This window comes from Hydrogenophaga sp. L310, assembly GCF_055703065.1.
In genome coordinates this window covers 1-108904 of sequence record NZ_JBVPZA010000007.1, presented here as the reverse complement: position 1 = coordinate 108904, position 108904 = coordinate 1, and the positions used below count along the sequence as shown (strand labels likewise).

115 protein-coding genes and 4 pseudogenes (1 of these 119 cut by a window edge) are annotated in these 108904 nt (G+C 64.0%); 56 read left to right on the top strand and 63 right to left on the bottom strand.

The window, feature by feature from the left end; all coding sequences use genetic code 11:
• Nucleotides 1-169, top strand: partial view of a DsrE family protein gene (locus AC0GNO_RS13500; RefSeq protein WP_472889885.1) — the 3' portion only. 245 nt of this gene lie to the left of the window's left edge; 169 of the gene's 414 nt are visible here — the last part of the coding sequence; its start codon lies beyond the left edge, outside the window; it ends in the stop codon at nucleotides 167-169.
• Nucleotides 170-326: 157 nt separating this feature from the next.
• On the opposite strand, the gene AC0GNO_RS13495 is transcribed toward AC0GNO_RS13500, so the two are convergent.
• The 14 genes and pseudogenes from AC0GNO_RS13495 to cydP form a co-directional block, all read right to left on the bottom strand.
• Complete coding sequence (locus AC0GNO_RS13495; RefSeq protein ID WP_472904303.1) at nucleotides 327-794, bottom strand: PaaI family thioesterase; 468 nt, start codon at nucleotides 792-794, stop codon at nucleotides 327-329.
• 38 nt (nucleotides 795-832) lie between these two features.
• Nucleotides 833-1321 carry a hypothetical protein gene (locus AC0GNO_RS13490; protein WP_472904302.1) on the bottom strand — a complete coding sequence of 163 codons (489 nt, stop codon included), beginning with the start codon at nucleotides 1319-1321 and terminating at the stop codon, nucleotides 833-835.
• Nucleotides 1318-1767 (bottom strand): group II truncated hemoglobin, encoded by a 450-nt coding sequence (locus AC0GNO_RS13485; protein ID WP_472904301.1) that lies wholly within the window; start codon nucleotides 1765-1767, stop codon nucleotides 1318-1320. Before AC0GNO_RS13485 ends, AC0GNO_RS13490 begins: the two co-directional genes overlap by 4 nt.
• Before the next feature lie 11 nt (nucleotides 1768-1778).
• Nucleotides 1779-2777, bottom strand: a complete 999-nt coding sequence (locus AC0GNO_RS13480) for an arsenic resistance protein (protein ID WP_472904300.1) — start codon at nucleotides 2775-2777, stop codon at nucleotides 1779-1781.
• A 21-nt stretch (nucleotides 2778-2798) separates the two neighbouring features.
• On the bottom strand, nucleotides 2799-3188 hold the full coding sequence (locus AC0GNO_RS13475) for a DUF6858 family protein (protein ID WP_472904299.1): 390 nt from the start codon (nucleotides 3186-3188) through the stop codon (nucleotides 2799-2801).
• A gap of 41 nt (nucleotides 3189-3229) precedes the next feature.
• Nucleotides 3230-3895 carry an MBL fold metallo-hydrolase gene (locus AC0GNO_RS13470; protein WP_472904298.1) on the bottom strand — a complete coding sequence of 222 codons (666 nt, stop codon included), beginning with the start codon at nucleotides 3893-3895 and terminating at the stop codon, nucleotides 3230-3232.
• 1 nt (nucleotide 3896) lies between these two features.
• Nucleotides 3897-4211, bottom strand: a complete 315-nt coding sequence (locus tag AC0GNO_RS13465; protein WP_472904297.1) for a cyd operon YbgE family protein — start codon at nucleotides 4209-4211, stop codon at nucleotides 3897-3899.
• Nucleotides 4208-4324 (bottom strand): cytochrome bd-I oxidase subunit CydX, encoded by a 117-nt coding sequence (gene cydX, locus AC0GNO_RS13460; RefSeq protein WP_305716800.1) that lies wholly within the window; start codon nucleotides 4322-4324, stop codon nucleotides 4208-4210. The genes AC0GNO_RS13465 and cydX overlap by 4 nt, the downstream gene beginning before the upstream one ends.
• 26 nt (nucleotides 4325-4350) lie before the next feature.
• Nucleotides 4351-4970 (bottom strand): annotated as a pseudogene (gene petA, locus AC0GNO_RS13455) (ubiquinol-cytochrome c reductase iron-sulfur subunit).
• 167 nt (nucleotides 4971-5137) lie between these two features.
• A pseudogene (locus tag AC0GNO_RS13450) lies at nucleotides 5138-5551 on the bottom strand (cytochrome b/b6 domain-containing protein); the annotation flags it as partial.
• 118 nt (nucleotides 5552-5669) lie between these two features.
• Complete coding sequence (locus AC0GNO_RS13445; RefSeq protein WP_472904296.1) at nucleotides 5670-7391, bottom strand: tetrathionate reductase family octaheme c-type cytochrome; 1722 nt, start codon at nucleotides 7389-7391, stop codon at nucleotides 5670-5672.
• Nucleotides 7392-7523: 132 nt separating this feature from the next.
• Nucleotides 7524-8660, bottom strand: coding sequence for a cytochrome d ubiquinol oxidase subunit II (gene cydB / locus AC0GNO_RS13440; protein ID WP_472904295.1), 1137 nt, complete (start codon nucleotides 8658-8660; stop codon nucleotides 7524-7526).
• Nucleotides 8661-8671: 11 nt separating this feature from the next.
• Nucleotides 8672-10243, bottom strand: coding sequence for a cytochrome ubiquinol oxidase subunit I (locus AC0GNO_RS13435; RefSeq protein WP_472904294.1), 1572 nt, complete (start codon nucleotides 10241-10243; stop codon nucleotides 8672-8674).
• 4 nt (nucleotides 10244-10247) lie between these two features.
• Nucleotides 10248-10430: a cytochrome oxidase putative small subunit CydP gene (cydP, locus tag AC0GNO_RS13430; protein WP_472904293.1), complete on the bottom strand. Its 183-nt coding sequence runs from the start codon at nucleotides 10428-10430 to the stop codon at nucleotides 10248-10250.
• Nucleotides 10431-10608: 178 nt separating this feature from the next.
• Here cydP and AC0GNO_RS13425 point away from each other — a divergent pair, with 178 nt between their 5' ends.
• Nucleotides 10609-11952 (top strand): sigma-54 interaction domain-containing protein, encoded by a 1344-nt coding sequence (locus AC0GNO_RS13425; RefSeq protein WP_472904292.1) that lies wholly within the window; start codon nucleotides 10609-10611, stop codon nucleotides 11950-11952.
• Nucleotides 11953-12087: 135 nt separating this feature from the next.
• Nucleotides 12088-12855 carry a DUF4395 domain-containing protein gene (locus AC0GNO_RS13420; protein ID WP_472904291.1) on the top strand — a complete coding sequence of 256 codons (768 nt, stop codon included), beginning with the start codon at nucleotides 12088-12090 and terminating at the stop codon, nucleotides 12853-12855.
• A 25-nt stretch (nucleotides 12856-12880) separates the two neighbouring features.
• Here the strand turns inward: AC0GNO_RS13420 and AC0GNO_RS13415 are convergent, their stop codons facing one another.
• The 3 genes from AC0GNO_RS13415 to ssb all read right to left on the bottom strand — a co-directional run bounded on the left by AC0GNO_RS13415 (nucleotide 12881) and on the right by ssb (nucleotide 15468).
• On the bottom strand, nucleotides 12881-14200 hold the full coding sequence (locus tag AC0GNO_RS13415; RefSeq protein WP_472904290.1) for a DUF3422 family protein: 1320 nt from the start codon (nucleotides 14198-14200) through the stop codon (nucleotides 12881-12883).
• 52 nt (nucleotides 14201-14252) lie between these two features.
• Complete coding sequence (locus AC0GNO_RS13410) at nucleotides 14253-14855, bottom strand: SAM-dependent methyltransferase (RefSeq protein WP_472904289.1); 603 nt, start codon at nucleotides 14853-14855, stop codon at nucleotides 14253-14255.
• 109 nt (nucleotides 14856-14964) lie between these two features.
• Nucleotides 14965-15468, bottom strand: a complete 504-nt coding sequence (ssb, locus tag AC0GNO_RS13405; protein ID WP_472904288.1) for a single-stranded DNA-binding protein — start codon at nucleotides 15466-15468, stop codon at nucleotides 14965-14967.
• 132 nt (nucleotides 15469-15600) lie between these two features.
• Here ssb and AC0GNO_RS13400 point away from each other — a divergent pair, with 132 nt between their 5' ends.
• Nucleotides 15601-17112: a chloride channel protein gene (locus AC0GNO_RS13400; protein WP_472904287.1), complete on the top strand. Its 1512-nt coding sequence runs from the start codon at nucleotides 15601-15603 to the stop codon at nucleotides 17110-17112.
• A 40-nt stretch (nucleotides 17113-17152) separates the two neighbouring features.
• Here the strand turns inward: AC0GNO_RS13400 and AC0GNO_RS13395 are convergent, their stop codons facing one another.
• The 3 genes from AC0GNO_RS13395 to AC0GNO_RS13385 all read right to left on the bottom strand — a co-directional run bounded on the left by AC0GNO_RS13395 (nucleotide 17153) and on the right by AC0GNO_RS13385 (nucleotide 20565).
• Nucleotides 17153-18343, bottom strand: coding sequence for an MFS transporter (locus AC0GNO_RS13395; protein ID WP_472904383.1), 1191 nt, complete (start codon nucleotides 18341-18343; stop codon nucleotides 17153-17155).
• A 210-nt stretch (nucleotides 18344-18553) separates the two neighbouring features.
• Nucleotides 18554-19888: a (Fe-S)-binding protein gene (locus AC0GNO_RS13390; protein WP_472904286.1), complete on the bottom strand. Its 1335-nt coding sequence runs from the start codon at nucleotides 19886-19888 to the stop codon at nucleotides 18554-18556.
• Nucleotides 19885-20565 (bottom strand): hypothetical protein, encoded by a 681-nt coding sequence (locus AC0GNO_RS13385; protein WP_472904285.1) that lies wholly within the window; start codon nucleotides 20563-20565, stop codon nucleotides 19885-19887. The genes AC0GNO_RS13390 and AC0GNO_RS13385 overlap by 4 nt, the downstream gene beginning before the upstream one ends.
• A 278-nt stretch (nucleotides 20566-20843) precedes the next feature.
• Between AC0GNO_RS13385 and uvrA the strand changes: the two genes are divergently transcribed.
• Nucleotides 20844-23834, top strand: coding sequence for an excinuclease ABC subunit UvrA (uvrA, locus tag AC0GNO_RS13380; protein WP_472904382.1), 2991 nt, complete (start codon nucleotides 20844-20846; stop codon nucleotides 23832-23834).
• A gap of 241 nt (nucleotides 23835-24075) precedes the next feature.
• On the opposite strand, the gene AC0GNO_RS13375 is transcribed toward uvrA, so the two are convergent.
• Complete coding sequence (locus AC0GNO_RS13375; protein ID WP_472890227.1) at nucleotides 24076-24897, bottom strand: MipA/OmpV family protein; 822 nt, start codon at nucleotides 24895-24897, stop codon at nucleotides 24076-24078.
• A 90-nt stretch (nucleotides 24898-24987) separates the two neighbouring features.
• On the opposite strand from AC0GNO_RS13375, the gene AC0GNO_RS13370 reads away from it, so the two are divergent.
• Nucleotides 24988-26514 carry a CYTH and CHAD domain-containing protein gene (locus AC0GNO_RS13370; protein WP_472904284.1) on the top strand — a complete coding sequence of 509 codons (1527 nt, stop codon included), beginning with the start codon at nucleotides 24988-24990 and terminating at the stop codon, nucleotides 26512-26514.
• 46 nt (nucleotides 26515-26560) lie between these two features.
• Here the strand turns inward: AC0GNO_RS13370 and AC0GNO_RS13365 are convergent, their stop codons facing one another.
• From AC0GNO_RS13365 to pyrF, 3 genes are all read right to left on the bottom strand, one after another.
• On the bottom strand, nucleotides 26561-27178 hold the full coding sequence (locus AC0GNO_RS13365; RefSeq protein WP_472904283.1) for a glutathione S-transferase family protein: 618 nt from the start codon (nucleotides 27176-27178) through the stop codon (nucleotides 26561-26563).
• Nucleotides 27175-27903 carry a glutathione S-transferase family protein gene (locus tag AC0GNO_RS13360; protein ID WP_472904282.1) on the bottom strand — a complete coding sequence of 243 codons (729 nt, stop codon included), beginning with the start codon at nucleotides 27901-27903 and terminating at the stop codon, nucleotides 27175-27177. The genes AC0GNO_RS13365 and AC0GNO_RS13360 overlap by 4 nt, the downstream gene beginning before the upstream one ends.
• A gap of 100 nt (nucleotides 27904-28003) precedes the next feature.
• Nucleotides 28004-28843: an orotidine-5'-phosphate decarboxylase gene (pyrF, locus tag AC0GNO_RS13355; RefSeq protein ID WP_472904281.1), complete on the bottom strand. Its 840-nt coding sequence runs from the start codon at nucleotides 28841-28843 to the stop codon at nucleotides 28004-28006.
• A 62-nt stretch (nucleotides 28844-28905) separates the two neighbouring features.
• On the opposite strand from pyrF, the gene AC0GNO_RS13350 reads away from it, so the two are divergent.
• Nucleotides 28906-29802 carry a DMT family transporter gene (locus AC0GNO_RS13350; protein WP_472904280.1) on the top strand — a complete coding sequence of 299 codons (897 nt, stop codon included), beginning with the start codon at nucleotides 28906-28908 and terminating at the stop codon, nucleotides 29800-29802.
• Between the two features lie 89 nt (nucleotides 29803-29891).
• On the opposite strand, the gene AC0GNO_RS13345 is transcribed toward AC0GNO_RS13350, so the two are convergent.
• Genes AC0GNO_RS13345 through tsaB form a run of 3 tightly spaced genes read right to left on the bottom strand, consistent with a single transcriptional unit; the run spans nucleotide 29892 to nucleotide 32262 of the window.
• Nucleotides 29892-30806, bottom strand: a complete 915-nt coding sequence (locus tag AC0GNO_RS13345; protein WP_472904279.1) for a uracil-DNA glycosylase — start codon at nucleotides 30804-30806, stop codon at nucleotides 29892-29894.
• Nucleotides 30803-31432: a ribosomal protein S18-alanine N-acetyltransferase gene (gene rimI / locus AC0GNO_RS13340; RefSeq protein WP_472904278.1), complete on the bottom strand. Its 630-nt coding sequence runs from the start codon at nucleotides 31430-31432 to the stop codon at nucleotides 30803-30805. The genes AC0GNO_RS13345 and rimI overlap by 4 nt, the downstream gene beginning before the upstream one ends.
• 11 nt (nucleotides 31433-31443) lie before the next feature.
• Nucleotides 31444-32262, bottom strand: coding sequence for a tRNA (adenosine(37)-N6)-threonylcarbamoyltransferase complex dimerization subunit type 1 TsaB (gene tsaB / locus AC0GNO_RS13335; protein WP_472890260.1), 819 nt, complete (start codon nucleotides 32260-32262; stop codon nucleotides 31444-31446).
• Nucleotides 32263-32421: 159 nt separating this feature from the next.
• On the opposite strand from tsaB, the gene dacB reads away from it, so the two are divergent.
• Nucleotides 32422-33954: a D-alanyl-D-alanine carboxypeptidase/D-alanyl-D-alanine endopeptidase gene (gene dacB, locus AC0GNO_RS13330; protein ID WP_472904277.1), complete on the top strand. Its 1533-nt coding sequence runs from the start codon at nucleotides 32422-32424 to the stop codon at nucleotides 33952-33954.
• A 211-nt stretch (nucleotides 33955-34165) separates the two neighbouring features.
• On the top strand, nucleotides 34166-34426 hold the full coding sequence (locus AC0GNO_RS13325; RefSeq protein ID WP_472904276.1) for a SemiSWEET transporter: 261 nt from the start codon (nucleotides 34166-34168) through the stop codon (nucleotides 34424-34426).
• Between the two features lie 204 nt (nucleotides 34427-34630).
• Here AC0GNO_RS13325 and AC0GNO_RS13320 read toward each other — a convergent pair whose 3' ends face one another.
• The 3 genes from AC0GNO_RS13320 to purE form a co-directional block, all read right to left on the bottom strand.
• On the bottom strand, nucleotides 34631-35641 hold the full coding sequence (locus tag AC0GNO_RS13320) for an L-threonylcarbamoyladenylate synthase (protein ID WP_472904275.1): 1011 nt from the start codon (nucleotides 35639-35641) through the stop codon (nucleotides 34631-34633).
• Between the two features lie 7 nt (nucleotides 35642-35648).
• Entirely contained in the window at nucleotides 35649-36884 is a 1236-nt protein-coding gene (locus AC0GNO_RS13315) for a 5-(carboxyamino)imidazole ribonucleotide synthase (RefSeq protein ID WP_472904274.1), read from the bottom strand.
• Between the two features lie 130 nt (nucleotides 36885-37014).
• Nucleotides 37015-37506 carry a 5-(carboxyamino)imidazole ribonucleotide mutase gene (gene purE / locus AC0GNO_RS13310; protein WP_472904273.1) on the bottom strand — a complete coding sequence of 164 codons (492 nt, stop codon included), beginning with the start codon at nucleotides 37504-37506 and terminating at the stop codon, nucleotides 37015-37017.
• Nucleotides 37507-37643: 137 nt separating this feature from the next.
• Between purE and trxA the strand changes: the two genes are divergently transcribed.
• Entirely contained in the window at nucleotides 37644-38552 is a 909-nt protein-coding gene (gene trxA, locus AC0GNO_RS13305) for a thioredoxin (protein ID WP_472904272.1), read from the top strand.
• A 1-nt stretch (nucleotide 38553) separates the two neighbouring features.
• Here the strand turns inward: trxA and mgrA are convergent, their stop codons facing one another.
• A complete protein-coding gene (mgrA, locus tag AC0GNO_RS13300; RefSeq protein WP_472904271.1) occupies nucleotides 38554-39594 on the bottom strand; it encodes an L-glyceraldehyde 3-phosphate reductase in 1041 nt (346 codons plus the stop codon).
• Nucleotides 39595-40106: 512 nt separating this feature from the next.
• A complete protein-coding gene (locus AC0GNO_RS13295) occupies nucleotides 40107-41615 on the bottom strand; it encodes a CoA-acylating methylmalonate-semialdehyde dehydrogenase (protein ID WP_472904270.1) in 1509 nt (502 codons plus the stop codon).
• Nucleotides 41616-41723: 108 nt separating this feature from the next.
• On the opposite strand from AC0GNO_RS13295, the gene AC0GNO_RS13290 reads away from it, so the two are divergent.
• The gene (locus tag AC0GNO_RS13290) at nucleotides 41724-42674 is read left to right on the top strand and encodes a LysR family transcriptional regulator (protein ID WP_472904269.1); all 951 of its coding nucleotides are present in this window, start codon (nucleotides 41724-41726) and stop codon (nucleotides 42672-42674) included.
• 10 nt (nucleotides 42675-42684) lie between these two features.
• Here the strand turns inward: AC0GNO_RS13290 and AC0GNO_RS13285 are convergent, their stop codons facing one another.
• The 5 genes from AC0GNO_RS13285 to AC0GNO_RS13265 all read right to left on the bottom strand — a co-directional run bounded on the left by AC0GNO_RS13285 (nucleotide 42685) and on the right by AC0GNO_RS13265 (nucleotide 47547).
• Nucleotides 42685-43593 (bottom strand): phosphoribosylaminoimidazolesuccinocarboxamide synthase, encoded by a 909-nt coding sequence (locus AC0GNO_RS13285; RefSeq protein ID WP_472890243.1) that lies wholly within the window; start codon nucleotides 43591-43593, stop codon nucleotides 42685-42687.
• A 185-nt stretch (nucleotides 43594-43778) separates the two neighbouring features.
• A complete protein-coding gene (gene fba / locus AC0GNO_RS13280) occupies nucleotides 43779-44843 on the bottom strand; it encodes a class II fructose-bisphosphate aldolase (RefSeq protein WP_472904268.1) in 1065 nt (354 codons plus the stop codon).
• Between the two features lie 244 nt (nucleotides 44844-45087).
• The gene (pyk, locus tag AC0GNO_RS13275; RefSeq protein WP_472890245.1) at nucleotides 45088-46521 is read right to left on the bottom strand and encodes a pyruvate kinase; all 1434 of its coding nucleotides are present in this window, start codon (nucleotides 46519-46521) and stop codon (nucleotides 45088-45090) included.
• Nucleotides 46522-46748: 227 nt separating this feature from the next.
• Nucleotides 46749-46889: a DUF3096 domain-containing protein gene (locus AC0GNO_RS13270; RefSeq protein WP_472890246.1), complete on the bottom strand. Its 141-nt coding sequence runs from the start codon at nucleotides 46887-46889 to the stop codon at nucleotides 46749-46751.
• 181 nt (nucleotides 46890-47070) lie between these two features.
• The gene (locus AC0GNO_RS13265) at nucleotides 47071-47547 is read right to left on the bottom strand and encodes a MarR family winged helix-turn-helix transcriptional regulator (RefSeq protein ID WP_472904267.1); all 477 of its coding nucleotides are present in this window, start codon (nucleotides 47545-47547) and stop codon (nucleotides 47071-47073) included.
• 152 nt (nucleotides 47548-47699) lie between these two features.
• On the opposite strand from AC0GNO_RS13265, the gene AC0GNO_RS13260 reads away from it, so the two are divergent.
• The 3 genes from AC0GNO_RS13260 to maiA are packed head-to-tail and all read left to right on the top strand — an operon-like array spanning nucleotide 47700 to nucleotide 50090.
• Nucleotides 47700-48734, top strand: a complete 1035-nt coding sequence (locus AC0GNO_RS13260; protein WP_472904266.1) for a cupin domain-containing protein — start codon at nucleotides 47700-47702, stop codon at nucleotides 48732-48734.
• A gap of 16 nt (nucleotides 48735-48750) precedes the next feature.
• Nucleotides 48751-49452, top strand: a complete 702-nt coding sequence (locus tag AC0GNO_RS13255) for a fumarylacetoacetate hydrolase family protein (RefSeq protein WP_472904265.1) — start codon at nucleotides 48751-48753, stop codon at nucleotides 49450-49452.
• Nucleotides 49449-50090 (top strand): maleylacetoacetate isomerase, encoded by a 642-nt coding sequence (gene maiA, locus AC0GNO_RS13250; RefSeq protein ID WP_472890250.1) that lies wholly within the window; start codon nucleotides 49449-49451, stop codon nucleotides 50088-50090. The genes AC0GNO_RS13255 and maiA overlap by 4 nt, the downstream gene beginning before the upstream one ends.
• Nucleotides 50091-50163: 73 nt before the next feature.
• On the opposite strand, the gene AC0GNO_RS13245 is transcribed toward maiA, so the two are convergent.
• The 5 genes from AC0GNO_RS13245 to AC0GNO_RS13225 are packed head-to-tail and all read right to left on the bottom strand — an operon-like array spanning nucleotide 50164 to nucleotide 53591.
• Nucleotides 50164-50592: a bacteriohemerythrin gene (locus AC0GNO_RS13245; RefSeq protein ID WP_472904264.1), complete on the bottom strand. Its 429-nt coding sequence runs from the start codon at nucleotides 50590-50592 to the stop codon at nucleotides 50164-50166.
• A gap of 17 nt (nucleotides 50593-50609) precedes the next feature.
• Nucleotides 50610-51179, bottom strand: coding sequence for a hemerythrin domain-containing protein (locus tag AC0GNO_RS13240; RefSeq protein WP_472904263.1), 570 nt, complete (start codon nucleotides 51177-51179; stop codon nucleotides 50610-50612).
• Between the two features lie 5 nt (nucleotides 51180-51184).
• A complete protein-coding gene (locus AC0GNO_RS13235; RefSeq protein ID WP_472890253.1) occupies nucleotides 51185-51589 on the bottom strand; it encodes a ribonucleotide reductase subunit alpha in 405 nt (134 codons plus the stop codon).
• A gap of 26 nt (nucleotides 51590-51615) precedes the next feature.
• Nucleotides 51616-52233 carry a nitroreductase family protein gene (locus AC0GNO_RS13230; protein WP_472904262.1) on the bottom strand — a complete coding sequence of 206 codons (618 nt, stop codon included), beginning with the start codon at nucleotides 52231-52233 and terminating at the stop codon, nucleotides 51616-51618.
• A gap of 41 nt (nucleotides 52234-52274) precedes the next feature.
• Nucleotides 52275-53591, bottom strand: coding sequence for an NnrS family protein (locus AC0GNO_RS13225; RefSeq protein ID WP_472904261.1), 1317 nt, complete (start codon nucleotides 53589-53591; stop codon nucleotides 52275-52277).
• 773 nt (nucleotides 53592-54364) lie between these two features.
• Here AC0GNO_RS13225 and AC0GNO_RS13220 point away from each other — a divergent pair.
• The 12 genes from AC0GNO_RS13220 (at nucleotide 54365) to AC0GNO_RS13165 (ending at nucleotide 62342) form a co-directional block, all read left to right on the top strand.
• Nucleotides 54365-54778 (top strand): hypothetical protein, encoded by a 414-nt coding sequence (locus AC0GNO_RS13220; protein ID WP_472904260.1) that lies wholly within the window; start codon nucleotides 54365-54367, stop codon nucleotides 54776-54778.
• Nucleotides 54779-54910: 132 nt separating this feature from the next.
• Entirely contained in the window at nucleotides 54911-55396 is a 486-nt protein-coding gene (locus tag AC0GNO_RS13215) for a hypothetical protein (protein ID WP_472904259.1), read from the top strand.
• 101 nt (nucleotides 55397-55497) lie between these two features.
• Nucleotides 55498-55746 (top strand): DUF2933 domain-containing protein, encoded by a 249-nt coding sequence (locus AC0GNO_RS13210; protein WP_472904258.1) that lies wholly within the window; start codon nucleotides 55498-55500, stop codon nucleotides 55744-55746.
• A 10-nt stretch (nucleotides 55747-55756) separates the two neighbouring features.
• Nucleotides 55757-58087 carry a heavy metal translocating P-type ATPase gene (locus AC0GNO_RS13205; RefSeq protein WP_472904381.1) on the top strand — a complete coding sequence of 777 codons (2331 nt, stop codon included), beginning with the start codon at nucleotides 55757-55759 and terminating at the stop codon, nucleotides 58085-58087.
• A gap of 192 nt (nucleotides 58088-58279) precedes the next feature.
• On the top strand, nucleotides 58280-58933 hold the full coding sequence (locus AC0GNO_RS13200) for a cation efflux transmembrane domain-containing protein (protein ID WP_472904257.1): 654 nt from the start codon (nucleotides 58280-58282) through the stop codon (nucleotides 58931-58933).
• On the top strand, nucleotides 58917-59303 hold the full coding sequence (locus AC0GNO_RS13195) for a DUF3703 domain-containing protein (protein WP_472904256.1): 387 nt from the start codon (nucleotides 58917-58919) through the stop codon (nucleotides 59301-59303). Before AC0GNO_RS13200 ends, AC0GNO_RS13195 begins: the two co-directional genes overlap by 17 nt.
• A 9-nt stretch (nucleotides 59304-59312) precedes the next feature.
• Entirely contained in the window at nucleotides 59313-59687 is a 375-nt protein-coding gene (locus tag AC0GNO_RS13190; RefSeq protein WP_472904255.1) for a hypothetical protein, read from the top strand.
• 95 nt (nucleotides 59688-59782) lie between these two features.
• Entirely contained in the window at nucleotides 59783-60307 is a 525-nt protein-coding gene (lspA, locus tag AC0GNO_RS13185; RefSeq protein WP_305683951.1) for a signal peptidase II, read from the top strand.
• A gap of 20 nt (nucleotides 60308-60327) precedes the next feature.
• Nucleotides 60328-60720 (top strand): disulfide bond formation protein B, encoded by a 393-nt coding sequence (locus AC0GNO_RS13180; protein WP_472904254.1) that lies wholly within the window; start codon nucleotides 60328-60330, stop codon nucleotides 60718-60720.
• Complete coding sequence (locus AC0GNO_RS13175; RefSeq protein WP_472904253.1) at nucleotides 60717-61373, top strand: DsbA family protein; 657 nt, start codon at nucleotides 60717-60719, stop codon at nucleotides 61371-61373. The genes AC0GNO_RS13180 and AC0GNO_RS13175 overlap by 4 nt, the downstream gene beginning before the upstream one ends.
• Nucleotides 61370-62002, top strand: coding sequence for an SCO family protein (locus AC0GNO_RS13170; RefSeq protein ID WP_472904252.1), 633 nt, complete (start codon nucleotides 61370-61372; stop codon nucleotides 62000-62002). The genes AC0GNO_RS13175 and AC0GNO_RS13170 overlap by 4 nt, the downstream gene beginning before the upstream one ends.
• A gap of 16 nt (nucleotides 62003-62018) precedes the next feature.
• Entirely contained in the window at nucleotides 62019-62342 is a 324-nt protein-coding gene (locus AC0GNO_RS13165) for a YnfA family protein (RefSeq protein ID WP_472904251.1), read from the top strand.
• Here the strand turns inward: AC0GNO_RS13165 and AC0GNO_RS13160 are convergent.
• Complete coding sequence (locus AC0GNO_RS13160; protein WP_472904385.1) at nucleotides 62317-62610, bottom strand: hypothetical protein; 294 nt, start codon at nucleotides 62608-62610, stop codon at nucleotides 62317-62319. The genes AC0GNO_RS13165 and AC0GNO_RS13160 overlap by 26 nt on opposite strands.
• Between AC0GNO_RS13160 and AC0GNO_RS13155 the strand changes: the two are divergent.
• Together AC0GNO_RS13155 and AC0GNO_RS13150 are read left to right on the top strand one after the other, a co-directional pair.
• Nucleotides 62596-62667 (top strand): annotated as a pseudogene (locus AC0GNO_RS13155) (DsbA family protein); the annotation flags it as partial. The gene AC0GNO_RS13160 and the pseudogene AC0GNO_RS13155 sit on opposite strands and share 15 nt — an antisense overlap.
• A gap of 77 nt (nucleotides 62668-62744) precedes the next feature.
• The gene (locus tag AC0GNO_RS13150; protein ID WP_472904250.1) at nucleotides 62745-63035 is read left to right on the top strand and encodes a DsbA family protein; all 291 of its coding nucleotides are present in this window, start codon (nucleotides 62745-62747) and stop codon (nucleotides 63033-63035) included.
• Nucleotides 63036-63123: 88 nt separating this feature from the next.
• On the opposite strand, the gene AC0GNO_RS13145 is transcribed toward AC0GNO_RS13150, so the two are convergent.
• From AC0GNO_RS13145 to merT, 4 genes are all read right to left on the bottom strand, one after another.
• Nucleotides 63124-63408 carry a CopK family periplasmic copper-binding protein gene (locus AC0GNO_RS13145; RefSeq protein ID WP_472904249.1) on the bottom strand — a complete coding sequence of 95 codons (285 nt, stop codon included), beginning with the start codon at nucleotides 63406-63408 and terminating at the stop codon, nucleotides 63124-63126.
• A gap of 128 nt (nucleotides 63409-63536) precedes the next feature.
• Entirely contained in the window at nucleotides 63537-63761 is a 225-nt protein-coding gene (locus AC0GNO_RS13140; RefSeq protein ID WP_472904248.1) for a GDCCVxC domain-containing (seleno)protein, read from the bottom strand.
• Entirely contained in the window at nucleotides 63758-64054 is a 297-nt protein-coding gene (gene merP, locus AC0GNO_RS13135; RefSeq protein WP_472904247.1) for a mercury resistance system periplasmic binding protein MerP, read from the bottom strand. Before merP ends, AC0GNO_RS13140 begins: the two co-directional genes overlap by 4 nt.
• Nucleotides 64054-64443 (bottom strand): mercuric ion transporter MerT, encoded by a 390-nt coding sequence (gene merT, locus AC0GNO_RS13130; protein WP_472904246.1) that lies wholly within the window; start codon nucleotides 64441-64443, stop codon nucleotides 64054-64056. The genes merP and merT overlap by 1 nt, the downstream gene beginning before the upstream one ends.
• Before the next feature lie 42 nt (nucleotides 64444-64485).
• On the opposite strand from merT, the gene merR reads away from it, so the two are divergent.
• The gene (gene merR / locus AC0GNO_RS13125) at nucleotides 64486-64920 is read left to right on the top strand and encodes an Hg(II)-responsive transcriptional regulator (RefSeq protein ID WP_472904245.1); all 435 of its coding nucleotides are present in this window, start codon (nucleotides 64486-64488) and stop codon (nucleotides 64918-64920) included.
• Between the two features lie 54 nt (nucleotides 64921-64974).
• Here merR and AC0GNO_RS13120 read toward each other — a convergent pair whose 3' ends face one another.
• The 5 genes from AC0GNO_RS13120 to AC0GNO_RS13100 form a co-directional block, all read right to left on the bottom strand.
• A complete protein-coding gene (locus tag AC0GNO_RS13120; protein ID WP_472904244.1) occupies nucleotides 64975-65385 on the bottom strand; it encodes a DUF305 domain-containing protein in 411 nt (136 codons plus the stop codon).
• A 212-nt stretch (nucleotides 65386-65597) separates the two neighbouring features.
• On the bottom strand, nucleotides 65598-65960 hold the full coding sequence (locus tag AC0GNO_RS13115; protein ID WP_472904243.1) for a copper-binding protein: 363 nt from the start codon (nucleotides 65958-65960) through the stop codon (nucleotides 65598-65600).
• A gap of 56 nt (nucleotides 65961-66016) precedes the next feature.
• Nucleotides 66017-66508: a cupredoxin domain-containing protein gene (locus AC0GNO_RS13110; RefSeq protein ID WP_472904242.1), complete on the bottom strand. Its 492-nt coding sequence runs from the start codon at nucleotides 66506-66508 to the stop codon at nucleotides 66017-66019.
• A 63-nt stretch (nucleotides 66509-66571) separates the two neighbouring features.
• A complete protein-coding gene (locus tag AC0GNO_RS13105; RefSeq protein ID WP_472904241.1) occupies nucleotides 66572-67960 on the bottom strand; it encodes a multicopper oxidase family protein in 1389 nt (462 codons plus the stop codon).
• 30 nt (nucleotides 67961-67990) lie between these two features.
• Nucleotides 67991-69028: a TolC family protein gene (locus AC0GNO_RS13100; protein ID WP_472904240.1), complete on the bottom strand. Its 1038-nt coding sequence runs from the start codon at nucleotides 69026-69028 to the stop codon at nucleotides 67991-67993.
• Between the two features lie 212 nt (nucleotides 69029-69240).
• On the opposite strand from AC0GNO_RS13100, the gene AC0GNO_RS13095 reads away from it, so the two are divergent.
• Together AC0GNO_RS13095 and AC0GNO_RS13090 are read left to right on the top strand one after the other, a co-directional pair.
• On the top strand, nucleotides 69241-69924 hold the full coding sequence (locus AC0GNO_RS13095) for a heavy metal response regulator transcription factor (protein ID WP_472890573.1): 684 nt from the start codon (nucleotides 69241-69243) through the stop codon (nucleotides 69922-69924).
• Nucleotides 69925-69935: 11 nt separating this feature from the next.
• On the top strand, nucleotides 69936-71312 hold the full coding sequence (locus AC0GNO_RS13090; protein WP_472904239.1) for a heavy metal sensor histidine kinase: 1377 nt from the start codon (nucleotides 69936-69938) through the stop codon (nucleotides 71310-71312).
• Between the two features lie 60 nt (nucleotides 71313-71372).
• Here the strand turns inward: AC0GNO_RS13090 and AC0GNO_RS13085 are convergent, their stop codons facing one another.
• From AC0GNO_RS13085 to AC0GNO_RS13075, 3 genes are all read right to left on the bottom strand, one after another.
• On the bottom strand, nucleotides 71373-71948 hold the full coding sequence (locus tag AC0GNO_RS13085) for a class I SAM-dependent methyltransferase (protein ID WP_472904238.1): 576 nt from the start codon (nucleotides 71946-71948) through the stop codon (nucleotides 71373-71375).
• Between the two features lie 196 nt (nucleotides 71949-72144).
• Nucleotides 72145-72810: a transmembrane anchor protein gene (locus AC0GNO_RS13080; RefSeq protein ID WP_332748678.1), complete on the bottom strand. Its 666-nt coding sequence runs from the start codon at nucleotides 72808-72810 to the stop codon at nucleotides 72145-72147.
• 20 nt (nucleotides 72811-72830) lie between these two features.
• On the bottom strand, nucleotides 72831-73478 hold the full coding sequence (locus tag AC0GNO_RS13075; protein WP_304783935.1) for a HupE/UreJ family protein: 648 nt from the start codon (nucleotides 73476-73478) through the stop codon (nucleotides 72831-72833).
• 272 nt (nucleotides 73479-73750) lie between these two features.
• On the opposite strand from AC0GNO_RS13075, the gene AC0GNO_RS13070 reads away from it, so the two are divergent.
• From AC0GNO_RS13070 to AC0GNO_RS13040, 7 genes are all read left to right on the top strand, one after another.
• Entirely contained in the window at nucleotides 73751-73885 is a 135-nt protein-coding gene (locus AC0GNO_RS13070; RefSeq protein WP_304783938.1) for a hypothetical protein, read from the top strand.
• 221 nt (nucleotides 73886-74106) lie between these two features.
• Nucleotides 74107-74385 carry a metal-sensing transcriptional repressor gene (locus AC0GNO_RS13065; RefSeq protein ID WP_304783941.1) on the top strand — a complete coding sequence of 93 codons (279 nt, stop codon included), beginning with the start codon at nucleotides 74107-74109 and terminating at the stop codon, nucleotides 74383-74385.
• Between the two features lie 58 nt (nucleotides 74386-74443).
• On the top strand, nucleotides 74444-75769 hold the full coding sequence (locus tag AC0GNO_RS13060; protein ID WP_472904237.1) for an MFS transporter: 1326 nt from the start codon (nucleotides 74444-74446) through the stop codon (nucleotides 75767-75769).
• A 326-nt stretch (nucleotides 75770-76095) separates the two neighbouring features.
• Nucleotides 76096-76434, top strand: coding sequence for a PepSY domain-containing protein (locus tag AC0GNO_RS13055; protein ID WP_322315335.1), 339 nt, complete (start codon nucleotides 76096-76098; stop codon nucleotides 76432-76434).
• 48 nt (nucleotides 76435-76482) lie between these two features.
• The gene (locus AC0GNO_RS13050) at nucleotides 76483-76884 is read left to right on the top strand and encodes a hypothetical protein (protein ID WP_304784001.1); all 402 of its coding nucleotides are present in this window, start codon (nucleotides 76483-76485) and stop codon (nucleotides 76882-76884) included.
• Between the two features lie 106 nt (nucleotides 76885-76990).
• Nucleotides 76991-77650, top strand: a complete 660-nt coding sequence (locus AC0GNO_RS13045; protein ID WP_304784003.1) for a response regulator — start codon at nucleotides 76991-76993, stop codon at nucleotides 77648-77650.
• A 7-nt stretch (nucleotides 77651-77657) separates the two neighbouring features.
• Nucleotides 77658-78989, top strand: coding sequence for an ATP-binding protein (locus AC0GNO_RS13040; protein ID WP_304784004.1), 1332 nt, complete (start codon nucleotides 77658-77660; stop codon nucleotides 78987-78989).
• 14 nt (nucleotides 78990-79003) lie between these two features.
• Here the strand turns inward: AC0GNO_RS13040 and AC0GNO_RS13035 are convergent, their stop codons facing one another.
• Both AC0GNO_RS13035 and AC0GNO_RS13030 read right to left on the bottom strand, forming a co-directional pair.
• Nucleotides 79004-80215 carry an MFS transporter gene (locus AC0GNO_RS13035; protein ID WP_304784006.1) on the bottom strand — a complete coding sequence of 404 codons (1212 nt, stop codon included), beginning with the start codon at nucleotides 80213-80215 and terminating at the stop codon, nucleotides 79004-79006.
• A 151-nt stretch (nucleotides 80216-80366) separates the two neighbouring features.
• Complete coding sequence (locus AC0GNO_RS13030) at nucleotides 80367-81065, bottom strand: DUF1345 domain-containing protein (protein ID WP_472904236.1); 699 nt, start codon at nucleotides 81063-81065, stop codon at nucleotides 80367-80369.
• Nucleotides 81066-81637: 572 nt separating this feature from the next.
• Between AC0GNO_RS13030 and AC0GNO_RS13025 the strand changes: the two genes are divergently transcribed.
• The 6 genes from AC0GNO_RS13025 (at nucleotide 81638) to AC0GNO_RS13000 (ending at nucleotide 88691) form a co-directional block, all read left to right on the top strand.
• Nucleotides 81638-81976: a PepSY domain-containing protein gene (locus tag AC0GNO_RS13025; RefSeq protein WP_322316794.1), complete on the top strand. Its 339-nt coding sequence runs from the start codon at nucleotides 81638-81640 to the stop codon at nucleotides 81974-81976.
• A gap of 198 nt (nucleotides 81977-82174) precedes the next feature.
• A complete protein-coding gene (locus AC0GNO_RS13020) occupies nucleotides 82175-82759 on the top strand; it encodes a phosphatase PAP2 family protein (protein ID WP_472904235.1) in 585 nt (194 codons plus the stop codon).
• 44 nt (nucleotides 82760-82803) lie between these two features.
• Nucleotides 82804-85395: a bifunctional lysylphosphatidylglycerol flippase/synthetase MprF gene (gene mprF, locus AC0GNO_RS13015; protein WP_472904234.1), complete on the top strand. Its 2592-nt coding sequence runs from the start codon at nucleotides 82804-82806 to the stop codon at nucleotides 85393-85395.
• A gap of 238 nt (nucleotides 85396-85633) precedes the next feature.
• Nucleotides 85634-86659 carry an AI-2E family transporter gene (locus AC0GNO_RS13010; RefSeq protein ID WP_304784352.1) on the top strand — a complete coding sequence of 342 codons (1026 nt, stop codon included), beginning with the start codon at nucleotides 85634-85636 and terminating at the stop codon, nucleotides 86657-86659.
• Between the two features lie 126 nt (nucleotides 86660-86785).
• Entirely contained in the window at nucleotides 86786-88300 is a 1515-nt protein-coding gene (locus tag AC0GNO_RS13005) for a Do family serine endopeptidase (protein ID WP_472904233.1), read from the top strand.
• A 157-nt stretch (nucleotides 88301-88457) separates the two neighbouring features.
• Nucleotides 88458-88691, top strand: a complete 234-nt coding sequence (locus tag AC0GNO_RS13000) for a hypothetical protein (RefSeq protein WP_472904232.1) — start codon at nucleotides 88458-88460, stop codon at nucleotides 88689-88691.
• A gap of 122 nt (nucleotides 88692-88813) precedes the next feature.
• Here the strand turns inward: AC0GNO_RS13000 and AC0GNO_RS12995 are convergent, their stop codons facing one another.
• The gene (locus AC0GNO_RS12995; RefSeq protein ID WP_472904231.1) at nucleotides 88814-89527 is read right to left on the bottom strand and encodes a phosphatase PAP2 family protein; all 714 of its coding nucleotides are present in this window, start codon (nucleotides 89525-89527) and stop codon (nucleotides 88814-88816) included.
• A gap of 518 nt (nucleotides 89528-90045) precedes the next feature.
• On the opposite strand from AC0GNO_RS12995, the gene AC0GNO_RS12990 reads away from it, so the two are divergent.
• The 5 genes from AC0GNO_RS12990 to AC0GNO_RS12970 all read left to right on the top strand — a co-directional run bounded on the left by AC0GNO_RS12990 (nucleotide 90046) and on the right by AC0GNO_RS12970 (nucleotide 95221).
• Entirely contained in the window at nucleotides 90046-90705 is a 660-nt protein-coding gene (locus AC0GNO_RS12990; protein ID WP_472904230.1) for a response regulator, read from the top strand.
• Nucleotides 90705-92078 (top strand): ATP-binding protein, encoded by a 1374-nt coding sequence (locus AC0GNO_RS12985; RefSeq protein WP_472904229.1) that lies wholly within the window; start codon nucleotides 90705-90707, stop codon nucleotides 92076-92078. The genes AC0GNO_RS12990 and AC0GNO_RS12985 overlap by 1 nt, the downstream gene beginning before the upstream one ends.
• Nucleotides 92079-92192: 114 nt before the next feature.
• The gene (locus tag AC0GNO_RS12980; protein ID WP_472904380.1) at nucleotides 92193-92585 is read left to right on the top strand and encodes a YkvA family protein; all 393 of its coding nucleotides are present in this window, start codon (nucleotides 92193-92195) and stop codon (nucleotides 92583-92585) included.
• A gap of 235 nt (nucleotides 92586-92820) precedes the next feature.
• Entirely contained in the window at nucleotides 92821-94485 is a 1665-nt protein-coding gene (locus AC0GNO_RS12975; protein WP_472904228.1) for a phosphoethanolamine transferase, read from the top strand.
• Between the two features lie 13 nt (nucleotides 94486-94498).
• Nucleotides 94499-95221: a phosphatase PAP2 family protein gene (locus AC0GNO_RS12970; RefSeq protein WP_472904227.1), complete on the top strand. Its 723-nt coding sequence runs from the start codon at nucleotides 94499-94501 to the stop codon at nucleotides 95219-95221.
• Nucleotides 95222-95293: 72 nt separating this feature from the next.
• Here the strand turns inward: AC0GNO_RS12970 and AC0GNO_RS12965 are convergent, their stop codons facing one another.
• From AC0GNO_RS12965 to AC0GNO_RS12955, 3 genes are all read right to left on the bottom strand, one after another.
• Nucleotides 95294-95764 (bottom strand): DUF302 domain-containing protein, encoded by a 471-nt coding sequence (locus AC0GNO_RS12965; protein WP_472904226.1) that lies wholly within the window; start codon nucleotides 95762-95764, stop codon nucleotides 95294-95296.
• A gap of 64 nt (nucleotides 95765-95828) precedes the next feature.
• A complete protein-coding gene (locus AC0GNO_RS12960; RefSeq protein WP_472904225.1) occupies nucleotides 95829-97202 on the bottom strand; it encodes an ATP-binding protein in 1374 nt (457 codons plus the stop codon).
• Nucleotides 97199-97882, bottom strand: coding sequence for a response regulator (locus tag AC0GNO_RS12955; RefSeq protein WP_472904224.1), 684 nt, complete (start codon nucleotides 97880-97882; stop codon nucleotides 97199-97201). The genes AC0GNO_RS12960 and AC0GNO_RS12955 overlap by 4 nt, the downstream gene beginning before the upstream one ends.
• Before the next feature lie 222 nt (nucleotides 97883-98104).
• On the opposite strand from AC0GNO_RS12955, the gene dsbD reads away from it, so the two are divergent.
• From dsbD to AC0GNO_RS12935, 4 genes and pseudogenes are all read left to right on the top strand, one after another.
• Nucleotides 98105-99970: a protein-disulfide reductase DsbD gene (gene dsbD, locus AC0GNO_RS12950; protein WP_472904223.1), complete on the top strand. Its 1866-nt coding sequence runs from the start codon at nucleotides 98105-98107 to the stop codon at nucleotides 99968-99970.
• Entirely contained in the window at nucleotides 99967-100809 is an 843-nt protein-coding gene (locus AC0GNO_RS12945; protein WP_472904222.1) for a TlpA family protein disulfide reductase, read from the top strand. The genes dsbD and AC0GNO_RS12945 overlap by 4 nt, the downstream gene beginning before the upstream one ends.
• A complete protein-coding gene (dsbG, locus tag AC0GNO_RS12940; RefSeq protein WP_472904221.1) occupies nucleotides 100806-101657 on the top strand; it encodes a thiol:disulfide interchange protein DsbG in 852 nt (283 codons plus the stop codon). The genes AC0GNO_RS12945 and dsbG overlap by 4 nt, the downstream gene beginning before the upstream one ends.
• 69 nt (nucleotides 101658-101726) lie before the next feature.
• Nucleotides 101727-102165, top strand: a pseudogene (locus AC0GNO_RS12935) (integrase core domain-containing protein); the annotation flags it as partial.
• A gap of 220 nt (nucleotides 102166-102385) precedes the next feature.
• Here the strand turns inward: AC0GNO_RS12935 and AC0GNO_RS12930 are convergent.
• The gene (locus AC0GNO_RS12930; RefSeq protein WP_472904220.1) at nucleotides 102386-103564 is read right to left on the bottom strand and encodes an AAA family ATPase; all 1179 of its coding nucleotides are present in this window, start codon (nucleotides 103562-103564) and stop codon (nucleotides 102386-102388) included.
• Between the two features lie 237 nt (nucleotides 103565-103801).
• Between AC0GNO_RS12930 and AC0GNO_RS12925 the strand changes: the two genes are divergently transcribed.
• From AC0GNO_RS12925 to AC0GNO_RS12915, 3 genes are all read left to right on the top strand, one after another.
• The gene (locus AC0GNO_RS12925; RefSeq protein ID WP_472904219.1) at nucleotides 103802-104281 is read left to right on the top strand and encodes a hypothetical protein; all 480 of its coding nucleotides are present in this window, start codon (nucleotides 103802-103804) and stop codon (nucleotides 104279-104281) included.
• Nucleotides 104282-104755: 474 nt separating this feature from the next.
• Nucleotides 104756-105784: an AAA family ATPase gene (locus AC0GNO_RS12920; RefSeq protein ID WP_472904218.1), complete on the top strand. Its 1029-nt coding sequence runs from the start codon at nucleotides 104756-104758 to the stop codon at nucleotides 105782-105784.
• Nucleotides 105785-105811: 27 nt separating this feature from the next.
• Nucleotides 105812-107701 (top strand): S8 family peptidase, encoded by a 1890-nt coding sequence (locus AC0GNO_RS12915; protein ID WP_472904217.1) that lies wholly within the window; start codon nucleotides 105812-105814, stop codon nucleotides 107699-107701.
• Here AC0GNO_RS12915 and AC0GNO_RS12910 read toward each other — a convergent pair.
• A protein-coding gene (locus AC0GNO_RS12910; protein WP_472903721.1) for an IS3 family transposase occupies nucleotides 107643-108844 on the bottom strand; the annotation gives its coding sequence in 2 pieces (ribosomal slippage) (nucleotides 107643-108574 and nucleotides 108574-108844; 1203 coding nt in all). The genes AC0GNO_RS12915 and AC0GNO_RS12910 overlap by 59 nt on opposite strands.
• Nucleotides 108845-108904 lie beyond the last annotated feature (60 nt).

Below are 108904 nucleotides of genomic sequence, written 5' to 3'. Positions count from 1 at the left end.
GATGCTGCAAGGCGTGATCAAGGCTGGTGCCAAGGTGGAAGTGTGTGCACTGTACCTGCCCAACACCGGCCTCAAGCCCACCGACCTGATCCCCGGCGTGACTCCGGCCAAGCCAGCCGACGTGGCAGCCCACCTGCTCAAGCCGGGTGTGAACAGCCTGGCTTTCTGATCGGCTTCGCCCCAGTAGAAACGTCGCCCTGCGGGGCGCCGTTCTCGCTCGGATTGCTCGGAGCGAAGTGCCCCAACCCAGAGATGCCGCGGAACCGGCTTTGCCGGGCCGCCAGCATCGCCCCCTGGAGGGGGTCGCGCGTAGCGCGGCGGGGGTGTCACCCAAAATTTCCCGGCATCTGAACGGCAACGACTTCGCCACGCGCGGTGGCCACATCGCCCGCGTACACCGTGGTCTCGACCACCACCTTGCGGCCTTTGATTTCCTTGATGCGACCGCGGATCACCAGCTCGCCGGCCAGGGGCGTGGGCTTCAGAAAGTCCACGTGCAGCGATCCGGTGACGAAACGGAACGCGGGCAGCGAGTCCATGTCGCGCCCCGCCTGCCGGTACATGGCGGCCGCGGCGGTGCCGGTGCTGTGGCAGTCGATCAGCGAGGCGATCAGCCCGCCATAGGCGTAGCCAGGCACCGAGGTGTGGAAGGGCTCGGGTGTGAAACGGGTGACGGTTTCGTCGCCGTCCCACACGGTCTTGATCTGGTGACCGTGTTGATTTTTGCTGCCGCAGCCGTAGCAGTGCGACACGTTGTCGGGGTAGTGGTCCTGGAAGGCGTCGATAGCGTCCATGGGTGTCTCCTCGCGTATTGGTTGTGGTGGTGACGGGATCAGGGCGCCAGGCCGAGCGCGGTGCGCAGCTGCGCCTCGCTGCTGGCGTACTGGAAGTGGGTCACGCGGCCGGCCTCCAGGCCGATGAGGGTCACCGCGTCGTCCTGGCGCGGCCAGCCGGCCAACAGGGTTTCATCGAGCGACACACCCACCTCGAAAGGCTGTTCACGCAACGCGGGCAAGGCAAAGGTGCGGGTGATGAGGCCGGGCATCTTGCTCATGTCGGCCAGGTAGACCGCATGACGGCTTTCCAGAAAGCCTTTGTGCTGCGCGCCCAGCACCGTCAGCGCGAGGTTCGAGGCCTTGCGACCGGCGGCGAACACCACCAGCCGCGTGCCCGCCGGGACCTGCCAGTCCTGGTCGTGCTGGTTCTTGAGGCGCAACGCCGGCAGGGGCCGGCCGGGTTCGATGGGGCCGGCGATGGCGCACAGGGGCAGCACCATGGCCAGCACCACGGCCTGCGCCAGGGTCATGAGGGCCTTTTTCATGCGGTCTCGCACGACTGGCCTTGCATCTGACCGTGGCCGCAACCGGCGCGGTCGCCGGTGTTGACCATGTGGTCGGCCATCTGCGTGAAGGCGTTGAGCAGGCCGGCGCGCAGGTTCTCGTCGGCCACCTGCTCGGTCAGCGCCGTGCGCATGCACAGCATCCACTCGTCACGCTCGGTCGGGCCGATGGCGTAGGGCACGTGGCGCATGCGCAGGCGCGGGTGGCCTTTCTTTTCGGTGTAGAGCGGCGGCCCGCCGAACCAGCCCGAGAGAAATTCGAACAGAGCTTCATTGGCGCCGGCCAGGCTCTCGGGGTGGATGCGGCGCGCGGCGTAGGCCTCGGGCAGCTCGTCCATCAGCTCGTAGAAACGGTCGACGAGGCGGTGCAGGCCTTCGGCGCCGCCCAGGGCGTCGTAGGGTGTGACAGGGGTGGAAGTTGTGGGCATGGGGTTTCCTTTCAGGCGGCCTTGGAAGCCGCGGGGGGTGGCGCCACAGGCGGTGCGCCAAAGAGCCGGTCGGTGAGCTTGACGTACCAGGCAGCGGCCTGCACCTGGACGATGTAGGCCAGTGCGATCAGCAGGGCGGCATCTGCGCCCTGCTCGCCGAACACGCCCATGGCAATCGCCAGCGCGATCGAGAGGTTGCGCATGACGGTGCCGTAGACCAGGGCGATGGCGTCGCCGCGCTGGAAAAAGAACTTGCCAATCAGGGTGCTGAGAACGAAGTTCAGCGCATAGATCAGCACCAACGGCAGCAGCAGGCTGGGCAACAGGGCGGGCTTCGCAAAGATGTCCTGCGACTTGAGCGCCATGGACACGAAGACGATGCCCAGCACGCCCAGGGTGGAGAACGGTGGGAACCTGGGTTTGTAGTGGCCGTTGAAGCGCGGTTCACCATGACGGTCTACCAGCCAGCGCTGCGTGAGCGTGCCCAGCACCAGCGGCAGGAACACGATCAGCGCGATCTGCAGGAACACCTGCAGCACGGGGATCTCGACCACCGCGCCCAGCAGGGCCTTGAGGTAGATCGGCGCCAGCAGCGAACCGGCGATCAGGCCGACCACGGTCATCTTCACCGCGGCGGGCACATTGCCTTTGGCGAAGCCGGTCCAGGAGATGGTCATGCCCGAGGTGGGCAGCAGCGCGGTCAGCAGCAGGGCCAGCCGCACCATGGGCTGGTCGGCAAAAAACAGCAGGCCCATGCCGTAGCCGATGGCGGGCATGAGGATGAAGTTGACGGCCAGCGTCGTGCCCTGCAGGCGGTTGCCGCCAGGCTTGAGCAGGTCGCGCACGTTCATCGTGACCATCATGGGATAGACCATGAGGAAGGTCAGCGGCAGGATGCCCCAGCGCAGGAAGGCCGGGTCGGCCACCTGCCCGAACAGCAGACCCGCGAGCATGGCGATCGGGATGCTCCAGACCAGATTTTTCTGCGCCCAGTTGAGGACTTTCCACATGATCTCGTTTCCTGTATCCGGTCAATGGTTACGAAGCGCGAGTGTCCAGGCCTGCATGGCGTCGTTGGCGGGCTTCATGGGCGCGTCCATGAAGCTGACCACAAAATGGTCGCCCATGTCGGCAATGCCGATGGAGCGCGGGCGCACGGCCAGCACCTGCGGGTTGGGCAGCGCATGGCCAAAACAGAACACCACGTTGACCGCCGCCTGGATCGCGGGCGCGATGTCGCCGCCGATGGCTTTCGTGTGCGCGAAGTGATCGAAGGTGGCGATGTAGCTCACGCGCGGTGTCGCGGCGATGCAGGCCTTGAAGTAGTCGGCGATGGCGTCCACGGTGGTGTAGGTTGTCTCTGACTTGGCGATGTCCACCACGGTGATGGGGTATTTTTCCTGGAAATGCAGTTGCTTCATGAAAACTCCGGAGTAGAAAAGAAAACAGGGTCGCCGCCCGTTCAGGCGGACTGGGTGTTGTGGCCCGCCGCTGCACTCACGGCATCCGCTCCTTGCGTCGGCAATGCGGCGACACGGGCCAGGAAGGCGTCGCGCGTCTGCCGGGCAAAGAAAGGGTGCCAGCGGCGCTGCTCCAGCACCGTGCTCACGGCGCGCGCGCGCTGCTCATGGCCGGCAAACAGCAGGGTCTCGTCAGGCAGGGTGAAGAGGCGCAGGTTGATGCTGTCCCACAGCGCGGCGGGGTCTGCCGGGTGCGGCTGGTGCGGGCAGGCGTCCACGGCGAGCAGGCCGCCGCAGAACACGCGGTCGCGCCAGACGAAGCTCAGGCAGCCGGCGGTGTGGCCGGGCGTGGTGATCACCCGCACGATCTCGTTCCCCACGGGCAGGTGCTCGCCATCGGCCACCGTGTGCGTGCCCTCGCAGGCTTCGCCCTGCACCACGGGCGCGCCCAGGCTGCGCAAGCGTTCGAGTTCGTGGCTCTGCAGGTGGTCGTGCTGGTGGGTGCGCAGCACCCAGCGCAGGCGCAGATCGCGCTCCCCCAGCAGCGCCTGCAGCACCGGCAGATCGCGGCTGCGCGGATCGACCACGACGGCTTCGCGCGCGTCGTTGTCGGCCAGCACATAGCTCAGCTCGCCGCTGCGTTCGTCGTGCAGGATGCGGAACAGCACCTCAGGCTCCCCAGCGCAGCCAGGCGGCCAGCAACAGGCCGGCGGCACAGGCCCAGCCAGAGAACAGCCAACGCCCGCCGAACCAGCGCGGGACAAAACCGACGCCACGCACCAGCCCGGCGCTCATGGCCCAGAACAGGGCCATGGCCAGGCCATGATCGGCCTGGCCGCTGGCATCGGCGAACAGCAGCGGGTAGATGCTGCCCACGAGCATGATGGCCAGCGCGGCCAGCAGGCTGGGAAGGTGCACGCGGCTGGCCACCGGCACGGGCGCCGCGCCGAGCAGGCCCGTGGCGGGAGCGGGGGCGGGTGTCATGCGTCACCGCCTTTCGACAGCGCGCGGGCCTGCTCGTGCTCACCCCACATGGCGTTGAGGATGGCGAGCAACACCGCGAAACCGACACCGAGCATCCAGGCGAAATACCACATGCTGTTCTCCGTTCAAAAAAATGCCATCAGGCGGCGCCGCTGTCGTCCTCGCCGATCAGCAAGCTGCCGTCGGCGAGGTACTTGTGCGGTGGCACGACCAGGTTGGTGGGCGCGGGCTTGTTCCTGAACACGCGGCCCGCAAAGTCGAAGGTGGATCCGTGGCAGGGGCAGAAGAAGCCGCCTTTCCAGTCGGCCGGCACGCTGGGGTTGGCCGTGCCTTTCGGCAGGGTCACGGGTGAGCAGCCCAGGTGCGTGCAGATGCCCACCGTCACGAACACCTCGGGCTTGATGGAGCGGTGGGTGTTGGTGGCGTAGTCGGGCTGCTGCTTCACTTCGGAGGCCGGGTCGGCCAGGTCGGAAATGCCGTCCAGGCTGGCCAGCATCTCCGGCGTGCGGCGCATGACCCACACCGGCTGGCCGCGCCATTCGACGGTTTTCACCTCGCCGACGGCCACCGTGGTCGGGTCCATGGTCACGGCGGCCCCCTGCGCCTTCGCGCGCTCGCTGGGGCGAAGCTGGCCACGAAGGGCATCGCGACGGCGGCGGTGGCCGCCACCCCCATGGCGCTGGTGGCCAGCAGCCAGGTGCGGCGCTCCGGGTCCATGCCGGACTCGGGGGGCAGGGGCAATGCAGGGGCGTGTGACATGGAAAACTCCTCAGTGGCCTTGCGGCGGAGCGGACGGTGTGTCCGCGGAATGGGCGTCGTCGTGCAGTTCTTCCCAGCCCGTCACCATGGACTTGATGTGCGCGGTGGGTGTGGCCGGTGGTGGTCAGGTACACGTGCACGATGAAGAAGGTGAGCATCAGGAAAGCACCCGCCGTGTGCGCCCAGGCCACCCCTTCCAGCGTGAGCCATTGGTCAATGCCCAGGGAGGGCCAGAAGGCGCGGAACAGGTAGAGCAGGCCCGAGCCCCAGATCAGCGGCGAGATCATGGCCAGCAGACCGAGATAGGCCAGGCGCTGCAGCGGGTTGTGTTTCTTCTGCACGGTCTTGTGGAACGGGTGCGGCGCGCCACGGAACATGCCCCAGCTGTAGTACATCGCCATCGCCACCACCTTCTTGTGGGTCGGCAGGTACTGGCGCCATTCACCGGTGGTGAACTGCCAGAAGATGGTGAAGGCCCAGAGGATGAGCAGCAGCCAGGCGGCCAGCGTGTGCAGGCGCACCGCGGGCTCGAAGCCCAGCAGCGTGTAGCTGCCGTGCACCTCGAAACCGCTGATGAGCATGGCGATGATCAGCAGCGCCTGCGACCAGTGCCAGAAACGCTCGTAGCGCTTGTAGATGTAGATGCGGGCGGGGGAGTGGCTGGCCGCGTCGGCGACGCTGGCCATGGAGGCGGTGGTCTCAGACATGGCGGTTCTCTCGTTGGTTGCGGCGGCGGGTCAGCAGGCGGGCGGCGGTGTGCAGCAGCACGCCAGCGATGGCGCCCACCACGGCGAGCCAGCCGAGGCGGTCGATCCAGGGCTGGCTGTCGCGCCCGGGCAGGTAGACGCCGGGCAGGTCACCCAGGCGGCTTTTCGTTGGGTCGGCGTGGCACGAGGCGCAAGCCACGGCATTTTTGGAAGGCGCCACCATGTGGGTGATGGGCCAGAGCATCTCGGTCTTCACGAAGTCGTGTTGACCGCTGTAGGGCTGGCCGGTGGCGGTCGCACCGGCGGTGAGTGCCTTGTCCCAGTCGAAGTTGAACCAGAACGCCGTGTCGTCGGGCACCGCCCTGTGCGGCACCAGCAGTTGCAAATGCACCTTGTCGTAGGGCTGTTTGCCCTCGAAACGCTTGACCGGCCAGATGCGTGCGGTCGGATCTTCCGGACCGCCCATGAAACTGTTGATCTTGAGCACCTGGGTCGGATCGATCTTCATGTCCTGCGTGGTGAAGTTGACCTGGCCGTTGAACCAGACGTAGTCGGGCACCACGTCCTGTGCCAGCTTGAAGTCGCCCTTCTTGCTGTCGTAGATCACGTGGCCGTGTTGATCCTTCTTCTGGATCGGTTTGCCTTCGGGGGTGAGCTGGCCGGCGGTGGACCAGTCCCAGGCCATCTTGGTGGCCACGCCACCGCGCGCGAACTCGGGGATGTGGCAGCTCTGGCAGGCCAGCTTGTTGGTGTGGTTGTTGAGCAGCTCCACGCTCAGCGAGGGCTGCTTGTGCGGCTTGTCGCCGTGGCAGCTCTGGCAGGTGGCGGCGTTGCGTCCGGCGTGCACCGAATCGCCGCGCAGCATCGGACCGTGCGGGTCGGACGCGGTCATGCTGATGCGGCTGCCCGCGATCTGGTGGCCGTCGGCCTGGTGGCAGGTGGCGCAGGTGAAGCCGGCGCCGCCCTGGGCCTTGCTGGCCATGTGCACATCGAGCTCCTTGCTCGCCTTGTTGAGCGAGGAATCGAGGTCGCCGTGTTTCACGCCGTCACCGCCGCCGCCGGCGTAGTGGCAGCTGCCGCAGGTGGCCACACTGGTCTTGCCGATGTGCTGGGCCACCATGGCCAGGTCCACCGGGTCGATGAACTTGCCCGAGCCCGGTGGCAACTCGATGCGCTCGGTGGGCACCTCGCCGGCCATGCCTGCAGGCTTCTTGTAGCCGCCGGTGTTGTGACAGACCAGGCAGTCCACCTTGCTCTCGTTGTGGAAGTCGAACTTGTCGTCTTTCCAGCCGTAGCCCACATGACAGGACTGGCAGAAGGCTTCGTTGGAGCGGTCGCCGATGCAGAAGCTGTTGAGCATGGTCTTCTTGCCCAGCTTCTGCCCGGTGTCGGGGTTGGTGTACTCCCAGGTCCAGTGGCGCGTGCCCATGACCTGCTTGCCCGCTTCGGTGTGGCAGCTCAGGCAGGCTTTGGTGACTTCCGAGCCGCTCTTGAACGGGCCCTGCAGCTCCTTGAACTTGCTGTGGTCGGCGGTGGATTTGTTCTTGGTGGGTGCGGCGGCCAGGGCCGCGGCCACGTCGGGTGGGGCGCCGGGCGCGGCGGTTGTGGCGCCCGCCAGAGGGGCGGCCAATGCCAGCGCCAGCCAGGCGACCAGCGTGCGCCATCGGCTCTGGCGCTGTCGCGGCGGGGGGTGCGGATGCTTGTTGTGGGTCATGCTTTGTCTCCAGCTCGTTGGGGGAATGGGCTCGAACGGATGGCGAGTCTCACGGGCGTGTCTGCGACCCGTCTTTGCGTTCCATCAATACCGGCATGGGTATATGAACTCCCTTGCGCTGGCTCAAAAGGCTCAATAAGCACCGTGCTCGTTTTCCCTGATGTACGCGGCCGTGACCTTGCCGCGCATGACGCGGTAAGCCCAGGACGTGTAGACCACGATGAGCGGCATGAAGAGCACCGTGGCCCAGAACATGATGGCCAGCGTGAGGTGGCTGGAGACGCTGTCCCACACCGTGAGGCTGGCCGCGGGCAGGGTGCTCGACGGCATGATGAAAGGGAACATGCTGGCCCCGGCGGTGCCGATCACGCCGGTGGTGGCGAGCGAAGAGGCGACGAAGGCCGTGAGCGTGTGACCCAGACGCATGAGCGCGGCGGCGGCCAGCGCGCCGAGCACGCCGATGGCGGGCAGCAGCCACAGCAGCGGTTGCGCGGCGTAGTTCGCCATCCAGGCGCCGGCCTCGCGCACCACGGTCTTGCCCAGGGGGTTGGGCAGGGCCGCGGGGTCGATCACGGAGCTGATGCGAAAACCGTCGATGCCTTGCAGCCAGACACCGGCGCCGATGAAACCCAGCACCATGAGCAGCGCGGCGCCGGTGCCGGCGGTGATGGTGCGCGCCTGCACCACGCCTTCGGTGCGGTGCGCCAGGTAGGTGGCTCCCTGCAGCGTGATCATGGCGCTGCTGACCACGCCGGCCAGCAGGGCGAACGGGTTGAGCAGCTGCCAGAACGTGCCGGTGTAGGTGGAAATCAGGAAAGCGTCGAACTGGAACGGCACGCCCTGCAGCAGGTTGCCAAAGGCCACACCGAAGATCACCGGCGGGATGAAGCCTCCGATGAAGAGGCCCCAGTCCCAGGTGCTGCGCCAGGTGGCGTTGTGGATTTTGCTGCGGTAGTCGAAGCCCACCGGGCGGAAGAACAGCGCCCACAGCACCGCGAGCATGGCCCAGTAGAAGCCGCTGAAGGCGGTGGCGTAGACCAGCGGCCAGGCCGCGAAGATGGCGCCGCCACCGGTGATGAACCAGACCTGGTTGCCGTCCCAGTGGGGGCCGACGGTGTTGATGACGACCCGGCGCTCGATGTCGCTGCGACCGACGAAGGGCAACAAGGTGCCCACGCCCATGTCGTGGCCGTCCATGATGGCGAAGCCGATGAGCAGCACGCCCACGAGCAGCCACCAGACGATCTTGAGGGTTTCATAGTCGAACATGGGGAGCTCCTTCAGGCGTGCTGGACAGCGTGGTGAACGGGTTCACGTTCGTAACGGCCCGTGCCCAGGCTGCCGGGGCCGATGCGCGCGAACTTGACCATCAAGTACATCTCGACGATCAGCAGCAGGGTGTAGAAACCGATGAAGCCGGCGAGCGAACCGTAGAGACTGCCCACGCTGAGGGTGGACACGCTCAGGTGTGTCGGCAGCACGCCATAGATGGTCCAGGGCTGGCGGCCGTATTCGGCAACGAACCAGCCGAGCTCACAGGCGATCCAGGGCGCGGGCAGCATCCACAGCGCCCATTTGAGCAGCCAGGGGCGCTTGCCGCATTCGAGCTTGAGCGTGCACCAGAAGGCCATGCCGAACAGCGCCAGCATCAGGAAACCCAGACCGACCATGATGCGGAAGGCCCAGAACATCGGCGTGACCTTGGGCACCGTGCTGTCCACCGCTTTCTGGATCATCTCGGGCGTGGCCTGGCGCACATCCACCACGTATTTCTTGAGCAGCAGGCCGAAGCCGAGGTCGGCCTTGTGCTGTTCGAACAGGGCCTTGGCGGCCGCGTCCTCGCGGTTGGCGCGCAGGGCTTCGAGCGCGGTCACGGCGTGGATGCCGCTCTGGATGCGTTCGCGGTTTTTCGCCTTGATCTCGTGGATGCCGGGGATCTGCTGGCTCACCGAGCGCGTGCCGATCAGGCCCATGACCCAGGGGATCTCGATCTCCCAGTCGTTCTTCTGCTCGGCCTCGTTGATGCTGGCCACGAGCTTGAGGCCGGCGGGTGCCGGCTCGGTCTCCCACATGGCTTCGAGCGCGGCCATCTTGGTCTGCTGCGCCTCGCCCACGGTGTAACCCGACTCGTCGCCGAGCACGATCACGCTGCAGACGCTGGCCAGGCCAAAGGCCGCCGCCACGCGGAAGCTGCGCTTGGCAAACTCGATGTCGCGGCCCTTGAGCAAATACCAGCTGGAGATGGACAGCACGAACATCGCGCCGGTCACGTAACCGGCCGAGACGGTGTGCACGAACTTGGCCTGGGCATCCGGGTTGAACAGCACGGCCCAGAAGTCCACCATCTCCATGCGCATGGTCACATAGCTGAATTCAGCGCCCACCGGGTTCTGCATCCAGCCGTTGGCGATCAGGATCCACAGCGCGCTCAGATTGGTGCCCACCGCCATCAGGATGGTGACCATCAGATGCTGCGTCTTGGAGAGCCGGTCCCAGCCGAAGAAGAACAGGCCGATCATGGTCGATTCGAGGAAGAAAGCCATCAGCCCTTCGATGGCCAGCGGCGCCCCGAAGATGTCGCCCACGTAGTGCGAGTAGTAGGCCCAGTTGGTGCCAAACTGGAATTCCAGCGTGATGCCGGTGGTCACGCCGAGCGCGAAATTGATGCCGAAGAGCTTGCCCCAGAAGCGGGTCATGTCCTTCCAGATGACGTTGCCCGTCATCACATACACGCTTTCCATGATCACCAGCAGCCACACCATGCCCAGCGTCAGCGGCACGAAGAGGAAGTGGTACATGGCCGTCGCAGCGAACTGCAGGCGGGAAAGGTCAACAAGCTGCTCAGAGATCACGGTTTCACTCCTGGGTCGACACCTGCGGCACCGGGCGGCTGCCCAGCATCTGGCTGGCAGCGGCGTCGGTGTCCACCGCCACGCGCTGCTCACGCACAAAACCCCACCACAGCCCCGTGAGAAACACGAGCTTGATCACCAGCACGACGGCCAGCTTGCGCAGCAAAAAACGGTCTCGAAAGTCCATGGAATGACAGGGTTTGCACCATGTATTCCAAGAAACGTGCCACGCCCGGCCGGCGCCAGAAAGTGTTTATGAATCAAGCCTTTCTGCGGTTCACGCCAGGGTTGGCCTTCGGTGCACGCTGGTGAAACTGCCAGTATTGGCAGACAATGGCAGCATTCGCCGCCACCCGGGAGCCCGCTTGAAACCCCTGCCCGAACTCACCGCCTTTCTCGAAGGTCTGCCCGAGCCGCACATCCTGTTCGACGCGCAGTACCGCATCCTGGCGGCCAACGCGGCCTACCGACGCCAGTACAGCCCGGACCGCAGCGTGGTCGGGCGCTGTTGTTACGAGGTCTCGCACCACTTTGCCGTGCCCTGCGACCAGGCGGGCGAGTCCTGTCCGCTGGCGCAGTCGCGCGTCTCGGGCCAGCGCGAGCGTGTGCTGCACCTGCACCACACAGCCCAGGGCGAGGAGTACGTGAACATCGAGCTCTCGCCCCTGCCCGGCCCGGACGGCGAACCCGCGTTTTACGTCGAGAAGATGGAGCCGCTGCGTGTGGCCCAGAGCCAACCCGCGGCGCAGGGCATGATCGGCCGCTCCGAAGCCTTCCAGCGCATGCTCTCGCTGGTGGCGCGCGTGGCGCCTTCGCGCGCCACCGTGCTGCTGCTCGGTGAGTCAGGCACCGGCAAGGAGCTGGTGGCGCGCGCCGTGCACGAGGCCAGCCCGCGCGCGGGCAAGCCGCTGGTGGCGGTGGACTGCTCCAGCCTGCCGGAGAACCTGTTCGAGTCCGAACTCTTCGGCCACGAACGCGGCGCATTCACCGGGGCGAGCACGGCCAAGGGCGGTCTGGTCGAGGCGGCCAGCGGCGGCACGCTGTTCCTCGACGAGGTGGGCGATATCCCGCTGCCCATGCAGGTCAAGCTGCTGCGCCTGCTGGAAACCGGCACCTACCGCCGCGTCGGCAGCACCGAACTGCGCCACGCCGACATCCGCGTGGTTTCCGCCACGCACCGTGACCTGGAGCGCCTGGTGGCCGATGGCCGCTTCCGCGAAGACCTGTATTACCGCCTGTGCACCTTTCCGATCCAGCTGCCCTCGCTGCGCGAGCGCAGCGGCGACGTGGCGCTGCTCGCGCCCGCCCTGCTGCAACGTGTGGCCGCTCCCCGCCGCCTGCAGCTCAGCCCGGCCGCACTCGCCGTGCTGGAGGCGCAGGACTACCCCGGCAACGTGCGCGAGCTGCGCAATCTGCTGGAGCGCACCGCCCTGCTCTGCGACGGCGAACGCATCGAGGCCGAGCACGTGCGCGACGCGATCGCCACCGGGCGCCGTCCGGCGCTTCGCCCGGCAGCGCCAACCGGCCTGCGACCGATCACCGACGGCCCGGGCGGAGCGCCAGACGAGCGACCCGCCGACCTCAAGGCGCTGGAACGCGCCGCCCTGCGCGAGATGGTGGAGCGCCACACCGGCAGCCGATCCGAACTGGCCGAGCGTCTTGGCATCAGTGAGCGCTCGCTTTACAGAAAACTCAAAGCGCTGACCTGAGAGTCTGGGCGCCTTTCGCGCAGGCCCGGGCCACGCTCAACCGCTGGGCGGAGGATCGAACGCGTTGCGGGAATGTCCCCACGACAACGGACTCAGACCCATATAACATCATCATCCGAATATTCGGAGATATCTATGAATAAGCTTTTCCAGTTCGGCGAGACCGTCGAGGGCTACCCGGTGCGCGTGGTCAACGAGCGCACCGTGCGCGCCGCCGCCGGCCTGCTGTTTTTCCCGGCGGTGGTGTCGTTCATGAGCGCGCTGCTGACGGCCAACTACCAGCCCACGCGCCTGTTCGTGATCGTGTTCCTGATCGACATGACGCTGCGCATGCTCAACCCGCGCTGGGCGCCGAGCATGATCTTGGGAGGCTGGATCGTGCGCAAGCAGACGCCCGACTGGGTGGGCGCGCCGCAAAAGCGCTTTGCCTGGGGCCTGGGCCTGCTGCTGGGCCTGGCCATGCTCTACCTGATGGTGCTCAACCGCTTCATGGGCCCGGTGAACATGCTGGTCTGCGCGAGCTGCCTGACGCTGATGTTCTTCGAGACCGCGTTCGGCATCTGCCTGGGCTGCAAGCTCTACAACCTGTTCAACAAGGAACAGGCGCAGCTGTGCCCCGGTGGGGTGTGCGAGGTGCCGGCCCGGCGCCAAGGCTGGGGCATCTCGCTGCCGCAGGTGGCCGTGCTGGTGCTGTTCGTGGGCACCCTCACCCTGGCCAAGGCCTGGGTGGACGAAACCGGTCCGCTGGGCGGCTTTGATGACATGGCCACGCTGGAGGACATGGGCCTGAAGCCCACACCCGGCGAAGCCAGCGCGGCCGACGCCGAACGCTGCCAGGTGCCGGCCTTCGCCAGGGCGATCGGTCATGAAGAGAAGTGGAAGCTGCACAACGGATGCAGCTGACACCCCCTCGCCGGCACAGGGGGTGTCAATGGTCAGCGTGCAGCTTGTCGTGGATGCGTTTCGTGGTGCGCCAAACCGCCCACAGCACCAGCGGGATCAAGGCCCCGGCGGCCATCTCGGGGTTGATCGGCAGGCCGGCGGCCTTGCCGGCCTTGCCCAGGTAGAGCAGGAGGCTGATCACGTAATACGAGATCGCCGCGATCGACAGGCCTTCCACCGTGCTTTGCAGGCGCAGCTGCATTTCCTGCCCTTTGGTGAGCTTGGCCAGCAGTTGCTGGTTTTGCTCTTCGGTGGCGATGTCCACCCGCGTGCGCAGCAGCGCGCTGGTGCGCGTGATGCGTTCAGACAGTGAGGCCAGGCGCTGCGCCGTGGCGGCCACCGTGGCCATGGCGGGCGAGAGCCGGCGCTGCATGAATTCACCCAGCATCTGGGTGCCCGGGATCGGCTGCTCGCGCAGTTCATTGGTGCGCTGCGTGACCAGCGTGTCGTAGGCGCGCGTGGCGGCGAAACGGTAGACGTTTTCGGCCGTGGCGCGCTCCACGCCACCGGCCAGCGAGACCAGGGTGTCGAGCAGCGCCTGGTCCGAGGCGCCCTTGTTCTCCAGCTGCGCGGTGATGTCGGCCAGTTGCCGCTCGGAACGGGCCAGCAGCGGCGCCAGGTCCTTGACCACGGGCAGCGCACGCAGCGCCATCAGGCGGTAGGTCTCCAGCTCGAACAGGCGTGCGGCGATGCGCCCGGCGCGGGTTTCCGAGGTGCCGGGCGGACAGACCGCGAGCATGCGCTCGAAGCCACAGGGTCGCAGCCAGAAGTCGGTCACGGCCAGCGAGTGCGCGTTGTTGCCCATGAGCGAGGCCACCACCGTGTGTTCCCCGAACCAGGTGCGGGCCTGGGCCAGTGCGGCAGCGGGCGGGTGGATCGGTTCCTCCACCATCACGAGCTGGATCGCCGCAAAGGTGCGTCCGGGAATGCCCGCCAGCCAGCCCGGGGGGGTGGCCAGCGGCGTCAGCAGGTCGGGCTCGCGGGCCCCCAGTCCACAGCCCTCGGGCAGCGGCTGCACGATGGAATAGCGGGTGAACTCGGTGTGGCGCTCCCACTTGAGCGTGTAGCCCGGCAGGCGCAGACGCAGGAAGTTGCCTTGCAGATCGTCCACCGTGAGCGCCGCCTGCCCGGGCAACCGGCGCAGCAGCGCACATTCCTGCTCGCGGTCCACCCCCTCGTTGAAGACCGCCACGTAGGTCAGCAGAGCCGGCTGCCGGATGCGCGCGGGCGGGCGCGCATGCACTTCGTTGTGCAGCAGCTCGCGCTGCGGGTGGTTGGCGGGCAACAGGCTGGTCTTGGATTCCATGGCGCAATTGTGCCGGGAGTCGTTGGGCACGGGCGGTGCAACAGCCAGCCACTCAGGCCGGCGCGCGACCGATCCAGCGGATCACGTGCGCGGTGCCCTGGTGGCCAGGGCCTTCGTCGAGGTTGACTTTGCCCTGCCAGGCCAGCAGCTGTTCCAGCGTGTCGGCGAAATCGGCACGCAGCAGCTCGGGGCTGTAGAGCATGGCCGGGTCCTTCGGACCACCGCTGCCGTGCTGCAGCTGCAGCGGGTGGAAGGCTTCGAGCAGCAGCAGGCCACCCGGTCGCAGCGCGGCGGCCATGCGGCGGTGGGCGTCGGCACGGATGGCCGGCGGCAGGTGCACGAAGGTCAGCACCACGGCGTCGAAGCTGGCGGGCGCGGGCGCCCAGTCGGCCAGGTCGCCGAGCACGGTCTCGATGCGCACGCCGCGTTCGGCGGCCAGCGCCTGCGCTTTCTGCAGCCCCACAGCCGAGCCGTCCATGGCGGTCACGCGGTGGCCCTGCTGCGCCAGCCAGACACCGTTGCGGCCCTCGCCGTCACCGGGCACGAGCACGTCGCTACCCGGCTTCAGCCGGTGCGCCTGCGCCATGAGGAACGCATTGGGCGCGGTGCCGTACTTGTAGCCAGCGACGGAGAAGTTTTGATCCCAGAAGTTCATGGGGCAAAGATACCGCACGCGCCCAAAGAAAAACCCGCCGGGCTAACGCCGGGCGGGTTGTGAAGGCCACGTCCTGAAGGACAGACGTGGCATCAGGGATCGTGAAAAGTCAGAACGGAATGTCGTCGTCCATGTCGTCAAAGCCACTGGCCGGGCGGGCCGCAGCGGGAGCCGGTGCCGGGCGGGCTGCGGGCGGGGCCTGGCGCGGGGCCGCAGCCGGACGGGAATAACCGCCACCACCGCCTGCGCCACCTTCTTCACCACCGCGACGGACTTCGCGGCCACCCAGCAGCTGCATTTCAGTAGCGACAATTTCCACCGAGTTCTTTTCGACGCCGGTGGTCTTGTCCATATAGGTGCTGTAACGCAACCGGCCTTCAACGTAGATCGGGCTGCCCTTTTTCACGTACTCGCCAACGATTTCGGCCAGGCGCTCGAAAAAGGTCACCCGGTGCCACTGGGTGTCTTCGATCATTTCGCCGCTGTTTTTGTCTTTGCGGCGGCTGGAAGTGGCCACCGTCACGTTGGCCACGGCACTGCCCGAGGGCAGGTAACGGATTTCGGGGTCGCGGCCGCAGTTGCCGACGAGGATGACTTTGTTGACGGAGGCCATGGAATTCCTTGGGGTATCTGAAGAGAACGGCGGACCGGTGCAGCCGGGCGCACGGAACCGCCTGCCACGATTGTGCCGCATGAGCCGGGCGGCGCGCCAGTGCGTCCAATGCCACAATGGACGCAGCCCGACATGAACCGCGAACCCGATTTCTTTCAGAACCTGCAGGACGAACTGTCCGATGGTCGCGCGTGGCTGGACCGCTCCGTGGTCCTGGGCTACGCCATCCTGGCCGGCCTGTGCGTGGTCCTGTTCACGCTGATGAGCGAGACCGCGTTCGAGTGGTTCATGCACCTGTACGCCGCAGCACCCTGGGTGGTTCTGATCTGGACACCGGCCCTGACGGCGTTCATCGTGTGGTGCACACGCAGCTATTTCCCGGGCGCTGCGGGCTCGGGCATTCCCCAGGTCATGACGGCGCTGGATCCCCTGCTGCCGAGGGATTCGCGGCACCGCTTCGTGTCGCTGCGACTCACGTTCGCCAAGATTGTCCTGGGCTCGCTGAGCCTGCTGGGAGGCCTGTCGGCCGGGCGCGAAGGCCCCTCGGTGCAGGTGGCCGCAGGCGTCATGCACGACGCTCGCCGCTGGCTGCGCCCGGGTTCGGTCATGAGCGAACGGGCACTGCTCGTGGCGGGCGGCGCGGCCGGCATCGCGGCGGCGTTCAATGCACCGCTCGCGGGTGTGGTGTTTGCGATCGAGGAACTGTCCAACAAACTGGAAGCACGCAACAACGGCCTCATCATCGCCGCCATCGTGCTGGCCGGTCTGGTCAGTATTTCGGCCTTCGGCAACCTGACCTATTTCGGTTCGATCGCAGTGCCCAGGCTGGGCTGGGGCGCGATCCTGCCGGGCGTGCTGGTGACGGTGATCTGCGGCGTGCTCGGGGGGCTCTTCGCGCGGCTGCTGGCCGCGTCGCTGGCCGGCATGCCCGACCGGTTCAGCGCCTATCGCAAACGTTTCCCGGTGCGCTTTGCCGCGGCCTGCGGCCTGATGGTGGCGATCATCGGCCTGGCTTCAGGAGGCGCAACCTTCGGCGCCGGCGCGGAAGAAGTGCGCAACATGCTCGCCGGCGAGAGCGACATCTCGCGGCTTTACGTGCTGTTGAAATTCATGGCCACCTGGATCACGAGCTGGAGCGGCGTACCGGGCGGGATCTTTGCGCCATCGTTGTCCATTGGTGCGGGTGTCGGTCACGACGTGGCCCAGGTCGTCGCCGGCAGCAACGCCAGCGCGCTGACGCCCGCCCTGATCGCCATGGGCATGGCCGGCTTCCTGGCCGCGACCACGCAAGCCCCGCTGACCTCGTTCATCATCGTCATGGAGATGATCGACGGCCGGCCGATGGTGCTCAGCCTGATGGCCGCGGCCATGCTGGCCAGCCTGATCTCGCGCCTGATCAGCCGGCCGCTGTACGGCACGCTGTCCAACCTGATGCTGCGTCCGACCCGCGAACACCACGCCCGCCAGGCTGCGGCCGAGACCGATACGCCCGCCCCGGCGCCGGCCATGCCCGATTCAACAGCGCCCGCTGATCCGCCGCCCGCCGAGCCGCCTGCCGGGGGACCGGTGCAGCGCTCCCTGCTGGACGGTGCGGGCGAGGACGACCTGCCGCCGACCAGCGGCGCGCCACCCCGGAAGGACTGACCAGCCCCGTGGCACCTCGTCCGGAAGGACGCGCCGAACGTCAGCGTTTGACGGCTGGCGCCTGCATCGGCCAGGCCGCCACCAGCCACACCAGGGTGGCCAGCGCACAGACGGCGAACAGGCCGCTGGCACCGTGCGCACGCGCCAGCCAGCCACCCACCGCGCCACCCACGAAGAAGCCCACCGACTGCAGCGTGTTGTAGACGCCGAGCGCCGCCCCGCGCGCATGCGCCGGCGCCAGCTTCGACACCAGGCTGGGCTGGCTGGCTTCCAGCGTGTTGAAGCCGATGAAGAAGACGAACATCAGGCCACCCAGCGCCCACAGGCCCGGCGCCGCGCCGCTGCGCGCCAGCCACCACAGGCCGAGCTGCACCACGCCGATGAGCGCGATGGCGATCAGGAACGCGGCGCGCAGCCGGCCCTTGCGCTCCATCGGAAACAGCACGCCGCCCATGACCAGCAGCGAAGCCGCCACCGCCGGCAGGTAGACCTGCCAGTGGTCCGCCTTGGCGAGCCCGGCCTGCACCAGCATGGCGGGCACGGCCATCCACATCGCGAGCTGCACCGCGTGCAGCACGAACACGCCCAGGTTCAGTCGCATCAGGCCGGCGTGGCGCAGCACCTCGCCCAGCCCCCCGCGCACCTGCTGCATGTCCGACGGCCGGTGCACGCGCGGTTCCGGCGGCGCGACCCAGAGCACCACCGCAATGCCCAGCAGGGCCAGCGTGCAGGTCATGCCGAAGATGCCCGGCAGGCCGACCCAGCCCGCCAGCAGCGGCGCGATCACCAGCGAGAGCGCGAACATCAGCGCGATGCTCGCACCCACCATCGCCATGGCCTTGGTGCGCACGCTGTCGCGCGTCACGTCGGCCAGGAAGGCGGTGACCGCGGCCGAAATGGCGCCGGCGCCCTGCACCGCGCGGCCGATGGAGAGCCAGGTGAGATCGGGTGCCCAGGCCGCGATGGCGCTGCCCGCCGCAAACACCAGCAGGCCGGCCACGATGGTGGGCTTGCGGCCGAAGCGATCGGAGGCGATGCCAAAGGGAATCTGCAGGAACGCCTGCGTCAGGCCGTACAGGCCCATGGCGAAACCCACCCGCGCCGGGTCGTCGCCGCCGGGCAGGCGCGCGGCTTCGAGCGCGAACACCGGCAGCACGATGAACAGGCCGAGCATGCGCAGCGCGAACACCAGCGCCAGCGCGCCGCTGGCGCGGCGTTCCTCACCCGTCATGCGGTTGGCATCGGGGGCGGGCGCATCGCTGGAAACGGGGGGAGCGGAGGTTGAAGACACGATCAAGAAGCACGCGGCAGGCAGGATCGCCTGCCTCATGCCGGGGGGTGTTGGGGCCAGGCGGTATTGTGCGCCAAAGGCCCGACCCCACGCCGTTGGCGGGTCGGCGCCGGCCAGGGCCGGTGAGCCCTGGAGCCAGGCGCTGGCGGGTCAGGCCGGCAACTGCCGGGCCACCATTTCGACCACGCTTTCAATCTTCGTGGGCCAGGCGTCGGCTTCAGCGCCCGCCATCACGTTCAGGCGGCAACTGCCGCAGGACACCACCACCGTGTCGGCCCCCGTGGCGTCGATCTGCTCGCGCTTGATGCCCCAGGCCTGGTGCCGCAAACCCTCGGCGCGGTTGATCAGGAACACGCCCGCGCCGCCGCCGCAACACCAGTTCTGCTCGGCGGTGGGTGTGGTTTCCCGCAGGTCCATGCCCAGGGCTTTGAGCGCCGCGCGCGGCTCGTCCACCACGCCGCCGTGGCGGGCCAGCTTGCAGGCGTCGTGGTAGGTGATCTTGCGGCTGGGGTCCTGTGGCGGCTGCAGCTGCAGACGCCCGGCGGTGATTTCGCGCCCCACGAATTCGGACGCCGCCAGCACCTCGAAGGGCAGCGGCTGGCCGTTGGCGAGCCGCGCTTCCCAGCGCAGCGCCGGGTAGGCGTGCCCGCACTCCGGCAGGATGACGGTCCTGGCGCCGATGGCCAGCGCCTCGTCGATCAGGCGCTGGCTGGCCGCCTTCTGCAGCGATTCGCTGCCGGACAGCAGACCGAAGTTCGCCGCCTCAAAACCCGCGCTGCGCAAGGTCCAGCGCACGCCCAGGTGGTTGAGGATGCGCGCCGTCGCGGCCAGCGCGTCCTGGAACAGCAGCACATCGATCACCGTGGTCACGAGCATCAGGTCGGCCTGCGGTTCGTCCAGCGGGATCGTGATGCCCTGGGCGCGCAGGAGGTCCACCGTCTGCCGGAGTTCGTCGGGGCCGACGCCGAACACCGTGCCCCGACCGGCCTGTTCCTGCGCCACCGCCGTCAACTCCAGGGGCGCCAGCCCGGCCTCGAACAGCGCTTCGCGCATCACGTTCACACCGCGCGCGGTGTTGACCCCCATCGGGCAGATCATGCTGCAGCGCCCGCACTCCGTGCACGAGTCGTAGACCAGCTCCTGCCATTCCTTGAGATCGTCGAGCGTGATGTCGGCCAGGAACAGGCGCTTGAGGGGTGCAAAGGCCGATGTCTCGCGCGCGTGCACCCGGCGCAGCAGGTCCAGCTTGCGGCTGGGGCTGTACTTCGGGTCCTGGGTGCTCTGGTAGAAATGGCATGCTTCCGAGCAGTAGCCGCAGTTCACGCAGGCTTCCAGGTCCAGCGCCAGACCGCGGTCGGTCTTGGCCCGCATGACCGCCTTGGCGCGGCCCAGGCGTTCGGCGTCGGTCAGCGCATCGGGCTGCGCCATCTCCGGCAGGTGGTGGATGGCTTGCAGAAAGCCATGAAACACATTCATGTTGGTCATGAGCGCACCCCGCGACGGCCAAAAAACGTGGCCAGCTGCATGCGCGCCGGCAGGAACAGGAAGGCGTGCATCAGCTTGCCAAACGGAAACCAGACCAACAGCAGCTCCAGCGTCAACAGGTGCACCGCCAGCGGGTCGCGGTAGATCACGTGGTCGCGCGCCAGGATGGTCGAGGACGGATCGCCGATCACCGCCATGCCGGTGACGAGGGGCAGAAACGTGACCACCCAGGTGATCCAGTCGTCGGCGGTCGAGATCCGTCTCAGCACCGGATCGCTCAGGCGGAACATCAAGGCCATCAGCAGCGACATGATGGTGGCCGCCGCCGCGGCGTACATCACGGCGTCGGGAAAGGCCGGCCACGACAGGCCGGTCAGGCGGCGGATGAAGGCGATGTGGGGTGCGTAGCCGAAAACCACCACCGCGAGCCCGATGTGGAACACATACGGGTTCACGGTGACGAGCGTGGCGCTCGGGTGAAAACCGCCACGCGGCAGCATGCGGGTGAACGCTGCGCCCAGCGCCGCACCGGTGCCGAAGGGCTGGCGTTCGGGCGCGCCGGGCGCGACCCGATGGGGCAGGCGCCACAGCGCGAGCAACCGCCAGGCAACGCCGGCGACAAAGATGAAAAGCGACAGCGTCAGCAGCGGGCCGCGCACCCAGTCCAGGAAATCCATGGAAAACCGTCCTTGTTGTTGTCACCAAGGTTTGCACAGTACGCCCAATCCGCCCGAAAAGCCACGTGCCGGCGCGCGCCGCTGCGCGGTGTGTGGGTCCCGCCATGCCTTGAACGCCACCCGCGTGCGGCGGATGGACCCCGGAAGCGGTCCCGCCGTATCATGTCGGGTTGCCTTTTTGACACCAGAAACCCGCCCCTGGTGACCCCGCCTTGAACCAGAACCCGACCGCGCCGGACACGCCGCCCGCCCCGCTCAGCCCCGCCCAAGCCGCCGCCCTGCGCACCGCGGCCGTGCTCTCGGTGCGCGGCGCGCGCACGCACAACCTGAAGAACATCGACCTCGACATCCCCAAACACGCGCTGGTGGTGATCACCGGGCTCTCGGGTTCGGGCAAGTCCAGCCTGGCTTTCGACACGCTGTACGCCGAAGGGCAACGCCGCTACGTGGAAAGCCTCTCGGCCTACGCGCGGCAGTTTCTGCAGCTGATGGACAAGCCCGACGTGGACCTGATCGAAGGCCTGTCGCCGGCGATCGCCATCGAGCAGAAGGCCACCAGCCACAACCCGCGCTCCACCGTCGGCACGGTGACCGAGATCCACGACTACCTGCGCCTGCTCTATGCGCGCGCCGGCACGCCGCACTGCCCCGAGCACGACCTGCCGCTGGCCTCGCAAAGCGTGGCGCAGATGGTGGACACCGTGCTGGCGCTGCCACAGGACACGCGCCTCATGATCCTGGCGCCCGTGGCGCGCGAGAAAAAAGGCGAGTTCCTGGAGCTGTTCGCCGACATGCAGGCCCAGGGCTACGTGCGCTTCCGCATCAACGGCGAGGTGCTGGAGGCCGAAGCCCTGCCCGCGCTGAAGAAGACCGAGAAGCACAACATCGACGTCGTGATCGACCGCATCAAGGTGCGCTCGGCCGAGGAAGAGGGCGCCAACCCGCAAAGACAGCGCCTGGCCGAAAGCTTCGAGGCCGCGCTGCGCCTGGCCGAGGGCCGCGCCATTGCGGTCGAGATGGACGGCGGCGCCGAACACGGTTTCTCGGCCAAGTTCGCCTGCCCGGTCTGCAGCTACACCGTGGGTGAACTGGAGCCACGCCTGTTCTCGTTCAACTCGCCCATGGGCGCCTGCCCCAGCTGCGACGGCCTGGGCCACACGGAAGTGTTTGACCCCGAGCGCGTGGTCGCCTTCCCCACGCTCAGCCTGGCCAGCGGCGCCATCAAGGGCTGGGACCGGCGCAACGGCTACTACTTCGCCATGATCGAAAGCCTGGCGGCGCACTACAAGTTCGACGCCGAAGCGGCCTGGGAATCGCTGCCCGAAGCGGTGCAGCAGGTGCTGCTCTACGGTTCGGGGGAGGAAGAGATCAAGTTCAGCTACGCGCTCGAATCCGGTGCCAAGGCCGGCAAGAAGATCCACAAGAAACACCCCTTCGAAGGCATCATCCGCAACTTCGAGCGCCGCTACCGCGAGACCGACAGCGCCCACGTGCGCGAAGAGCTGGCCCGCTACCGCGCCACCCAGCCCTGCCCGGATTGCGGCGGATCGCGCCTGCGCCGGGAAGCGCGCCACGTGTTCGTGGGCGAAGGCGCGCAGAAGCAGCCGATCTACAGGATCAGCCACATCACGCTCGGCGAGTCGCTGGCCTACTTCAGCGCCCTGCACCTGCCCGGCGCCAAGGGCGACATCGCTGCGCGCGTGATCAACGAAATCCGCCAGCGCCTGAAGTTCCTGAACGACGTGGGGCTGAACTACCTGAGCCTGGACCGCAGCGCCGACACGCTCTCCGGCGGCGAAGCCCAGCGCATCCGCCTGGCGAGCCAGATCGGCAGTGGCCTCACGGGCGTGATGTACGTGCTCGACGAGCCCAGCATCGGCCTGCACCAGCGCGACAACGACCGCCTCATCACCACGCTGCAGCACCTGCGCGACCTGGGCAACACGGTGCTGGTGGTCGAACACGACGAGGACATGATCCGTTGCGCCGACCACGTGATCGACATGGGCCCGGGCGCGGGCGTGCACGGCGGCCATGTGATGGCGCAGGGCACCTGCGCTGAAGTGATGGCCACGGCCGGCTCACTGACGGGCCAGTACCTCAGCGGCGCGCGCGCTATTCGCCTGCCCACACGGCGCACGCCGTGGCTGCCGGTGAACAAAGCCGCTGCGGCGGCCAAGGCGGCGCCGATCAAATCGCGCTTCCCCATGAGCCCGGCGGCCGAGCGCCGCAGCGCGCGCGAGGCCGCACACATCGCCACGCTGGGTGAGTTGCAGGAAATCCGCGTGGTCAACGCCACCGGCCACAACCTGCAGGGCGTGAGCGTCGCCTTTCCGGTCGGCCTGCTCACCTGCGTGACCGGCGTCTCGGGCTCGGGCAAGTCGACCCTGGTCAACGACACGCTCTACGCCGCGGTGTCGCGCACGCTTTACCGATCGCACGAAGAGCCCGCCGAACACGACGCCATCGAAGGCATCGAACACTTCGACAAGGTCATCAACGTCGACCAGAGCCCCATCGGCCGCACGCCGCGCAGCAACCCGGCCACTTACACGGGGCTGTTCACCGGCATCCGCGAGCTGATGGCCGAAATGCCCACCGCGAAAGAGCGCGGCTACGGGCCGGGCCGCTTCAGCTTCAACGTGGCCGGTGGCCGCTGCGAGGCCTGCCAGGGCGACGGCGTGGTGAAGGTGGAAATGCACTTCCTGCCCGACGTCTACGTGCCCTGCGAGGTCTGCCACGGCCAGCGCTACAACCGCGAAACGCTCGACGTGCAGTACAAAGGCAGGAACATCGCTCAGATCCTGGACATGACGGTCGAGAAAGCGCACGCCTTCTTCGCCGCCGTGCCCACGCTGCACCGCAAGCTGCAGACCCTGATGGACGTGGGCCTGACCTACATCCAGCTCGGCCAGAGCGCGACCACGCTGTCCGGCGGCGAGGCGCAGCGCGTCAAGCTCGCGCTGGAACTCAGCAAACGCGACACCGGCCGCACGCTCTACATCCTGGACGAACCCACCACCGGCCTGCACTTCGCCGACATCGAATTGCTGCTGAAGGTGCTGCACCAGTTGCGCGACGCGGGCAACACCATCGTGGTGATCGAACACAACCTGGACGTGATCAAGACCGCCGACTGGCTGATCGACATGGGCCCGGAAGGCGGCTCGGGTGGCGGATCTGTGGTGGGGGTGGGCACGCCGGAAGACATCGCCGCCAACGGCGAGAGCCACACCGGGCGCTATCTGGCGCGGCTGCTCAAGCGCTGAAAATCGGGCGAAAGACGCGCAGCCCGATCAAGCCAGGGCCTCCGACCAGAGACACAGAAAAACCGGAGGGCAATCCCCTCCGATGGAGGCAACGTCAACCCAGAAACACCGCGGAACCGAAGCGTGACCCGCAGGAGCGAAGTGCCCCAACCAGAGGTACCGCCGGGCCGGCTTCGCCGGACGGCTGGTATCGCCCCCCTTCAGGGGGGTGGCGCCGAAGGCGACGCGGGGGGTGCTTCGATCACTTGCTGCGGTAGGCCACGCCAACACCCAGGCCATGGGTGACAAGCCGCCCCACCAGCGGGCTGCGTGCGGTCGATCCGAGCACGCGCGACAAATCCAGCCCGCCAAACACCACCCAATGGGTGCTCAGCGCGGTTTCAAAGTGTGCACCGACGCGCAGGGTTTCCCAGCCACTGCCCAGCCGGTAAGGTTCACGGCCCGTCGCCTGGGCGGCCTCGGTCGAAATGCCGTAGATGGTTCGCTGGTAGCGGGCATCGCCCCAGCCACCACCCAGCGAAAAGTCCAGGTTCGTTCGCTGAGAGACCGGATAGCGGTAGTTCACCCCGGTGTTCAGCCGCGCACCGCCGCCACGGCCCAGCAGGTCCTGGTCCAGGCTCAGGCTCCAGTTCCAGCGTTCACCGAAGGAACGACCGGTGGACACGCGACCGCGCAGGGTGCTTCGCACATCGGGCAGGCCGCTGAATTCGGGGTCACCATCGAACGAGCGGCCGTTGTCCAGTCGCAGCGACGCACCCAGCCGCCAGTCACTGAACACGTCAAACTCCGCGCTCACACCGGTTTCCAGTTGCTCCCGCCCCGCGCGCATGAGCGAGTTGGCCCGCGACCGCGAGACCCGGAACGGACCGAGCTGGAACGCCCACAAAGGCTTGATGTCGTACCGGGTCACGCCGCTGCCGATGTGCCCGTTGGCGGAAACCACCGAGGCACCCAGCAGGTACCCTCTGTCGCCCCCGATCGCGACCTGTCCTTCGGCACGCGCCTGCAGCGCCAGACAGATCCCCAGAATCCCAAAACCCAGGCGCCAATGTGTTGCTGACATCCGGCGATCATAGCCAGCCCGGCTGACGCCAAAGGGCAAATCGGTGAAAGACGCCTGACGGATTTCCCCCATTGCGGCAAACTGGCGGACATGGCACAGGAAACCGAACTCAAACTCGCGCTGTTCGCCCGCGACCTGCCGCGGCTGCTGGCGCATCCGCTGCTCGCGGCCCAGGAGCCGCAGCGCCAGCGCCTGCTCAACACCTACTTCGACACCCCCGACCTGGTGCTGATGCGGCAGCGCATCGCGGTGCGCGAGCGGCGGGTGGGCCGCCGCACGCTGCTCACGGTCAAGACCGCGGGCGCGTCGGCGGGCGGTCTGTCACGGCGCGGCGAGTGGGAGGGTCCGACACAAACCGGCGAACTGGACTTTGCCTCGCTGGTGGACGATGCCGCACTGGCCCGAGCGCTGACCAGGCTCAAACCCCGGCTGGTGCCCCTGTTCCGCACCGACTTCACGCGCCGCAGCTGGCTTCTCAACCACGACGGAGCAGCGATTGAAGTGGCGCTGGACGAGGGCCGCATCACCACCCGGCCGGCGGATACCCGCGGCACGCGCCAGGAACCGATCCTGGAACTGGAGCTGGAACTCAAGAGCGGCCCGGTCGATGCCCTGCTCGACCTGGCGCACACGCTGGCCCTCGGGCCGCAGGGCTGGAGCGCCCAGGGCGTCTGGCTCTATCCCTCGGACCGCAGCAAGGCCGAGCGCGGCCTGGCCCTGTTTCTGGGCCACACGCCCGAGCCGTTGCGCGAAGCACCGCTGCAACTGCCAGCCGACGGCGACCCGGTACAGGCTTTCTGCTCGACGGCATGGGCCTGCCTGGCCCAGCTGCAAGGCAACGTGCTGGGGCTGCTGCAAACACCCGGGACCGGCCCCCTGCCCGACCCGGAGTACATCCACCAGGCGCGGGTGGCGCTGCGCCGCCTGCGCACCGGGCTGCGCCTGTTCCGGCCCTTTCTGCCACGCCGCTTCTCGGCCCACTGGAGCGCCCATTGGCAAACCGCCGCCGGGCAGCTCGGCGATGCGCGCAACTGGGACGTGCTGGCCACGACCTGGCTGCCCCAGTTGCTGGGAGAGGGCCCTCAGGCAGCGTCCCTGACACGCTGGGTCGACCAGGCCCGGGGTGAAGCCAACCAGCGCGCCCGTCAGGCGCTGACCGGGCCCGCCTTTGCACTCGGCCAGCTGGCCTTCGCGCGCGCGCTGCTGGCGCTGCATGGCCAGGCCCCTCGAACCGGCCAGCCAGCGCTGACCGATTGGGCACACGCCACCCTGCAGCAACGCCACCGCAGCCTGCAGCGCGAGGTGCGCCTCGCGGCGCGACAAGCGGCCACCGAGCGGCACGAGCTGCGCATCGAACTCAAGAAACTGCGCTACGCCCAGTCCTTCCTGTCCAGCCTGTTGCCGCCCAAGCGGCGGGGGGGCGCGTCACTCAAGCGCGCCCAGGACGTGCTCGGCACCCTCAACGATCTCCACACCGCACAAGCCCTGCTCGCCAGCGCGCCGCCACCCGCCGGGCAGAAGGTGATCGGTCGTTTGCACGAGCTGATGGCGGTGCACCTGGCCGAGCTGCCCGGCGTGCAGCAGCAGTTGCTGCGAACCATCGCCGCCTGGGACTGAAACAGCGCAGCCGGCGCGGAGCGGGGCTCCAGCGCTGTGCGGGGCGCTAGGTTTTTGCGCTCGGCCGTTCGGCCACCCGGTCGCGCCAGGCCTGCAGGGCGACAAAACCCAATTCGCCCGCGTTGAAACGCATCAGCTTCGCGAACTCCAGCGCGCAGAAGGCCGTGATGTCGGCGATGGTGAAACGCTCGCCCGCCACCCAGGGCTGGCGCTGCAGCTCGCCATCGAGCCAGGCCGCAGACTCGCGCAGCTTCTCGCCCTGCGACCGGCCGAACTCGGGAAACTGCGGCTGCTCCAGCGGGGCCAGTCCCGGGTGGGTGTGGCGCACACAGTTGGCGATGGGCAGCAAGAAATACCACTCCACGCGCCGGTCGGCCATTTCGATGAAGGCGCGCTCGGTGGCGTCCGCGCCCATCAGGTTGGGCGTCGGGTGGCGGCCTTCCAGGTAGGTGCAGATGGCGCGGGTTTCGGTGAGCACGCGGCCGTCGTCGAGCTCCAGCGCCGGCACGCGCGCCAGCGGACTCTTGGCACGGTATTGCTCGCTCTTGTGTTCCTGCGCGTTGAGGTCCACGTTGACCAGCTCCAGACCGTTGATGTTTTTCTCGACCAGGAACATCAGCACACGCCGGGGACTGGGGGCACGCGGCGAGACATAGAGTTTCATGGCGCATCCCCCTGACCGGCAGCGGGTCGCAGACTCTGCCCCATCTCCACCATGCGGCGCGCGTCTTCGGCGAAACGCTGCGCGCCCGCGTCGCCGTCGCGCGTGAGGTCCACCTTCGACGGCGGCTGTTCAATGCCGCGCTGCACCGCGGGGCGCGCCCGGATCGCGTCGCGCCAGCGTTTGAGGTGCGGCAGGTCGTCCATTTCCACACCCGACCAGCGGTGCGTGCGCACCCAGGCCCAGTTGGCGATGTCGGCGATCGAGTAGTCACCCGCCAGGTATTCGTGGTCCTTCAGCTGGCCATCGAGCACCCGGAACAGGCGCTTGCTCTCGCCCTGGTAGCGGTCGATCACGGCCGGGATCTTCTCGGGAAAGTAGCGGAAGAACACATTGGCCTGGCCCATCATCGGGCCGATGCCACCCATCTGGAACATCAGCCACTGCAGCACGCGCGAGCGGCCCTTGGCGTCCGCGGGCATGAGCCGGCCGGTCTTTTCGGCCAGGTAGATCAGGCAGGCGCCGGATTCGAACACCGCAAAATCATCGGCCTCGTGGTCGACGATGGCGGGGATGCGGCCATTCGGGTTGATGGCCAGGAAAGCGGGCGTCTTCTGCTCCCCGGCCGTCAGGTCCAGCACCTGCAGCGTCCAGGGCAGGCCCAGCTCTTCCAGCGCGATGGACACCTTGTGCCCATTCGGCGTGGCAGCGGTGTAGAGGGTGATCATGGGCCAGTGTCCCGTTAGAAGCAGAGCGGCATGGTAGACGGCCGGGCCGCCGCGGGCTGTCGCCTGCGGGCCATTGTTCCGCCAGAGCGCCCGGGAGCGCTCAGCCCCGGGCGGCTTCCAGCACGTTGCGCGTGCGCAGGGCCTCGCTGCGCGCAGCGGCAGCGAAATCTCCACCGCTGGACGCGTAGAGGATGGCGCGCGAACTGTTGACGATGACCGGGCCGGTGGTCGCGTCGCCCTGACGGCGGTAGCCGGCGCGCACGGTGGCCACGGCGTCACCGCCCTGCGCACCCACACCGGGGATCAGCAGCGGCAGCGTGGGCGCGAGTTCACGCACGCGCTCGATCTCGGCCGGATAGGTGGCGCCCACGACCAGGCCGAGCTGCCCGTTCAGGTTCCACGGCCCTTGCGCGAGCCGGGCCACGTGTTCGTAGAGCAGCGGCTGACCTTCGACCGAGGCGAGGCGCTGGTTCTGCAGGTCGTCGCCGCCGGGGTTGGAGGTGCGGCAGAGCAGGAAAGCGCCCTTGCCGTGGTACTTCAGGTAGGGCTGCACCGAGTCGAAGCCCATGAAGGGTGAGAGCGTCACGGCGTCGGCGCCGTAGCGTTCAAAAGCCTCGATGGCGTACTGCTCGGCGGTGCTGCCGATGTCGCCGCGCTTGGCGTCCAGGATCACCGGCACCTGCGGCGCCACCGCGCGCATGTGGGCCATCAGGCGTTCGAGCTGGTCTTCGGCACGGTGGGCGGCGAAGTAGGCGATCTGCGGCTTGAAGGCGATCACGGTGTCGGCCGTGGCCTCGACGATCGCGGCGCAGAAGTCGTAGATGCGGCTGGCGTCGCCCCGGAGGTGGGCGGGAAACTTCGCCGGATCCGGGTCCAGGCCGACGCAGAGCAGGGACTGGTTCTGGCGCTCTGCCGCGCCGAGCATGTCGAGAAAGGTCATGGCCCGATTTTAGGTGGCCCCAGGCGACAGGCCTGCACCGAAAGCCCCCTAAGATCAGACCGATGCACGCCCTGTCCCGCCAGCAACTCATCCTGCTCGTCCTGCTCACCCTGGTCTGGGGCCTCAACTGGCCGATCATGAAGATCGGCGTGACCGGCTTCCCGCCCCTCACTTTCCGCACCATCTGCATGTGGCTGGGCCTGCCGGTGCTGGGCTTGTTTCTGCTGTGGCGCAAGGTGCCGTTTCGCATCGATCGTGTGCACTGGCGCGAGCTGGCTGTGCTCACGGTCACCAACATGTTCTTCTGGCACACGCTGGCCATCCTGGCGATCCAGTCGCTCTCCAGCGGCCGGGCGGCGATCCTCGGCTACACGATGCCGGTGTTTTCAGCCTTGCTCGGTGCGGCCTGGTTCGGCCAGCGGCTGGCGGGCCGTGCCTGGTTCGGTGTGGCCGCTGCGGCGCTGGGCGTGGTGCTGCTGCTCTGGCACGAAGTCAGCACCCTGTCGGGCCGGCCGATGGGCGTGTTCATGATGCTGGTGGCGGCGGCCACCTGGGCGCTGGGCACGCAGCTGATGCGCCGCACCCGCATCGCGCACCCGACGCTGGCGATCTCTTTCTGGATGACCGTGGCCACCACGCTGTGGATGACGTTGCTGGCGGTGGTCTTTGAGCGCGACGCCTGGACCCTGCCATCGGCGCCCATCTGGGGCGCCATCGTCTACAACGCCATCGGCGTCTTTGCGTTCGCCCAGGTGGTCTGGCTGATGCTGGCGCGCGACCTGCCACCCATCGCCTCCACGCTCTCGGTCATGTTCATCCCGGTGCTGGGCGTGTTCAGTGGCGCCTGGTGGCTGGGCGAGGTGCTGCACTGGCAGGACTGGACCGCCGTGGTGCTGGTGATGCTGGCGATTGCGACCGTGTTGTGGCCGACGCGGCCAGTGAGCGCAGAACACCGCTGAAATCAGCGCGTTCAGGCACCAGGGCCGAACGGCGGCAGGGATGCGCTGAAGTCAGTGGCCGGGGACCAGGCGGCCTGCGTCAGACGGTGTCAGACGGCCGCGGGTGTGTCCTCTGATGCGGCCGCCGTCTCCAGCGCCAGGCACAGGTCGGCCCAGGCCTTGGCCTTGTCGGTGGGCGTGCGCAGCAGGTAGGCCGGGTGGTAGGTCACGATGACCGGCACACCCTGGTAGCGGTGCACCTGCCCGCGCAGCTTGCCGATGGGTTCGCTGGTCTGCAGCAGCGACTGCACGGCGAAACGCCCCATGGCGAGGATGATCTTGGGCTGCACCAGCGCCACCTGGCGCGCCAGGTAGGGCTCGCACATCGCCACCTCTTCGGGCAGCGGGTTGCGGTTGGCGGGTGGCCGGCACTTGAGCACGTTGGCGATGTAGGCGGCCTGCGCGCCACTGCCGCTGCGGCTGCGTCCGACGGCGCGCAGCATGTTGTCGAGCAGCTGGCCGGCCACGCCCACGAAGGGTTCGCCCTGCAGGTCCTCGTTTTCGCCGGGTGCTTCGCCGATCACCATCCAGTCGGTCTGGCGGTCGCCGACACCGAACACGGTGTTCTGGCGGCTGCGGCACAGGCCGCAGGCTTCGCAGCCCGCGACGGCGGCTTCCAGCGTGAGCCAGTCCATGGCGGCCACGTCCGCCGGGCGATGCCTGGCCGTTGCGGCAACGGGCTGGGGCACTGCCACCACCGCTTCTTTCACCGACGGCCGCACCGGTGCGGGCCGGGCGGCGGGTGCAACGGGCGCTGACGCTGGCGCAGGCGCGGGTGCGCGCTCCACCGCGGTGGAGGGCGCTTCGGCCGCCACGGGCGCAGTGATTTGGGCGGCCACGGGCGGCTTGGGCGCCCAGACACGCACGCCCATCTCGGCCAGCATGGCGCGCTGGCGCGCATCGAGCAGCGGCACGAACGAGGCGTCGGGGCGGTCGGCTGGATCGTTTGTTGCGGAGTCGTTCATGCCACCGCCCCGCCTTCGGCCTGCGTCACCAGATTGAGGCTCATGACCACCGCGTCTTCGCGCTGGAACTGGCCGGCCGGGTAATAAGCGCGGCGCATGCCCACCTGCTGGAAGCCATACCGTTCGTACAGGGCGCGCGCCGGTGCGTTGCTGGCGCGCACCTCGAGCCACAGCCACTGCGCGCCCCGGCCACGCGACCACAGCGCCAGCGCGTCGAGCATGAAGCGCGCCCACCCCTGGCGCTGGTGCGCCGGCGCCACCGTGATGTTGAGCAGGTGCACCTCGTCCACGCCGGGCATGGCCACCAGGTAACCGAGCAGCACACGGCCGTCGGCCCGCCGGGAATGCACCGCCTCGCCCGGCAGGGCTTCGCCCAGCAGCATCACCGCCGGATAACCCGAGGCCAGCGAGTCGGCGAAGTGCTTTCGCGTCCAGGGGTGGGTGTAGGCGGACTTTTCCACCTCACACACCGCGTCCAGGTCGGCATCGGTCACCACCTCGAAGGCGATGCGGCGCTCCGCAGCCGGTGCGGGGTGGGCGCAGGCGTCGGCGCGGGGCCAGTCGCCCGCGGACCACACGGGCACGGTCGGCGCGCTGTCGGACGGCATCGCTGGAAACCGGCTCATGTTCGTCACCCTCAGGCGTCCAGCGGCGACACCGCCGACACGGGCACGGACAGGCGCACCAATTGCTCCAGCCGCAGGCGTTCGCGCTCGGCCGTGGTCTGCGCCACCTTGTCGCGCACGTAGAGCGGCAGCGCCTCGTGCGCGGCCACCGCCTGCCCGGCAGTCAGCAAGGCCGGCGCCAGGCGCAACAGGGCCGCCGCCGTGGGCAAGGCCACCTGCCGTTCGCCCGCGAGGTCGCTGAATTGCGCACCGTAGCTGGCAAACACATTGCCCGCGAGCAGGCAGTCGCCAGCGGCCAGCGGCCCGGGCAGCGCCTGCTTCAGCCACTCTCCGAGATCGGCCGGCGAACACAGGCGCGGCGGCTGCAGCGGCACCGGATCCAGCCCCTGCGGTCCACACGCGTAGAGCGCCACATACATCTCGTCCATGCGCGCATCAAGCAGGGCCGCGATCACGCGCGGTGGCGCCTGCCCGGCCAGTGCCCGCTGGTGGCGCGCTTCTTCGGCCAGCGCCAGCAGGGTGTCCACCGGCAAGACCGGCACACCGCCTTCGCGGCCCGCGCCCCGGGCGCCATAGGCCAGGCCCTGGGCGACGGCGCAAGCGGTGCGCAAACCGGTGAACGAGCCGGGCCCGCGCGCAAACACCAGCGCATCCAGCGCCGGCAGTGCCCACCCGGCCTGTGCCAGCAGCGACTGCACCACGGGCAACAGGGTGGCCGAGGCCTGCGCGGCGCCCGGACCGGTGTGCTGCCACAGCGACTCGCCGGGCGCCCCGCTGCCCAGCGCCACCGAGAGGATGTCGGTGCTGGTTTCGATGGCCAGCAGGCGCAGCGAGGGGGAAGCTGGGGAGACGGCAGAGAGCATCCGGCCATTATCGGCGAGCCGCATCCGCGGCTTCGTTCGTCGTCGCAAACGCTGTTGCCCGATGCAGGCGCCGGACGGCGTCGCTCTTTGCACGCCAGCGCCACCACCGGGTCCCATAATTCCCCCATGTTGACCCGCCCGCTCCCCGAACATGCCCGACACACGCACCCCACCCCGGGAGCGGCCTGGTGGCGCGCACTCGGCGCGGGCCTGCTCGGCGCCCTGGTGCTCCCGGCCCTGGCGCTGGCCGATGACGCCCTGCCGTCCTCGGTGCAGGCGGCGCTGCGGCGGGCCGCGGTGCCTGTGAGCGCGGTGTCGGCGCTGGTGGTGCCGGTGTCCGGCAACGGCGGCGAGCGCCTGCGCCACCGTGCCGAACAGCCGATCAACCCGGCCTCGGTCATGAAACTGGTGACCACCTACGCCGCCATCGACCTGCTCGGCCCCGACTTCACCTGGCGCACGCGCTTCTACACCGACGGCGCCGTGGACCAAGGGACCTTGCGCGGCAACCTCTACATCCAGGGCGGGGGCGACCCGAAGCTGGTGCTGGAGCGCATCCAGTCGGCCTTCTTCGCGCTGCAGGACCGGGGCGTGCAGGTGGTGCTGGGCGACCTGGTGCTGGACCACAGCGCCTTCGAACTGCCCGCGCGCGACCCCGGCGCCTTCGACGGCGAGGCGCTGCGGCCCTACAACGCCAGCCCCGACGCGCTGCTGGTGAACTTCAAGTCGGTGGTCCTGAAGTTCCAGCCCGACCACGCCCTCGGCGTCGCCCACGTGCTGAGCGAGCCGCCCATGGCGGGTCTCGCCATCGACGCCACCGTGCCGCTGTCGCGCAAAGGCTGTGGCGACTGGCGCGGCGCCCTGCGCGCTCGTTTTGACGACGCCAACACCATCCGTTTCGAGGGCCAGTATCCGCAGAGCTGCGGCGAGCGCGTCTGGCCCGTGGCCTACCAGGATCCGTCGAGCTACGCCGCCCGGGCGCTCGAAGGCCTGTGGCGCGCCAGCGGCGGTGCCCTCACCGGGCAGGTGCGCAGCGGAGCCACCCCGCCCGGCGCCACCCTGCTGCACGAAGCCCACTCGTTGCCGCTCTCGGACATCATCACCGACGTGAACCAGTGGAGCAACAACGTGATGGCACAACAGGTGTTCCTCACGCTGGGCCGGCTCAACCCGGGGCGGCAGGACGCGCGGACCGTGCCGCGCGAACACATCACCCCGCTGCGCACGGGGCGGTTCGAGCGCTCACGCGAGGTCGTGAGCCGGTGGTGGAAAACCACCTTCGGCATCCGCCATGCGCCCCCGGTCATGGACAACGGCTCGGGTCTCTCGCGCGACGAGCGCATCAGCGCCGACGCGCTGGCCGGCCTGCTGCGCCACGCGGCAGCCCATCCCAAGGGCGCGCAGTTCGTGCAGTCGCTGTCGGTGGCGGGCGTCAGCGGCACGGCCGCGCGCATGGCGCGCTCGCCGCGCAGCGCCGCACGGGGCAACGCCTGGCTCAAGACCGGCACGCTGCGCGACGTGACGGGTGTCGCCGGTTACGTGAATGCGGTGAACGGCACACGCTACGCGGTCGTGGGGTTCATCAACCACCCGAACGCGAGTGCCGCGCGGCCGGCGCTGGAAGCGCTGGTGGAATGGACCGCTGCGCAGCCGGACTGAGCGCCACCCCTTACAAGGTCTTTGCTCGATGTTCTGCGGGTGATGGCGGGCCATGGCGCTTCTCGTTCGCTGCACCTCACGTGCCGAGGGGTGTGCGGGCAGTCCACCGGTGGAATACCCTTTCATATCCTGCTGCGGCAGGCGTTGAAAAGACATGGAAATTGAACGGCCGGCAAGCAAGAAGCCATCGCCGCTCCTATCATGCGCTGCTATGCGCCCTGACGACCTTATCGGCTATTTCGCCGCTTTCCTGACCACTTTCAGTTTTGTGCCCCAGGCCTGGCACACGTTCCAGACGCGCGACGTGAGCGGCATCTCGCTGAGCATGTACGGCACGTTCACGCTGGGCATTGCGATGTGGCTGGCCTACGGCCTGATGCTGGGCGCCTGGCCGGTGGTCGTGGCCAATGCGATCACGCTGCTGCTGGCACTGGCCATCCTGACCATGAAGCTGCGCTTCGGGCGCTCCTGAAACGCAGACAGAGCGTCTCCCTTACGGGTTTGCCATCGAAGTGAGAACAAGGCGCGAAGCCGTATCAGTTTTCATGGCACCGGAGCACCACCCGCAACGCATGAGACAACGCCGCCCAGAGGCACCGCCGGGCTGGCTTTGCCAGACGGCCAGTGCCGCCCCCCTTGAGGGGGGTGACGCGAAGCGGCGCAGGGGGTGTTTCGTTCAGGCCGATGCGCGTTGCAGGCGGTCGCGCACACCATCCCAGTCGGCGCCTTCGGGCGGCGTTTCCACCCAGATGAGCTTGACGCCCGTGGCATCAAGCTCGCGCAACACGGCAAACAGCGCCTGCGCGGCCTGGGCTGCATCGTCGGGCATGCGGCGAAAGAGAATGCCGCGCGCCGTTTTCAGCGGTGCGCGGGCATAGACCGCGATGTGTTTCGCGTCCGGACCCAGCACGTCGAGCGCCGCCTGCAGCTGCGGCGCCGCCATCAGCCGCACCTTGGCACGCGGCGCGTAGTGCGATTCCAGCGTGCCGGAGGCGCGCGGCGCGGCCTCGTCGCGCGCGCGCAGCGGCTGTCCACACACGGCTTCGATCTGCGCCGGCGTGATCACGCCGGGGCGCAGCAGCACCGGGGCGCCGCGCGAGCAGTCCACGATGGTTGACTCGATGCCCACCGGGCAGGCACCCCCGTCCAGGATGAGCAGCGCGTCGTCCGCCAGGTCGGCGAATTCCTCGGCCACGTGCGCCGCGGTGGTGGGGCTGACGCGGCCAAAACGGTTGGCGCTGGGCGCCGCCACGCCGTGCACGCCGTGCGCACGCGCCGCCACCAGCAGCGCCTGCGCCACCGGGTGCGAGGGGCAGCGCAGGCCCACCGAGTCCTGGCCACCCGCGGCCACCGCCGCCACCTCGGGCCGGCGCGGCAGGATCAGCGTGAGCGGTCCGGGCCAGAAAGCCTGCATCAACGCGGCAGCAAACGCTGGCACGTCGCGCGCAAACGGTGCCACGGCGGCACGCCAGTCGGCCGCCCCAGCGGGCGGAATGTGCACGATCAGCGGGTGGTCGCTCGGCCGGCCCTTGGCCTCGAAGATGCGCTGCACGGCGCTGGCGTTGCCGGCATCGGCCGCCAGGCCATAGACGGTTTCGGTCGGCATGCCGACCAGCGAACCCGCGGCCAGGCGCTGGGCGGCGGATTCGACAGCCGCCGGATCGCTGGCGTTCAGGCAGAGCGGCATCGGTGGATCAGGGCAGCGCGGGCAAGCCGAGCAGCGCCAGCACCTTCGCGGTCGTCTCGCGCACCTGCGCCACCGAGCTGCCGGTGATGTTCAGGTGACCCATCTTGCGGCCCGGGCGCGCGCTGAGCTTGCCGTACAGGTGCAGGTGGGTGCCGGGCAGCGCCAGCACCTGCGCCCAGGGCGGCGACACCGGCCGCTCGCTGGCCTGCGCACGCACACCGTTCGGGTTGAACCACAAGTCGCCCAGCAGGTTGACCATGATGGCCGGGCTGTGCTGGCGCGGCACGGGCAGCGGCAGGCCGGCGAGCGCGCGTACCTGGGCCTCGAACTGCGAGATGTCACAGGCGTTCTGCGTGTAGTGGCCGCTGTTGTGCGGGCGCGGCGCCATCTCGTTGACGATCAGGTCCGCGCCACCCTGGCCGTTGTCGACCACGAAGTACTCGACGCACAACACGCCGATGTAGTTCAGGTGGTTCGCGATCGCCACCGTGCTGGCCTGTGCGCGCGCGGCCAGATCGGCCGGCACGGCGCCCTCGTAGACCTCGGTGATGGCCAGGATGCCGTCGTGGTGCGTGTTGGCCTGCACCGGGAAACTCACCACCTGACCGTCGGCGCCGCGCGCCACCAGCACCGAACACTCGCTCTGCAGCGGCATGAGCTTTTCCAGCACGCAGGGCACGCGGCCCAGCTGCTCCCAGGCGGCGGCCAGCTCTTCGCGGGTCTTGACGCGGATCTGGCCCTTGCCGTCGTAGCCCAGGCGCGCGGTTTTCACGATGCCGGGCAACAGCTCGGCCGGCACCGCCGCCAACAGCTCGGGCGATGCGATGGCCGCGTAGGGCGCGGGGTAGACGCCGCTGATCGGGCCGCAGGCCACGAAATGCGCCTTTTCCTCGATGCGGTCCTGCGCCACCGCCACGCTGGCCGACGAAGGCGCCACCGGCCGGTGCGCGCCCAGCGTGAGCAGCGCGGGGGCGGGCACGTTCTCGAACTCGGTGGTGATGGCGTCACAGCGCTGCATCAGCTGCGCCAGACCCTGCTCGTCGTCGTACGGCGTTTGTATGTGGTAGTGGCTGATCAGCCCGGCCGGGCTGGCCGGGTCCGGGTCCAGCACCGCGGTGAAATAACCCATGGCCTGCGCGGCCTGCACAAACATGCGGCCCAGCTGGCCACCGCCCATGACACCCAGCGTCATCTGCTGGCCACGGTCCGACAGGGCGCCGGGAAGCAAAGGCTTGAGACTCATGAAGATAGTTCCAGGTAACAGCTGCGTCACGCGAGCAGGGGGTTGGTCCAGCAAACACCGCGGAACCGGCTTCGCCGGGCCGCTGGTGTTGCCCCCTTGAGGGGGTCGCGCGAAGCGCGGGAGGGGTGATTCATTCAGTGGGCAGGGTCATGTTGCGTGCGGCTTCCGTCTGCGCAGCGCGGAAAACTTCCAGCTTCTCGCGCAGCGCCGGGTCTTCGTTGGCCAGCAAGGCCACGGCAAACAGCGCCGCGTTCGCCGCACCTGCCTGGCCGATGGCGAACGTGGCCACCGGCACGCCCTTGGGCATCTGAACGATGGAGTGCAGCGAATCGACGCCCGACAGCGCTTTTGACATCACCGGCACGCCCAGCACCGGCACCACGGTCTTGGCCGCGATCATGCCGGGCAGGTGCGCCGCGCCACCGGCGCCGGCGATGATGGCCTTGAGGCCCCGGCCGACGGCGGCCTCGGCGTAGGCGAACATGTCGTCGGGCATGCGATGCGCCGAGACCACGCGCGCCTCGTGCGGAATGCCGAAGTCTTTGAGGATCTGCACGGCGTGCTGCATGGTGTCCCAGTCGCTGCTGGAACCCATGACCACGCCCACCTGGATGGAACTCATGGAGGGCTTTCTGCCGGGCGCCCGGAGGGCCGGCGTGGGGGACCGGTTCGGGAAATCGGCCCCTCTCCGGTAAAGTGTCGATTTTACGTTTCGCGCCCCGCCGTCGGCGATGTGCGCCCATTTCCAGAGCCTTTCCCATGATCAACGTCACCGTCGCCAACTTTGAAACCGAAGTCATCGAAGCCTCGATGCAAACGCCCGTGCTGGTCGATTTCTGGGCGCCCTGGTGCGGCCCCTGCAAGGTCATCGGCCCGCTGCTGGAGAAGATCGAGACCGACTACGCCGGGCGCTTCAAGCTGGTGAAAATCGATTCCGACCAGGAGCAGCAGCTCGCCCAGGCCTTCGGCATCCGCAGCATCCCCACCTGCGTGCTGCTCATGAACGGCCAGCCGGTCGACGGTTTTATGGGCGCCTTGCCCGAAGGCCAGATCAAGGAATTCCTCGACAAGCACCTGCCCGCTGCCGAAGAAGTGGAAGCTGCCGCTGAAGAGGCCGAAGCGCTGGACGCGCTGGCCGACGGTGACGTGGAAGGCGCTCTGGACAAACTGCAGCACGCCGTGCAGACCGACCCGGAAAACGACGACGCGCGCTTCGACCTGGTCAAGCTGCTGCTGGAACTGGAACGCGACGACGACGCCAAGGTGGCCTTCGCCCCGGTGATCGCCAAGGCCGTGGCCGTGCGCCGGCTCGACTCGCTCAACCGCTGGATGAAAGCGCGCGACGCGCAGGACGGCGTGGCCGACCCCGAGGCCCGTGCCGCCGAGCTGCAGGCCAGGATCGCCACCAACAAGCGCGACTTCGACAGCCGCTTCGCGCTGGCCCAGCTGCTGATGGCGCACAACCAGTTCGTGCCGGCCATGGACGAGCTGCTGGAAATCCTGATGCGCGACAAGGCCTGGAGCGAAGAGCTGGCGCGCAAGACCTTCATCGCCATCCTCGACATCATCGAGCCACCCAAGCCCAAGGTGGCCGAAGGCCAGGTGCCGCCGGAAGACCCGACGGTGGCCACCTACCGCCGACGGCTATCGAGCGTGGTGCTGAGCTGATCTACGGCCTCTGGTCGGTGGACGGCTTCTTCCAGAGGTTGATGCCGCCCTCCACCGCGTGCTGGTCGATCGCGGTCAGTTCCTCGGGGCTGAAAGCCAGGTTGTCCAGTGCCCCCGCCAGCTCCACGATCTGCTCCAGGCGGCTGGCGCCGATGACCGCCGAGGTCATGCCGGGCTGGCGCAACACCCAGGCCACCGCCATCTGCGCCAGGCTCTGGCCCCGGTTGAAAGCGATCTCATTGAGCGCCCGCACGTGGTTCAGGTTCTGCTCGCTCAGGTGCTCCATCTTGAAGGAGCCGCCGCCCGGCTGGTTGATGCGCGCGCCCTCGGGAATGCCGCCGAGGTACTTGCTGGTCAGCAGGCCCTGGGCCAGCGGGCTGAAGGCGATGCAGCCCACGCCCTCGTCCTGCAGGGTGTCGAGCAGCTCGCCCTCGATCCAGCGGTTGAGCAGGCTGTAGGACGGCTGGTGGATCAGCAGCGGAACGCCCATCTGCCGCAGGATCGCCGCGGCCTCGCGGGTCTTGCCGGCCGAGTAGCTGGAGATGCCCACGTAGAGCGCCTTGCCCTGCTGCACGGCGGTGGCCAGCGCGCCCATGGTTTCTTCGAGCGGCGTGTCCGGGTCGTAGCGGTGCGAATAGAAGATGTCGACGTAGTCCAGACCCATGCGCTTGAGGCTCTGGTCGAGGCTGGCGAGCAGGTACTTGCGCGAACCGCCGCCCTGCCCATAGGGCCCGCGCCACATGTCCCAGCCGGCCTTGGTGGATATCAGCAGTTCGTCGCGATAGGGCCGGAAATCGTGCCGCAGGTGTTCACCGAAATTGGTCTCGGCGCTGCCGGCGGGCGGGCCGTAGTTGTTGGCGAGGTCGAAGTGGGTGATGCCCAGATCAAAGGCGGTGCGCAGCATGGCGCGCTGGGTTTCCAGGTGCGAGCTGTCGCCGAAGTTGTGCCACAGACCGAGCGAGAGGGCGGGCAGGCGCAGCCCGCTGCGGCCGCACAGGCGGTAGGGCATGCTGTCGTAGCGCGTGGTGGCGGCTGTGTACATGGTGGGCCTCCTTCATGCCGGCTGGCTATCCACTCTACCCAGTAACCCCATGAAATCCCAGTGCCTTGCGTCGACAACCCTGATGTGGGGAGGCGGTTGGCCTGTGTTGGCTCTCGCTGGCCCGGCGCAACGGAGCGCTCTGCGCCGCTCATGTCCCCCGGATCGGGCTACGCCCGATCCTCCTCCTTGACTTCGCTATGCAGAACGCCCCATTGCGCCGGGCCGAGGGGTTGGCTATCCACATTCTGGAAATCCGTCCGTTCGCCCGTCGATGGCGTGGTGTGTCTGACGCAGCGAAGTCAAGGAGGAGGGCCGGCACGGCCCGGGGGACATTCGCGGAGTCGGACGCGCCACGCCATCGACCCGCGAGGTGCAGAAAACAAAAAGCCCCGTCGCCCAAAAAGAGCAACGAGGCCGAAGTGCCCCACCCAGAGCCACCGCCGAACCGGCTCCGCCGGGCCGCCAGTGGCGCCCCCCTGGGGGGTGACGCCGAAGGCGGCGCAGGGGGTAACTTATTTAGCGGTGGGCATCACAAACTCGGCGCCTTTGCCGATGCTCTCCGGCCAGCGCTGCATGATCGACTTCTGTTTGGTGTAGAAGCGCACGCCCTCTTCGCCATAGGCGTGCATGTCGCCAAACAGGCTCTTCTTCCAGCCACCGAAGCCCTGCCAGGCCATGGGCACCGGGATCGGCACGTTGATGCCGACCATGCCCACCTGGATGCGCCGCGCGAACTCGCGCGCCACGTTGCCGTCGCGCGTGAAGCAGCTCGTGCCGTTGCCGAACTCGTGGTGATTGATGATCTGCACCGCCTCGGCGAAGTCGTGCACGCGCACGCAGCTCAGCACCGGGCCAAAGATCTCTTCCTTGTAGATCTTCATCTCGGGTGTGACCTTGTCGAACAGCGTGCCGCCCATCCAGAAACCGCCTTCGCAGCCCTCGCCGGTCTGCTTCGCATCGAAGCGGCGGCCGTCCACCAGCAGCTCGGCGCCGTCGGCCGCACCCGCTTCGATGTAACCCGTGATGCGCTGGTGCGCGGCGGCGGTCACGATCGGGCCCATCTCGGCCGCCAGGTTGGTGCCGTTGAGCACCTTGAGCGCCTTCGTGCGCTCGATCAGCTTGGGCATGATCTTGTCGGCCACGTCGCCCACCAGCACCGCCACCGAGATGGCCATGCAGCGCTCGCCGGCGCTGCCGTAGGCCGCGCCGATCAGCGCGTCCACCGCCTGGTCCAGGTCGGCGTCGGGCATGACCACCATGTGGTTCTTGGCGCCGCCCAGGGCCTGCACGCGCTTGCCGTGGTGGGCGCCGGTTTCGTAGATGTAGTTGGCAATGGGGGTGGAGCCCACGAAGCTCACGGCCTTCACGTTCGGGTGCACCAGCAGCGCGTCCACGGCCTCCTTGTCGCCCTGCACCACGTTGAACACGCCGTCGGGCAGACCGGCCTGCTTCAGCAGTTCGGCCATGAACAGGCTGGCGCTCGGGTCGATCGGGCTGGGCTTCAGCACGAAGGTGTTGCCCGCGGCGATCGCCACCGGGAACATCCACATGGGCACCATGACCGGGAAGTTGAACGGCGTGATACCGGCCACCACACCCAGCGCCTGGCGGATGGTCCAGTTGTCCATGCCGGTGGAGACCTGGTCGGTGAAGTCGCCCTTGAGCAGTTGCGGGATGCCGCAGGCGAATTCGATGATGTCGATGCCGCGCGCCACCTCACCCTGCGCGTCGGTGAACACCTTGCCGTGTTCGGCGGTGATCAGGTGCGCCAGCTCGTCCTTGTGCAGGTTCACCAGTTCGAGAAACTTGAACATCACGCGCGCGCGGCGGATCGGCGGCGTGTCGGACCAGGCCGGAAACGCAGCCATCGCGGCCGCCACGGCCGTGTCCACGTCGGCGGCACTGGCCAGCGCCACGCGGCCGGTGACGGCGCCGGTGGCGGGGTTGAACACGTCCTGCGCGCGGGTGGAGGAACCGGCGGCGCGGGCGCCAGCGATGAAGTGGGTGATGGCGGTGGTCATGGTGTGTCTCGGACTGGATGAGGGGTGGGTGCAGTGTAGGAAGCACGGCCGCCCGATACAAGGCCAAAAACCTGAAATGATTGTTCAAAATGGTGAACAATAGGATCCATGAACGAGCAGAAAGTCCACGAACTCTGGGGCCACTTCCACTGGCTGGGCGTGCTGGCCCAGCAGGGCAGCTACACGGCAGCGGCGGCGCGGCTGGGCGTGAGCAAGGCGGCGGTGAGCCAGCGCATCGCCGAGCTCGAGCGCATGGCCGGCGTGGCGCTGGTGCAGCGCACCACCCGCAGCGTGCGGCTGACCGAAGCCGGCCAGCGCCTGGTGGACGACACCCGCGCCTCGTTCGAGCACATCGCCCAGTGTTTTGCGCAGGTGCGCGATGCCGCCGGCGCGCCGCGCGGCCTGCTGCGCGTGACGGCGCCGGTGGCCTTTGCGCGCCAGCAGCTGGTGCCGCGCCTGCCGGAGTTTCTGCGCCAGTACCCCGAAGTGCGGCTGGAGCTGAACCTGTCGGACCACCTGAGTTCGCTGGCCACCGAAGGTTTTGATCTGGCGATCCGCCACACGGCCAACCCGCCCGACACGCACGTGGCCTGGACGCTGTGCACCACGCGCTCGGTGCTGGTGGCCAGCCGCGCCTACCTGCGCCGCCAGGGCACGCCGCAGACGCCGACCGACCTGGCGCGGCACAACTGCCTGCATTACCCGCGCTCGCAGGACACGCCGGCCTGGACGCTGGAGCCGCTGCAACCGGAAGCCGGCGCTGAGCGGGTGACGGTGCAGGTGTCGGGCTCGCTGGCGGCCAACAACAGCGAGGCGCTGCGCGACGCCGCGCTCGGCGGGCTGGGCATTGCGCTGCTGCCCGACTTCAGCGCCCAGGCGAGCCTGCTCGCGGGCAAGCTGGTGACGGTGTTGCCGTTGTGGCAGCCGGTGGGTGCGTTTGCCGACCAGATCTACGCCATCCGCCCGTACTCGGCCCACGTGCCGCGCGCGGTAACGGCGTTTGTGGATTTCCTGCGCCAGGCCCTGGCGCCGGGGTTTGCCGAAGGCCTGGCGACCTGACGCGGGGGCCTCAGCCCATCAGCCGCGTCAGCGCTTCCTGGTATTTGGCCGAGGTCTTTTCAATCACTTCCTTGGGCAGGCGTGGCGCGGGCGGTGTCTTGTCCCAGGCCTTGCCGCCCACCTGGGCGGTTTCAAGCCAGTCGCGCAAGAACTGCTTGTCGTAGCTCGGCGGGTTCTGCCCCACCACGTAGCTCTCCAGCGGCCAGTAGCGCGAGGAATCCGGCGTGAGCACCTCGTCCATCAGCACCAGCGTGCCGGCCTTGTCCAGGCCGAACTCGAACTTGGTATCCGCGATGATGATGCCCTTCTTCAGCGCGATCTCGGCCGCGGCCTTGTACAGCGCGATGGAGATGTCGCGGATTCTGGTGGCCAGCTCGGGGCCGATCATGGCCACGGTCTGCTCGAAGGTGATGTTCTCGTCGTGCTCGCCCAACTCGGCCTTGGCGGCCGGCGTGTAGATCGGCTCGGGCAGCTTGCTCGCGTTCATCAGCCCTTCGGGCAGCGGCACGCCGCAGACCGATCGGCTCTCCTGGTATTCCTTCCAGCCGCTGCCAGCCAGGTAACCGCGCACCACGGCTTCCACCGGGATGGGCTTGAGGCGCTGCACCAGCATGGAACGGCCCGCGACCTGCGGCGCCTCTTCGGACGACACCACGCTCTCGGGTGCATCGCCGGTCAGGTGGATCGGGCAGATGTTCAGGCCCTTGGGCCCGAGCTGATCGAACCAGAACAGACTGAGCTTGGTCAACAACGCGCCCTTGCCGGGGATGGGCTCGCCCATGATCACGTCAAAGGCGCTGATGCGGTCGGACGCGACCATGAGGATGCGGTCGTCGCCCACGGCGTAGTTGTCGCGCACCTTGCCGCGCGCGAGCAGCGGCAGGGAGTTCAGGGCGGAGGTGTGCAGGGCGGAAGTCATGATCGGGCGCAAGGGAGTGACAGCCAAGAAAAAAGCCCGGTGACCGAACAGTCAACGGGCTCCGAACCATTCCGGACGATTATCGCAGGTCGGTCGGGGGCTCAGACGATCCGGCGCCGGGCCGCCCCAAGCCGGATCAGCCCCCTTGGGGGGCAGCGACCCGCACAGCGGTGGAGCGTGGGGGCTTAAACCACCTTCTGCGCCAGCTCACCCTGGGCGTACTTCGCGGCCATCACGGCGAGCGTGTCGCCCTTGATCTTGCTGCCCTGGCCTTCGCAGCCGAACTCGATGTAGCGCTGCTTGCAGATCGCCTTGGCGGCTTCGCGGGCGGGCTTGAGCCATTCGCGGGCGTCGAACTTCTCGGGGTTCTCGGCCATGAACTTGCGCACCGCGCCGGTCATGGCCATGCGGATGTCGGTGTCGATGTTGATCTTGCGCACGCCGTGCTTGATGGCTTCCTGGATCTCGGCCACCGGCACGCCCCAGGTCTGCTTCATCTGGCCACCGTACTGGTTGATGATCGCGAGCAGGTCCTGCGGCACGCTGGACGAACCGTGCATCACCAGGTGGGTGTTGGGGATGCGGGCGTGGATCTCTTTCACGCGGCTGATGGCCAGGATGTCGCCGGTGGGCGGGCGGCTGAACTTGTAGGCGCCGTGGCTGGTGCCGATGGCGATGGCCAGGGCATCAAGCTGGGTGGCCTTCACGAACGTGGCGGCCTCTTCGGGGTCGGTCAGCATCTGGGAATGGTCCAGCTTGCCTTCGGCGCCGATGCCGTCTTCTTCGCCCGCGTCACCGGTTTCCAGGTTGCCCAGGCAGCCGAGTTCACCTTCCACCGTGACGCCGCTCTGGTGCGCCATCTCGACCACCTTGCGGGTCACTTCCACGTTGTAGTCGAAGCTCGACGGCGTCTTGCCGTCTTCGTTGAGGGAGCCGTCCATCATGACCGAGCCGAAGCCCAGGGCGATGGCGCCTTCGCAGACCTTGACGCTGGTGCCGTGGTCCTGGTGCATGACCATCGGGATGTGCGGGTACATCTCGGCAGCGGCCTGGATCAGGTGCTTGATGAAGGCTTCACCCGCGTACTTGCGGGCACCGGCCGAGGCCTGCAGGATGACCGGAGCGCCGACCTCGTCGGCCGCGGCCATGACGGCCTGCACCTGTTCGAGGTTGTTGACGTTGAAAGCCGGAATGCCGTAACCGTTCGCCGCAGCGTGGTCGAGCAGTTCGCGCATGGAAACGAGAGCCATGAAAATCCCCTTGATCAAAGTTGGTAACCGGTCTGTAACTCGGCGAATTTTAGCGCCGTGGGCCTTGCACACCGATGACAAACCCCCGCCCGGAAAGATGGGCATCAACACCAGGCCGCCGCGGAACCGGCTTCGCCGGGCCGCCAGCGGCACATGGAGGACGATCCAGCGCCGGGCCGCCCCAAGCTGGATCAGCCCCCTCGGGGGGCAGCGCCCCGCGCAGCGGCGGAGCGTGGGGGCACCGTCAACCAGCTCTGCAGAGCTTCAAGGTGTTGGTGCCGCCGGGCTGACCCATGGGTTCCCCCACGGTGATGGCGTACACATCACCCTTCTGCACGATGCCGCGCGCCTTCAGGTGCGCCTCGGCGTCGGCCAGGGCCGTGTCGCGGTCGGCGCTGGTGTCCATCAACAGCGGGCGCACGTTGCGGTAGAGCGTCATCTTTCGCTGCGAGGTCAGGTTGGACGTCACCGCGTAGATCGGCATGCGCACGTTGTGCCGGCTCATCCACAACGCCGTGGAACCCGAGTCGGTCAGTGCCACGATGGCCTTGGCGCCCAGGTGGTGGGCGGTGAACAGCGCGCCCATGGCGATCGACTGGTCGATGCGCGTGAAGGTCTTGCCGGTGAAGTCGGCGCCCAGTTCGCTGTACTCGGCCTTCTCGGCTTCCTGGCAGATGTTCGCCATCTCCATCACCGTCTCCAGCGGGTATTTGCCAGCGGCTGTTTCGGCACTGAGCATCACGGCGTCGGTGCCGTCGAGCACCGCGTTGGCCACGTCGCTCACCTCGGCACGCGTGGGCACCGGGTTGACGATCATCGACTCCATCATCTGCGTGGCGGTGATCACCACCTTGTCCATCTCGCGGGCCATTTTGATCATGTGTTTCTGCAGGCCGGGCACGGCCGCGTTGCCCACTTCCACCGCCAGATCACCGCGCGCGACCATGATGCCGTCGGACACCCTGAGGATGTTGGCCAGCTCGGGGATGGCTTCGGCACGCTCGATCTTGGCGATCAGCGCGGGCTTGTGGCCGGTGGCCGCACCGGCCACGTTGCACAGCTGGCGCGCGAGCTCCATGTCGGTGGCGTTCTTGGGGAAACTCACCGCCACGTAGTCGGCCTTCAGGCCCATGGCGGTCTTGATGTCGTCCATGTCCTTGGCGGTCAGGGCCGGCGCGGTCAGCCCGCCGCCCTGCTTGTTGATGCCCTTGTTGTTGGACAGCTCACCGCCGAGTTTGACGGTGGTGTGCACCGCCGGCCCCACGACCTTGTCGATGGTCAGCACGATCAGGCCGTCGTTCAGCAGCAGCGTGTCGCCGGCCTTCACGTCGCGTGGCAGTTCCTTGTAGTCGAGGCCGACGCCGCCAAGATCGCCCGGTTCGGTGCGCGAGGCATCGAGCACGAAAGCATGGCCCGGTTCCAGCATCACCTTGCCGTCGGCGAACTTGCCGACGCGGATCTTGGGGCCCTGCAGGTCGGCCATGATGCCGACCTCGCGGCCCGCACGCTGCGCCGCTTCGCGCACCAGGGTGGCGCGGTCGACGTGGTCCTGCGCGGTGCCATGCGAAAAGTTCAACCGCACCACGTTGACGCCGGCGCGGATCATCGCCTCCAGCAGGGCGGGGTCGCTGGAAGCGGGACCGAGGGTGGCGACGATTTTGGTGGCGCGTTGGGGCATGGGGGCTGGCTCCTGGGGGATGGCTGAAACGGGTGGTTCTGTAATTTGGTTTCAATTATCTGTGAAACAAGTTACCAACAGGTTACGGCTTGCCCCGGATGGTTGTCCCTGGTGAAACTGATGCGACCCGGCTTGAGCGAGCCGATCGCCTGCAGCAAGGCTCAGGGCGTCTCCACGGACACCCGGCCCGTTCCCGAGAACGGAAGCGCATGCCGGCGCGAACGGGTTCAGCGTTGCCCCAACAGCCCCAGCAAGCCGATGATGATCAGGTAGACGGCGACGATGGTGCTCAGCAGGCGGGGCATCACCAGGATGAGGATGCCGGCGATGAGGGACACCAGCGGTCCGATGCTCAGGTGCAGGTTCATGAGGATTTTCCTTGTTCGGGGTTGGGGTGCAGGCGCCTCGCCGAGGTCTCGGATCAGGCGATGCGGGAACCGATGATTTTGCGCGACCGGCGGTGTTGTCTGTGCGCAGTCGAACAGACCCCCTGGCCGCAGCGCCGCGGAAGCCCGCTGGCGGGATGGAACGGTTGAAGCGACGCGACGGTTACCGTGCCGCGTCGCTCGGCGCGCGGCTGAGTTCGTTGTTCTGTGTCACCAGCAGGTTCAGCAGGCGCATGAAGTCGCTGCGCTGGCCCTCGCTGAGCGGCGCCAGGATTTGCTCCTGGGCGCGCAGCATCGCGGGGATGCTCGCCGCCAGGGCCTGCTCGCCCGCCGCGGTCAGCGCCAGCTGGCGTGCGCGCCGGTCTTCGGGCGCTGTGCGGCGCTCCATCCAGCCCCGTGCCTCAAGCCGGTCCACCACGCCACCCGTGGTCGACGCGTCCAGCGCGATGGTGCGTGCCAGCGTGCGCTGGTCGATGCCGGGCTGGTTGCCAACCACCTGCAGGGCGGCGTACTGTACGGGCGTGATGCCCAGTTCGCCCGCTTCCTGCAAAAAGATGCCGACTGAAATCTGGTGCAGACGGCGGATCGCGTGACCGGGCTGGAGGTCGATGTTGACGGTGGACGGGTCGGGATTTTTCATGGCGGATGGAATCAAGGGTTTTCCCCCGTGAGGCTTGATTCATGTTAGCAGGACACTTACGATAAGCACACTGATTATGTGTGTGCGGCCTTTTAGAGAGACATGCCAGGGCTTTCACCAGTCACTTCACACCCCCATTTCCGGAGACACCCATGAGCCACGAACTCGGCCGACTCGAAGACCTGCCGCAGGACTACCGGGACGACCTGAAAAACCTGAACCTGGTGCCGCTGTGGCCCAGCCTGCGCGCGGTCCTTCCGCCGGACATTCCCACGCGCGCCACGCAGGCCATCCACTGGCCCTACGCCACGATCAAGCCGCTGCTGCTGAAAGCCGGCGAGCTGACCCCGATTGAAAAAGCCGAGCGCCGCGTGCTGGTGCTGGCCAACCCCGGCCACGGGCTGGAGAACATGAAGGCCAGCCCGGCCATGTACCTGGGCATGCAGCTGCTGCTGCCCGGCGAGTGGGCACCCAGCCACCGGCACACGCCCAACGCGGTGCGCATGATCGTCGAAGGCGAAGGCGCCTACACCACGGTGGACGGCGAGAAGTGCCCGATGAGCCGCGGCGATCTGATCCTGACGCCCACCGGCCTGTGGCACGAACACGGCCACGACGGCAAAGACCCGGTCGTCTGGCTCGACGTGCTGGACCTGCCGCTGGTGTATTACATGGAGGCGAGTTACCACGTCAACGGTGAGCGCCAGACCGTCAAACAGGGCAGCGGCGACCGCGCCTGGACCCGCGCCGGCGTGGTGCCCACGCAGGTGTTCGCGCGCAGCGACAAGCGCTACCCCATGCTGCGTTACCCCTGGGTGGACACGCGCGCCGCGCTGGTGGCGATGGCCGCCGACCAGCCCGGTCTGGACTGCCTGCAGGTGACCTACGTGAACCCCGAAACCGGCGGCGACGCACAGAACATCCTGGGTTTCTACGCCCTCATGCTCAGGCCCGGCCAGACGCTCACATTGCCCGCGCGCTCGCCCGCGCAGGTGTTCCACCTGATCGAAGGCGGTGTGGACGTGTCCACCTGCGGCAAGAGCTTCGGTCTGGTCGAGGCCGACACCTGCTGCGCGCCCGGCTACGAGGCCGTGACGCTGAAGAACCGCCAGGACAAGCCATCGTTCGTGTTCATCGCCGACGAATCCCCGCTCCATCGAAAACTCGGCGTCTATGAGACGCGCTAACGCTCTGCAGAACGACATGACCCCATATCTCTTCACCCCGCCCGCCGTCCCGTCCCTGCCCGTCCTTGGCAAGACCGAACGTTTCCCCATCAACCGCCTGTTTTTCGTCGGCCGCAATTACCACGCACACGCCGTCGAGATGGGCAAGCCGGTGGACAAATCGGTCGAGCGGCCGTTCTATTTCACCAAGGCGCCGCAGACGCTCACGCTTTCTGGAGCGACCGTGGCCTACCCGCCCGAGACGAAGAACTACCACTTCGAAATGGAACTGGTGATCGCCATCGGCAAGGCCGGTTTCCGCGTGAAGGCCGGGGACGCGCACACCGTCATCTACGGCTACGCCGCCGGGCTGGACATGACACGGCGCGACCTGCAGCTGGTGGCGCGCGACAAGGGCCGCCCCTGGGACCTGGGCAAGGACGTGGAGCATTCGTCCGTGTGCTCCGAGATCGTGCCGATGGAAGGCGTGGTGATCGAAAACGGTGCGATCGCGCTCGAAGTCAACGGCGAAACCAGGCAGTCGTCCAACGTGGACAAGCTGATCTGGAACATCCGCGAGATCATCGCCGACCTGTCTTTGTTTTACCACCTGCAACCCGGCGACCTGGTCTACACCGGCACGCCCGAAGGCGTGGGCGCCGTGGTGGCGGGTGACCGAATCACCGGGCGCGTGGAAGGTGTGGCCGAGGTCGCGCTGACGGTGGGACCGGCCGAATGAAGCTCTACAACTTCTGGCGCAGCGGCACCTCGCACCGCACGCGCATCGCACTCAACCTCAAGGGCCTGGGCTATGAATACCTCGCGGTGCACCTGGGCAAAGAGGCGCACCTGACCGACAGCTTCAAGGCGGTCAACCCGCAGATGCTCGTGCCCGCGCTCGCACTCGACGATGGCGAGGTGCTGATCCAGTCACCGGCCATCATCGAATGGCTGGAGGAGACGCATCCGGCACCTGCGCTGCTGCCGGCGGACCCCGGGGGCCGCGCCCGCGTGCGCGCGCTCGCCGCCATCGTGGGCAACGACATCCACCCCATCAACAACCGCCGCATCCTCGAACACCTGCGCAAGACCTTTGGCGCCGACGAGGCGGCCATCAACACCTGGTGCGGCACCTGGATCACGGCCGGTTTCGACGCCTACGAAGCCTTGCTGGCCGCCGATGCGCGGCGGGGTCGTTTCAGTTTTGGCGACACGCCCACGGTGGCCGACGTGTACCTGATCCCGCAGGTGGAGAGTGCGCGGCGATTCCAGGTGGATCTTTTGCGCTGGCCGCTGATCAGCGCCATCGACCAGGCCTGCGGCGAACTCGACAGCTTCCGCCGCGCGGCGCCTGCGCGGCAACCCGACGCCGCCTGAAGTCAGACACCCCCGCCGCGCTGCGCGCGACCCCCGAAGGGGCGGCACTGGCCGTCCGGACGCGGGCGGGTGGTCAGGCCTTGGCGCCGTCTGGATGGAGCAGGCGGCGAACCATCTCCCGGTCATCCTTGACGATGTGGTCGGCCAGCCAGGTGCACAGGTAGCGGTGCAGGGCGCGCCCATCGCCGTCTTCCCGGCCGTCCTGTTCCGCCATCGCCTGGATGCGATCGGCAAAAGCCTGGTGACGGCGCGCGTGCTGGTCCAGTGCGGCCTGGGGCATGCCGCGGTCGCGCGCCCAAGACTCCTCATAGGCGAAGTGGTAGCGCGCATAGGCCTGAAGCGATTCCACGCTGTTCGCGCTGCTGACCGTGTCGTCGCGCAAGATGGCCTGGCGCAGCAGGTTGGTGATGTCGACCAGGTTGCGGTGCTGCCGGTCGATCAGGTCCACCCCGCAGGCGAATCCCTCGCTCCATTCGAATTGGGGCAGTTCCAGGGTGGGCATGGGGGTGACCCTGTCGCTCAGGACCGGGCCGTGCGGCGGTCGGCCATTTCGGCCCCCATGCGCTGCAGCTCGGGGGCGTCGATCAGGGCTGACACGGCCGGGTAGACCGTGTCTTCCTCGGCGCGGATGTGATCGGCGTACAGGTCAGCAAAACGCGCCAGCGTGGCGCGGTCGGCCTCGCCCAGGCCGGACCACGTCGGCGCCGATCCCTCGGACACCCGGTGGAGCACCTCACGGGCGCTGACCCAGTTCGCGGTCATGTCCAGATGGTCCTGCTGCAACCGGCGCACCACCGCCTTCGCGTTCTCATCGGTTCCGGCCAGCAGGCGGGGAAAGACGTGGCGCTCCTCGTCTTCGTGGTGGTCCGGCGCGGCCAGGTCGAAGTAGCGCATGACGTCGCGCGCCGCCTGGGCGGCCTGTTCGTCAAGGCCTTTTTCGTCGAGGTGCTGGCACAGCCGGTGAAGCAGGCGCAACATGCGATCCACCCGTTCGTGACAGGCGGTGAGCATCTCGAAAGGCTGCTCGAAGCTTGCCGCTGGCGGCTGTGCGCCCGGCTGGCCGATCTGGTGCAGGCGGATACCGGCCATGGCGATCAGCCGAGGCGCACCGCGCGGCCCTGCGGGTCGAACGGGATGTAGGCCTCGATCTGGCCCTGGCGGATCGCTTCCACCATTTTTTTCAGTGGTTCATCGGCGTCGGCGCTGGTGGGCGCCTTGCCCGGTGCGCCCGACATCGCAGCCGCGAACACCATGCCCCAGGCCTGGCCGAAGCTGGTCGCTTCCTGCTTCAGCTGGTCAAACGAAGCCAGCTCGTCGGGGCTTTTGTCGACGCACATCTGCGGCACCAGCGCACCGCCCTGGCCCTGCTCGAAAGCCGCGCGCTGGGCAGGGGTCGCGTCGTCCGGCAGCTCGACGCCGGCGAACACAAACAGCAGGCGCTGGGGCTGGGACTGGGCGCGCGCGGCGGCCAGCAGATCGTCAAAGGTGCTGATGTCCATGAAAAGTCCTGTTGGGAAATGGGGATTCAGGACACGGGGTCCGAACCCAGGGTATTCACATAGTCGGCCACGACCGGCCGGGCACGCGCCGGCTTGCGCGAGAGCACGGTGCCGACACTCACGAAGCACAGCGCCTGTTCGCTGGCGCCGAGGCCAAAGCAGGCCCGCAGCGTGTCCGACTTCAGTGCCTTGCCGCTGGTGAGCGCCGAGCCGAAGCCGAGCGCGGTGGCCATGAGCAGCATGTTCTGCACCGCACAGCCGGCCGAGAGGATGCGTTCGTTCAGGTCCACCTCGGGGTCACCGCGCGCGCCGTCCACCACCGCCAGCATCAGCAGCGGCGCCCGGAACGCTTTCTCGCGCGCCTGCGCCAGCTGCTCGGGCGTGGCCTGCGGATCGCGCTCGCTCAGGGCGCGGGCAAACACCTCGGCCAGCGTGGCACGCTGCCCGGCTGGCACGAGGATGAAGCGCCAGGGCAGCAACTGCAGGTGGTCGGGTGCGGCCGCGGCCGCGGCCAGGATGGCCTGGGTCTGTCCGGCGTCCGGGCCCGGTTCCACGAGGCGCTTGGGCAACACGGTCTGGCGCGCCTGGATCAGCTCGCTGACGACAAAGGCCCAGTCAGGGGAGGTCTCTGTGGCGGAGGTCATGGCAGGGTGTGAAGGCATGGGAACGGGGAAAACGGCAAGCCTCAACCGGGCCGTCCGTCGGCGCGCAGGCGGCCGTACCAGCCGATCAGGCGCAGACCCCAGACGCCCATCACAGCGGCCCAGAGCAGCGCGGCGGCCGTGAGCACCCACAGCGGCGCGCCGTCCAGGGCGCCCGCCACGCGCAGCAGCACCGCCAGCTGGAGCAGGCAGAACACGCCCCAGACCAGTGCATCGGCCACCAGGGTGCGACCGCTGTGACCACACGACACGCGCGTGACCATGGCCACCAGCAGCGAGCCCAGGCAACCCATGGTGAGGGCGTGCAAGGCCCCCAGGCCCAGAGCCGGCACACCGGCGCGCAGGCCGAGCAGCTGCGACAGCCCCGCCAGCACAAAAGCCAGGCCGAGCCACAGGAAACCCAGGTGCAGCATCGCAAGCAAACGCACCTTGAGACTCTGCACCAGGCCCCAGGCCACGCCCAGCCAGAGGATCACACCACCGGCCAGCAGCTCGATCAGACCCTGCAGCAGCATCCAGCCCGGCGCGCCCGCCCAGCCACTCGCGGCGACCCAGACCGCCAATGCCTCGAAGGCCGCAGCCCCCAGCAGGGCCCACAGCACCCAGAACGGCCGCCAGGCCTTCACCATGGGCACGGCGCTGGAGGTGAAAAACGGAATCATGCGGTGCGCGACCACCAGGTAGGTCACCACCACGAAGCCCCAGAGGCCGGTCAGCACCAGGCTGCGGGCGATGTCGAACGCACCGGCCAGCAAAGCCAGCGCCAGGCCCGCGACACACAGGGCGCCCACGGTGCCGGCCACCGCCACCACCGTGGCGTGCAGGCGGTCGTCCAGCGCGCTGCGCCGCACCAGGCCCCAGAAGCGCAGGTATTGCGCGCCCAGCCCGGCCGCGGCCAGCGCCGCGCCCGCCACCGCGATCCAGAGAAACGTGTGCGCCCCGGCCAGCCAGAGCAGCCATCCACCGGCCTGGAGCAACAGGGTGGGCACCAGCGCCCGCGCGTCGGGGCCTGGCACGCCCAGCCACTTGGGACCGGCGGTGAACAGGAAACCGGCAAAAAAGAGCGGCATGAAACCGAAGCTCATGACCGCGGCGTGGGTGATCGTTGGCGGTACCGCGTAGCCCAGACCGATGGCGCCCGTGGAGCGGTCCACCTGCACCAGCGCCCACCACAGGCCCGAGGCCAGCAGCAACACCATCGCGAGAAAGAACGCCAGCCGGTGCGGCGCCAGCAGCAGCTGCCCGGGCCGCCAGGGGTTCGGCCCCGGCGGCTGTGCGCGCCCCGCGCGTCCTGGCCCGACCGGGCGCACAGGCACAACGGGGCGCGCGGTGGTGGTCACTGGACGACCCTCCGCGCTGCGCACTGCGGGGCTGAGCTGTGCGTCTGTGAATAAGCTGCAAGTTTCATCCATTTGAAATCAACGAGTTAGCAATGGCACCTACGCCAAAAGCTGCTAGCGAATTCCCTCATAAGCTGCAAGTTTCGGCACTGATGTACGCATAAGCTGCAAGTGCCATTTCTATGTGTCGATCTCACTCTTCTCCACCAAACTTGCCGCTCAGCTTGTTCGCAATATTGCGTGTCGATGACGATCTTTCAGTAAACAACAAATCCTTTCTTCGCGAACCCCCAAAAGAACTACTACCAACGAAGGATTGCATTAACTCTCTCCACCGTATGGCATTCGCTTAGTGGCAACGGACTCAAGTCTGAAGAGCGATACCCTGGAGATTCATGAACAAGGGTGGAGTGCATTGGTAGATCAGGAGCAGCTCCCGACAGACCGCAGTTGGGACACCAGCCTCAGCAGAAGCCACAGCTCAAGAAATCCCGTGCTCAGGACGAGGCAACCAGCATAGGCACATCCAGCCCCATCGACCTCATGGCCTGGATGCGCGGCGTGCTCTTTCCCCATGAGGCGCACTGAGTGCATCGAAGGGCACTTTTCCTGGAGAAACTCGTTCTGTTCGGAAACGAACCGACCGTGACTGAGCTCGGTCGCACACTGTTTCAACTCGGAATCGTCTCTTGACCTGCTTCCTTGATCTGCATCAAGGCTGGTCAAGCCCTCGGGTTTAGCCTTGGATCGTTGCCACTGTTCGCTCGATTGACATGACCCTGCACCGCCGTTCGCTACGCCATACCACTTCGATGATTCTGGTCGTGTGGCTGTTTGCGTTGGCCGCGGGGGTAGCCAATGCGTGCCTGTTGACCGAACCAAACGCCAGCAGTCCTCTATCGTTGACGGCAACTCCACACGAGATTCCTTTCGCCGAATTCCTTCATGGCGAAACAGCCGATCCCGGTAATGACGGATGCTTGAAGTTTTGCGATGAAGCCTCCCTGGCCATCACCAAGGTGGATCAGCCCATTGCCGATGACAGCCCAGGGGTGGTTGGCAAGCTGCAGCTGGTGTGGGGGCCAGCCATGACCTTGGCCATCGCCGCGAAAGTCCGGGTGCAGGTCACCAGACCGATGCACCTGACTTCGCCCATCGCGGCACGACCGCATCGCTTGACGTTGTAGATCGCATCGCAGCTCATTGCGAAGAGTGCCTCTGCACTCTAGTCCTGCGTTTTCTTTCCTCGCTAAGTTGGTGACTTCTCCGATCCTGTCGCCGGCAGCGGCGGCTCCCCTATTCATTCACACAACACCACCATGAAAACCTCCCACACCATCCTTGCGATCTCCACCGCCTTGTTGCTGACGGCCTGCGCGAGCCAGAGCGCACCAGTCATCGGCGCAACAACAGCAGCCAAAGCCGATGAACACAGCGCGCATCAAGCCGCTGCAGCCTCGTCGGGAGCGTCAACTGCCATGCATGACCACATGAAAGCCATGCAGGCCATGCGAGACAAGATGATGAATGCCAAGACGCCTGTTGAGCGCCAGGCCTTGATGGAAGAGCACATGAAATCCATGCACGAAGGCATGGCCATGATGAAAGGCATGAAGGACATGAAGGGAATGGGCGGCATGCACGGCAAGGCGGGCATGCCAGGGATGTCGGGCATGAAAGATATGCCCATGGACATGTCGAAGCACCATCAGATGATGGAGATGCGCATGGACATGATGCAGACAATGATGGAAATGATGATGCAGCGCATGCCAGGCGCCACGGTGCCTCCCGCGAGCAGGTGAAAGCTCCCCGCAGTTCAGCCTTTGAGTAAACGCGCTGTGCATTGAGCGGCGGGGCACCTCCTTTCCTCACTCGTAGCTGTCCAGTCTGAAGGAGCGTAGCCATGAACCCTCCCAGTAACGAATCTAACGAGCCATCGTTCTGGCGCCGCCCAGCCGGAATGGTGTTGGTGACGGTCGCCATCGTTGCGGGCTTTTTCTTCCTGCGAGAGCACTGGGGCCATGTTTTGGGTTACTGGCCTTACCTGCTGCTGCTCGCTTGTCCGATGATGCACTTGATGCACGGGAACGGCTACGGGGGGCATGGCAGCCATTCGCAGGACTCCGGGCGTACCCACAACGACGAAAAATAGGCGGACGGACATGAATGCACACCAACATCACGGCAGCAGTGCCCCGTCGGAATCGGCCTCACCAACGGACCTGAAGGATCCCGTGTGTGGCATGACCGTCACGGCGCAGTCTGGTCACATGCTGACCCACGAGGGCCGCACCTTCTATTTCTGCAGTGCCAAGTGCCAAGGCAAGTTCGCTGCGAACCCGCTTCAATACCTCGCGCCCAAGCCACTCGCAGAGACCTCTTCAGCGGTAGCCGGTGCGATCTACACCTGTCCGATGCACCCTGAGATTCGCCAGGACCATCCGGGCAATTGTCCCAAGTGCGGTATGACGCTTGAGCCTTTGATGCCGGATCTTGACGACGATGACAACCCTGAGTTGCGTGACTTCCAGCGCCGCTTCTGGTGGACGCTGCCGCTCACGGGAGCGGTCTTCGTGCTCGCGATGTTCGGACATCGCCTGGAGTGGTTCGACATGGGCACCCAGAGCTGGATCGAGCTCGTGCTGTCGGTGCCCATTGTTCTCTGGGCCGGGTGGCCGTTCTTTGTGCGCGGCGTCCAGTCGGTGGTGAACCTCAGTCCGAACATGTGGACCCTGATCGGCTTGGGTACCGGCGCCGCGTTCGTCTACAGCGTAGTGGCCACCGTCGCCCCCCAAGCCTTCCCTGACTCGTTCATCTCAATGGGCCGAGTCGCTGTGTACTTTGAGGCGGCCGCCGTGATCATCTCGCTCACGCTGTTGGGACAAGTGCTCGAACTCAAAGCCCGGTCACAGACCTCGGCGGCTATCAAATCGTTGTTGCGTCTGGCGCCAAAAACCGCCCGGCGCATCCGGGAAGACGGCACCGAAGAGGATGTGCCGCTGACCCATGTGCATGTGGGCGACTTGCTGCGCGTGCGCCCTGGTGAAAAGGTACCAGTGGACGGAGAGGTCACAGAGGGGAGCAGTTCAATCGATGAATCCATGCTCACGGGCGAGCCGATGCCGGTCACCAAACGTGTGGGCGACAAGGTGATTGGCGCCACGCTGAACACCAGTGGTGCGCTGGTGATGAGATCCGAGCGCGTCGGCGCGTCCACCATGCTGTCGCAGATTGTGCAGATGGTGGCCCAGGCCCAGCGGTCCAAAGCGCCCATGCAGCGCATGGCGGACGTGGTGGCTGGTTACTTCGTCATGGCTGTGGTGGGCATTGCCTTGTTGACCTTCTTTGGCTGGGGTCTGTTTGGTCCCGAGCCCAGCTGGGTGTTCGGCCTGATCAATGCGGTCGCCGTACTGATCATTGCCTGTCCTTGCGCGCTGGGTCTGGCCACGCCCATGTCCACCATGGTCGCAACCGGTCGCGGAGCCACTCACGGCGTATTGTTCCGGGACGCGGCGGCCATAGAGAACATGCGCAAGATCGACACCCTCATCATCGACAAGACCGGAACGCTCACAGAAGGTCGCCCGACCTTTGAGCGTGTCGTTCACGCGCCGGGTTTTGATGCCGATGAAGTGCTGCGCCTGGCCGCCAGCCTTGACCAAGGAAGTGAACACCCTCTGGCTGAAACCATCGTGCGCGCCGCCCGCGAGCGCGGTATGGCGCTCGACAAACCTGAGAACTTCGAATCCGGCTCGGGCATCGGCGTGCGCGGGCAGGTGGCCGGACGGGAACTGGCGCTGGGCAACACCACGCTGATGGAGCAGATCGGTGTATCGATCAGTGCTCTGGTGTCGCAGGCCGAGGCCTTGCGCGCAGAAGGTGCCAGCGTGATGCACCTGGCGGTTGATGGACAGCTGATGGGCCTGTTGGCGGTGTCCGATCCGGTCAAGGCCAGCACGCCCGAAGCGCTGGCAACGCTCAAGGCCTCCGGTCTGCGCATCGTGATGGCAACCGGTGATGGACTGACCACGGCCAAGGCAGTTGCAGCGCGCCTGGGCATCGAGGAGGTGCACGGCGAGGTCAAGCCGGCCGACAAGCTGCTGCTGGTGGAGAGACTACAAAAGGAAGGCCGCATGGTGGCCATGGCAGGTGACGGCATCAACGATGCACCGGCACTGGCCAAAGCCGATGTGGGTGTGGCCATGGGTACCGGGACTGACGTGGCGATGAACAGTGCGCAGATCACATTGGTCAAGGGCGATCTGCGCGGGATTGCGATTGCGCGCGCGCTGTCCGAAGCGACTGTTGCCAACATGAAGCAAAACCTGATATTTGCCTTTTTGTACAACGCGCTGGGCATTCCGATTGCGGCCGGCGTGCTGTATCCACTGACAGGCTGGCTGCTGTCGCCGTTGATTGCCGCGCTGGCCATGAGCTTGAGCTCGGTCTCCGTGATTGGCAACGCGCTGCGTTTGCGGCGCGGCAAGCAATGACGCTTCCTCTGTGCTGAAGTTATCTGAATCTTGTGTTGACAGCGGCGACGCCGTCAGCGTTGGCGATGCCAGTTCGTCTCTGAGGCAGAGACTTTAAACCTCAACTTTGCAATTCTTTCCCTCACCTTGAGGGAAGTCATTGACACTGTAGCGACTCCAGGGTTTCCAATGCAGGCATTGAAAGGAAAAACCATGTCTGCCCATTGCTGTGACCACGACACCCCCAAGCCCGAGACGCTCGTCAACCTGCCGCACTACCGCAAGATCCTGTGGATCGCCCTGATCGTCAACGCCGCCATGTTCCTCATCGAGATCGGCGCCGGCGTGCAGGCCGGATCGCTCTCCCTGTTGGCCGACGCAGTGGACTTTGCGGGTGACGCGCTGAATTACGCCGTGTCGCTCGCGGTGCTGGCGTCTGCCCTGGCCTGGCGCGCGCGCGCGGCAATGCTCAAGGCGGTGAGCATGATGGGCTTTGGCCTGTATGTGTTGGGCGCTGCAGTGTGGTCGGTGTGGCACGGTGGCGTGCCGCAGGCCACGACCATGGGCGCGGTGGCGCTGCTGGCGCTGCTGGCCAACGTAGCCGTGGCTTGGATGCTCTACGCCTTTCGTGAAGGCGACGCCAACATGCGAAGCGTGTGGCTATGCTCGCGCAACGACGCCATCGGCAACGTGGCGGTGTTCATGGCCGCGCTCGGCGTGTTCGGCACCGGCTCCGCCTGGCCCGACTTGTTGGTGGCCAGCCTGATGGCGGCGCTGGCGCTGCATGGCGGGTGGACGGTGATGCGGCAGGCGCGGGGTGAACTCGGTGATGACAGCGCAAAGGACCACCATGGCCACGTTCACTGAGCCACCGTCCACTCGCCGGTTCGATGAGACGACCCATGCCCGATTGATGCACGAGGCGAAAAAGGCGAGTTCCAGTGAACAAGCCTGGTTGTACCTGGAGGCAGCGCATTTGGTGGGGCAGCTCCACATCAGGCCGCACTTGCAGACGCACGCGCACATGCTGCGGCTGGCCTGGCGCACGCGCGACTGGTCTGAGGCCGCAGGTCAGGTGCTCCGCCTGGCCTTGGTGCCCTTTGGCCACTTGAGCGGGCGCTTGCCGCTGGGCAACCCGGGTCGATCCACCGTGAGCGCCTTCGAGCCGCTTCCGGTGCGCCCGGAGCTGGCCGGCTTGATCGCCCAGGCACGTACCGGTGAAACGCCCGCCGCATAAAATCTATCCATGCGTGTTTTTTTGATCCTGCTGATGTTTGCGCTGCTGCCGTTGCAGTTCTCTGCAGCTGCGGCGACCGAGTGCTGCGGCCACGTTGCAGTGGCCCAAGGGTTTCAAGTCCAGCACCATCAGCCCACGCATCTGTTGCCGATTCAAGGTGCAGACGATCTAACTGCCAACGAACTGGGGTTTGATCTTGACTGCGGAACCTGCCACGCCAACTGCGCTGCCGCTGTGATGGAAACTGTAGCGACCATGGCCGACCCTGCGGGCATCAAGTTGGTCGCACATCTCGTCGAACTGATCCTGCCGCCCTGGCATGAGCGACCCTACCGTCCCCAATGGTCTGCCCCGAAACATTCGGGGCTGAACCGGTCCGTCTGACGCGCTGACGGGCACCTCTTCCCCGATCCCCTGGCTTCAAGTGGCCGCCGTCGCACACGGTGGCCATCCCCGGATCGTTTTGGAAGGACTCTCACATGAATGTTCGCTGGACCCAGCGAAACCCGCGATGGACGTGGCTTGCTGCCGTCGCGGTGCTTTTGTTTGCTGATCAACTCAGCAAATCGTACTTCTCAACCACCCTTGACCTCGGTGAAGCCATCAAAGTGACCGAGTGGTTCAACTTTGTGCATGTGCTCAACACGGGTGCGGCCTTCTCGTTGCTGGCCGATGCAGGTGGCTGGCAACGCTGGTTTTTCATCGGCGTGACAGCGCTGGTGGTGGGAGTTGTCTCTGTGCTCTGCCTTGCACGGCAGGCCGAACCGCTGGATCGGTGGGTCGGCGTATTTGTGGTGGGCGGTGGCGGCGGCAACCTCGCGGATCGCGTCCAGATCGGCGCCGTGGTGGACTTCCTTGACTTTCACTGGCGCAGCATCCATTGGCCGGCTTTCAATCTGGCTGATATCTTCATCGTGTGCTCCATGCTGGTCTGGTGCTTCGCATCACTGAAATCGCCACCACGCAAAACGACCAGCAAGACGTCTGAGGAGCTGCCCTCATGAAGCGGGGTTGGTTCTGGATCATGGCCGCCTGGGCCTTGGCCCTGGTCTCAACGCTCGGCGCGCTCTTCATCGGTGAAGTCATGGGCATGACGCCCTGTCTGCTGTGCTGGTACCAGAGGATCTTCATGTTCCCGCTGGCACTCATCCTGGGCATGGCCGCCTTCGCTGAAGACCGGAGGGGTGCCGTCTATGCGCTGCCGTTGGCGCTGGGTGGCGCAGCCATGGCCGGCTACCACTCCGCGCTGATCGCCGGCTGGGTGCCGAAGTGGTGGGTTCCCTGTGGCACCGGACCCTCGTGCAGCGAACAAAGTCTGGAGATTCTGGGCGGCATCCAAATTCCCTGGTTGTCACTCGCATCCTTCGTCGCCATCGTCATTCTGCTTTTTATTTACTTGAGAAAGACCCGTTCATGAACGCCAAAAAATTCACCGTCATTGGTCTGGTGGCCATCGTTGCCCTGTTCTTCTACCTGGGCATGAACGCCTATCAGAAGCGCGTTCAGAACGCACAGGAAGTGCAGGTCAAGGCCGAGCAGACCCGTCTTGTGCGCATGCACTCGCCGGTGTTTGGCCCCCAAGGTGCCCCGGTCACCATCGTCGAGTTCTTCGACCCCGCCTGTGAGACTTGCCGTGCCTTCTATCCCATCGTCAAGAACCTGATGGCGCAATACCCCAACGACGTGCGACTGGTGATTCGGTATGCACCTTTTCACCAGGGCTCGGATCAGGTGGTCAAGTTGCTGGAGTCTTCCAAGAGCCAGGGCAAGTACCAGACGGTGCTGGAGGCCGTGCTCGTCGCACAGCCCACTTGGGCGGATCATGGTCAGCCCAACATCGAGACTGCGTTCAAGGTGGCCGAGCAGGCAGGGCTGGACCTCGTGAAAGCGCGCCAAGACATCGAGAAGCCCGGCATGCAGTCCTTGTTGCAGCAGGACATCGAAGACCTCACCGCGCTGCAGGTCACCAAAACGCCCACCTTCTTTGTCAACGGCCGCAGCTTGCCGAGCTTCGGACCCGACCAGTTGGCCGCCTTGGTGGCAGAAGAAGTGGCCAAGGCAAAGAAATGACCGACATCGCACACGCATCTCTCCCCAGCCGTCGCAAGTTACTGGCACTGAGCGGAGCTTGGCTCGTTGCCAGTGGGTTGTTGGTCGGTTGTTCGCCCAAGGCCCCTACTTTCCAGAGCACGGACATCACCGGCGCTACTTTTGCACAAGACCTGAAGCTGACCGATCACATGGGACAGGTGCGCACCATGGCTGATTTCCGTGGCAAAGCGGTGGTGGTCTTTTTCGGCTTCACGCAGTGCCCCGATGTGTGCCCAACCTCCATGACCACCCTGGCCGAGGTCAAGCGCCTCATGGCTGATCAGGGCCAGAAACTGCAGGTACTGTTCATCACCGTGGACCCTGAGCGTGACACGCTGCCTCTGCTCAAGGAGTACATGACCAACTTCGATCCGACATTTCTGGCGCTTCGCCCCGAGCCGTCCGAGCTGAAGGCCGTGGCGGACAGTTTCAAAATCTACTACCGCAAGGCCGAGGGCAGCACGCCGACGTCGTACACGATGGACCACTCGGCGGGCAAGTATGTGTTTGACCCCGAGGGCCGGGTAAGACTGTTCTCCAGCTACGGCACGGAACCTGGTGTGATCGCGCAAGACATCCTCACGCTGTTGAACTCCATGGAGGGTTGAACGACCCCATGCCACCATGAAAACACTTCTGCTCTACCTTGTCACTGCCATCGCCGAGATCGTCGGTTGTTACTTGCCGCTGCTGTGGCTGCGCGGCGAGGGCTCGGGCTGGTGGCTGTTGCCCGCCGCTGCGTTGAGCCTGGCCACCTTTGCCTGGCTGCTCACCCTGCACGCCGCGCCATCGGGACGGGTGTACGCGGCTTATGGCGGGGTTTATGTGGCCGTGGCGCTGGCATGGCTGTGGTCGGTGGACGGCGTGCGCCCAAGCCGCTGGGATGTGGCGGGCGTGGCCGTGACCTTGGCGGGCATGGCAATCATTGCGTACCAACCACGAACATGAGACCCGACACGATGCGACCGCCAGGGCGGCCATTCTGAAACGCCTTTCGCCTTTCGCCATTCGCCTTTCGCCATTCGCCATTCGCCATTCGCCATTCGCCATTTGACATGTTGGGGAAATACGCATGACGCGCCGTCACCTTGTTTTTTTGTCGGCACTGGCTTCGCTCGCGGTATTTGCCGCCGCCGTCTTCCTGTACCAGCGACACATCCTGCAGCTTGCGACCGTTCAGGCCTCGGAGCAGGCCGGAGCAATGGTCCGGCCGCACTCGCCCATCATTGGTCCGGTGGCAGCGCCGGTCACGATCGTGGAGTTTTTTGACCCTGCATGCGAAGCTTGCAAGGCGTTCTATCCCCGGGCCAAAGACATTCTCGCGGCATTTCCGCGCGAGAGTTCGAACCCGTGCTCGAAGCGTTGCTGGATGGTCAACGCGCGTGGACGGGTCAAGGCGCAAACGCATCACCGCGTGCATGGGCGATTGCGCAATCGGCGGGTCTCGATATTGAGGAGGCACGCAGGTACATCGCCGCTGGTTCGGTGGACATTTTGCTGGCGCAAGACGTAATTGACTTGAAGGCGATCGGGGTTCGAGCCACCCCGACCTTCTTCGTCAATGGGAAACCACTCGCTTCGACCGACCCGGACCAGCTCTACGAGATGGTCAAGAACGAGGTGGAGCGGTTTCGAAAGTAAAGATGGCTCTGGGTGTTACCGGTCCTGTCCGATGTCTTGTTCATTTGGCGGCTATACCCATGGCCAGTGATGGTCGTCGCTTTGAACCTCAATTGCTGTGTCCCTTGTTCAACAGGGAACTCAGACGCGCAACTTCGTTGCCCATCGTCGTGATGCTTTTGCCATCGGCGGTCTGGACGACTTGACCCTTGCTAAGGTGAGTCACGCTTCCAAACTTGCTTTCCTTGGCCATCAGTCCGTCCTTGAAGACGTAGAGCGTCTCACCGTTCTGCAGTGCGATGACCTGCTTGGCCTCGGACCTGGCTGCGTCCATCGCGAATGCCGGGGCGAATGCTGCCAATGAGAGGACGAGGATGCTGAGCTTGCGAATCATGGGGTGTCTCCTTCAAGAACAAATCACATCGTTCGACTGAATCAATGCGGTACGAGGTACAAGTTCAATGTAGTGAGATGCCCATGACCGGCAGCTTGCGAATGCATTACATCTTGGTCAGCGCAAAGTCAGCAGGCCCTCTCGCAACCCGATTGGTCTACTCCTTGAATTGGTGGACACGGCACCGTTCCGTAACTACAGAACACGCAGCAGTTACCCGTCTTCGGCCGAAGGACCACGTGGCATGCTTCGCACTCATAGAACCATTGGCAAGCATCGGTGGGCATGACTTCAGCCCTGCCGTGTCCACACTCAGGACAGGTCAACACCGACGTCAGGAGCACTTCGGTCAAGGCTTGACTCCCGTGACGGTTGACGGGAAGCCAGCGTCCTTGGTCGCCCGGGTCAGAGCGTCCAATGAAACCTTGGTGTCGTCATAAACCACCGAGGTCTCCCGCCTGCCCAGATTGGACTTCACCTCGACCACTCCACTCAGTTTCGTCAACGCCTTCTTGACCGTGATCGGGCAGGTGGCACAGGACATACCGGGGACGGATAGAGTGACGGTTTTCTGCGCTGCCCATGCAAGCGGACTCAGCACAAATCCGACAGCAATCAAGATGTGTTTCACAGCCAGGCTTTTCATCAATAGAACCAGTGAGCTATCAGCGGGAATGCCATTGCGGTGGTGAGCAGCAGCACCACGACACCGAACAGCAGTTTGTAGATGCGGTTGATGCGGGGAATCGCACACACCTGACCTGGTTCGCAGGCAGCCGTTGGCCTCCAGATGCTTCTTGCCGCAAAGAACAGCGCCGCCAGCGAAACACCCATGAACAGCGGTTGATAGGGCTCCAAGGCCGTGAGATGCCTGATCCAGGCGCCCGAGGTGCCTACCAGGATCAACACCAGTGGGCCCAGGCAGCAGGCCGATGCAAAGAGGGCTGCAAGACCACCAGCCAGGAGGGCTTTGCCCCCCTGTTCGATCGCGGGACTGGAGGTGGGTGTGCTCGGGGTGGTGGAGTGTGCTGGCATGAGATAACCTTAAAGCCGTACCCAAGTACGGAGTCAAGTGACATGAGCGAGATCCACACACCTTCCGACCCCAACATGACGATTGGCGGATTGGCCAAGGCAGCCGAAGTCAATGTGGAGACCATCCGCTTCTACCAGCGAAAGGGATTGATGCCTGAGCCGCTCCGCCCATCCGGCGGGATTCGGCGCTACGCAGAAGCTGACCGTTCTCGCCTTCATTTCATCAAGTCGGCGCAGCGCCTCGGATTCAGCTTGGACGAGATAGCCGAGCTGCTGCAACTCGACGATGGCACCAGCTGTGTTCAAGCCCGAACCAAAGCACAGGCCAAGCTTGCGGATGTGAAGAGCAGGCTTGAGGACCTGCACCGGATTGAAGGAGTGCTTGAGGGATTGATTCGACTCTGCGGAGCATCCAGTGGCAAGGTGCGATGCCCGCTGATTGCAGCCTTGAAGACCGACGCTTCGTTGAGTGCTTGAGCCAGCGCTTATGCGTATGTCAGCAGCACCGCCGCTTTGCCCTTGCCACACAGATCACTTCTGCTTGGCGAGCCACTTGTCGAACTGAGCGATCTCTTTCTTCTGCGCCACGATGATCTGCTTTGCCATGGCCTTCATCTCGGGTGACTTGCCGGTCTTGAGCTGCATCTCAGCTATGTTCAAAGCTTGCTGGTGATGAATTTTCATCATCATCGCGAAGTCCTTGTCGGTATTGCCCGACATGGGCATCTTTTGCATTTCCTCCATGCCCATCATCATGGAACCTTTCATGTCGTGTGCACCTGTGGCGCCTTTGTGCATATCGGACATGGGCGTCGTCGCTGGGCCTGTGGCTGGCGAGGACTGAGCATGCGCCGACATCGACATGAGCACAGTCAGCGAAACGGCACACAGAGCCTTGACAGGGACAGTGGTGAAGCGTTTTGTGGTGGATTGATGGTTCATGTGACTTCCTTGAAGCTACCCGAAGGCGGGTTCATCATCATCGACATCGATGCTCGGATTGACTGTGCGCCAACGTACGCCTGCCCATGGGTTGCGAGGCTGTGTCGGGCCGGTTTCACATAGCAGGGAGGACGTCACCCATACAAAAAAGGGATCGGTCATCACAACCGATCCCTTCACCACAACCGACCCATAGGATCGGATTGGCTCAATCACTTCATCGCTTTGATGTCGGTAACGACCATCTTGCCGGCGTCCTGAATGACGATGAACTGGATCTTCTCGCCCACCTGGACTTTGTCCAGCATGGTCTTGTCCTTGACGTTGAAAACCATAGACATCGGAGGCATGTCCATGTGCTTGATCTCGCCATGCTTGATCGTGACCTTGCCGTTCTCCTTGTCGATCTTGCGAATTTCGCCGTCGGTCATGCCGGGTGTCGCCGCCATGCCCATCTTGCCCTGATCCATTCCCATCTTTCCTTGGTCCATGGTCATTTGAGCCAGCGCGGGTCCAGCGAAGGCAAAGGAAAGGGCGACCGCTGATGCGGCCAGACTCAGGTTCAGTGTTTTCATGAGATGTTCCTTCAATCAGATGTGGCTGTGGGTTGCAAGAATGGTGCTCTTTAAGCTTATTTGGTGGTCACTTTGATCTGGCCCTTCATGCCGGCGTCGTAGTGTCCGGGGTGAAGGCAGGCGAAATCAACGACGCCACCTTTCGTGAAACGCCAAATGACCTCACCCTTTTGCCCTGGCTTCAAGGAAATCTTGTTGGCCTCATCATGTTCCATGCCGGGAAACTTTTTCATCACTTCGTAGTGCTCCTTCAACTCCTTCTCCGTGCCCAAGCTGAACTCGTGCGGCACCTTGCCGGAGTTGGTGACGACGAAACGGACGGTTTCCCCCTTCTTGACGTCCACCAGTGCTGGCGTGAACCGCATGCTGTCGGCAGCGTCGACCTGAATGGTGCGGGACGCTTTACTGGCGACGCCGGGCTCACCGATGGGCGATTCGTTGTGGCCGCCGCCGTGCGTGCCCGCCGCTGTGGCGGCTGACGTGGCTAGAAGGGCGGCAACGAACAAAAGGCTCGAACGCTTGGAAAGTGGGACTTGGGTGAAGATCATGTGAACTCTCTGGATTGGTGGGTTGAGAAAGCAAGTGGGAGAAATGTGTAAAGACGGCTTGGTTCAGTGCTGCATGCCTTTGCCCATGGGCTTGACCGCTGTGCCCATCGCCGGGGTTGTGTCTGCACTTGCCTTGGGCCTGACGGCGGGCAAGGGCGCACCGGTCCATTCGTGCGCAACAGTGCCTTCGGGGAACTTGTACGGGCCAGGGTCTTTGTAGTCGCCCGGCTTCTGGTCCTTGCGCACCTTGAACACGGTGAACATGCCGCCCATCTCCAACGGGCCGAACTGGCCCGTGCCGGTCATCATGGGCGCAGTGTTGTCCGGAATGGGCATCTGCATCTCGCCCATGTCGGCCATGCCGCGCTCGCCCATCAGCATGTAGTCGGGCACCACCTTCTGGATCTTGTTGACTAGGCCGCGGTGGTCCACGCCGATCATCGTGGGCACCGCATGGCCCATGGCGTTCATGGTGTGGTGGCTCTTGTGGCAGTGCATGGCCCAGTCCCCTTCTTCGTCGGCGATCAGCTCGATCTGGCGCATCTGGCCCACGGCCACGTCGGTGGTCACTTCGTACCAGCGCGTGCTGGGTGGCGTCGGGCCGCCGTCGGTGCCAGTCACCAGAAACTCGTGCCCGTGCAGGTGGATAGGGTGGTTGGTCATGGTCAGGTTGCCCACACGAATGCGCACGCGGTCGTTCAGCCGCACGTTGAGCGTGTCGATGGCCGGGAATACCCGGCTGTTCCAGCACCAAATGTTGAAGTCCAGCATCGTATTGATCTTGGGCGTCTTGCTGCCCGGCTCGATGTCAAACGCGTTGAGCAGGAAGCAGAAGTCGCGATCCACCTCGCTGATGTGGGGATGCTTGCCCTTGGGGTGGGTGACCCACATGCCCATCATGCCCATGGCCATCTGGACCATTTCGTCCGCGTGCGGGTGGTACATGAAGGTGCCAGGGCGGCGCGCCTCGAATTCATACACGAAGGTCTTGCCCACAGGGATGGCGGGCTGGTTGAGGCCACCCACACCGTCCATGCCACTGGGCAGGCGCTGGCCGTGCCAGTGAATGGTGGTGTGCTCGGGCAGCTTGTTGGTGACGAAGATGCGCACGCGGTCGCCCTCGACCACTTCGATGGTCGGGCCCGGGCTCTGGCCGTTGTAGCCCCACATGTTGACCTTGAAGGCCGGTGAGACCTCGCGCACCACGGGTTCTGCCACCAGGTGGAATTCCTTGACGCCGTTGTTCATCTTCCAGGGCAGGGTCCAGCCGTTGAGCGTGACCACCGGGTTGTAGGGCCGGCCGGTGGTGGGCACCAGCGGCGGCGCTGTGTCCACGGACGTTTGGTAGACAGGTTCAGGCAGGGCGGCCATGGCAGAGCGCGCGACGGCAAGACCTGCCACCGAAGCGGCAGCACCCGCGAAAAACTGACGACGTGAATTGAGGAGACTCATGTTGGTTTTCTTTCAATGCGTTCGATTCGATCAGTGGCCAGCGGCAGCAGCGGGCTCACCGCCTCCGCCGCCCAGAGAGACAAAGCTGTCGGGCGCACCGCCTTGAAGGACCCACTGCAGATCGGTCTCTGCGATCCAGAAGTCCCGCTGCGCCTCGATGGCACTGGCCACCGCTTGGGACTGGCTGGAAACCTCACCCAACAAGTCCCACACGCTCTTGAGCATGCCGTTGTAGTGAAGAACGGTTTCTTCGGTGATGAACTCGCGAACCTTCAGGACCTCGTCGCGTGAACTCAAGGCCAGGGCGTGGCTGGCCAGGTAGGCCTGGCGGGCAAGGCGAGCGTTGGCGTCATTGCGCATGCCCTCGGCTCGCGGCAGTTGTGCCGCAATGGCCTCCGCACGCGCATCGAGCACCTGCGGCGACAGCGCCTGGGCGGGCATGTCTGGCAAACGGTCGGGCAAGGTGACGGCGGAATGCACACCCGTGAGACCCAATGTCTTGATGAGCGTGGCCTCCGCTTGGGTAGCTGCGTGCTGGGCGCGGCGCACATTCATCTGGGCAGAGGACTGCGCCAGCTGAACCTGGGCTTGTTGAAGCTTGCTCCAGTTGCCCACGCTCACCATGCGACGACCCAACTCGTTACCGGCTTCGGCAGCGTCCAGTGTGTCGCGGTGCTGCTTGAGCACCTGGCGGGCCGCGACAGCTTGAATCCACGCCTTGCGGCCCTGTGCAGCCACCTCCAGCAGTTCGCCGAAGTCGTCCACCTTGCGCTGCCAGACCGGATCGACATCTGACCACTGGCCTTTGGCGATCAGATCCACGTTGGCCGCACCAATTCTGTTCATCGGTTTGACCAGCCCACGGTGAAACAACCAGGCCTGCCGGACGGCGTCTTCGGGGGACATGAGGCTCAGCCGGGCAGCAGCTGATGCCTCGGGCTGCACGACGGGTGTGTTCTGTTTCTCCCACTTGAGAATGTCGGCATGGCCGCGTTTGAACTGGCCGACCGCGTCGTTGGCTTCGCGCCAGTTCTTTTCGGCGGGCGCCGGTGCAATCTGGGCCGACACCACCAAAGGCAGCGCCAGAACGCTTATTGCAATGGCCCGCAGTGCTGAGGAAGGGTAACGTCGATGAATCACTGATTTGCTCCTGTTCGGCTGTTTCAAGCTGGGGGCAGTGTGCAAAAGGCCACCCGTCACGAACCTGTCGGTTTCATTACAAAGTTGTCAGGTTCGGTTGCAATGGGCCGCTGGCAGTGAAAATCGCCGCAGGAGTGAACGTGAAAATCTTGATTGTTGAAGACGAACGCAAAACGGGTGAGTACCTGTCCATGGGGCTGCGCGAGGCGGGCTACGCGGTTGAGCTGCTCAACAACGGTGTGGACGGATTGCACCAGGCGCTGGAGGGCGACCACGACCTCATCATTCTGGACGTCATGCTGCCCGGCATGGACGGCTGGCAGGTGCTCAGAGGTCTGCGTGCCCAGGGTCGAGAGATGCCGGTGCTCTTCCTGACCGCCAAAGATCATGTGGACGACCGCGTCAAGGGTCTGGAGCTCGGAGCGGACGACTATCTGGTCAAGCCGTTTTCGTTCTCCGAGCTGTTGGCCAGGGTGCGCACCATCTTGCGCCGTGGGCGCTCGGGTATGGAGCCAACCACCCTGCAGGTCGCGGATCTGGAGCTGGACCTGCTGCGCCGTCGGGTCACCCGCGCGGGCAAGCGCATCGACCTGACCGCCAAGGAGTTCGGCTTGCTCGAATTGCTGATGCGCCGCAAGGGTGAGGTGTTGCCACGCTCGCTGATCGCCTCCCAGGTGTGGGACGTCAACTTCGACAGCGACACCAACGTCATCGAGGTGGCCATGCGCAGGCTTCGTGTCAAGGTGGACGACGGGTTTGAGTGCCGCCTGTTGCAGACGGTTCGAGGCATGGGTTACGTGTTGGAAGTGCCGGAGCACTCCTGATGATCCGGCGCTTGACCCTCACCGCACGACTCACCTTTCTGTACACCCTGGTATCGGCTGTGGTGCTTCTTGGCCTTGGCGTCTTGGTGGCGTGGTCCACCCATTTGCACTTCATTGACCTTGACCGCGACTACCTGCTGGACAAGGTGCAGCTCATCGAGAAGATCGTCGATGAAACGCCAGAGCCAGCCGAACTCGCGGCCAAGCTGGATGTATCGCTTAACAGCCATCAAGGCCTTTTCATCTCAATTACGCGCGGTGACGAACAGCTGTTTGGAAAAGGCGGCATCACGTTTCCAGCAGAACTCTCTGCGCGAAGCGCCGCAGATCAGCCCATGGACTGGACCGATGGTGAGCGGCAACTGCGAGGCATGAGCACTGAGATTTCCTCAGCGCAGATGCCCGGCGGATTGAGCAGTCCAGGTCAGAGCATGCGCCTGACGCTCGCGCTGGACACGCAGCACCACACCCATTTCATGCAGATGCTGCGCCAACAGTTGGCGGTCTATGTCCTCTTGGCCACCCTGCTCAGCGGCCTCCTGGGGTGGTGGGCAGCCCGCAGCGGTCTGGCCCCGCTGAGGACCATGAGAGAGCGCGCGCTCAAGGTCACGGCCCACAAGCTCGACGAGCGCATGCCAATCGACGCTGTGCCCGTGGAGATGGCAGAGCTGGCTCGCAGCCTCAACACCATGCTGGAGCGTCTGCAGCAGGATTTTTCAAAGCTCATGGAGTTCTCAAGCGACATTGCCCACGAACTGCGCACGCCCATCAGCAACCTGCTGACACAGACCCAAGTGTCGCTGTCGCAGCACCGTGATCCAGATACCTACCGCGACATCCTCGCCTCCAACGCCGAGGAGTTCCAGCGCTTGGCGCGCATGGTGTCCGACATGCTGTTTCTGGCGAAGACGGACCACGGCATTCAGCTGCCGAATCGCGAAGACGTCGCACTGGAAGAGGAGGCAAAGAGCCTTCTGGATTTCTACGATGCGGTCGCCGAGGACAAAGAACTTCGCCTTCGGGTGGTGGGAGCGGGTAGCGTGGTGGGTGATCGACTGATGATTCGGCGAGCCATCAGCAACTTGCTGTCCAACGCACTGAGGCACGCGCACCCTCACACCGAGGTTGAACTGACCGTTGAGTCTGAGGGAGATGGTATCAACCTGTGTGTCACGAACACCGGCGACCCGGTTGAAGCTGTCGATCTGCCGCGCCTGTTTGACCGGTTCTATCGCGCGGACAAGGCACGCGCACACCCCTCATCCGATGGCGCGGGCTTGGGTCTGGCCATCACCAAAGCCATCATGCTCGCTCATGGCGGCAGCGTTGCCGTCACATCGGTGGCAGGAAGGACGCGGTTCTGTTTGCACTTCGTATCTCAGCCGTGACCTTTCTGGCTGCAGCGCTGTAGCACTTCGAGGACGGTTTTTCCCAGGCCAGTGCTCAGATCAAGTGTTCAGTGCGATTCGATACACCGAGGCGGGTGGCAAGTTGAGAAGCGAGCTTCCGATGCGTTCTGCCCTCAGGTTCATTCGGGTCAGTATCTCGGGTGCAATCGGGCATCGGGTCATGTAGGTGAACTGGTACAGCGCTGCCCCAGCTTGCAAGCTTTGCATGCAGGCGCCGACCACGTTCCACTGTGCGCGAACACCCATGGTCAGCAGTGGCAAGCCGGAAATCACAGCCTGCGCCTGCATCGACCGCCATGGGTCCTGCCAACGCCGCATGCGTGTCACATCCATATCCAGCAGGCGAGCCTCGGGAAAGCGCTGGCGCAGCAGCGCCGTGAAGTCCGGACTGTTCTCCACCAGCGTGAGATCACACTGGGGCACTCCCTTGGCAAGGATGCACCGTGTGAAGGCCCCGGTTCCTGGGCCCAGTTCGATCACGGGTCCTGCGCCAGGCAAGATGTCGCGCGTGATGAGACGCGCCAACGCGTTGCTGGAGGGTGCAACTGCTCCGGTCCTCATGGGTCGTTTCAGCCAGCTCTTGAGGAAGACACTTTGGTCGGTGGACAAAGACACGAATGAATCCTTCCTGGGGACATCAACCACCCTCACTCCCCCTGCATTGCTTGGTGCAGCGGGTGAGTGCCTGCATTCTGATGAGCCACTTGCAGGGTGTCTTGAACAAGGACGCCATTTCGCCAAGGTTCGCGAGGTTCTGCCAGTGGCCCGCTTGCAAGGGAACTGCCCTGGCGGCGCAGCTCCCCGCCTCAGGTCACTGAACCTGCTTGATGTCGGTGTATTGGCCACGGGTCCGGAGCACTACCTTCACATCCGATGGACCCCGGTTGCGCCAGTACCAGCCGTGGTTGCCGGTGAACGCTGCCACCAGAGCACCGTCGTCGGCTGGCACGCTGCGGCCTTTTTCGTAGCTGATGGAGCGCCCGCCACCGTCTCCGTGCGTGTCGTAGTTGACCGAACCGCCATTGACGATCCACTGGAACTCGGCTTTTTCGCCCTCAGCCATGCGCAGTTTGATTTCTTTGCCTTCGCCCGGGGTCAGGGTGAACGTCAATTCGTCGCGCCAGGTTGACTGAGCTGCAGGCGTTACCGCAGTCTTCGGAATCACATCGGGTGCCTTGGGCGCTCCGGAGACTGCCGCACCGGCATTCGCCGGGACGGCTGCAACCGTTGAGGCAGGACTGCCAGCGGGCGTGGCACTTGCATCCGCAGCGGCTTCTGCCGCCAGCTGTTGCTTGATTTCGCCCATCTCGGTCATCCGCAGCACGCGGCCCACACCGGTAGGGTCCACGCCGTACTCGGCAGGTAGCACGATCGCCACCAGAATCACGATGGCGGAGATGGCGGCCAGAAGCGTGGAGCGCAGCAGCTTTGAGGAGGATGGAAGTTCGGCGCGCAAGGGCGTTTCAGCGTTGTACATGGTCGGTATACCTTGGGTGTTCACGATACGAAGAAGCCGGTGAGCTGCATGCCCACCAAAATGAAGCCCGCGCTCATCATGGCGACGTTGGCTGTGTAGGCGTTTCGGATGAAACTGGGCGTGCGGCGCCAGTAGCTCATGCCGATCAGGATGACGGTGAGCGCGAGCAGTTGACCGATCTCCACGCCCACGTTGAAGGCCAGCAGGTTGGGTACCAGGCCGTCGGGCGAGATCTCGTACTCGATGATCTTGGTGGCCAGCCCGAAACCGTGGAACAAACCAAACACCAACGTTGCGACCTTGGTGTTGGGCTGGAATCCGAGCCAGCGTTGGAAGGCACCAAGGTTGTCCAGCGCCTTGTAGACAACCGACAAACCAATGATTGCGTCGATCAGGTAGCTGTTGATCCCGACGTTGAAATACACGCCCAGGATCATCGTGGTGGAGTGACCCAGCGCGAACAGGCTTACGTAGAGACCGATGTGCGAGAGCCGGTACAGGAAGAAGATCACCCCGAACAGGAAAAGCAGGTGGTCGTAGCCGGTCATCATGTGCTTGGCCCCGAGATACATGAAGGGCAGCAGATTGACGCCCGAGATTTCCTGTATGTAGCCCTTGTCACCAGCGGTCACCGCATGGGCCCAGACATCGGAGGTTCCGAAGAGCAAACAAAGGAAGAGGATTGAAGGAAGCAAGAGACGGGATTGCCAAATCGCCCATGGCGAACGTGGCAGCCTGTCTTGAAGAAGGCTGTGCATTAAGACTCCAATGGTCTGAAAGGAATGGGAGCACTGCGAAGGGCAGCGCGAGAGCAAGAGTGGCCTCAGGCCATCGGAGGACGTTCTAGCCGGGACGCCTGCACCATTTCAACCCATGGTCGGACCTGCCTACACCAAGCTGGCGCTTGCGTTGACGCAGCGTGCCAGCCCGCAGGCAGAGCATGGGCCTTGTCGTGCGAGTGATCTACCGCGTGATGCGCATGGTCGCCACCCAGAAGGTCTTCAACCCCTGCTACCTCATCGCCTTGGTCGCCGTGCGTATGTCCATGTGGCTCGTCGGCAGCAAGTGGTGTTGAAGTGTGTCCCGCCGAAATGGCCGCCAGTCCATGGGAGCTTGTCAACCCGATCGAAGAAATGATCGTGCCGACCACGATCACGATTAATACCATCCACCGCATGCCCAGTGCCGCCTGGGAGGGCAGCAAAGAATACGGGGAGCAGTGGATCATGGAGTTAAGCGGGATTAGTGTTGAAAACCGGTGGATTATAGTAACCCCCCTGAGGGGATACGATCATCATGAAACAACCGCACACACATACCTCCCATCCGGCCATCATCAAACGCCTGCGAAGGGCCAATGGACACCTGAGCAGCACGATAGACATGTTGACACAGGGGCGCGCCTGTCTTGACGTTGCGCAGCAACTGCAGGCAGTGGAGAAGGCGATTCAGCAGGCCAAGAAGGCCCTGATCCAAGACCACCTGGATCACTGCCTTGAACACCTCGTCGGCCCCCTCGGTGCGGGTCAGCGCCATTCGATGGACGAGTTCAGAGAAATCACCCGTTACCTCTGAGTGGTCTGCAGTTGCGGAATCGATTCTTTGACCACGAAGCACCACACAAGACCGACACATGCTCAAGATTCTGTCCCACCGCACCTACCGCCATCTGTTTGCCGCACAGGTGATCGCCTTGATCGGGACCGGGCTGGCCACGGTGGCGCTGGGCCTGCTGGCCTTTGAGCTTGCCGGCGAGAACGCGGGTATGGTGCTGGGCACGGCCCTGGCCATCAAGATGATCGCGTACGTTGGCGTGGCACCCGTGGCTGCAGCGTTTGCCGATCGCCTGCCCCGGCGCACCCTGCTGGTTGCACTGGACCTGGTACGGGCTGCGGTAGCGCTGTTGCTGCCGTTTGTCTCCCAGATCTGGGAGGTGTACGTGTTGATCTTTGTGCTGCAGGCGGCCTCGGCCGCGTTCACGCCCACGTTCCAGGCCACCATCCCCGATGTGTTGCCGCTGGAGAAGGACTACACCAAAGCCCTGTCGCTCTCGCGCCTGGCCTACGACATGGAGAGCCTGGTCAGCCCGATGCTGGCGGCAGCCTTGCTCACGGTGATCGGATTTCACGATCTGTTTGCCGGCACGGTGGTGGGCTTCCTGGTCTCGGCGGCGCTGGTGGTCTCGGTGGTGTTGCCAGCCCATCCAGCGCCGCAGCACCGCGGCATTTACGAGCGCACCACACGCGGGCTGCGCATCTACCTGGCCACGCCGCGGCTGCGTGGTCTGCTGGCGATCAGTGCGGCCGTGGCAGCGGCGGGCTCCATGGTGTTTGTCAACACGGTGGTCATCGTTCAGGCCGGCATGGGACTGAGCCAGAGCGCCGTCGCCCTGGCCTTGGCCAGTTTCGGCGCGGGCTCCATGGTGGCTGCGCTGGCCCTGCCGCAACTGCTGGAGAAGTTGCCCGACCGCACAGCCATGCTGGGGGGCATCGGTTTGATGATCTCGGGCCTGTTTGCCGGTGTCTTCGTGGTGGGAAACGCCTCGCTGATGGTCCTGTGGTTTGTGCTCGGTGTGGGCTACTCCACCGCGCAGACGCCCTCTGGCCGCTTGTTGCGGCGCTCTGCGCACCCCGAAGACCGGCCAGCGCTGTTTGCTGCGCAGTTTGCGCTGTCGCACGTCTGCTGGTTGCTGTTCTATCCCCTGGCGGGCTGGCTGGGCACGCGCTTTGGCATGTCTGCGAGCTTTGTGGTCCTCGGGGTTGCAGGTGCACTGGCCGCATGGGCGGCTTGCAGAGTCTGGCCATCACTAGATCCCGACGTGGTGGAGCACGAACATCCGGATTTGCCGGTCGGTCACGCTCACACGAAGGCGGCTGTCGGTGTTGGTGATGGTATTCGTCATGCACACGCTTTTGTGGTGGATGACCAGCATCCCCATTGGCCCAGTGTGGGCCGTTGAGGACGAAGTCGTTGCGCTGGACGAAGCCGCTTTCCTCTACGTCTGCATCAGCAAATTGAAGTTCAAATGGCGAACACTGTTGGCACACCCTGTTTGGGCAAGACGCCAGCAGCCACCTTTTTCTTGCCGGGGCAATGACAGCCAAAAACCGATGCCGGAACATTTCGCAAGGTTGCGTACATGTATGCGTAGGCAAAGAGGCTCGTTGCATGACAAGTTGCCTAAGGTGAGGTGTGGCGCCTAAGCGAGGCCTAAGTCATGGGCGAGATAGTTCATCCGTCGGTTGGCAATACCGCCCCGACGCAACTCCTCAAAAGGAACTCACCATGAACCGCAACACCAAACTTTCCGCACTCCTGCTCGCTGCTGGCCTGGCCACGGCTGGCACGCTGGCTTTCGCAAAGGCCAATGAGAACGACGCAGTCACCGACCTGGCCAAGGCCAAAATCTCGCTGAGCCAAGCCATCACGGCGGCTGAAGCACATGCCACTGGCAAAGCCGCGAAGGCTGAGCTGGAGAGCGAAAAAGGCGCTTTGCACTACGAAGTGGAGGTCGTCACGGCCGACGCCAAGGTCTTCGACGTCAAGGTCGACGCAGCCGACGGCAAGGTCCTGTCCAGCCAGCTCGACAAAACAGACCAAGGCAACGACAAAGACGACTCTTGATCGAACCCGAGGAGTGGGTAAAACCCACTCCCCGGGCAAGGAACGATCATGAACAACAGTGAACGATATCTTTTGAGACGCCTCATCCGGCGCATCATTCAAGTGCCGGTCGGTCCTCGGGACGATGAGGCTGCGATACTGGCGTCTGCGCTTCAGAAGACCCGCGATGATGTTGTGTACTTGCTGCTGCAGCGGTGCCTCGTGCTGGAGATGGTCGTAGAGCAGCGACGTTTCCCTGGCATGAGGATGGAGGGTGGTTCTGATGTGACTGCTGCGCCTACTGCTCGAAGTTCCCCCCACCTGAATGGCGTGTTCAGTGAGTCTGTCGACGAGGGGCGATTGCTGCGTGCTCACGAGCTGGACGGCCTTTTTTTCAAGCAGGCGATCGAAGAACTCATGCGTGAAAACTTGATTCAGGACGCGCAGCAGTTTGATCCGAAAAACATTTGAGCGTCTCTTGCGCAGATTTATCCAGAATTCCGCGTGGCTACGTTGACATGGGGTCAATATTGAGGGCGGCGGGTTCCCCGCCTTGTACCTTGTATGGAGACTTGAAGTGCGACTTCTATTGGTTGAAGACGACAAGATGATTGGCGAGGTGGTGCTTGATCTACTTCGCTCCGAGCACTATGCGGTAGATTGGGTGAAAGACGGCGACATGGCGTCCACGGCCCTGCTAACGCAGACCTACGATCTGATCGTGCTCGATCTGGGACTGCCGCGCCTTGATGGATTGTCTGTACTTCGAGCGTTGCGCGCCCGCAAGGATCGCACCCCTGTTTTGATTGCAACTGCACGCGATTCGCTTTTTCAGCGTATCGAGGGACTTGACGCGGGAGCAGATGACTACGTGTTGAAGCCTTTTGAGCTTGACGAACTGTTGGCTCGAATCAGGGCCCTTTTGCGGCGCGCATCGGGTCGTGCCGAGCCTGTCTACGAGCACAAAGGGGTCTGTATCAATCCTGCCTCACGGGAAGTGACGGCAAATGGATTGCCTGTCGTGCTCTCTGCCCGTGAGTGGGCGGTACTTGAACCTTTGTTGGCAAGACCGGGCATGGTGCTCTCACGCACACAGCTTGAAGAAAAACTCTATGGCTGGAAGGACGAGATCAGCAGCAATGCTGTCGAGGTGTACATACATGGGCTGCGAAAGAAGCTTGGCGCAGAGTTGATCCAAAACGTGAGGGGCGTCGGATACATGGTGCCCAAGGAGTGAGTTTTAAATGCCGCTGCAAATCTCCAATTCCCTGCGAACACGCTTGCTGATCCTGTTGTCGGCTGCGATCGTGCTGACTGCACTTGCACAGGCATTGATCGCATATCAGACCGCCAGGTCGGAGGCTGACGAAATTTTTGACTACCACATGCAGCAGATGGCGATCATTCTGGGCAGTGGGATCACATTGAAGGGCGGTAGCCCGGAAGCGCAGGTCCAGCACGATGAGGAAGGCTTCGATTTTGTCGTACAGGCGTGGACTGCAGATGGAATCAGCGTCTACCGGACTCATCAAAGCATGCTGCCGCAGGTTGGGGGATCGGGATTTGCTGAAGTCACGTTGGACGACGGGAGATACCGGGTGTTTGCCACGAAGGTGGGTGGGATCAACGTGCAGGTTGCACAAGATCTGGACGCACGCCTGGAGATGGCGCGCAAGCTTGCACTGCGCACTGTTGTGCCGATTGTGTTGATTGCGCCCATGCTCATGCTGCTGGTCTGGGTGGTTGTGGGCGCTTCGTTGAAGCCAGTCCTGCTCGCGAGCAGACAGGTTGCGTTGCGACAGGCCGATGAGCTGGAAAAGCTGGAGGAGGCGACCCTGCCAGATGAGATCAGGCCGCTGGTCCATGAGCTCAATCTGCTGTTTGAGCGAGTCCGCAAGGCTTTCGATGCACAACAGCGATTTGTTGCGGACGCCGCACACGAGTTGCGTTCACCGCTGGCGGCGCTCAAGCTGCAGCTGGAGGGTTTGAAGCGGTCTGCAGACACCAGCACCCGTGATATTGCGATGGGTCGATTGACATCAGGTATCGATCGGGCGACGCGCCTGGTCGAGCAGCTTCTGGTGCTCGCAAGGCACGAGGAAGGCATCGTGAACAGCATGCCCCGCGAGAACCTGTCGTTGTCTGAGTTCACAAAACAGGCAGTTGCAGATGTCGCCGCGCTGGCCCGAGAGCGCTCCATCGACATCGGCATCACTACCGCAGACGAGGGCTCGATCCTCGTCGCAAAGGATGCATTGGGCATTCTTCTCGGCAATGTGTTGAGCAACGCCATCAAATACACCCCAGACGGAGGAACTGTGGACGTTGCGGTGGTTCGCACGGCAAACGAACTGCAGCTCCGAATTGATGACAGTGGCCCTGGCATCCCATCATCGGAGCGCGAGCGAGTCCTGGATCGTTTTTACCGAATCGCGGGCGCCAGCGCTTCTGGCAGTGGCCTGGGACTGTCCATCGTCAAGAGCATCGTCGAGTTTCACGGAGCATCGCTTTCCCTCTCAGACTCAGAGAAGCTGGGAGGGTTAAAAGTCTGCATTGCCTTTCCTATTGTGTCTTGAAACAGAGTCCGTGACTACGTTGCACCTTCCCCCGATGGTGTTCTGCTTTTTGTGAGCAGAACTTGTTCCTTGACGCCGAAAAGCAGCAGCATTGCCGCGGACAACGCGCAGCTGCTAGAGAAAAGGAATGCCGCCCACGGGGCGATGGATTGGTAGATCCAGCCAAAAACGATTGAGGCCGGCAGCAGAAAGATGCCGGTCACCAAATTGAACCAGCCGAAGGCCGTGCCCGTGCGATGGGTGGGTGCCAAGTCAGCCACGAACGCCTTCTCGACTCCCTCTGTCGCTGCCATGAACAGACCATAGAAGCCGAAAAGTGCAAACAGCATCCATCCACCGGTGTTGAGGAAGCCGATAGCAAAGTAGAAGACCGCATAGGCAACGTAGCCAACGATCAACAGCCTCACTCGGCCCAGCCGGTCGGAAAGAGCTGACAGAGGGGTGGAGAACAACATCGCGACGGCGGAAACGGCCGCCCAGAGCAATGGAATCTGAGCCTGTGGGACACCCAGTTCACTGGCGCGCAGCAACAAGAACATGTTGGACGAATTGCCCAGCGTGAACAGCGCGACCACGAACAGGTAGCGTTTGAACAACGGTGGCATATCGCGTAGCCGCCAGTCGAACGAAGGCCTCAAAGTACGTGGTGCTGCCTTGGGCTCTCGGATGGCAAGTGCCAATCCCACACAAAGGGCAGCCGGGATGGCTGACCACAAAAATATATCCTTGAGCGGAACATGGGAGGCCAACAGTGCAAAGGCCAAGAGGGGTCCAATGACGGCACCTGCGTTGTCCATTGCGCGGTGCAACCCAAACGCCAGCCCGCGCTGGTCGGGACGAACGCTGGCCGCAAGAAGTGCATCCCTGGGTGAACTTCGCAGGCCCTTGCCGACCCTGTCGGCAAAACGGATGGCGAGTAGGAAAGGCCAACTGCTTGCAAAGGCGATCAGGGGGCGCCCAATACCGGCCAAGCCATAGCCGAAGACGATCCAGGGCTTTGACCGTCGCGACCGGTCCACGACCACACCGGAGAACAGTTTGAGCAGACTAGCTGTGGCTTCTGCGATTCCTTCGATGATTCCCAGCGCCCTCGGACCCGCCATCAGCACGGAAGCAAGATAGAGCGGCACCAATGGGTACAGCATTTCGCTGGCGCTGTCGTTGACCAGACTGATGAGTCCAATGAACCAAACTGTTCGAGGGAGATTGAAAATTACTTTGAGCATGGAAGGTGTCCTCAGGGCTGAATCCACGACAAGAATCTTGAACGATATTCTCCGAGGCAACCGAGCAACTCACCACGTCCATGGTGGGCTAGGGCGTGGTGGACCAGTCCAATCGACACGATTCATGTGTAGGAACGTTCTCGGCCGACTCTCAAGCAAGGCTGCCAGCAAACACGTTGACTGCCAACGCGAGCACGATCAAGTTGAACGCGAAAGAAAGCAGCCCGTGCAAGAGCGTCAATCTGCGCATGCGTCGACCGGAGACTGCGACGTCCGAAACCTGTGAGGTCATGCCGACAATTGCCGAGAAATAGACGAAATCGAGATAGTCGGGGTCATGCCCTCCAGGAAAGATCAGTCCACCCTCGGTTTCAGCACCGTCCTGTCCGCGTTGATAGAACACGCGTGCATAGTGCAGCGCAAAAGCGGTCTGCAGCAACAACCAGGACGCCGCCAGCGACATCATGGCAACCGCAAGGTACCCCCAGCGCGCGACGCCATGCATGCTTCGCCCCGTGTCCACCGCAAGTGCCACGGCAACAATGCTTGCACAAGCCGCTGCAGCCACCAGCGCGAACAAGGCCACTGATCCTGGATCGGTCCTCTGCGCCCGGCGGCGCGTCGAGTGCGCATTGAGGCGGACGATCAGCTGCCATGCAATGGCCAAGTACGTGAGGTTGTAAGCCAGCCAGCCTGCGAGCCATGGGACCTCCGAAGCGGTGTGAGCCAATCGCGCTGCGGCATAAGCCGCAACTGTGCCGACGAAGATCGCCAGACCGTGCCCTTGAAAAGCGGTCAAGCGTGCGGTCCAGTGCAAGCCGTGCAAGGGGTGGCGGTCAACTGGTTCCATGCGTCACTTCAGTTTGTGGTGCCGACAAAGGAACACGTTCAGCATGCCGAAACTGTGTCGCCTTGAGGACGTTGGATCGTCGAACTCTGCCCCCGTCGCAGTATTTCGGTGGGAGCTTTGCGCAGCCGTCGAACGGGTCGCATGCAGGAGGTGCGCAGCGCGCAATGCGGCGGAGCGGACCAAATGCCTTCGTCGATTGTACGGACTGGGGGACGCTCCATCAGCGCATAACAGCCGTTGGCCCGCCACAGACAAGACCGTCTGCCACCAGCTTATCGCAGCAGCGATCTTCCCTCTCAAAATGACGTTGAGCACGGGTCGACAAAGCCAGTTGCACCGACCTCCCAAACGTCCGCTGTTGACACGCGAAGCCCATTCATGTTGCGCATCGCCCGTGCTGCGTGGCGGTTCTGACCCAGAAAAAATTTGCTGCTTTGCACTGTCGAGCGCACTTTATTGATCTCCATTTGCAGTATCTGGTGATTCCTAAGCGGGGCCTAAGTCATGGGCGAGATAGTTCATCTGTCGGTTGGCAATACCGCCCTGACGCAACTCCTCAAAAGGAACACACCATGAACCGCAACACCAAAATCTCCGCGCTCTTGCTCGCTGCTGGCCTGGCGACAGCCGGCACGTTGGCCTTTGCAAAGGCCAATGAGAACGACGCAGTCACCGACCTGGCCAAGGCCAAGATCTCGCTGAGCCAAGCCATCACGGCGGCTGAAGCACATGCCACTGGCAAAGCCGCGAAGGCTGAGCTGGAGAGCGAAAAAGGCGCTTTGCACTACGAAGTGGAGGTCGTCACGGCCGACGCCAAGGTCTTCGACGTCAAGGTCGACGCTGCCGACGGCAAAGTCCTGTCCAGCCAGCTCGACAAGGCAGATCAGGGCAACGACAAAGACGACTCTTGATCGAACACAGAAGGGGCGCATTGCGCCCCTTCTTGTATTTCGTCTTCGCTTCGCGCACGCGCTCGATGGTCGTCTGAACGCAGTATTTCCTGCGTCTCCCACACTGAAACCGGCACCCGGCAACCCGTCGTCGATGGAGCTCCATGCCTCACGCCCATCACGCCAGCCCCCCTGCCTCACTGCCCACGAAAGCGCCCCATGAACGCGGTCAACATTCAGCTGTTCGAAATTTTGAATCTCAGCGCCAATGCATCACCGTGGCTTGTCAAGTTGGCGATACTGACATCCACCGTTCTGCCCGGATTTCTTCTGTCCTCTGTGATTTCAGCCATTGCGATTGGGCGCCCACGTTGGCGCAGCACAGCCATACAAGCCACATTTGCGATGGCGCTGAGCTTCCCGATCGCACGCCTTCTGGCATCGCTCATTGACGCGTCGAGGCCATTTGTTTTGGGTCTTGGGCATCAGTGGATGGCGCACGCGTCCACGCCTGGATTCCCAAGCACCCATGCCACGGTTGCTGCCGCCTTCGCTGCGGCTGTTTGGTGGGGCAACCCAAAGTCATCGATGCGTTGGCTTGCGCCCTTCGCCGCCCTTGCGATCGGTTGGAGCCGCGTCGCAACGGGAGTTCATTTCCCGGTCGATGTCTTGGCCGGTTTTTTGTTGGGAGGCACCGTGGGCTGGGGTATCGTGCAGGGGTGCAGCTACATGGTGAGGCGCGTCGACAATCGGCGCTCGGCTGTGTTTCGGCAATCAACCCTATCGCCCACGTCCAAATTGTGATCCGAGCCAGCACAAGTTTCACAGCGGGCACACCGCCAACGCGGTTGCCGTCTATCCCTTGGCGCTGGCTGGTCGCGCTGCTGGGCGTGGTTCTGTTGGCGTGGATGTTCTGGGTGGTCCATCAACAACTGGGCGCGTTGCGCTTGCAGGACGTTCAGCAGGCTTGGCACGCTGTTCCGCTCTCTTCAATACTCTGGGCGGGACTGGCAACGCTGCTGAGCTACGTGGCATTGATGGGGTACGACGCGCTTGCATTGCGCCAACTGGGGCACCGCCTGAGCGCAACGCGGACGTGTCTGGCCTCATTCGTGGCAACCGCCATTGGAAACAACGTGGGGGTGGCGCTGGTCAGCGCGGGCGCGGTGCGCATGCGCCTGTACAGCAACTGGGGCCTTTCAGGCAGTGAAGTCGGTGTGCTGATTGGGATCGTCGGCACCACGTTTGGTGTTGGCGTTGCCCTCTGCGGGGGGCTTGCTCTGCTGCTGGAGCCACCTGCCATGCTGGCAACGCTGCAGATCAACACGGCGTGGGGACGCGCAGCGGGAGCGTTGCTGCTGCTGATCCCCGCGGGATACATGGGCCTGGCCTTGCGTGGGGCACGATCCCTGCAATGGAAGAGCTGGGTCATTCACACGCCTGGACCGCTGCTGGCGATGGGGCAAATTCTGCTTGCGGTGGTTGATTTGGGCGCGGCTTCACTCGCTCTTTGGGTGCTGCTGCCCGACACGGCGCCAGCATGGCCTGTTTTTCTCGGGGTGTTTGTGCTTGCGGTCGTCTTGGGCGTCGTGAGCCATGTGCCAGCAGGTCTGGGTGTTTTTGAGGCGGTGATGATCTTGGGGCTGCCGACCATTGCACACGAACAGCTGCTTGCGTCGATCCTTGCCTATCGAGTGATTTACTACTTCTTGCCGCTGAGCCTTGCCGGCGCGCTGGGCGGCGCGTTGGCTCTGAGGGGAAGTTTCGCTGGACTTAAAAAACTCGAAGCCTTTGCCCAGCCTTTGATCAACTGGATCGCGCCACCGGTAGTCAGTGTTGCAGTGTTTGTGGCGGGGGCCCTGCTGCTGTTCTCGGGCAGTCTTCCGGCCCAATTTGATCGCCTGCCCTTGCTCCTAAAACTGGTGCCACTCCCGGTTATTGAGGTTTCTCATCTGGCCGGTAGCCTCATCGGGCTGGCCATGGTTGTTCTGGCGCACGCTCTGTACCGCCGGATTCGAGCGGCTCACCAGCTTGTGAGCTGGCTTCTGGTGGCAGGGGTTTTGGTGTCTCTTTTGAAGGGTATTGACTTAGAAGAAGCCATCATCGCGGCGCTGGTTTGGTTGCTTCTGTGGTCGAGTCGAGCGGTATTCGACCGGCCCGCTCGGATGGGTTTGCGGTTTCTTGGGCCAGAGAATTGGTTTGCTGTCGCCGCGGTTGTGTCCGCAACAATCATGCTTGGGCTGTTTTCTTACAAGCATGTGTATTACTCCGCCGACCTGTGGTGGCAGTTTGCATTGCGGGGTGATGCGCCGCGTTACCTTCGAGCATCCGTGCTCGTTGCAGGCCTTACCCTGTCCATGGCACTGTGGCAGCTCATGAGGCCGCAGCCTGTCGGGCGCGAGGTTCCCTCATCAAACGATCTGGCGAAGGTGTCAGAAATCATCAAGAAGTGGCCTGTGGCTGACGCAGCGCTGGCCTTGCTGGGGGACAAGCGCATTCTTTTTGATGATGAGGAAGACGCGTTTTTGATGTATCAGGTTCAAGGCCGCAGCTGGATCGTGATGGGTGATCCGATCGGATCACCGCAGGCGGCCGAGAGACTCGTGTGGCGGATACGAGAAATGACGGACCGACATGGCGCACGACCGGTCTTCTACCAGGTGGGCGATAACCGCTTGGGCATGTACGCAGATCTTGGGCTCGTCTCGATCAAGATGGGTGAAGAGGCACTGGTTTCTCTGGACAAGTTTTCTCTGGACGGTCCCCATCGTGCCAATCTTCGACGCACGTACAGGCGCGCCCAACGCGATGGGATGAGTTTCGAGGTCGTATCCAAGGCTCAAGTGGCGGACTTGATGGATGAGTTCCGGGAGGTGTCTGACTCATGGCTTCACAGCAAGGGTGCACACGAGAAAGGATTTTCGCTGGGCCGTTTTGACGAGCCATATCTGCGCCATTTCCGCTTCGGGGTGGTCAAGCATGACGCCAAGATCGTGGCATTTGCCAATCTCTGGACCGCCGATGGCAAGGGAGAGTTGTCCATAGACCTGATGCGACACCGGCATGAGGCTCCTGATGGAACCATGGATTTCCTGTTCACAGAGCTCATGCTTTGGGGCGCTCATGAGGGATATGCGTTCTTCAACCTGGGGATGGCACCTCTTGCGGGACTGGATTCACGCCCCCTGGCGCCGCTGTGGCATCGGCTGGGAACGGCACTGTTTCGTAATGGCGAACAGTTCTACAACTTTCAAGGTCTGCGCGCGTACAAGAACAAGTTTGGGCCGGTGTGGCGATCGAGGTATCTCGCCGCACCCGGGGGTATTGGCCTGACGGGCGCATTGATTGATGTCGCTGCGCTGGTCAACAAGCGGATGTCCACGGAACGTATGGATCCAGCGCAGCGCGACCCTTTTCCCATTGATTCCGCCGTGTCGTAGTGCCACTCCAGGAGGCTGCACAGGAGCGCCCAAATTCATTTCACTGCGCCCTCGTTGACGCAACCTGATTGCCCTTGCACCAGCGCATTCGGTTCTGCGAGAGGCGCGACGTTGATGAGCTTGATGCGGTACTGTCTTCAGTGGCATACCTGCGCGAGGAAATACCTGCTCCATGTGATTCGTATGCATCGGCCAGATGTGGTCGCGCTTGGCCTGAAATGAGTGAGAAAACCGAACCATGACCCAACCAACCGAATTCAAACTGAGCACGGCTGCTATTTCGGTGGTGGGCGTTGCGCTGCTGTGGGTGCCCATCTTGTCGCTGCACCTGACGCCTGCGTTGTTCGCGGCACTGCTCACCTTTGGCGGCGCGCGCGCAACGTCGGCGATGCTTCGCCGCATTTGGCCGGCGCTTCGGCACTCGGAGGGCTTAGGACTTATTCTGTTTGTTTTGGTGGTCGTACTGACGGTGTCTTTGCTTGTCGAGCGAGCAGCCGAGGCAAGGGGCGCAGGCGGTGGCTATGCGGCGGTACTTCAACAAATGGCTGCAGCCCTGGATAGGTTGCGACTGATGTTGCCACCGTGGCTGGCCAGCCATGTGCCGGCTTCACTTGAGACGCTGCGAACTGCTGCTGTGGGGTGGCTCACGTCTCACGCCGCACAAGTACAACTTTGGGGAGGGCACACGGTTCGCGGTTTGGGATACGCCCTCGCAGGTATCGTGATCGGTGCGCTGCTTACGCTTCAACTGGCGGAAAGGGAGGCCGGTGCCGTCCGCACACCTGCCATGAGCTTGGCTCTAAGCAATCAATTTGATGGCCTCGTTGCCAGTTTCACGGCTGTGGTGTTTGCTCAATTTCGAATAGCTGCCGTGAACACTGTGCTCACTGCGGTGTACCTGTTGGGCGTGCTGCCTTTGCTGGGAACACCCATTCCACTGGCCGGTACTCTCGTGGTTGCGACGTTCGTCGCCAGTTTGGTGCCAGTGTTGGGCAATTTGGTCTCCAACACCATGATCGTTGTGGTCAGTCTGACCCACTCGCTGGGTGTGGCGGCACTCTCGCTGGGATGGTTGGTGGGCATTCACAAGCTGGAGTATTTTCTCAATGCGCATATCGTGGGGCAACGAATCCGTGCTCAGGCTTGGGAACTGTTGACATCCATGTTGGTGCTCGAAGCTCTCTTCGGTATCGCTGGACTCGTGAGCGCTCCCATCATCTATGCACAACTGAAAAGTGTCTGGTATTCACGCGGATGGATCTGAGCACGCTGAACTGGGCATCGCAATTCTGATTGGGGTGTGTCGTCATTCCAAGAGGATTAAGAACGGTCTAAGTGTCCGGCAACACACTGACCACCTGTTCAACATCCTTCACATTCAGGAGTTCACATGACCACCCGTTCCATGACTTCCACACGCCTGGTTCTTGCGTTGACCGCAGCCGGCATCCTCGGCGGCGCAGGGGCAACTTTTGTGTCTGGCACGCACGCTCGTGCCGAGGCGCCGCGCATCGTTGCCCAGGTCGTCTCTCCAGCTACCTCGTCCATGGGAATGCCCGGCATCAACGGCGCGCCCGACTTCTCGCAAATCACCCAGCGCAACGGTGCTGCTGTGGTGAACATCAGTGTCAGCGGCCTGCGACAAGCCTCCAATGAATCAGGAGAAGCGCCGGCAGCCCACCGCCGAGCTCCGCAGGGCGTGGACCCCAGCGACCCGTTCTCCGAGTTTTTCAAGCGCTTTGAGGGCCCCATTGACGGCCAGCCGGGAGAGCGGGCGTCGCCAGTGCGGGGTCAGGGATCTGGCTTCATTGTCAGTGCGGATGGATTGATTCTGACAAACGCCCACGTTGTGCGCGACGCGCAGGTCGTGACCGTCAAGCTCACGGATCGTCGTGAGTACAAGGCCACAGTCCTGGGTTCGGATCCTAAGACCGACGTGGCCGTCCTCAAAATTGACGCAAAAGACCTGCCCACGGTGACCATTGGGAACTCGAATGACCTGAAGGTTGGTGAATGGGTGCTGGCGATCGGCTCCCCGTATGGATTCGAGAACAGCGTGAGTGCGGGCGTTGTCAGTGCCAAGGGTCGCTCATTGCCCGATGACAGCGTCGTGCCGTTCATCCAGACCGACGTTGCCGTCAATCCGGGCAATTCCGGCGGACCGCTGTTCAACGCACGCGGCGAGGTGGTGGGGATCAACTCGCAGATTTACAGCCGCACGGGCGGCTACCAGGGCTTGTCCTTCGCCATCCCGATCGACCTGGTCAGCAAGATCAAGGACCAGATTGTCGCCACAGGCAGGGCCAGCCACGCACGTCTGGGCGTAGCGATCCAAGAGGTGAATCAGGCTTTGGCCGATTCATTCAAGCTCGACAAACCCGAGGGCGCGCTGGTGTCCAGCGTGGATGCCGGCAGCCCCGCCGAGCAAGCAGGGCTGAAATACGGCGATGTGATTCGCAAGATCAATGGGCAATCCATCGTCGCTTCGGGTGATCTGCCCGCCCTGATCGGACAAGCCACGCCGGGTGAAGTGGTGACACTCGAAGTCTGGCGCCAAGGCAAGCGCGAAGACTTGGCGGCCAAGCTGGGCGACGCTGTCAACAAGAAGGTGCAGATTGCCAAGAGCACTGTAGGCGCGGACAAAGGCAAACTGGGTCTGGCTCTGCGAGCGCTTGAGCCTCAAGAGCGGCGCGTTGCGGGCGTTGACGGCCTGCTGATCGAAGAGGCCGCTGGTCCCGCCGCAATGGCAGGGGTGCAGGCAGGCGACGTTCTGATGGCGGTGAACGGTACGCAAGTGAAGAATATTGAGCAGGTGCGTGCGGCGGTAGCCAGCAACAAGAAGTCTGTGGCACTGCTGATTCAGCGCGACGGCGAGAAGATTTTTGTGCCTGTGCAGGTCGGCTGATGGAGCACGGAGCGGCGCAACGGCCAAATCGTCATGAGTGGGTCCGCGCATGAAGAAGGGGACTTCTTTGCATCGGCCTGATATTGCCGGGGAACCTGCAAGTACGGGACTCTCTGCACACATCTTGCCAACATCGGCAACGATGACAGGGGTCTGCATGACGACGCTCTACATCAGCCTGCTTGGCCCCTTGATGACGCGTCGCGTGCTCGTCGACAAACTCATGGCGATAGACGCATTGGTGTTCCTGGCCAGCGCGGTGCTGTCATTCATGTCGATGCGGTCCAAGCGGTTTGGATCCCGTCTGGAGGGGTACGCGGAATGGGTGTTCTTGTCAGCTCTGGCGCTCCTGGCACTTGGCGCGGTGGTGCTGGCATTCGCAGTCACTTGAACGGAGGTTCAGAGAGACATTCTGAGGAGTCTTTCGCCTTTAACTCTCTGGGCCGGGCACTCGCGTTTCCATCCTTGCCAGCGGGTTGAACTGAAGCTCTGCGCGATGGAATGCGATCCCTTTCAAGCGAATTCCGATCGGTCGCGGGCGTCAAACCAGCCTGTCGCGTTGGCGATGAACCAGTTCGCCAAGGCCCAGGCCGAGCCAGCAGCCCAGCCGGCCAGCACGTCGCTGGGCCAATGCACGCCCAGCGCAACACGGCTCACGCCCACAGCCAATGTCAAACCGATGGCCAGCGCCAGCAAGATCACGCGCGCCGCCCTGGGCTGCATCCGAAAAGTCAGCAATGCCGCCAGCGTCAGATACACCATCGCCGCCCCGAACGCATGTCCGCTGGGGAAGCTGGCGTTTGCCACGATCACCTCATGAGGCACCAGATCGGGTCGTGCTCGTTCGAATACGTGTTTCAGGCCCGTGTTGAGCAGCGCTCCCCCCGACGTAGACACAACAATAAAGGTGGCCAGACGCCGCTGATGCATCGCAAAAAGAACCCCACCAACACCGCCGACCAGCAGTACAAGGAACCACGGACTGCCCAGTGCTGTCACTTCCCGAGCGAGTTGAAGCGCAGAGGCGCCGCCCAACAAAGACGCCACGTCATTGGGCGCACGAAGGGCGAGCAGCCACTGGCGATCGCGCAGCAGGGTCTCGCCTTCCCGCATCTCGTCTGCGGTCCAGAAGAACACGCCCGCAGCCAGTGATACCAACAGAATCAGCAGAAGGGCCGTTGGCGCAAGGAGATGTCGCGTGCGCAGTGTCTGCAAACTTTGGTGCATAACCCCTCAGTCCTTACAGGTGAAGTCACAGTCGATCCGCGCGCCACTTTGCTCGAGCAGACCCATCCAGCCAAAGAACAGGGCTAAAGATCAATGTCGTCGCAGAGAGGAGAAAAGCCCGAGGCCCACCTCGTTCAGGGCTGCCCTCAGGCCTGAACCTGGCCATCTGCATAAAGCAGATCTCTCGACACAATGGAGCTCAGGAAGTCTATGCGCAATGACAGCTTGGTTGAGGTTTTTGGAATCACCGGGTTAAAGTCATTGCTCCCGAGCCGATACCGACCCGAGGCTTGCAGAGGTCATTTGGCAGCGTGAATGTGGCACTGCGATCTGTCGTCCGTGGTGATGTTGATCGTAATGCCACAAAAGCGGCGAAGCGGTGGCCAATGATGAGGTTCCCCTTTGCGTACGGCTGGATCGAACGCGTTACCCTTGAGTGCAGTAAAGCCTGACTCGATTCCTGACCAATGGACCGCCTTTTTCGAGTCTTTCTGTGACTGACCCGCCTGCATGCACCTATGCGAATTTTGCTGATTGAAGACGATCCCATGATCGGGAGGGCCGTGAAGCGTGGTGTGACCAAGGCGGGCTTCGTCGTTGACTGGGTTGCCGATGGGCGCGATGCCGAGTGTTCACTGGCAAACCGTGTCTACGACCTCGCGATTCTGGATCTGGGTTTGCCCAAGAAGGATGGAATGGCCATCCTTGCAGCACTTCGCAGCGGAGGCAACTCCATGCCTGTGCTGATCGTATCGGCGCGCGATAACGTGCGAGACCGGATTTCGGGTCTGGAGGCCGGTGCAGATGACTACCTGCTGAAGCCATTTGATCTAGGCGAACTGATTGCTCGGGTACGAGCCCTTTTGCGGCGCCACGCCGGTAGCGGCGTACCTTTGCTGCGATGTGGTTCATTGCAACTGGACCCCGTCAGTAAGTTGGTCACAAAGGATGGTGAGAATGTCGAAGTGACTGCGAAGGAGTTCGCAGTCCTGGAAGCCCTAATGCAAAGGCCCGGCGCAGTCCTGTCAAGAGAAAAACTCGAAGATTCCGTGTATGGGTGGGGCAGTGAAGTCGGCAGCAATGCCATCGAAGTGCACCTGCACTACTTGCGCAAGAAGCTGGGCGCATCGGCAATCAAGAATGTTCGTGGCGTCGGGTACCGCATTGCGGAGATGTGATGAATTCGATAGAGCGCACCCTGCTTACCTGGATTCTTGGAGCCTTGAGTCTGGGCGCCCTGTTGGTTGCATTGCTCACATACGTCGTCACGCTTGAGGAAATGCATGAGGTTTTCGATGCAGATCTGAAGAACATTGCACAAGCGGTTGCGAGCTACCACCATGCCGGGTACGGGCCAGGGGATGACAGCGTTGTTGTGCTACCCGATCGAACCGATATCCCGCAAGACTCTGAGATCGTGACATTGACCTGGACGCGCGCGGGCAAACGAGTGTTCGCCTCTGATCCCCGAGTAGACCTCCCGTTCAGCAGTGCGCAGGGACTGTCTCGCACAAACTCAAAGGGGGAAGACTGGATCGTTTACTCGAACGTCAGTGACGACGGTGTTGCCCAAGCTGCCCAGCGCGTGTCGGCCCGTCAGGAGATGGCCGGGGAGTCGGCGTCCAAAGTACTCCCGCCCCTGTTAGGTCTTGTGGTGGTGGTCGGTGGATTGCTGATTTTTGGTTTGCGCAAAGGACTGAGACCACTTCAAGGGGCTGCGCAAGACGTCTCACAGCGCAGCGCACATTCACTGGACCCCATCTCACTGGAGGGGGTTCCGAATGAAATTCAGCCGCTTGTGGTTTCGATCAACGACCTGATGCAGCGTCTGGGGGAAGCTTTTGTGAAGCAGCGTCGATTTGTGGCCGATGCCGCGCACGAGTTGCGAACTCCAATCACCGCGCTGCGTTTGCAGATCCAGTTGCTTCAGGGAAGCGTCAACGATGCAGAGCGTGAGCAGGCGATGAGTGAGTTCGCCTCAGGAGTTGACCGGTCCCAGCGCCTGGTGGAGCAGTTACTGAACATCGCAAGGGCTGATGCCGACAGTGACCATTTTGCTCCGCAGCCGCTCAATTTGACAGAGCTGGTGAAGTCGGTGGTGGCGCGCTTCAGCTTGAAAGCCGAAGTGCTCGATATTGATCTGGGAGTCAGTGGCGAGTCGATTCCCGCAGGCGTTTGGGTGAATGGGGAACTCGAACAACTCACCGTGTTGCTGAACAACCTGGTAGAAAACGCGCTTCGATTTACGCCGGCGGGTGGCGTGGTTGACGTCAACATCTCCCAAGATCGTGACGCCTCCACGCTGCTTCGCGTCATCGACAATGGTCCGGGCATTTCCGAGTCCGAGCGAGAGCGGGTTTTTGATCGTTTCTACCGCGGAAGCGAAGCCACGGCCTTGGCACGCGATGGCTATGGCAGTGGTCTCGGGCTGGCGATCGTGCGAGCGATTGCTGAACGCCATGGCGCCCGTGTCATCTTGGGATCGCCTGCGGATCATGTGGGCCTTGAGGTTACTGTACGGTTTCGGTTCAACGACCAGGCGTCAGAGTAGCGCCGCCAAATCCTTCAAGCGCAGACGAGCCTCTTCATGCCTTGAGCTGCAGAAAGCATCTTCCGTGAAGCTTGACTCCAGAGGCAGGGGTGAAGATGTGGCATGCTCAAAACAATGACAGTCAGCGGCAAACTCAAAAGTTGGGCGAGGCGAATCAAACGTGATGGCGTGACCCTCTGGTTCGCTGGCAAACATCCTGCAACGCCGTGGCATGCGAAAGCGCTGGGAGCGTTCGTCGTGGCCTACGCCCTCAGTCCCATTGACCTGATCCCAGACTTCATCCCGGTGCTCGGCTACGTGGATGATGTTTTGTTGCTGCCCGGACTTATCTGGCTGACTATTCGCCTATTGCCAGATGAAGTTTTGGCCGATTGCCGCGAACAGGCCGACGAGTGGATGAAGGTGCAGGGATCGAAACCGAGCAGCCGATTCGGTGCAGCGCTGATAGTACTCATCTGGATTGGGTTTTCTGCGGCTCTGTGGTTTTGGCTCGCCCCTAAAGTTTAGAGGCCGACAGGTCTCCGTCTTGGGCGGTATGCCGTCTGGGGGCGTTCCTCTGCAATCTCACTTGCAGAGTCTCTCGGAGCAGGACTGGGTGTTCGTTGATGACATCCACCACATCATGTCGCTGAATGCGTCGCGGGAGTTAAGTCGCGCTTAAGTCGCAGCGGCAAAAAATGTGAGCGATGGTATGCCTTGAACATCGCTCCGATCCAGCCAACGCGCTGGGTAGCCCTCCAAGATGAGGCTGACTCATGAACTCAGCACGCGTCTTGGCCCACTGCTCCGAATCCGTCCACAGGTCAGTACCGAGGTTCTTGCGCTCGCGGCCAGCGTCTTCTTCGCGCTTGCGTGTAACTCGCAGTTTTTGAGGGCTGCGCTGGCTGGACGGCTCGAGTCCGACCCATCAACCTGGATGTTCGGTGGTGCCATGGTGGTGATGCTAACCATGCTCCACTTGTTCTTGGTGCTGCTGGTGCTGCACCGATCGGTCGCGCGCGAGCTGCTCAGCGTGCTGCTCATCGCCACAGCATTCGCAACCTACTATATGCAGCGGTTTGGCGTCTTCATGGACCCAAGCATGCTGCGCAATGTGTTGCGAACCGATTTGGCTGAAGCCCGTGAGCTGTTCAGCCTTGGCATGTTGCCTCACCTGGTGGTCTTCGCCGGACTTCCGCTTCTGCTCCTCTGGCGTGTTCAGATCACAAAGCGCTCTTTGGTGCGATCACTTGCGTTGCGTGGATTGGCGCTTGTGGCGACGGGAATCTTGATGATTGGCTCGGTGTTCGTTGTTTATCAGGACTTTTCCGCACTCATGCGCAACCAAAAGGAGATGCGTTATCTTGTTACTCCCGCAAACTTCCTGTACTCAACTGCGCGGGTTCTGACAGTCGATACGCGGCAAGCCACGGTCGCACGATTGACGGTGGGCGCTGATGCAAGAAAGGCCCCTTCTTGGAGCGCACGGCCACGACCCACCCTGCTGGTGTTGGCTATCGGAGAGACTGCTCGCGCTGCAAACTGGGGGCTGAATGGATACGTCCGACAGACTACACCCGAGCTCGCCAAACAGGACGTACTGAACTTCACCGATGTAACCGCCTGCGGAACCAACACGGAAACTTCGCTGCCGTGCATGTTCTCCGTAGTCGGTCGCCGCAACTACGACGAAGAGCGCATCCGCAGCAGCGAGTCGTTGTTGCACGTGTTGAACCGAGCTGGCTTTCAGGTGCTTTGGCGTGACAACCAGTCTGGATGCAAGGGAGTATGCGATGGTCTTCCTACCCAGCAGATTGATCCTGCTCAGTTGCCCGAACTGTGCGTCGACGGTCGGTGCCTGGATGACGCCTTGCTGAGCGGTCTGGACACGGTCGCACGGGATGCAAATGGCAACCTGGTGGTCGTTTTGCACATGCTTGGCAACCATGGGCCGACGTACTACAAGCGATACCCCGATGCGTTCAGGCGCTTCTCTCCGACATGTGACACGGGCGAGCTTCGAAAATGCACCAAGGAGGAAATCGTCAATGCCTATGACAACGCCTTGCTGTACACAGACCACATACTGGCCAAGACGATCGGCTTTCTGAAACAACAGGAACGCTCGTTCGACACAGCCTTGATTTACGTGTCCGACCACGGGGAGTCACTGGGCGAAAGTGGCTTGTACCTTCACGGCGTACCGTACGCCATTGCACCCGACGTTCAGATCAAGGTTCCCATGGTGTGGTGGCTGTCGACGGGATTCACAAAAAGCTTTGAACTGGATCAAACCTGTTTGAGAGGGATAACAACCCAGCCATGGGGACACGACGAGTTGTTTCACACGGTACTGGGCCTGTTGCAGGTGCAGACCAGCGTGTACGAACGCAAACTCGATATCTCTGCGGGATGCAGGTCTGGATAAGTGCACGGACACAATGGCATTCTCAAAATTCGAACTGGATGCTTGTAAACAGGCTGCGTTGCCTGATGCTGTTGGTGTATGTGTTCTGCTCATGCTGCTGATGCTGTGGGAGCTGAGCAGACTCGACTTGCCACTTGCTCGCTTGTATGGAAGTTCTCAAGGATTTCCATGGCGCAATCACTGGCTCACAGGAGGCGTGCTTCACGGCGGAGCACGCGCCGTGGCGCTGGGGGTGCTTGCCTATGCGGTCTTGAGCATTTGGGTATCGGTTCCAGTCCTGCGGTCGGTTTCTAAAAGAGATCGAATCTGGATGGTTGGAAGCATTCTGTTGTGCGTGACTTTGATCCCTCTGCTCAAGCAGGCGAGTTCGACAAGTTGCCCATGGTCACTGGTCGAGTTTGGCGGAGAAGCGCAGTACGTGCCGCACTGGCTGCTTGGCTACGGCGACGGTGGACCCGGAGGTTGCTTTCCGGCTGGGCACGCTTCAAGCGCGTTTGGGTTCCTGGCCGGTTGGTTCGCTTTGCGCGAAAGTGCACCTCGAGCAGCCAGATGGTGGTTGATCCTTACAGTGACACTCGGTCTTCTATTGGGTTGGGTACAGATGATGCGAGGTGCTCACTACCTGAGTCATTCGCTATGGACAGCCTGGATATGCTGGGCAGCGACGACTGCTTCGTTTCACAGCACTCGCCGTTGGAGAGATAGGTGCTCGTGTCGCGTACCGAACTCTATCTAAGCCGACAGAGCCCTCTGCCACTTGAATGGGTGAGTCACCCAACTGGCTTGCTGGGGTGTCAAGGTCTATCTCTCAATGAATCAGACCATCGCAAACCCGACGCAGTCGCTGCTCAGCATCCTTAGCCACTGCCAGCACCTCAGGCTTGTCGACCATCTCCATCATCACCATCGGATCGATGAACGCCACCGCGACGTGGCTTTCACCGTCCTGGCGGACAACCACGTTGCAGGGCAGGAGCAAGCCGATATCGGGCTCTGCCTGCAAGGCCTTGTGTGCCAGCGGTGGGTTGCAGGCACCCAGGATGCGGTAAGGCGGCATGTCGACGCCCAGCTTCTCCTTCATCGCGTGTTGCACGTCGATATCGCTGAGCACACCGAAGCCCTCCACTTTGAGGGCAGCCAGGACGCGCTCAATGGCTTCATCGAACGAAAGTCTAAGTGTTGCGTTGAATCCGTACATCGTGTTCTCCTCGTTGGTCATCGACCAGCATTTCACATTCGCCGGAATGGCGACCATGACGTTGTCGGAATGGCTTGCCATCAATTGGTTCCTGCCCATGCCTGGACAATGCGTTTGGGTCGCTGCATCGGCAACGCAGTCTGCTTCACTCTTCAGCCGGAAAGCACAGCCGGGCTTCCATGCCCGCGACCTGGCGCGGCTCCAGGTGCAACTCGCCGCCATAGCGACTCGCGATGGCATCGACGATGGAAAGGCCCAGGCCGCTACCGGTATCGCCATCCACATTGCCGCTGCCGCGTCGCCAGAACCGCTGCGCCGCTTGTGCAACGTCGGCAGCGCTCATGCCTGGGCCTTCGTCGAGGACGCGAAACGCCACATGGCCTGGCAGCCGTTCGATCCGCAGCACGACCGAGCCCGGTCTGAGCGAATGTCGCAACGCGTTGTCGAGCAGGTTGCGCAAAGCCGAAACCAGCAACGCCTCGGGCATGGCCAGCGATGCAACGTTTGTCGTGGCCTGCAACTCAACGCACCGGACGCTGGCCCCACCGACCTGTGGGGCGACGGCCGACGCATCGTCGATCGCCTGCTGCGCTGCATGCAGCGCATCGACCCGCAGCGCATGCTCAGGCTTCACCGCTCCGTCGATCCGCGCGAGCAACAACAGTTGCTCGAGCGTGCGATGCAGTCGCGCCACACCTTGCTGCGCACTAGCTAGCGCCTCGCCCGCGGCGCCATGCAATCCAGATTCTCCGCACGCCAGGCGCAGCACCTGCAGATGCGTCTTGATGGCGGTCAGTGGCGTTCGCAGTTCGTGTGCGGCGTCGTCGGTGAAGCGCCGCTCGCGCTCGATCGCGTCCTGCACGCGCACCAGCAGGTGGGCGATGGTGTCGATCAGCGGCTGCAGTTCGGGTGGCGCTTCGATGGCGGGCAGCGGCGATTGGGCATCCGCGCGCCGGTTCAGCAGCGCCGTGCGCACCCGTTCGATCGGCGCGAGGCCTCGTCCAACACCGATCCACAGCAGCACCAGGCTGACCGCCATCGCGATGGCAAACGGTGCCGCCGCGGAGAGCGCAATTTCGCGCAGCAGGCCTTCGCGTGCATCCATGCGGTCGGCGGTGGCAATGCGCACCTCGCCGACTTGCAGCACGTAAGTGCGCCAGGGTTTTCCGCCGTAGACGGAGGTGCTGTAGCCCAAAGCTGCACCCTCCAGCCCGGGGCTGGTGGCGGTCCGCGCAATCGGCTGGATCGCAACCGCGCTGCGAACCAGGCTGACCTCGCACGCCAGGCCGTCGCGCGCGATCACGTCGAGCGGTAACACGGGCGGCCCGTTGACCTGCAGGCGTTCGGCTGGAAGGCGCGCGACCAGGCCAGCCACCATGCGCGCCGAGGCGGCCAGCCGCTCGTCCAGAGCGCTTCGCAGCTGCTCGCGCACATCCATGAACATCCACACCGCGACGACGCTCCATAGCAGGGTCAGCGACAACCCGATGATGGCGACCAGGCGCAGGCGCAGCGTCATCGCTTTTCCTCGACTGCAGAACCGGCCTCACCCAATCGGTAGCCCAAGCCGCGCACCGTCTCGACGATCGCAGGGCCGAGCTTGCGGCGCAGGTGGTGGATGTGTACGTTCACGGCGTTGCTTTCCACGTCGGTCTCAAAGCCGTACAGACTGGCCTGGAGTTGCTCCAGGCTCAGAATGCGGCCGGGGTTTTGCAGCAGCGCGCGCAACAACGCGAGCTCGCGTCGAGAAAGCTCGACGCGCAGGCCATGCAGTCGAACCTCAGCGCTGGAGGCGCTGAAAGTCAGGCTGCCGTGTTCGACGAGGTCGCTGCTGCGGCCACTGGCGCGGCGCACCAGTGCATGCAGTCGGGCCACCAGCTCGTCGAGCTCAAAAGGCTTGAGAAGGTAATCGTCGGCGCCGGCCCGAAGGCCCGCGACGCGGTGTTCGAGCGCGTCACGCGCCGTCAACACAAGCACGGGGATCGCCTGCCCCTGGGCGCGCCAGCGCGCGAGCACCGCCATGCCGTCTTCGTCTGGCAGGCCGAGGTCGAGCACACAGACATCAAAGTGCGACGCGCCGAGCGCCGCACGTGCCTTTGCGGCGGAGTCAACATGGTCCACGGTCACGCCGAGCAAGCGCAGCCCGGCGACGATGCCACTGGCAACGAGACGGTCGTCTTCAATCAGCAGGACGTGCACAGTAGTTTTCGCAGGGGCCACTGGCGAGGCTCACGGTCGGCAATCAGCATCAACGATGCGACGACGGCGATACACGGCCTGATGGGTTTCATGGCGTAATTATGGTGGCTGGTGGTTGCCAAGCAGGGGGGTGATTCGCAGGGAAGGTTGTTAACGCCACCTTAATCGCGGCATTCAAGGATGGCGTTTCGGTGACACCCCGTCACGCTTTGACACCAGCCCATGCCCGTACTTTCCGATCGCCTTCGAAGTAGCCTGCGCGCTGCCCTCGCTGCCCTCGCTGCCCTGGTGCTGCTGTGGGGCGTGGCCTGGCCGGCTCACGCGGCTGAAGAGTTCCTGCAGCCCGAGCAGGCCTTTCAGCTGTCGGTTGCGAAGCCCAGCACCGACCCGCTGCTTTTGACCTGGACCATCGCCCCGGGCTACTACCTGTACCGTGATCGTATGGCAGTGACCGCATCCTCGCCTGGGACACGCGTGCAAACCGAGCTCCCGCCCGGCATCCGCAAGGACGACCCCAACTTCGGCGTGATGGAGGTCTACCACGACGCGGTCACGATGAAGGTGTCGCCCGCCGGTGCCGCCGCACTCAACGTGACTTGGCAGGGTTGCGCCGACGCCGGGCTGTGTTATCCGCCGCAGACGCAGACGATTCAGATGGCCGACTTCTCGTCGGACACCACCACCGCAGCACCCGCTGACCCATCGGTACGGGCGCAAGAACCGGGCGCCACCGGCCTGTTCAACAGCGTTTCCGGCAGCGACACCCAGATTACGCAGTGGCTGGGCGAACGCTCACTCGGCTGGACCTTGCCTCTCTTTTTCCTGCTCGGCATCGCGCTGGCGTTCACGCCCTGTGTGCTGCCAATGTTGCCCATCGTCTCCGGCATCGTGGTGGGCAGCCGGGCGTCTCCGCGCCGCGCGTTCGCGCTGTCCATGGCGTTCGTGCTGCCCATGGCGCTGACCTATTCTGCGCTGGGCGTGGCGGCGGCGCTGGCCGGCGCGAACCTGCAGGCGATGCTGCAGAACCGCTGGACGATGCTCGCCTTGGGCGGCATCTACGTCTTGCTCGCGCTCGGCATGTTCGGCGTCTTCACTTTGCAACTGCCTGCCCGGCTGCGCGACAAGCTCGACGGCGCAAGCCGAGGCCTGCGCGGCGGATCGCTGCCGGGTGCAGCGGCCATGGGTGTGCTGTCGGCTCTGCTCGTCGGCCCGTGCATGACGGCGCCACTGGCGGGCGCGCTGCTTTATATCGCCCAGAGCGGTAACGTTGTTCAAGGTGCGCTGTTGCTGGCAGCGCTGGGTCTGGGCATGGGCACGCCATTGGTGATCGTCGGCACACTAGGTTCGCGTTTCCTGCCCAAACCGGGTCCGTGGATGGATCGCGTGAAGGGCGCGCTCGGTTTCGCGCTGCTCGGCACGGCGGTGTGGATGCTGGAGCGCGTCGTGCCCGCATCGCTTGCATTGTTGCTGTGGGGCGCGCTGCTGCTGGCTGTGGCAGTGACTCTCGTTCATACGTCGTCCCGCAGCGCTGCAGCTGTCGCTTCGAGCGCGTCGCCGAACCTGCTAGCGCTGCGCACGGTGGCGGCTCTGGCTGGCCTGTGGGGCAGCGCAATGGTGCTAGGCGCGGCGGGCGGAGCGGTGGATCCCTGGCGGCCACTAACGTTCACCGCGGCGTCGGCAACAGGCCTGGGGCAAACGACGAACTTGACGTTCGAAACGATCGCCAGCGAAGCCGAACTTCAGGCCCGACTGACCGCCGCGCGGGCGGCGGGGCAACCCACCCTCGTTGACTTCTATGCCGACTGGTGCATCTCTTGCAAGGCGATTGAGAAAGAGGTTTTCGGAGATCCACGCGTGCAACGCTCGCTGGCCGGCGTGCTGCTCCTGCGTGCCGACGTGACCGCGAACGATGCCCGTCACCGCGAGCTGATGCTTGCGCACCAGGTGATTGGCCCGCCGACCGTGATGATGTTCGATGCAGCTGGACGCGAACGGCGCGACGCTCGCCTGGTCGGCGAATTCACGGTCGAGCAGTTCTTGCAGCGACAGCCTGGGCCACCCACACCCGCCATGGGAGCTCCTGCATGAACCAGTCTTTGCAGATCGGCCCTCTGTCGCTGCCGTATTCGGTGCTACTGGCCCTGTTTGCCATTGCGCTTGGCAGGTGGGTCGCCAGATGGATGGCGAAGGCGGCAGGCATTGAGGCCGAGCCCACGTTGACGCGCATGCTTTTTGTCGGTCTGTTCGCGGCACGACTTGCCTTCGTCTGGCAATGGCACGAGCAGTATTTCGATGCCCCGCTGAGCATATTGGACATCCGCGACGGCGGTTGGGAGCCCACTGCGGGTGTTGTCGCGGCCTTGCTGTTCGGCCTGCAGCGCGCGCAACGCCAGGCAGGCATGCGCAAACCCGTGTTCGCTGCTGCGATCACCACAGGCATGGTGCTCATGCTGGGGGGCTTCGCTTCCGTGTTGATGTCGACCTCACCAGTGCCCTTGCCGCCGCTGGCGCTGACATCACTCAATGGCCAGCCGGTGTCGCTTGCGGGTTTTGCCGGCAAGCCCACTGTGGTCAACCTATGGGCCACCTGGTGTCCGCCGTGCGTACGCGAGATGCCGGTGATGCAACAGGCACAGGCCACCAACCCGGACGTGAACATCGTCTTCGTCAATCAAGGCGAAGACGCAAAAGCGATTACCAGCTTCCTCAACCGACACAGCTTGACACTACGCAACGTGCTGCTCGATCCAAAGCGTCTTACCGGCGCAGCGCTGGGCCACAGCGCCTTGCCAACCACGCTGTTCTTCGATGCGCAAGGAAAACTTGCCGGCACCCGCATTGGCGAGCTATCGCAAGCCACGCTCACTCAACGCCTCACAAGCCTTCGCGCCGACTCATCCCAGCCTCAACAACTCACTTCGCCATGAATCACCAAGACACCCCCACCTGCGCCTCACTTTTTCCTTCCGCGACCATGTCCACCGTGGTCGTGCTGATCGCCCTCGCATCGGCCGTATCGCTGGTCTTCGCGGCCCCGCCGCTACCCGCACCGCTGCAGGCGTTGGAGAAAAAAGGTCTGAGCCTCGTGGGTAAATTTCCCAGCCCGAGCGGAATGACGGCCTACGCTGCCCACGCGGGAACCGAGCCGATGGCGTTGTACTTGATGCCCGACGGCAAGCATGTGATCGTCGGGACGCTGTTTGACGCCACCGGCAAGAACCTCACCGTGGCCGGGTTGGAAAAAGTCTTGGCTCAGCCAATGACGGAGGCCGTCTGGAGCAAGCTCGAGAAGAGCCACTGGATTGCCGACGGTCGCGAGGACGCGCCACGAACGGTCTATGTCTTCACCGACCCCAACTGTCCCTACTGCAACAAGCTGTGGGCCGATGCACGACCTTGGGTCGATGCGGGAAAAGTACAGCTTCGCCACGTCATGGTGGGTATTTTGACGCCGACCAGTGCCGGCAAAGCAGCAGCATTGCTGGGCGACAAGAATCCGGCAGCCGCTTTGGACGCATATGAACGCAGGCACGTCGCGTCGAATGCAAAGACGCTGGCCAGCGGGCGGCCCAAGCCCCTGGGTGATGACAGTCTGAAACCGCTGTCGGTGGTTCCTGCCGGGATCGCAGCTCAGCTCGATGCGAATGATGCGCTGATGGCCTCTTACGGCCTGCAAGCGACCCCGGCGCTGGTCTGGAAGGACGCCAAGGGCGTCGTGCAGATGCGCCAGGGCGCGCCGGAGTCCGAACTGGCAGCGATCTTCGGGCCTCGCTGAGATGGCGGCGTGCTCGCTGCACCAGAGAGCGATCGTGGCCTTTGGATTCCAAAAGGCATGACGGTGATGCTGTTCATGGCAATCGACGACCATGCCCGCATCGCCTTCACGGCCATGCACCCGGATGAGAAGACGCCACAGGCGGTGCGTTTCCTGCGCGATGCGGTGGCGTACTACGCCGGTCGTGAGCATCAAACGGCTGCTCACCGACAACGGCTCGGCGTTTCGCTCGCGCGAATTCGCACGGGCCTGCCAGGCGCTGGGTATCGTGCACAAATTCACCAGGGCCTACCGACCACAAACCAATGGCAAGGCCGAACGCTTCATCCAGTCAGCTCTGCGCGAGTGGGCCTACGGGTGGATTTACCAGAGCTCGGAGCACCGCACACAGGCCCTGGCCAGCTGGCAGCACTACTACAACTAGCACCGCCCACACAGTGGCATCGGCGGATGGCCTCCCATGTCCAGACTCAGCTCATCAAGAAACAACCTCTTGACTCTTCACAGACGCAAAGCGGCCAACGCGTTGTCCAGTTCCGACACCCTATCGAAGACCCCTGCAGCGTAGAGCTCGAGAGCCGAGCATGGAAGCGGTGCTTCTCGGATCTGAACGCCGCCAAGCCCTTTACCGCGTAGCTGCTGTAGTGCGGCAGAAGTGCCCGCAGCCCCGGGTGATCGCTGAAGTTTCGCGTTTGTTTTTTGAAGCCCATGGTCTGACCGCAGAAATTTCAGTGGCGCTGTTGGTAATGGATGGCTGGTGGCAGTGTCGCGATGCGCTTGCGCCAGATGTGCTGGAGATACGGGTCGGTGACAGCGTACCGCCCGTATCCCTTGCGGACGATGATGTCGTAATCTTGCAGCAACTGGGCGATTCGCTGGACCTGATCGGCAGTGACTTCGCGCCCTAACGCGCCAACGTAGGAGGTGAGTGCGGCTACGGAGAAAATGCCGATGGCGCCCTCCTCAGCTTGAGCGACGTAACTGAAAACGGCGCCGGCAAGAACGCCCATTTCATCGATCTTCTTGATCTGGATGTCCGCAGCGACGTCCTTTAGTGTGGCGGCAATGACCGGCAGGTACCGGTCGGTTTCCTGCGGCTGATACTGCTGCAGGATGCGCAGGGCGCGCAGGAGCTCCTCGGGGCGGCGGCCGAGCAGGGAGAAAGACTGGCTGGCCACCGAAAGGCTGGGAATGACTTTGATGCCCTCTCTTTGCAGTGTCTGGAGCACCGATTGCACATAGTCATCGCCCAGCGTCGGGAGCTCGACCGAGGTTGCTCCCAGGAACGCGCTTGTGCCCCCCACCGTCATATCGACGACCTGGGTGCGGTGTGATCCGGTACCTATGAAAATGAAGTGGCCGGGTGTGTTGGGGCAGGCGTTGACGGCATCGCGCGCTGCCTTGAAGGCCTGCATGAGTGCGAGGCCGCCGTCTGATGTGAGGATGTGTTGGACCTCATCGACTATGAAGACCAGATCGGTTTTGGTCTGATCGACAATTTCCTTCGCGACCTGTGCAAGGCTGACTCCAGTTGCGGTGCCGAGGTCTGCGATCTCGAAGCTGAACGACAAGCCTGTGGATCCAACGGCTTGGCTTTTTAGCCACGGGAGGCGGGACAACAGATTTCCTGTCGTGGACTGCAGGCCATTCAGCGCCGTGCGCAGTGCCGCGTGAATGAGTGTGGTGGGGTTGGCGCTGACATCGGACCATAGGTCCACACAGACCACAAGTGCGCCTGCGCTATCCAGTGCCGGTATCAGATCCTGGCGCAAGAAAGTGGTTTTACCGGTGCGGCGCGGGCCGAACAGGAATAGGCCGGAGCGGAGGCCCTGGTCGAGGACGCCGGGACTCAGCAGCTGCGTGGCAATGTCAAGAGCGAGCTTGGGGCGGTGGTAGATGTGGCTCATGGCCCGACTGATTGGGTTCAAGTTCCTAGCCATTCTGCATAAGTGCGGCCGAACTGCGAGGCCGCCCCCTGTTGCACATCCTCCGCCTGGTCCTGTGCCACAGCGGATTCATTTTTCCGGCGAACTGAAGGCCGCTGATCTGCGCGCCCCTATTCCTCATTCAGCACGAGTGTGGGCTTAACCTACTCGCGAAACGGTGCTGCAGTTCAGCCGAGACTCCTAGGTAAAAATAGTGCCATGAATACCTACTTCCACGCGGCACCGATACCTCTGCAACCTGGCGCAACAATTCTCCCCGGCAACTGGGGGCGGATATTGAATCTCTACCGGCGACCAGGATACGGTGATGGTTGGTTGCTCGCGCGCGAGATGACTTTTGAAGCTATCCGAGCGTCTGAGTTTCCCGACCTACCAAGTCGACTCTCGTCTGCCTTTGTATTCGAGAATTTGCAGGATGCGCTCCACCACATCAACAACACGACGCCTTCGAGTCTCCTCTACCGAGTTGAGCTGGTGGAACCAAGTGCTGCTTCACACCGTGGGTGCATGAACCAGGTCAGCTTTCCACCTGAAGAGATTGAGGCGTTGCCAGCATTTGTCGAAAAGGCCCGTGCCTTCTGGAGCGCGAAGGTGATTGAAGTACCGGAGATCTTGACCAAATCTCCTTTGAGGGTAATCGAGGTGGTTAATGGACCTGCAGGAGGTTACAAGCCATAGGGTGCCAGCGTCCGGTCGTACGTTTGTTCGCGTCACAATTTCGTCCACCCAGGAGGCTTTTTTTCAGGTTTCACAATACGTTGTTCGCAGCGAGCACCTTGGGAGTGCGGCGGCCCAGTTGCGATGCTACCCGCAGGTCGATGTTCAAGCACTCTGGCGCCCCGTTTGACTACTTCGCCAGAACAGCCGAGTGCAGTGACCCACACGAGATGGGGACATTGAGGGCAGTTCATGAATAGTTGGAGGAATTCACGGCCATCTTTCGGGCGTCGACTGTGCGCGCAAACCGGCCTCTGATGAACGCTCAAGGTGAACGCTAAAACAGTCAATTGCCACGACCACTGCAGCCCGTTGGGTAGCACTATGGCGCTGTTCTGCGGTAGGCCAACACCTGAAATTGCACTGACACGATCCGTCTTAAAAACGACAGTCTGCGCACCATGCAAGCCAAAGCACGTCAAGCCTGCCAATGTCGTGGGCACCAAGCCTGATAATCTCGACCAAATGGCAAATGGTGACCAACTTAAAGCTCTGTTCCGCTCATATGCGGAGGGAGATGAGCGCCATTTTTACAGCGTGGCAATGCAAATGGCGGCGCACGAAGCCAAGCACGGCCACGGTAAGCTCGCTGAAGAGCTGCGCGAGTTGATCGACGCAGCAAAGGCAAGGCGCAACACCGGTGGCGCGGAAGCGGCAGTTCCCATAGTCCGACCCAAAGGCGAGTTGTCGTCGCTGCTGAGCGTTTCTTACCCGTCCAGGCGCTTGTCGGACATGGTTCTTGCACCAACAGTTCTGGACGACCTCAAGCAGCTACTAAAAGAACACCGGCACTTCAGCAAACTACGTAGTCATGGGCTGCAGCCACGTCGCAAGCTGCTACTCGTTGGGCCGTCCGGCACGGGCAAGACAATGACGGCTGCCGCATTGGCGGGAGAGCTCGGGATTCCACTGTTTGTGGTCCGGCTCGATGCGCTCATCACAAAGTTCATGGGCGAGTCAGCCGCCAAGCTGCGACAGGTTTTCGATGCCGTGGCATCGACGCGGGGTGTCTACTTCTTCGACGAGTTCGATGCCATCGGCAGCCAGAGGGGTCTGTCCAATGACGTCGGGGAAATCCGCCGCATCCTCAACAGCTTTCTGCTGATGATCGAGCAGGACGAGTCCAGCAGTGTCATCGTCGCCGCCACCAATCATGTGGATATTCTGGACGAGGCGCTGTTCAGGCGCTTTGACGATCTAGTCGAGTACCACGTTCCATCGGCTGATGAAATCCGAGCCTTGCTGCGTATGCGGCTTGGGGGGTTCCTCAAGTCCACCAGATCCATCGGAAGCCTGGTGACCGAAGCAGTCGGTTTGAGTCACGCCGAAATCACCCGCGCCGTAGGCGATGCGGTCAAGGAGGCGGTCATGCACGACCATGACAGTGTTCCGGTCGAGGCAGTGAAGTTGCTGCTGCAGCAGCGCCAAGCCGTTCGACGCCGTTCTCCGGCTTCACGCGCATAAACACAGAGCCGAGCACGAATCCAAGGTATGGCGACCCAACATCCGCAGAATCGTCAGCACCTCATCCCGCAGAATACGAGTACTGCAGAGAAATACACCGCAAAACAGCAGGCGCGCGATCCTGAGCCCGGGATCCCCGCCAAGGAGCGACAGCAGCATGGCCTGCACTTGCGCGCACAGCTCGCTGCAGTGGCCATCGTCCAAAAGCAGCGCGCAGCGGAACTGCATGCGGTCAATGTGCAGAGCGCTATCGGTATCCAGGTCGAATTCGAGAGCGAGCAGGCAGTCGCGCTGGCGGTAGCGAGCCTTGCAAGGGACAAACAAGGTATCGAGCTGATGAACGTCCGAAAGCGCGACGATCAGGTTTTGGCGACTGTTTTCGTCCCCGAAGGCAAGCTCAAGCATTTCGAGAATTTGGTCACCGCTTACGTAGCCTACAAGACGAACAAGAACGGCGGCCCTCTGGACAACCAAGGTCTGGTTGATGCCATCAAAACCCTGCGCGTGGCGACGTTTTGGTCGCTCTGGACCGATGCACCTGAAGCGCTGCCCGAAGACGATGCGGAGATGATCTGGTGGGAGGCCTGGCTGCCACTGGGCGGGCATGCGCAGCACACCTTCGGAGACTTCCGGACCGTTGCGCAGCTTGCCGGACTGCAGGTCAGCGAGAGAGTGCTCTATTTCCCCGAGCGCATCGTTGCCCAGATTCACGGTAGTAAGGCGCAGTTGTTCCAAGCATCACTGGTACTTAACATGATTGCGGAGTTGCGTCGGGCGAAGACCACTGCAGCGTTTTTCGACGGCCTCCCCTTGGACGAACAAGCCCAGTGGCAAGGTGATCTCCAAGCTCGCCTGATGCCACAACCTGCTGGCAATTCCTACGTCACCTTGCTCGATACTGGGGTCAACCATGGCCATCCTCTGTTGGCACCCTTTATCGCCGATGCAGACCGCCATTCGACAGAACCGGAATGGGGTGCAGATGACGCCAACGGCCATGGCACCGAACTGGCAGGCTTGGCCCTCATGGGCGACCTTACCCATGTGCTTTCGGACACCGTGCCACTGCAAGTTCCCCATCGCCTGGAGTCGGTGAAGATCCTGCGCTGGCCGGGGGACAATGAAGGTGAGTCCTACGGTGCCATCACGGCAGAAGCCGTGGCGCGCGTCGAGATCACCGACGTCGACCGCCGACGCGTGTTTGCCATGGCAGTATCATCCACCGACGCTCGGGATCGTGGCCGGCCATCGTCTTGGTCGGCTGAAGTGGACCGCCTGGCGTGCGATTACGATGACCAAGGTGCATCACCGCGGCTCTTCGTCCTAAGCGCAGGCAACACGATCGACAACGACTCCTGGGCTGCCTACCCCGATAGCTTGGCGACCAATTCGATACATGACCCGGGACAAGCCTGGAACGCCCTGACTGTCGGCGCCTGCTCCGAACTCACCACGATCACGGAAGAAAACGCACAGCACTATGCAGCTGTTGCGCCTGCGGGGAACCTCAGCCCGTACACCACGACATCCGTGACCTGGCAGAACGGCTGGCCGTTCAAGCCCGATATCGTGATGGAGGGCGGGAACACCGCCATGGAGCCGATGGGCTTCGCTTGCTCGATGAGCAGTCTGTCCCTGCTGACGACGGGACATCTGCCCCACGAGCGCCTCTTCTCGTTGAGCTGGGCTACGAGCGCTGCTACGGCACTTGCCGCTGGCATGAGCGCACGTATCTCGGCGGCCTATCCAGACTTCTGGCCCGAGACGGTGCGCGGCTTGATGGTGCATTCGGCGAGATGGACACCGCCTATGCTCGACATGACCTTGCCCTCGTTTGGTGTAGCTCTTAGCCCGACGATTACGCGGCCTTTTTGCGCTGTGCCTCGTACCAGCGTTGCTCGAACTGCATCGGGCTGAGGTAGCCCAGCGAGGAATGAAGCCGGCGGTGATTGTAGAAAGCCATCCAGTCCATCACAGCCTGTTTGGCCTGCTCTCGCGTGGCGAACTTGTGCCCATGCACGCTGGCCGTTTTCAGGCGGCCCCAGAAGCTCTCGGTCGGCGCGTTGTCCCAGCAGTTGCCCTTCCTGCTCATCGAGGAACGCATCTTCCAGTCTTTCAAAGCATCCTGGAATTCGCCGCTGCAATACTGGCTGCCCCTGTCGCTGTGGAATATCAGACCAGTCGGCGGGCGCCGCCGCCACCACGCCATGGCCAGCGCGTCCTTGACCAGGCCCGCCTGCATGTGCGGCTGCAGGCTCCAGCCCACCACCTGACGGCTGAACAGGTCGATGACCGCAGCCAGGTACAGCCAGCCCTCGTCGGTGGCGATGTAGGTGATGTCTCCACTCCACAGCTGGTTGGGTGCCTCGGGGGTAAAGCGCCGCTGCACCAGGTCTGGTGCCACCGGCAGACTGTGGCGGCTGTCGGTGGTGACCACAAACTTGCGCTTGGTTCTGGCACGGATACCGTGCTGCTGCATCAACTTGCGCACCCTGTCCTTGCCCACCCGGATGCCCCTGGCCAGCAGTTCCTTGTGCATCCGAGGCCAGCCGTATTCCCCCTTGACCTCGGCGTGGATGGCGCGGATGTGTGCCAGCAGTGCTTCGTCGCTGTGGCGCCCGCCGGGCCTGCCAGCGATGTCCTGTGGGCGGCGCAGCCAGTTGAAGTAGCCGCTGGCGCTGACCTCCAGCACGCCGCAGGAGACGCTCACCGGGTACTGCTGCCTCATTTGGTGAATCCAGGCGTACCTCGCAGCGTGTCCTGCGCGAAGTACGCCGCGGCTTTTTTTGCGATGTCGCGCTCCATCCTCAGGCGCGCAACTTCCGCTCGCAAACGCGCTATCTCCATCTGCTCGGGCGAGACCCCCACGGCCTTGTTATCGCCCCCAGCGCCGCTCAACGCGCCTTTGGCTGCCTGGCGAACCCAATTGCCCAGACTGGCCTTGGGGATCCCCAACACCTTGGCCACCACAGCAATGGCCTGACCGGCGCTCACCTGACGGACCGCCTCCAACTTGAACTCCTGCGTGTACTGCGCACGCACCTGCTTTGCTGCTGTCATTCCTTGACTCCTTGTCGGTATTTTCAACAAGGACTAAGAACTCCACTTTTCAGGGGCAAG

What these genes read in the sequence shown, in the direction of transcription:
- AC0GNO_RS13495 (WP_472904303.1), bottom strand. Translation starts at nt 794, where the DNA reads ATGGACGCTATCGACGCCTTCCAGGACCACTACCCCGACAACGTGTCG.
- AC0GNO_RS13490 (WP_472904302.1), bottom strand. Translation starts at nt 1,321, where the DNA reads ATGAAAAAGGCCCTCATGACCCTGGCGCAGGCCGTGGTGCTGGCCATG.
- AC0GNO_RS13485 (WP_472904301.1), bottom strand. Translation starts at nt 1,767, where the DNA reads ATGCCCACAACTTCCACCCCTGTCACACCCTACGACGCCCTGGGCGGC.
- AC0GNO_RS13480 (WP_472904300.1), bottom strand. Translation starts at nt 2,777, where the DNA reads ATGTGGAAAGTCCTCAACTGGGCGCAGAAAAATCTGGTCTGGAGCATC.
- AC0GNO_RS13475 (WP_472904299.1), bottom strand. Translation starts at nt 3,188, where the DNA reads ATGAAGCAACTGCATTTCCAGGAAAAATACCCCATCACCGTGGTGGAC.
- AC0GNO_RS13465 (WP_472904297.1), bottom strand. Translation starts at nt 4,211, where the DNA reads ATGACACCCGCCCCCGCTCCCGCCACGGGCCTGCTCGGCGCGGCGCCC.
- cydX (WP_305716800.1), bottom strand. Translation starts at nt 4,324, where the DNA reads ATGTGGTATTTCGCCTGGATGCTCGGTGTCGGTTTCGCGGTGTTGCTC.
- AC0GNO_RS13445 (WP_472904296.1), bottom strand. Translation starts at nt 7,391, where the DNA reads ATGACCCACAACAAGCATCCGCACCCCCCGCCGCGACAGCGCCAGAGC.
- cydB (WP_472904295.1), bottom strand. Translation starts at nt 8,660, where the DNA reads ATGTTCGACTATGAAACCCTCAAGATCGTCTGGTGGCTGCTCGTGGGC.
- cydP (WP_472904293.1), bottom strand. Translation starts at nt 10,430, where the DNA reads ATGGACTTTCGAGACCGTTTTTTGCTGCGCAAGCTGGCCGTCGTGCTG.
- AC0GNO_RS13420 (WP_472904291.1), top strand. Translation starts at nt 12,088, where the DNA reads ATGAATAAGCTTTTCCAGTTCGGCGAGACCGTCGAGGGCTACCCGGTG.
- AC0GNO_RS13415 (WP_472904290.1), bottom strand. Translation starts at nt 14,200, where the DNA reads ATGGAATCCAAGACCAGCCTGTTGCCCGCCAACCACCCGCAGCGCGAG.
- AC0GNO_RS13410 (WP_472904289.1), bottom strand. Translation starts at nt 14,855, where the DNA reads ATGAACTTCTGGGATCAAAACTTCTCCGTCGCTGGCTACAAGTACGGC.
- ssb (WP_472904288.1), bottom strand. Translation starts at nt 15,468, where the DNA reads ATGGCCTCCGTCAACAAAGTCATCCTCGTCGGCAACTGCGGCCGCGAC.
- AC0GNO_RS13400 (WP_472904287.1), top strand. Translation starts at nt 15,601, where the DNA reads ATGAACCGCGAACCCGATTTCTTTCAGAACCTGCAGGACGAACTGTCC.
- AC0GNO_RS13395 (WP_472904383.1), bottom strand. Translation starts at nt 18,343, where the DNA reads ATGACGGGTGAGGAACGCCGCGCCAGCGGCGCGCTGGCGCTGGTGTTC.
- AC0GNO_RS13390 (WP_472904286.1), bottom strand. Translation starts at nt 19,888, where the DNA reads ATGACCAACATGAATGTGTTTCATGGCTTTCTGCAAGCCATCCACCAC.
- AC0GNO_RS13385 (WP_472904285.1), bottom strand. Translation starts at nt 20,565, where the DNA reads ATGGATTTCCTGGACTGGGTGCGCGGCCCGCTGCTGACGCTGTCGCTT.
- AC0GNO_RS13375 (WP_472890227.1), bottom strand. Translation starts at nt 24,897, where the DNA reads ATGTCAGCAACACATTGGCGCCTGGGTTTTGGGATTCTGGGGATCTGT.
- AC0GNO_RS13370 (WP_472904284.1), top strand. Translation starts at nt 24,988, where the DNA reads ATGGCACAGGAAACCGAACTCAAACTCGCGCTGTTCGCCCGCGACCTG.
- AC0GNO_RS13365 (WP_472904283.1), bottom strand. Translation starts at nt 27,178, where the DNA reads ATGAAACTCTATGTCTCGCCGCGTGCCCCCAGTCCCCGGCGTGTGCTG.
- AC0GNO_RS13360 (WP_472904282.1), bottom strand. Translation starts at nt 27,903, where the DNA reads ATGATCACCCTCTACACCGCTGCCACGCCGAATGGGCACAAGGTGTCC.
- pyrF (WP_472904281.1), bottom strand. Translation starts at nt 28,843, where the DNA reads ATGACCTTTCTCGACATGCTCGGCGCGGCAGAGCGCCAGAACCAGTCC.
- AC0GNO_RS13350 (WP_472904280.1), top strand. Translation starts at nt 28,906, where the DNA reads ATGCACGCCCTGTCCCGCCAGCAACTCATCCTGCTCGTCCTGCTCACC.
- AC0GNO_RS13345 (WP_472904279.1), bottom strand. Translation starts at nt 30,806, where the DNA reads ATGAACGACTCCGCAACAAACGATCCAGCCGACCGCCCCGACGCCTCG.
- rimI (WP_472904278.1), bottom strand. Translation starts at nt 31,432, where the DNA reads ATGAGCCGGTTTCCAGCGATGCCGTCCGACAGCGCGCCGACCGTGCCC.
- dacB (WP_472904277.1), top strand. Translation starts at nt 32,422, where the DNA reads ATGTTGACCCGCCCGCTCCCCGAACATGCCCGACACACGCACCCCACC.
- AC0GNO_RS13325 (WP_472904276.1), top strand. Translation starts at nt 34,166, where the DNA reads ATGCGCCCTGACGACCTTATCGGCTATTTCGCCGCTTTCCTGACCACT.
- AC0GNO_RS13320 (WP_472904275.1), bottom strand. Translation starts at nt 35,641, where the DNA reads ATGCCGCTCTGCCTGAACGCCAGCGATCCGGCGGCTGTCGAATCCGCC.
- AC0GNO_RS13315 (WP_472904274.1), bottom strand. Translation starts at nt 36,884, where the DNA reads ATGAGTCTCAAGCCTTTGCTTCCCGGCGCCCTGTCGGACCGTGGCCAG.
- purE (WP_472904273.1), bottom strand. Translation starts at nt 37,506, where the DNA reads ATGAGTTCCATCCAGGTGGGCGTGGTCATGGGTTCCAGCAGCGACTGG.
- trxA (WP_472904272.1), top strand. Translation starts at nt 37,644, where the DNA reads ATGATCAACGTCACCGTCGCCAACTTTGAAACCGAAGTCATCGAAGCC.
- mgrA (WP_472904271.1), bottom strand. Translation starts at nt 39,594, where the DNA reads ATGTACACAGCCGCCACCACGCGCTACGACAGCATGCCCTACCGCCTG.
- AC0GNO_RS13295 (WP_472904270.1), bottom strand. Translation starts at nt 41,615, where the DNA reads ATGACCACCGCCATCACCCACTTCATCGCTGGCGCCCGCGCCGCCGGT.
- AC0GNO_RS13290 (WP_472904269.1), top strand. Translation starts at nt 41,724, where the DNA reads ATGAACGAGCAGAAAGTCCACGAACTCTGGGGCCACTTCCACTGGCTG.
- AC0GNO_RS13285 (WP_472890243.1), bottom strand. Translation starts at nt 43,593, where the DNA reads ATGACTTCCGCCCTGCACACCTCCGCCCTGAACTCCCTGCCGCTGCTC.
- fba (WP_472904268.1), bottom strand. Translation starts at nt 44,843, where the DNA reads ATGGCTCTCGTTTCCATGCGCGAACTGCTCGACCACGCTGCGGCGAAC.
- pyk (WP_472890245.1), bottom strand. Translation starts at nt 46,521, where the DNA reads ATGCCCCAACGCGCCACCAAAATCGTCGCCACCCTCGGTCCCGCTTCC.
- AC0GNO_RS13270 (WP_472890246.1), bottom strand. Translation starts at nt 46,889, where the DNA reads ATGAACCTGCACCTGAGCATCGGACCGCTGGTGTCCCTCATCGCCGGC.
- AC0GNO_RS13265 (WP_472904267.1), bottom strand. Translation starts at nt 47,547, where the DNA reads ATGAAAAATCCCGACCCGTCCACCGTCAACATCGACCTCCAGCCCGGT.
- AC0GNO_RS13260 (WP_472904266.1), top strand. Translation starts at nt 47,700, where the DNA reads ATGAGCCACGAACTCGGCCGACTCGAAGACCTGCCGCAGGACTACCGG.
- AC0GNO_RS13255 (WP_472904265.1), top strand. Translation starts at nt 48,751, where the DNA reads ATGACCCCATATCTCTTCACCCCGCCCGCCGTCCCGTCCCTGCCCGTC.
- maiA (WP_472890250.1), top strand. Translation starts at nt 49,449, where the DNA reads ATGAAGCTCTACAACTTCTGGCGCAGCGGCACCTCGCACCGCACGCGC.
- AC0GNO_RS13245 (WP_472904264.1), bottom strand. Translation starts at nt 50,592, where the DNA reads ATGCCCACCCTGGAACTGCCCCAATTCGAATGGAGCGAGGGATTCGCC.
- AC0GNO_RS13240 (WP_472904263.1), bottom strand. Translation starts at nt 51,179, where the DNA reads ATGGCCGGTATCCGCCTGCACCAGATCGGCCAGCCGGGCGCACAGCCG.
- AC0GNO_RS13235 (WP_472890253.1), bottom strand. Translation starts at nt 51,589, where the DNA reads ATGGACATCAGCACCTTTGACGATCTGCTGGCCGCCGCGCGCGCCCAG.
- AC0GNO_RS13230 (WP_472904262.1), bottom strand. Translation starts at nt 52,233, where the DNA reads ATGACCTCCGCCACAGAGACCTCCCCTGACTGGGCCTTTGTCGTCAGC.
- AC0GNO_RS13220 (WP_472904260.1), top strand. Translation starts at nt 54,365, where the DNA reads ATGACCCTGCACCGCCGTTCGCTACGCCATACCACTTCGATGATTCTG.
- AC0GNO_RS13215 (WP_472904259.1), top strand. Translation starts at nt 54,911, where the DNA reads ATGAAAACCTCCCACACCATCCTTGCGATCTCCACCGCCTTGTTGCTG.
- AC0GNO_RS13210 (WP_472904258.1), top strand. Translation starts at nt 55,498, where the DNA reads ATGAACCCTCCCAGTAACGAATCTAACGAGCCATCGTTCTGGCGCCGC.
- AC0GNO_RS13205 (WP_472904381.1), top strand. Translation starts at nt 55,757, where the DNA reads ATGAATGCACACCAACATCACGGCAGCAGTGCCCCGTCGGAATCGGCC.
- AC0GNO_RS13200 (WP_472904257.1), top strand. Translation starts at nt 58,280, where the DNA reads ATGTCTGCCCATTGCTGTGACCACGACACCCCCAAGCCCGAGACGCTC.
- AC0GNO_RS13195 (WP_472904256.1), top strand. Translation starts at nt 58,917, where the DNA reads ATGGCCACGTTCACTGAGCCACCGTCCACTCGCCGGTTCGATGAGACG.
- AC0GNO_RS13190 (WP_472904255.1), top strand. Translation starts at nt 59,313, where the DNA reads ATGCGTGTTTTTTTGATCCTGCTGATGTTTGCGCTGCTGCCGTTGCAG.
- lspA (WP_305683951.1), top strand. Translation starts at nt 59,783, where the DNA reads ATGAATGTTCGCTGGACCCAGCGAAACCCGCGATGGACGTGGCTTGCT.
- AC0GNO_RS13180 (WP_472904254.1), top strand. Translation starts at nt 60,328, where the DNA reads ATGGCCGCCTGGGCCTTGGCCCTGGTCTCAACGCTCGGCGCGCTCTTC.
- AC0GNO_RS13175 (WP_472904253.1), top strand. Translation starts at nt 60,717, where the DNA reads ATGAACGCCAAAAAATTCACCGTCATTGGTCTGGTGGCCATCGTTGCC.
- AC0GNO_RS13170 (WP_472904252.1), top strand. Translation starts at nt 61,370, where the DNA reads ATGACCGACATCGCACACGCATCTCTCCCCAGCCGTCGCAAGTTACTG.
- AC0GNO_RS13165 (WP_472904251.1), top strand. Translation starts at nt 62,019, where the DNA reads ATGAAAACACTTCTGCTCTACCTTGTCACTGCCATCGCCGAGATCGTC.
- AC0GNO_RS13145 (WP_472904249.1), bottom strand. Translation starts at nt 63,408, where the DNA reads ATGATTCGCAAGCTCAGCATCCTCGTCCTCTCATTGGCAGCATTCGCC.
- merP (WP_472904247.1), bottom strand. Translation starts at nt 64,054, where the DNA reads ATGAAAAGCCTGGCTGTGAAACACATCTTGATTGCTGTCGGATTTGTG.
- merT (WP_472904246.1), bottom strand. Translation starts at nt 64,443, where the DNA reads ATGCCAGCACACTCCACCACCCCGAGCACACCCACCTCCAGTCCCGCG.
- merR (WP_472904245.1), top strand. Translation starts at nt 64,486, where the DNA reads ATGAGCGAGATCCACACACCTTCCGACCCCAACATGACGATTGGCGGA.
- AC0GNO_RS13120 (WP_472904244.1), bottom strand. Translation starts at nt 65,385, where the DNA reads ATGAACCATCAATCCACCACAAAACGCTTCACCACTGTCCCTGTCAAG.
- AC0GNO_RS13115 (WP_472904243.1), bottom strand. Translation starts at nt 65,960, where the DNA reads ATGAAAACACTGAACCTGAGTCTGGCCGCATCAGCGGTCGCCCTTTCC.
- AC0GNO_RS13110 (WP_472904242.1), bottom strand. Translation starts at nt 66,508, where the DNA reads ATGATCTTCACCCAAGTCCCACTTTCCAAGCGTTCGAGCCTTTTGTTC.
- AC0GNO_RS13105 (WP_472904241.1), bottom strand. Translation starts at nt 67,960, where the DNA reads ATGAGTCTCCTCAATTCACGTCGTCAGTTTTTCGCGGGTGCTGCCGCT.
- AC0GNO_RS13080 (WP_332748678.1), bottom strand. Translation starts at nt 72,810, where the DNA reads ATGTACAACGCTGAAACGCCCTTGCGCGCCGAACTTCCATCCTCCTCA.
- AC0GNO_RS13070 (WP_304783938.1), top strand. Translation starts at nt 73,751, where the DNA reads ATGGGCCTTGTCGTGCGAGTGATCTACCGCGTGATGCGCATGGTCGCC.
- AC0GNO_RS13065 (WP_304783941.1), top strand. Translation starts at nt 74,107, where the DNA reads ATGAAACAACCGCACACACATACCTCCCATCCGGCCATCATCAAACGC.
- AC0GNO_RS13060 (WP_472904237.1), top strand. Translation starts at nt 74,444, where the DNA reads ATGCTCAAGATTCTGTCCCACCGCACCTACCGCCATCTGTTTGCCGCA.
- AC0GNO_RS13055 (WP_322315335.1), top strand. Translation starts at nt 76,096, where the DNA reads ATGAACCGCAACACCAAACTTTCCGCACTCCTGCTCGCTGCTGGCCTG.
- AC0GNO_RS13050 (WP_304784001.1), top strand. Translation starts at nt 76,483, where the DNA reads ATGAACAACAGTGAACGATATCTTTTGAGACGCCTCATCCGGCGCATC.
- AC0GNO_RS13040 (WP_304784004.1), top strand. Translation starts at nt 77,658, where the DNA reads ATGCCGCTGCAAATCTCCAATTCCCTGCGAACACGCTTGCTGATCCTG.
- AC0GNO_RS13035 (WP_304784006.1), bottom strand. Translation starts at nt 80,215, where the DNA reads ATGCTCAAAGTAATTTTCAATCTCCCTCGAACAGTTTGGTTCATTGGA.
- AC0GNO_RS13030 (WP_472904236.1), bottom strand. Translation starts at nt 81,065, where the DNA reads ATGGAACCAGTTGACCGCCACCCCTTGCACGGCTTGCACTGGACCGCA.
- AC0GNO_RS13025 (WP_322316794.1), top strand. Translation starts at nt 81,638, where the DNA reads ATGAACCGCAACACCAAAATCTCCGCGCTCTTGCTCGCTGCTGGCCTG.
- AC0GNO_RS13020 (WP_472904235.1), top strand. Translation starts at nt 82,175, where the DNA reads ATGAACGCGGTCAACATTCAGCTGTTCGAAATTTTGAATCTCAGCGCC.
- AC0GNO_RS13010 (WP_304784352.1), top strand. Translation starts at nt 85,634, where the DNA reads ATGACCCAACCAACCGAATTCAAACTGAGCACGGCTGCTATTTCGGTG.
- AC0GNO_RS13005 (WP_472904233.1), top strand. Translation starts at nt 86,786, where the DNA reads ATGACCACCCGTTCCATGACTTCCACACGCCTGGTTCTTGCGTTGACC.
- AC0GNO_RS13000 (WP_472904232.1), top strand. Translation starts at nt 88,458, where the DNA reads ATGACGACGCTCTACATCAGCCTGCTTGGCCCCTTGATGACGCGTCGC.
- AC0GNO_RS12995 (WP_472904231.1), bottom strand. Translation starts at nt 89,527, where the DNA reads ATGCACCAAAGTTTGCAGACACTGCGCACGCGACATCTCCTTGCGCCA.
- AC0GNO_RS12990 (WP_472904230.1), top strand. Translation starts at nt 90,046, where the DNA reads ATGCGAATTTTGCTGATTGAAGACGATCCCATGATCGGGAGGGCCGTG.
- AC0GNO_RS12985 (WP_472904229.1), top strand. Translation starts at nt 90,705, where the DNA reads ATGAATTCGATAGAGCGCACCCTGCTTACCTGGATTCTTGGAGCCTTG.
- AC0GNO_RS12980 (WP_472904380.1), top strand. Translation starts at nt 92,193, where the DNA reads ATGACAGTCAGCGGCAAACTCAAAAGTTGGGCGAGGCGAATCAAACGT.
- AC0GNO_RS12975 (WP_472904228.1), top strand. Translation starts at nt 92,821, where the DNA reads ATGAGGCTGACTCATGAACTCAGCACGCGTCTTGGCCCACTGCTCCGA.
- AC0GNO_RS12970 (WP_472904227.1), top strand. Translation starts at nt 94,499, where the DNA reads ATGGCATTCTCAAAATTCGAACTGGATGCTTGTAAACAGGCTGCGTTG.
- AC0GNO_RS12965 (WP_472904226.1), bottom strand. Translation starts at nt 95,764, where the DNA reads ATGGCAAGCCATTCCGACAACGTCATGGTCGCCATTCCGGCGAATGTG.
- AC0GNO_RS12960 (WP_472904225.1), bottom strand. Translation starts at nt 97,202, where the DNA reads ATGACGCTGCGCCTGCGCCTGGTCGCCATCATCGGGTTGTCGCTGACC.
- dsbD (WP_472904223.1), top strand. Translation starts at nt 98,105, where the DNA reads ATGCCCGTACTTTCCGATCGCCTTCGAAGTAGCCTGCGCGCTGCCCTC.
- AC0GNO_RS12945 (WP_472904222.1), top strand. Translation starts at nt 99,967, where the DNA reads ATGAACCAGTCTTTGCAGATCGGCCCTCTGTCGCTGCCGTATTCGGTG.
- dsbG (WP_472904221.1), top strand. Translation starts at nt 100,806, where the DNA reads ATGAATCACCAAGACACCCCCACCTGCGCCTCACTTTTTCCTTCCGCG.
- AC0GNO_RS12930 (WP_472904220.1), bottom strand. Translation starts at nt 103,564, where the DNA reads ATGAGCCACATCTACCACCGCCCCAAGCTCGCTCTTGACATTGCCACG.
- AC0GNO_RS12925 (WP_472904219.1), top strand. Translation starts at nt 103,802, where the DNA reads ATGAATACCTACTTCCACGCGGCACCGATACCTCTGCAACCTGGCGCA.
- AC0GNO_RS12915 (WP_472904217.1), top strand. Translation starts at nt 105,812, where the DNA reads ATGGCGACCCAACATCCGCAGAATCGTCAGCACCTCATCCCGCAGAAT.